Source organism: Streptomyces nidicola (assembly GCF_050106155.1).
GTDB lineage: Bacteria > Actinomycetota > Actinomycetes > Streptomycetales > Streptomycetaceae > Streptomyces.
Genome location: NZ_JBNBPI010000001.1, coordinates 5,040,363 through 5,153,887, shown reverse-complemented (window position 1 = coordinate 5,153,887; position 113,525 = coordinate 5,040,363). Strand labels below are relative to the sequence as shown.

The following is a 113,525-nucleotide window of genomic DNA, read 5'->3' as shown; positions in this document are numbered from 1 at the left end:
CCGGGTGCTGCTGCGCGGCGACGCGGGCTCCGGCAAGACGACGCTGATCCAGTGGCTGGCGACCCGGGCCGCCGCGGACGGGGACCGGATCCCGTTCGTGCTGCCGCTGCGCACCCTGGCGGGGGGACCGCTGCCCGCCCCCGACGCGTTCCTGACGGCGGTTTCCTGCCCACTGACCGCACCCGACGGGTGGGTGGGGCGCGTCCTCGCCGCCTCCCGCGCCCTGGTCATGGTGGACGGCCTGGACGAGATCCCCACCGCCGACCGGCACCGGGTGCGCGACTGGCTGCGCGGCCTCGTCGACGCGTACCCCGGCAACCGTTGGCTGCTCACCTCACGCCCTACCGCCGTACGCCCCGAATGGCTCGCCGACGGCGGATTCCGCGAGGTCCTGCTGCCGCCGATGCGCTCCGCCGACGTCGCCACCTTCGTGCACCGCTGGCACACAGCGGCCGACGCCCTCCCCTACGAGGCCCCGCTCCTGGACTCGCTGCGCACCAAACGCGATCTGGCCCGCCTCGCCACCAACCCCCTGATGTGCGGCCTGATCTGCGCGCTGCACCGCGAACGGCGCGGCTATCTGCCCACCGGCCGCAAGGAGTTGTACGACGCGGCCCTGACGATGCTGCTGGCCCGGCGCGACCGGGAGCGCGGCATGGCCGTGCCCGAACTGAGCGAGGAGGCCCAGCTGGACCTCCTCCAGCACCTCGCGTACGCCCTCGTCCTCAGCGGCCGAACCGAGATGAGCCGCGAGCACGCCATCGGCGCACTGGAGCGCCGGCTGCCCGCCGTGGCCTCGGCGGCGGCGCACGGCGACGCGGCGACCGTCCTGCGCACCCTGCTGCTCCGCAGCGGTCTGCTGCGCGAACCCGCCGCCGACACGGTCGACTTCGCGCACCGCACCTTCCAGGACTATCTGGCCGCCCGCTACGCCGTGGAGGAGGGCCACGCGCTGCCGTTCGTGCAGCGCCTCGCGGACGACCCGCAGGGCGAGGACTCGATCCGCATGGCGGTCGCCCACGCCCGCCCCGGCGAACGCGCCCAACTGCTGCGCGAGCTGCTCTCGTACGGTGCCCCGCGCCTCACCCTGCTCGCCCTCGCCTGCCTGGAGCACGCGACGGCGCTGGATCCCGCGGTGCGTGCCGAGGTGGAGCGGGCGGCCGGGGAGCTGATCCCGCCGAGCACCCCCGAGGCCGCCCGCGAACTGGCAGAAGCGGGCCCTCTGGCCCTGGAGCTGCTGCCGGGCCCTGACGGACTCACCGACGCGGAGGCGTACGGGGTCGTGATCACGGCCTCGCTCCTCGGCAGCGCCGAACCGGCGGGCGCGCTCGGCGTGCTGCGCCGTTTCCGGGCGCACCCGTCGTTCGACGTACGGCGCCAACTGGCGGGCACCTGGCGCCGGTTCCCCACGCGGGAGTACGCGGCGGAGGTGCTCGACCACCTGGAGCGCGACAGCCTGTTCGTCACCTGCGATACCGATGAGCAGCGCGCGGCACTGGCGGGGATGCGGCCCTGGCACCAGCTGGAATTCCGCGGCCCGCACGCGCTGCCCGACGTGGTCGCCACGATCCCGAACCCGGACGCCGTGAACCTCGTCTACTTCCAGGACAACCCGCTGGCCGAAGATCTCGGCGCCCTGGCCGCGTTCCCGGCCCTGTCCGGGCTGTGGGTGGCGGGCTGCCCGGCCGCCCACGGGCTCGGCGCGCTCGCCGGTCTGCCGCTCACCGACCTCACGTACGGGCACAGCGACTTCACGGGCCTGTCCGCCCTGAACTCGTTGCGCCGGCTGTCCCTCAACGGGGAGATCACCGCCGATTCGCTCGCCGAGGCGCTGCCGACCGGAGCCCCGCTGGGCTTCCTGTTCTTGGGGGGCGACGCCACCCGCGCCACCGGCCTGCGCGGCCTCGGCCACTGGCCCACGCTGACCACCCTGAGCCTCGGCCGGCTCGCCGCAGCGCCGACCGCCGAGGACTGGCGCCACGTCGCCGGTCTCCCCGCCCTGACACACCTCTACCTGAACTCGCTCCTGTTCACCGACCACCCCGAATCCATCGAGGCCCTGCCCGAACTCCCCGGGATCGAGGTGCTGCGCCTCCCGGCCCTGCACGGCACCGAGGACCTGGGCCCCCTCCCGTACCGCCTGCCCGGCGTGCGCCGCCTCGTCCTGCAGACGGCCCCCGGCGCGGTCTTCCCACCCGAGCGGTACGCCCGGCTGTTCCCGCGGGCGCGGGTCACGGTCGACCAGCGCTGAGGCACAAAAACGGGTGGGCCCGAACCGTTCCGTCAGGAACAGCTCGGGCCCACCCGTATCAGGCTCGCCCCGGAGGGGTTACGCCTCCTTGCTCAGGTTCGGGCCACCGCCGGCAGCCGCGTCCTCGATCGGCGGAGCGTCCGGCAGCGCCGACTTCTCCTCGCCGCGGAAGGTGAAGGTCTTGTTCTCGCCCTCGCCCTCCGTGTCCACGACCACGATGTGGCCCGGGCGCAGCTCGCCGAAGAGGATCTTCTCCGACAGGCTGTCCTCGACCTCGCGCTGGATCGTGCGCCGCAGCGGACGCGCGCCGAGCACGGGGTCGTAGCCCTTCTTGGACAGCAGCTCCTTGGCGGACTGCGAGAGCTCGATGCCCATGTCGCGGTCCTTGAGGCGCTCGTCCACCTTCGTGATCATCAGGTCGACGATCTCGAGGATGTCGCCCTGGCTGAGCTGCGGGAAGACGACGACGTCGTCGACACGGTTGAGGAACTCGGGACGGAAGTGCTGCTTGAGCTCGTCCGACACCTTGTTCTTCATGCGCTCGTAGTTGGACTTCGAGTCGCCCTGGGCCGCGAAGCCGAGGTTGAAGCCCTTCGAGATGTCACGGGTTCCAAGGTTGGTCGTCATGATGATGACCGTGTTCTTGAAGTCCACGACACGACCCTGGGAGTCGGTCAGGCGACCGTCCTCCAGAATCTGCAGCAACGAGTTGAAGATGTCCGGGTGGGCCTTCTCCACCTCGTCGAAGAGGACGACGGAGAACGGCTTGCGGCGCACCTTCTCGGTCAGCTGGCCGCCCTCTTCGTAGCCCACGTAACCGGGGGGCGAACCGAAGAGACGCGAGACCGTGTGCTTCTCGCTGAACTCCGACATGTCGAGGGAGATCAGCGCCTCCTCGTCGCCGAAGAGGAACTCGGCGAGCGCCTTGGAGAGCTCGGTCTTACCGACACCGGACGGGCCCGCGAAGATGAACGAACCACCCGGACGCTTCGGGTCCTTCAGACCGGCCCGCGTACGGCGGATCGCCCGCGAGAGCGCCTTGACGGCGTCCTTCTGGCCGATGACGCGCTTGTGGAGCTCGTCTTCCATGCGGAGGAGTCGCGAGGACTCTTCCTCGGTGAGCTTGAAGACGGGAATGCCGGTCGCGGTCGCGAGGACCTCGGCGATCAGCTCGCCGTCGACCTCGGCGACGACGTCCATGTCGCCGGCCTTCCATTCCTTCTCACGCTTGGCCTTCGCGGCGAGCAGCTGCTTCTCCTTGTCGCGGAGGGAGGCCGCCTTCTCGAAGTCCTGGGAGTCGATGGCCGACTCCTTGTCGCGACGCACGCCCGCGATCTTCTCGTCGAACTCGCGGAGGTCCGGCGGCGCGGTCATCCGGCGGATGCGCATCCGGGAACCGGCCTCGTCGATCAGGTCGATCGCCTTGTCCGGCAGGAAGCGGTCCGAGATGTACCGGTCGGCCAGCGTCGCGGCCTGGACGAGGGCCTCGTCCGTGATCGAGACGCGGTGGTGGGCCTCGTAGCGGTCACGGAGACCCTTGAGGATCTCGATCGTGTGCGGCAGCGACGGCTCCGCGACCTGGATCGGCTGGAAGCGGCGCTCGAGGGCCGCGTCCTTCTCCAGGTGCTTGCGGTACTCGTCGAGTGTCGTCGCACCGATGGTCTGCAGCTCACCGCGGGCCAGCATCGGCTTCAGGATCGAAGCGGCGTCGATGGCACCTTCCGCGGCACCCGCACCGACCAGCGTGTGCAGCTCGTCGATGAACAGGATGATGTCGCCGCGGGTGCGGATCTCCTTGAGCACCTTCTTCAGGCGCTCCTCGAAGTCACCGCGGTAGCGGGAGCCCGCGACCAGCGCGCCGAGGTCAAGCGTGTACAGGTGCTTGTCCTTCAGCGTCTCGGGCACCTCGCCCTTGACGATCGCCTGGGCCAGGCCCTCGACGACCGCCGTCTTGCCGACGCCGGGCTCACCGATCAGGACCGGGTTGTTCTTGGTACGGCGCGACAGGACCTGCATCACGCGCTCGATCTCCTTCTCGCGCCCGATGACCGGGTCGAGCTTGGACTCACGAGCGGCCTGCGTCAGGTTGCGGCCGAACTGGTCGAGCACCAGGGACGTGGAGGGCGTGCCCTCGGCAGGACCGCCACTGGCGCCGGCGGTCTCCTTGCCCTGGTAACCGGAGAGCAGCTGGATGACCTGCTGCCGCACCCGGTTGAGGTCTGCGCCCAGCTTGACCAGGACCTGGGCGGCGACGCCCTCGCCCTCGCGGATCAGGCCGAGCAGGATGTGCTCCGTGCCGATGTAGTTGTGGCCCAGCTGAAGGGCCTCGCGGAGCGACAGCTCCAGGACCTTCTTGGCACGGGGGGTGAAGGGGATGTGCCCGGACGGGGCCTGCTGGCCCTGACCGATGATCTCCTCCACCTGCTGGCGGACCGCCTCGAGCGAAATCCCGAGGCTCTCCAGGGCCTTAGCGGCGACACCCTCGCCCTCGTGGATCAAGCCCAGGAGGATGTGCTCGGTGCCGATGTAATTGTGGTTGAGCATCCGGGCTTCTTCCTGAGCCAGGACGACAACCCGCCGCGCGCGGTCGGTGAACCTCTCGAACATCGTTAATCGCTCCTCAGAGCGGTCAGGCAGTTAGGGGTCGGTCCCCTCCCTGTCCTTCCGCAGCTTAGTCCCGCAAGCGGGGACCGCTCATTCCATCTGCCGACACCCGTTCATGGTCTCCTGCCCCGAACGCCGACAACTGCTCCAACCCGATGGTGCGAGACGATGTTCCCGCAGGCCAGGCAGATACCCCCACCATCAGTACGCCGATGGCGAACGCAGGCTGCCCGTCCTGCACGTGTCGCCCCTCCCACTAGGGATGTCTTACCCGTACGGACTGACACTCCATGCGGCGCACCCCGGTTCCCTCCGCTACGGGCGAACAACTTTGCGCCGCCCAACGCTCCCGTACGCCCCTTTTCCGGACACACTACGCATGCAGTCGACGACGGTGCGTAACCCCGGAGCGTCGGTGGCTGTTGCTCCTGGCATGGTCACCACCTCCGGCACGACCGTTCCCGCTCCCCGGCACCCGCTGACCGACACCGGACGCGATCCGGTTCGGCGGTGGTACGAGGACCAGCTCGGCTGGGCGACCGCGCCCGGCCCCGACGGCGCACTGCTCCACACCGGGCTGCGTTTCGACGTCCTGGAGGTGCCGGCCGACGCCGGCTTCGCGATGCTGCGCAGACTCGATCCCCGGTCACCGGTGGCCGTGCGCGGGGAAACGATGCGGCTGCTGGTCGCCGCGGGAAGCGCGGACGAGTTGCCGGGGCTGCTCGACTGGCTGGAGTGGGGGGCGCTGCCCCTGGACCTCGTGGCCGTCGGGGCGGGCGGTCTCATGGACGCGCCGACGCCTCCGGGGTGGTCCGGCTCGCAGGAGGCCGCTGTCTGGGTGCGGCCCCCCGAGCCCGGCTGCGAGGTGGAACCGGTGCTACCGGCCCTGACGAGCCTGACGGCCGTCTCGACCTGGTCGGTCGTGGGGGGCGGTGGGGGCGCCCCCGATCTCGTACGCCTCGTGGACACGGCGGCGACACACTGCCACCGGGCCCGGCTGCGTCGCGGCGCGGCTGCGCCGGCGACCACGTCAACAAAGCGACCAATGCGGCCGTCCCGTCAGCCGTTGGCCTTCTCGTAGGCCTCACGGATCGACTGGGGAACCCGGCCGCGGTCGTTGACCTCGTAGCCGTTCTCCTTCGCCCACGCGCGGATCTGCGCGGTGTCCTGGTTGCCGCCGCCGGACGTGGCGCGCGCCTTGCCCCGGCCGCTCGAACGGCCACCGGTGCGACGACCACCCTTGAGGTACGGCTCGAGGAGGCCACGGAGCTTGTCCGCATTGGCGGTGGTGAGGTCGATCTCGTACGACTTACCGTCGAGCGCGAACGTCACGGTCTCGTCCGCCTCGCCACCGTCGAGGTCATCGACAAGAAGGACCTGAACCTTCTGTGCCACCGGATTTCCTTTCATCGAAATCTGAAGGGCGGCCCCGCGACCACGGCCGCTGATTCGCCGTCCTCTTGTTATATGCAGTACTGCAGTACGTCGGAAAGCAAACCGCTTTTGCCCGAAAAACACAAACCCCTGGCTGAGATCGAGGAGAGATCCAGGAGTTGAACACTGCCCGCCCGGACCAAAAACATGCGCGATTCGGACATAGGGAACCGTTGCAAGCACGCATGCCGGAATAACGCCCGGCGGCGATCACAGATGCAGAAGCATCCGGCTGTTGCCCAAGGTGTTCGGTTTCACTCGTTCGAGACCGAGGAACTCCGCTACACCCTCGTCATAGGAACGCAGCAGCTCACTGTAGACATCGGTGTCGACCGTATCGACAGGTGTCTCACCGATCTCCACGAAGGCGTGCTTGGCGAAGAACTCGACTTCGAAGGTGAGGCAGAAAACTCGCCGAACACCGATCCAGCGCGCGGTCTGCAGAAGCTTCTCGAGCAGAAGATGTCCGACACCGGACCCCTTGACCTGCGGATCCACCGCGAGCGTGCGGACTTCCGCGAGGTCTTCCCACATGACGTGCAGTGCGCCGCAGCCGACCACGGCCGCGTTGTCGTCGCGTTCCGCGACCCAGAACTCCTGGATGTCCTCGTAAAGCGTCACAGTGGCTTTGTCGAGCAGGATCCCCTGTCGGCTGTACGCGTCGAGCAGGCGGCGCACCTCCGGCACATCGGCCGTCCTCGCCCTGCGTACGGTGACTGCTTTACGGGTCGATTCGACGGGTGACGCGACTTCGGGGAGCTCTGCTGGCATGTCCGGACGCTATCGCCCGGCTCCGTCGCCCGCTTCCTCGGGGGCCGAGGGGACTTCAGCCGGCAGTTCGGGCGAGACGATCCGCATGGCATCCCTGAGTGCCTCGCGCTGCCCCGGCGACATCATCCCGAAGAACGCGACGAGGGCGGCCGCCGGGTTGTCGCTCTGCGCCCAGGCCTCGTTCATCAGCGCGGCCGAGTACGCGGCCCGTGTGGAGACCGCCTCATATCGATAGGCCCGGCCTTCCGCTTCGCGGCGCACCCAGCCCTTCTGATGGAGATTGTCCAATACGGTCATGACGGTCGTGTAGGCGATGGACCGTTCCTGTTGGAGGTCCTCCAGGACTTCCCTCACGGTGACCGGGCGGTTCCACTTCCACACCCGCGTCATCACTGCGTCTTCGAGTTCTCCCAAGGGGCGCGGCACGAGAAGCACAATAGTGGGAGAAGTCGGTAATTCAACGTGGGACGTGGCGACGACCGCCAACCAATGACAAAAGGGGCGCCCAATGGGCGCCCCTCACTGCGGTTTCCGTGCCGGTCGCGGTGCGCTCAGGCGCTCGCGCCCGGCTGCGCGCCGCCACTCTGCCGGGCGGACTCGGCGCGCGCGATGGCGGCGTCGACGGCCGCGTCCTCCTTGGCCTTCTTGTCGCCGCCCTGCGACTTCACGATGGTCACGATCAGACCGATGAAGAACGCGGCCATCACGACCGGGGGCACGAGCGCGGAGACGTAGTCCATGCCCCCAGAGTAGCTACCCCACGGCCAGTCTTTGCGTGGGGGCCGGGGGTTGGGCGGGGCGGCGTTTCGGGGGGAAGACCTCGGCGGGGGTGGGGACCGGGCGCTGCGGGGTCCCGGGGGCCGGCTTGGCGGGCTTGCCGCCGTCCGCCGCCGACAGGCCGCCGGGGAGGGCGAGCAGGTGGGTGCGGGAGGCCGGGACGCGGGTCCGGTACAGCGCGTCGAACTTGTCGCGTACGCCCTGTTCCGCCAGGTCGTGGCAGCGGGCGAGGAGGACCACGGCGGCCGGGTTCGCGGGCAGCGCGCGCAGCGCCGCGAGGTCCTCGGCGCCGGGCTTGTGGCCCGCCGCCAGAGCCTCCTTGAGGAGGCTCAGATAGCCGGGAGCGGAGCCGGGCAGGGCGGCCCGGTAGCGGTCGAGGTCGGAGCGGAGGAAGGCCCGCATGCGGATGCCTTCCCGGCTCGCTTCGTCGACCGACTCCGCGAGTCGCAGACAGGCCCGGACGTCCTCGTCCGAGGCAGGGCTGGGATGAAGGGCGAGGGCGAGGGCACGTCGGAGCACACGCAGCTCTTCTGCGCCGAACGCCATGCCGCCGCGGTTTCCGTAGGGCGTGGGCATGAAATGACGGTACGGCCTATTACGGACAAATCGGCTTAACCGGCAATTTCCGGGCGCGCCCTCGCCGCGCTGCCCATCAGAGCCGCGAGACGTTCCGCTCGTACACCAGGCGCAGCCCGATCAGCGTCAGCCACGGCTCGTGCTCGTCGATCACGGTGGCCTCGCCGAGGACCATCGGCGCGAGCCCGCCCGTCGCGATGACGGTCACGTCGTCCGGGTCGTCCGCGAGCTCCTTCGCCATCCGGTTCACGACCCCGTCGACCTGGCCCGCGAACCCGTAGACGATGCCCGCCTGCATCGCCTCGACCGTGTTCTTGCCGATGACGCTGCGCGGCCTGGCCAGCTCGATCTTGCGCAGCTGGGCGCCGCGCATGCCGAGCGCCTCGACGGAGATCTCGATGCCTGGCGCGATCACGCCGCCCGCGTACTCGCCGCGCGCGGACACCGCGTCGAAGGTCGTGGCCGTGCCGAAGTCCACGACGATCGCGGGGCCGCCGAACATCTCGACGGCCGCGACCGCGTTGATGATCCGGTCGGCGCCGACCTCCTTGGGGTTGTCCATGAGGATCGGCACGCCGGTCTTGATGCCGGGTTCGACCAGCACGGCGGGTACGTCGCCGTAGTAGCGGCGGGTGACCTCGCGCAGCTCGTGCAGGACCGAGGGGACGGTCGAGCAGATCGCGATGCCGTCGATGCCGTCGCCCAGCGCGTCGCCGAGCAGCGGGTGCATGCCCATCAGACCCTTGAGCAGGACGGCCAGTTCGTCGGCCGTCTTGCGCGCGTCCGTGGAGATGCGCCAGTGCTCGATGATCTCCTCGCCGTCGAACAGGCCGAGGACGGTGTGGGTGTTGCCCACGTCGATGGTGAGCAGCATCAGGCGTCCGCCTCGCGCAGGTCGAGGCCGATGTCGAGGATCGGCGAGGAGTGGGTGAGCGCGCCCACGGCGAGGTAGTCGACGCCCGTCTTCGCATACGTAGCGGCGTTTTCCAGCGTGAGGCGGCCCGAAGACTCCAGGAGCGCGCGGCCGTCCGTGATCGCCACGGCCTCCTCCGTCTCGCCCGGCGTGAAGTTGTCCAGGAGGATCAGGTCGGCGCCCGCGTCGAGCACCTCGCGCAGCTGGTGCAGGGTGTCGACCTCGACCTCGATCGGCAGACCGGGGAAGCGCTCGCGCACGGCCTGGAAGGCCTGGGCCACGCCGCCGGCCGCGACCACGTGGTTGTCCTTGACCAGGGCCGCGTCCGAGAGGGACATGCGGTGGTTGACGCCGCCGCCCATGCGGACCGCGTACTTCTCCAGGGAGCGCAGGCCCGGGGTCGTCTTGCGGGTGTCGCGGACCTTCGCCTTGGTGCCATCCAGAACGTCCGCCCACGCGCGCGTGGCGGTCGCGATACCGGAGAGGCGGCACATGATGTTGAGCGCGGTGCGCTCGGCGGTGAGCAGGTCGCGGGTGCGGGTGGTGACGGAGAGCAGCTTCTGGCCGGCCTCGACCCGGTCGCCGTCCTCCGCGTGCCGCTCGACCTCGAACTCGTCCGCGGCCACTACGGAGATGACCGCTTCGGCGACGCGCAGGCCCGCCACGACGCCCGCCTCGCGGGCCGTGAAGTCGGCGGTGGCGACGGCCGCTTCGGGGATCGTCGCGACGGTCGTGACGTCCACGCCGCCGTCCAGGTCCTCGGTGATCGCCATGTGGGCGATGTCCTCGATCTCGACCGGGTGCAGGCCCGCGTCGACCAGCAGCTGGGCGAGCGACGGGTCGAGGCCGCACTCCATGACGTCGGCGGCGTTCTCGTCATTGCCCTGCGCACAGCCGCAGTTGTCGCCGCAGCCGCCGCTTTCGGCGAGGGGGAGGTCGGGGGTGGCGCTCACGTCGGTCACTGCTCCTGAGGGTTTTCTGCCGTTTCCGGAAAGTCTGCTGTGGGTGTGGTGTACGTGGCCAGAGTCCTGTCCGGATTCAGGCGTACGACGATGTGGCGACGCCACGTGGCATCGTCGCGGTCCGGGTGGTCCTCGCGCCAGTGGCAGCCGCGGGTCTCCTCGCGGCGGCGCGCGGCGGCGACCAGGACGCGGGCCACGCACAGGAGGTTGGTGGCCTCCCAGGTGTCGACCCCCGGCTCGGACGTCTTGCCGTTCTCCGTGAGGGAGTTGACCGCTTCGGCGTGGATGCGGCCGAGCTGGGCCGCGGCCCCGGCGAGGGAGTCGGCGGAGCGCAGGACGCCCGCTCCCTCCGTCATCACGCGCTGGATGGCGAAGCGGGCCTCCGGGGGCAGGAGGGGGTGCTCCGGGGTCTGCGGGTGCTCGACGGGCGCGGGTACGCGCGCGTGGAGGCCGTTCTCCGCGTGCTGCCGCTCGATGTCGTCCGCGATGCGCTCCGCGTAGACGAGGCCTTCCAGAAGGGAGTTGGAGGCCAGCCGGTTCGCCCCGTGGACGCCCGTGCAGGCGGCCTCACCGCACGCGTACAGGCCTGGAACCGTGGTGCGCCCGGACAGGTCGGTGCGGACGCCTCCGGAGGCGTAGTGCGCGGCGGGGGCGACCGGGATGGGCTCGGTGACCGGGTCGATGCCGTGGGCGCGGCAGGCCGCGAGGATCGTGGGGAACCGGTTCTCCCACATGTCGGCGCCGAAGTGCCGCCCGTCCAGGTACATGTGATCGGCGCCCTGCTCCAGCATGCGCCGCGTGATGCCCTTGGCGACGATGTCGCGGGGCGCCAGCTCGGCGAGTTCGTGCTGGCCCACCATGAAGCGCACGCCGTCCGCGTCCACCAGGTGCGCGCCCTCGCCGCGTACGGCTTCGGAGACGAGCGGCTGCTGGCCCTCGGCGTCCGCGCCCAGGAACAGCACGGTCGGGTGGAACTGGACGAATTCCAGGTCGCTGACCTCGGCGCCCGCGCGCAGGGCGAGGGCCACGCCGTCGCCCGTGGACACGTGCGGGTTCGTGGTCGCCGAGAAGACCTGGCCCATGCCGCCGGTCGCGAGGACGACGGCGGGGGCCAGGACCGCGCCGACGCCGTCGTGCTGGCCCTCGCCCATGACGTGCAGGGAGACGCCTGCCGTGCGGCCCTCGGTGTCCGTCAACAGGTCGAGCACCAGGGCGTTCTCGACGGTTTCCAGGCCGCGCGCGCGTACCGCTTCGACGAGCGCGCGGGAGATCTCCGCTCCGGTCGCGTCGCCGCCCGCGTGCACGATGCGGCGCCGGTGGTGGCCGCCCTCGCGGGTCAGCTGGAGGTCGCCCTCGGTGGACTCGTCGAAGTGCGCGCCGGTCTCGATGAGGCGGCGGACGGCGTCGGGGCCCTCGGTGACGAGGGTGCGTACCGCCTGCTCGTCGCAGAGTCCGACGCCGGCGACCAGGGTGTCGTCCAGGTGCTGCTCGGGGGTGTCGCCCTCGCCGAGCGCCGCCGCGACGCCGCCCTGCGCCCAGCGCGTGGAGCCTTCGTCCAGGCTGGCCTTGGTGACGACGACCGTGCGCAGGCCCGCGGCCTGGCAGCGCAGCGCCGCGGTCAGGCCCGCGACTCCGGAGCCGACGACCACGACGTCCGCTTCGAGGTTCCAGCCGGGTGTGGGGGCGTGCAACCGTATGCCGGTGCTGCTCACTAGTGGCCTCCGAAGGTCAGCGGCAGGTTGTCGATGAGGCGGGTGGCGCCCACCCGCGCGGCGACCGCGAGGACGGCCTCGCCCTCGAAGCCGTCGGTCACGTCGGTGAAGTCGCGCGGGTCGACGAGGGCCACGTAGTCGAGCTCGACCGGCGGCTGGAGCCGCTTGGCCTCGTCGAGGATCAGGCGGGCCGCCGCGAGGACGGCCGAGGGGCGGCCCGGGGACGCCGTGGCGACCGCGTGCGCGTCGGCGGCGGCACGGGCCTCGCCGATCTTCCCGAGCGCCTTGGCCCGCGCGCGCGGGGTCGGGCTCTCGGCGGCACGCGCGCGAAGGGCCTCCTGCGCCGCATGCCGGTCGCGGCCCGTGAACAGGGCGTCGGAGAGGGCCAGCGCGGTGCGGCGCTCGGCCGGGGACAGATAGCGGTTGCGGGAGGAGAGCGCGAGCCCGTCGTCCTCGCGGACCGTGGGCACGGCGACGATCTCCACGTCGAAGTTCAGATCGCGCACCATGCGGCGCACCAGGGCGAGTTGCTGCGCGTCCTTCTGGCCGAAGAGCGCCACGTCCGCGCGCGTGAGGTGCAGCAGCTTGGCGACCACGGTGAGCATGCCGTCGAAGTGGCCGGGGCGCGAGGCGCCTTCCAGGCGCTCCCCCATGGGGCCCGCCGTGATGCGGACCTCGGGCTGTCCGCCCGGGTAGACCTCGTCGACGGACGGCGCGAACACGACGTCGGCACCCGCCTGTTCGGCGATCTTCACATCCGCGTCCAGGGTGCGCGGATAGCGGTCGAGGTCCTCGCCGGCGCCGAACTGCAGCGGGTTCACGAAGACCGTGACGACCACTTCGCCGTCCGCCCCCGCACGGGCCCTGGCCGCGCGGATCAAGGTGGCGTGGCCCTCGTGCAGGGCGCCCATCGTCATGACGACGACGCGGCGGCCGGTACGCGTGCGTGCCCGCATGTCCGCGCCCTTGTGGACGAGCCGCGCATGCGACGTCTTCGTAGGGCTCGCCTTGATGGAGTCCGTGGGGCTCGTGGGGCTCATCGGGTCTCCTCCGCACCGGTCGCGAGGACGCCCAGCAGGTCCTCGGCGAGCTCCGGCTTCAGCAGTCCGTGCGCGAGCGCGCGGTCGGCGGTCGCGCGGGCCATCGCGAGATAGCCGGCGACGGTCTCCGGGGCGTGCTTGCGCAGCTCCGTGATGTGGGCGGCGACGGTGCCCGCGTCGCCGCGCGCCACCGGGCCCGTGAGGGCCGCGTCGCCGGACCTGAGCGCGTTGTCGAGCGCCGCGCCGAGCAGCGGGCCCAGCATCCGGTCGGGAGCGCCCACGCCCGCCTCCCGGAGCAGTTCCATGGACTCCGCGATCAGGGTGACCAGGTGGTTCGCGCCGAGCGCGAGGGCCGCGTGGTAGAGCGCGCGGTTCTCCTCCGCGATCCACTCGGGCTCGCCGCCCATCTCGATGACCAGGGCCTCCGCGGCCAGCCGCAGTTCCTCGGGCGCGGTGACGCCGAACGAGCAGCCCGCCAGCCGCTGGACGTCGACGGCGGTGCCGGTGAACGTCATCGCGGGGTGCAGCGCGAGCGGCAGTCCGCCCGCGCGCAGCGCCGGTTCGAGGACCTTTGCGCCGTACCGTCCCGAGGTGTGCACGAGCAGCTGCCCGGGCCGTACGGCGCCGGTTTCGGCGAACCCCTCGACCAGGCCCGGCAGGACGTCGTCGGGGACGGTGAGGAGCACCAGGTCGGCCTGCGCGAGGACCTCGGCGGGCGGCACCAGGGGCACGTCGGGCAGCAGCGTCGCCGCCCGGCGCACGGAGGCGTCGGAGACTCCGGAGACGGCGACGGGGCGGTGCCCGGCCAGTTGCAGGGACGCGGCGAGCGCGGGACCGACGCGGCCCGCACCGACGACGCCAACGGTGAGGCGGGCGGGGCGGTCCTTGGGATCCATGGGCTCGGATCGTGGGTTCGGAGGGGGTGTTGTCACGAGGCGATGGCCTTCCGTTCCAGTCCGCTCGGGGTACCGGACGATTTCTCGTCATGTTAACGCTATCTGTGGGCGCGAGCCCTGGCTGTCCACAGGCTGTGGGCAAGCGCACGTGGGTGCGCCATGATCGACAGATGGACGGAACCGCCGAGAACACTGCCACGCCCGAGAAGACGCAGAACGAACGGCTGATCACCGCGTTGCGGGGAGCCAAGCGCAGGCTGGCCGGCGGGCCGAGGGAGGCCACGCTGGGTGAGCGGTGGGAGAGCCTCGCCGCCGCGGCGGCGGAGGCCGATCTGTCGGGCGACGTCGACATCTACGGGGACGGCATCGTGGCCGACCTGGAGGCGAGGGTCGCCGCGCTGCTCGGCAAGGAGGCGGCCGCGTTCTTCCCCACCGGCACCATGGCGCAGCAGGTCGCGCTGCGCTGCTGGGCGGGGCGTACCGGCAACTCCACGGTGGCCCTGCACCCGCTGGCGCACCCGGAGGTCCACGAGCGCGAGGCGCTGACCACGGTGTCGGGGCTGCGCACCGTGCACCCCACGCGCGCGGCGCGGCAGATCGGCGCCGACGACGTGCACGACATGGACGAGCCGTTCGGGACGCTGATGCTCGAACTGCCGCTCAGGGACGCCGGGTTCGTGCTGCCCACCTGGGAGGAGCTCGAGGAGGTCTGCGAGGCGGCACGCGCGCGTGACGCCGTGATCCACTTCGACGGGGCCCGCCTGTGGGAGACCACGGTGCACTTCGGGCGCCCGCTGGACGAGATCGCGGAGCTCGCGGACAGCGTCTACGTGTCGTTCTACAAGTCGCTCGGCGGCCTCAGCGGCGCGGTCCTCGCGGGCCCGGAGTCGTTCGTCGGCGAGGCCAGGGCGTGGCGGCACCGCTACGGGGGCCAGGTCTTCCAGCAGTTCCCGCAGGCGATCGCGGCGCTGGCGGGTCTTGAGCGGGAGCTGCCGCGGCTTCCCGAGTACGTGGCGCACGCGCGCGTGGTCGCGCACGCGCTGCGGGAGGGGTTCGCCGAGGCCGGTGTCGCCGGGGCGCGGGTGTTCCCCGAGGTGCCGCACACGCACCAGTTCCGGGTCTGGCTGCCCTACGACGCCGAGGCGCTCACGGAGGCGGGGATCGCGCAGGCGGAGGAGGCGCGGACGGCGTTGTTCGCGCGCTGGTCGGACGAGGGTTCGGTGCCGGGGTTCGCGACCACGGAGGTCACGGTCGCCGGGGCCGGTCTGGAGTGGGGCCCGGACGACGTCCGCGCGGCCGTCGCGGACTTCGTGGGGCGGATCCCCTCGTAGGGGGTGGGCTCAGCAGCTCGTAGGGGCTGGCTGAGCGACCTGTTGGGGGCGGGCTCAGCGACCTGTTGAGGGCGGGCTCAGCAGCCGGCGGGGTGGCCCCGGCGCCCCGAGAAGCGTCGTCCCGACAGCCGGCGGGTCAGGGCCGCCCGGATCCGGCCGCGGGCCGGGCGTCCCGCCACGACCGCCTTGAACCGGCGGTAGTCGCGCAGCTCCCGGAGGGCGGCGACGTCGTTCAGACCGGGGGCCGGCGGGGCGGCTTCGCCGCGCTGGGCGGCCCGGTAGAGGTCGATGGCGTACTGCTGGGTGACGCTCATGTCGAACACCTCGCCCTTCATCTCGATTGTCGCGCTGTGCCCCGGAATCAGCCTGTTTGCTGCTGTTCGGGGCCGATGGGTACGAGATTGCGCCGGGCGTCGGCGCCCGGTCACGTCGATTGACGGGAGTCGTCAATCGACGGCCCGACTGTCAGTGGCGGCGTGCACCATGGGGTCATGAGCGTGAGCATCGACATCACGGGCCTGGCGCCCGAGCGGATCCATGTCGTGCCCTCACCCCTGGCCGAGCTGGGCATGGCGCTGCACGCGCTGTCGGAGCCCGCCCACCACCCGGGGCTGCAGGGGTGGACGACGAGCGTGTCCGCGTGCCTGGACCCGTGCCTCGCGGACCGGATGTGCGAGGCGGACTTCCTGTGGCGGACGACGTTCTCGGACGTCTTCACCCCGTCCGCCGGGGTACCGGGGCAGCGCACGCTGCCCGGCGCCACGCTCGCCGAGGAGCTCGACCTGCTCGACAAGCTCTCCGACGAGCAATTCGTAGACGCGGCACTGGAGTTCACATGCCAGTCGCAGTACGCGGAGCGCGCGGTGAACCGGCTCGACGACCCCGGCACCCGCGAGCGCGCGCTCGAACTCGCCGCCGCGCGCGGGGCGCCCCAAGTCCGGTTCACCCAGCGCCTGCTGGAGGACCCGCCCGCCGTCAGGTCCTGGTTCCGCGAGCTGATGCAGGACTGCGACGAGGCGTTCTTCTCGGACGTGTGGGCGCGGGTGCGGCACCAGCTGGCGGCCGACGCGCGGCACAAGACGGAGGTGCTGCGCCGCAAGGGCCTCGGGGAAGCGCTCGCGGCGGCCTCCTCAGCGGTCGCGCTCGACGAGGCGGGTCGCACGATCGTCGTCGACAAGATCTCCGTGGGACGTACGGAGACGGGCAGCGGCAATCTGATCCTGACGCCGACCAGCCTGGGGTGGCCGCATCTGTGGGTGCTGCACCGCAGCGGCTGGCAGCCGATGATCACGTACCCGATCGCCTCCCCCGGGCTCACGACACCGCCCTCCGTGGAGCAGCTGACGCGGCGCATGTCGGCGCTCGCCCACCCGGCGCGCATGCGGCTGTGCCGGCATCTGGCCCGGGGCCCGTACACGACGAGTGAGCTGGCCGACGCGCACGGCATGTCAGCGCCGGAGATATCCCGGCACCTTTCGGTGCTGAAGAAGGCCGACCTGATCACGACGCGGCGGCGCGGCCGCTATGTGCAGCACCAGTTGGACCTGAGCGTGGTCTCGCGCCTCGGCGGGGACTTCATCGAGGGGGTGCTGCGCTGACCGGCCGGGCCCGGCCGGTCGGGGCTCAGGCCCCGGCGCCGCCGGCCCGGACGAGCCCCGTCTCGTAGGCGAGGACGACGACCTGGACGCGGTCGCGCAGGTCGAGCTTGGTCAGGATGCGGCCCACATGGGTCTTCACCGTGGCCTCGGACAGCACCAGGCGCGCGGCGATCTCGCCGTTCGAGTGCCCCTGGGCGACCAGGACCATGACCTCGCGCTCGCGCTCGGTGAGCCGCTGGAGCCGCTTGTGCTGCGGCTGGTCGGGGCCGCTGGGCAGCATCGGGGCGAACCGGTCGAGCAGGCGCCGGGTCGTGGACGGGGCGACCACCGCGTCGCCGCTGTGCACGGCGCGGATCGCGGTGAGCAGCTCGCCCGGGGGCACGTCCTTGAGCATGAAGCCGGAGGCCCCCGCTCTGAGCCCCGAGAACGCGTACTCGTCGAGGTCGAAGGTGGTCAGGATGAGGACCTTGGGCGGGTCGGCCTCCGCGCAGATCCGCCGCGTCGTCTCGACCCCGTCGAGCTTCGGCATGCGGACGTCCATGAGGACCACGTCCACGGAGGTCGAGCGCAGCACCTCCAGCGCCTCGACGCCGTCGCCCGCCTCTGCGACGACCTCCATGTCCGGCTGCGCGGCGAGCACCATCCGGAAGCCGGTGCGCAGCAGCACCTGGTCGTCGACGAGCATGACCTTGATCGACATCGGGCGGTCCTCACTTGTACGTGTCGGTGGACTTGCCGGTGGACTTGTACGTGGCATCTGTACGCGTCATCGGTGGACTTGTACGTGTCAATGGGCGGGCTTGAGAGGCAGCAGCACGCTGATACGGAAGCCACCGCCGGGCCGTGGTCCCGCGTCCAGCGTGCCGCCGACCATACCGACGCGCTCGCGCATCCCGATGAGGCCGTGGCCGTGGCCGTCCGCGCCCCCGTCCTCGTACAGCTCGTGCGGGGCGCCCTTGCCGTCGTCCTCGACGAGCAGGCCGAGGCCGTCGTCGAAGTAGACGAGGCGGACGCTGGCGCCCGCGTTCGGACCGGCGTGCTTACGGGTGTTGGTGAGGGCTTCCTGGACGATGCGGTACGCGGTCAGCTCGACGCCGCTGGGCAGCGGGCGCGGGGTGCCCTCCACCCTGAAGTCGACCGGGAGGCCCGCCGTGCGCACCTCGTCGACGAGCTCCTCTATCTGCTCGACGTCGGGCTGCGGAACGTACTCGCCGGCCTCCTCGTGCTCGCCGGTGCGCAGCACGCCGAGCAGCCTGCGCATCTCCGCGAGCGCCTGCCTGCCGGTGCCCGAGATGGTCTCCAGGGCCTTCTTGGCCTGGTCTGGCGCCTGGTCGAGGACGTAGGCGGCGCCGTCGGCCTGCACCACCATCACCGACACGTTGTGCGCGACGACGTCGTGCAACTCGCGTGCGATGCGCGCCCGTTCGGCCGCCACCGCGACCTTCGACTGCGCCTCGCGCTCCTTCTCCAGGCGGTTGGCGCGCTCCTCCAGCTGTGCCAGATACGCGCGTCTGGTGCGCAGCGAGTCGCCGAGCACCCAGGCGAGGGCGAACGGCACCATCTGGAAGACGGTGACGAGGATCTGGCCCGTGGTGCTGATGTCGCCGACGGTGGGCCAGCGGAGCTGGGAGAGCGGCGCCGCGAACAGGCCGCCGATCAGGCCGAGGCGGGACGCCCAGCGCGGACCGTTCACCGCGCAGGTGTAGATGATGACCAGCATCGCGAAGTCCGACGGATTGACCTTCCCGTCGAACACCAGCTGGCCGAGGCCCGTGGCCACCGCGAGCAGCAGCATCTTGTCCGGCATCCGGCGGCGCAGCGCGACCACCACGGACATCAGGCCGGCGCTGACGAGCAGCGCCGTCTCGTTCCCGTACGACGCACCGCCGGTCCCGTTGGCGCCCACCATGGTCACGGACATGCCGAAGAGAATCACGGCCCAGAAGCCGTCGACCCACGTCGGGTGTCTGCGGAGGAAGTCGTAGACGCGCTGCACGTAACCCAGAGTAGGTAAGCGTGCAGCGTGCAGGGGTCAACCGGAGGGTCGATCCGGACCCGGCGCGCGTACTCCTGAAGGTGGAGGGACCCCACGGCGCACGCGCCCGGCGCACTTAGCCTTCAGGTGTGGAGAACGGACAACAGGGGGCACCGCGCGGGTGGCGCGCGGCCACCGAAGAGGCGCTGTACGGACCGGCCGGCTTCTACCGGAGGCCCGAGGGTCCTGCCGGGCATTTCCGCACGTCGGTGCATGCGTCGCCGTTGTTCGCCGGGGCGGTCGCCGAGCTGTTGTGCCGGGTGGACGCGGCCCTCGGCGAACCCGCCGAGTTGGCGTTCATCGACATGGCGGCGGGCCGCGGCGAGCTGGTTTCGCGCGTCCTCCAGGTGCTGCCGGAAAAAGTGGCGCTACGCGTGCGTGCCTATGCGGTGGAGAAGGCGGAACCTCCCGCAGGGCTCGACCATCGGATCGAGTGGCGGGCCGAGCCGCCCAGCGGTGTCACCGGACTCCTCTTCGCGAACGAGTGGCTCGACAACGTGCCCCTGGAGGTCGTCGAAGCGGACGCGGACGGCACGGCACGGCTGGTCCTCGTACGCGAGGACGGCACGGAGTCCCTCGGCCGGGCGCCGCTCGACGAGGCGTGGGCGGGCTGGCTGCGTCAGTGGTGGCCGCTGCCGCCCGAACCAGGCCTGCGCGCCGAGGTCGGGCTGCCCCGCGACGATGCCTGGGCAGCGGCCGTACGCGCCCTGGAGCGCGGCCTGGCGGTCGCGGTGGACTACGCGCACACGCGGGCCTCCCGGCCGCCCTTCGGCACGCTCACGGGCTTTCGCGAGGGCCGCGAGACGGCTCCCGTACCGGACGGCTCCTGCGACATCACGGCGCACGTGGCTCTGGACGCGTGCGCGACCGGTCCGGCCGCCCGGCTCCTCACGCAGCGCGCTGCCCTCCGGGCCCTCGGCGTCACCGGAGGCCGCCCGCCGCTGGCCCTCGCCTCGCAGGACCCGGCGGCGTACGTCCGGGCGCTCGCGGGAGCGGGAGAGGCGGCGGAGCTGACCGCGCGGGGCGGGCTCGGCGACTTCGGCTGGCTGGTCGAACCGGTGCGCCTGCCGGGGGACGGCCTACTTGTCGATGTCCCCGACCACGAAGAACAGTGACCCGAGGATCGCCACCATGTCGGCGACGAGCGTCCCCGGAAGCAGCTCGGTCAGCGCCTGGATGTTGTTGTACGAGGCGGAGCGCAGCTTGAGCCGGTACGGCGTCTTCTCGCCCTTGGAGACGAGGTAGTAGCCGTTGATGCCGAGCGGGTTCTCCGTCCACGCGTACGTGTGGCCCTCGGGCGCCTTGAGGACCTTCGGGAGGCGCTGGTTGACCGGGCCCTGCGGGAGGTCCGCGATCCGGTCGAGGCAGGCGTCGGCGAGGTCGAGCGCGTTGTGCGCCTGCTCCAGGAGGCACTCGAACCGGGCCAGGCAGTCGCCTTCTTGTCGCGTGACGACCTTCAGGGTGTCCTGCAGCTCTTCGTAGGCGAGGTACGGCTCGTCGCGCCTGAGGTCGAAGTCGACGCCGGAGGCGCGGGCGATCGGACCGCTGACTCCGTAGGCGTGCGCGGCCTCGGCGGACAGCCTGCCCACCCCGCGCGTGCGGCCCCGGAAGATCTCGTTGCCGAGGACGAGGTTGTCGTAGACGTCCATGCGGGAGCGCACGCTCGCGACGGCCGCACGCGCGCGGGTGGTCCAGCCGAGCGGCAGGTCCTCCTTGAGGCCGCCGACGCGGTTGAACATGTAGTGCATGCGCCCGCCGGAGACCTCCTCCATGACGTTCTGGAGTTCCTCGCGCTCCCGGAAGGCGTGGAAGACGGGCGTGATTCCACCCAGTTCGAGCGGGTACGAACCCAGGAACATCAGATGGTTGAGCACCCGGTTCAGCTCGGCGAGCAGCGTCCGCAGCCACACGGCGCGCTCCGGTACCTCCATGCCCAGCATCCGCTCGACGGCGAGCACGACGCCCAGCTCGTTCGAGAACGCGGACAGCCAGTCGTGGCGGTTGGCGAGCATCACGATCTGTCGGTAGTCGCGCGCTTCGAAGAGCTTCTCCGCACCGCGGTGCATATAGCCGATGACCGGCTCCGCGTGCTGGATCCGCTCGCCGTCGAGCACGAGACGCAGGCGCAGCACACCATGGGTGGAAGGGTGCTGCGGACCGATGTTGAGCACCATGTCGGTGCTCTCCGCGGCACCACCGATGCCGACCGTGGCCTGAGTCGTGGGCGTCATGCCGACAGTGTCTCCTACGTAGGGTGGGCGCATGGAAACAGGGGCAACGGGGACTTCGGGCGTCGCGGGCACTCCCCCTGAGGCCGAACCCGCATGGAATGGCCTGCCACCTGGCCTGTTGAGGCTGCGCCGCCTGTTGCTGGTGCTGTGGCTGGTGCCGCTGGCCGCGGCGGCCGGGGCGCTGCTGTGGATCCTCGCGGGGCCGGCCTGGGCCGCGTTCGCGCTGCTGCCCCTGGCGGTGCTGCTGTGGGGCTGGGTGATGCTCGGCCGCAACTGGCGCTCGTGGCGGTACGCGGAGCGGGCCGACGACCTGCTGATCAGCCGCGGCATCCTGTGGCACCAGGAGACGATCGTGCCGTACGGGCGGATGCAGCTGGTCGAGGTGACATCCGGGCCGCTGGAGCGGAAGTTCGGCCTGTCCAGCCTGCAACTGCACACCGCCGCCGCGGCCACCGACGCGACGATCCCCGGCCTCGTGCCCGCGGAGGCCGAGCGGCTGCGCGACCGCCTCACCGAACTCGGCGAGGCCCGATCGGCGGGCCTGTGACGGCCTCCCGCGCCTCCGACGGCGCCCCGGCCCAGGAACCCGCTCAGGACGCGCGAGAACGGCGCCTGCACCCCGTCACGCCGCTGCGCCGCGCATGGGCGCCCATCGCGATCCTGCTCGGCTGGGCCGTCCACGACATGGACCAGGCACAGCGCCAGCTCGCCAATCTCAGCACCGCCGTGCTGCTGATCGGCATCGGCGTACTGGTTCCGGCGGCCGCCCTGTACGGATTCCTCACCTGGTGGTTCACGCACTTCGCGGTGACCGACACCGAACTGCGCATCCGTACGGGCCTGTTGTTCCGCCGCACCGCCCACATCCGGCTCGACCGCCTCCAGGCGGTGGATGTCACGCAGCCGCTTCTCGCCCGCTTCGTAGGCGTGGCCAAGCTGAAACTCGACGTAGTAGGCACCGAAAAGAAGGACGAGCTCGCCTTCCTGGGAGAGCGCGAAGCCGGGAAGCTGCGTGCCGAACTCCTCGCCAGGGCCGCCGGATTCGCGCCCGAGTCGGCGCGGGACGTGGGCGAGGCGCCGGCGCGGCCGATCCTGCACACGCCCCCGCGGATGCTCGCGGTGGCGCTGCTCCTGACGGGCGCGCCCTGGGCGATGCTGCTCGCCGCGGTCGCCGTCCCGGTGCTCCTGTGGTTCGCCACCCACAACCTGTGGACAGTGCTCGCGGTCGCGGTGCCGCTGGTCGGCGGGGCCTTCACCAACAGCGCGGGCCGGTTCATCAAGGAGTACGACTGGACGGTCAGCGAGTCCCAGGACGGGCTGCGCATCGACCACGGGCTGCTCGACCGGGTGCACGAGACGGTGCCGCCGGGGCGGGTGCAGACCGTACGGATCGTCGAACCGCTGCTGTGGCGGCGCCGCGGCTGGGTCCGCGTCGAGCTGCACGTCGCCGGGTCCTCGAACACCGCGCTCGTCCCCGTGGCGCCGCGCGAGGACGCCGAGGACGTCGTCGCGCGGATCCTGCCGGGGGTCACGGTGCCGAAGCCGGCCGACTTCGCGGGGGTGCCGCGGCGCGGGCGCTGGTGCGTGCCGCTGTGGTGGCGGAGCTACGGAGTGGCCGTCACGGAAACGGTGTTCGCCGCGCGCCACGGACTGCTGCAGCGCCGCATCGCGCTCGTCCCGCACGCCAAGGTGCAGAGCGTGCGCCTCACCCAGGGGCCCTGGGAGCGGCACTGGCGGGTCGCCGATCTGCACCTGGACACGGGCGCCAACAAGACGGTGACGGCCCGCCTGAGGGACGTGGACGAGGCGTCCGATCTCCTGCGGGCCCAGGCGGACCGTTCCCGCACGGGTCGGCGCGACGCGCGGCCGGACCGGTGGATGGCGGGGGCGTGAGGGTTCCTTGACCGGGAGAACGCTTGACCGGAGGAACGAGTGACCGGGAGAACGGGTGAGGGGCGAGCCGGCTGCCCGCCGACTCGCCCCTCACCCGCTCGATCTCATGCCTGACGTGTCACGCCTGAAGCGTCATGCCTGAAGTGCCGACCTCAGCTCGCCCATGTCGATCTGCTCCGTCTCGTCGTGCGCGGTCAGGTCGATGACCTGCTGCTCACGCTCGGCGTCTTCGGAGGCTGCGGAGGCGTCGGTGGCTTCGGCGTCTTCGGAGGCTTCGGGGGCACCGGCCTCGACCTGAGCCCCGGTCTCTGGCTCGTCCGCCTCGTCCACCTCGGCCGCGACCTCCGCCGCCAGTTCCTCCCCCACGACGTCCGCCAGATCTTCCTCGCCCTGCAGGGAGCTCCCCGCGCCGAAGAAGTCGAAACCGCCCTGGGGGACCTTCCGCACGGGTGCCGCGGGTACGACCATCGCGGCGGCAGGCACGGTGAAGTGACCGGCCGCCGCCTCGGGCTTCCCCTGGGAATCGGCCTCCTCCGCCGCGTGCGCCGCCGGTTCGGGCCGCGCGAGCCGCTTGAGCGCGGCATTGGCCTTCCGATACATCTCCGGGGTCGGCAGGCCCGGCACGGCCGGGGGCACGGGCGGCAGCGCCCTCGCCGGGGCGGCGGCCTCTATCGCGAGCCGGCGCCGGCCCTCGAGCGCGCTGGCCCGCTCCGTCTCCGCGTTCGCATACCGCCGCAGCAGCGCCGCGTGCTCGCCCCGCAGCGCGGCGAGCTCCGCACGCTTCGCCCGCAGCTTGCCCTCCAGGCGGGTGCGCAGCTCACGCGACTCGTCGAGGTCGCCCTCCAGCTCCGCCACGGCCTCCTCGTGCCGCCACCGCTCGCTCGCGGCGCCGCGCGTCAGCTCGGCGACCCGCTTGCCCGCGAGCCGGTCCCAGCGGCGCATCACCACGGCGCCGATCACCGCGGCCGCCGCGGCCGCCGCGGCGACGCCCCGCAGCACGAGCGGATCCTCGGACAGCCAGGCGGCCCCCGCACAGACGAGAGGCACACCGGCGATCACCGTCGGAGGCAGGAGGCGGTGCAGGGGCGGAGAATGGCGGTGGCGTCCACGTGGCATGGCCAGAAACTTACCGCGCGTAGGCAAATCGCGAAGCCCCGCCCGGCAAAATTCGGACACGCCTGTCACAGAAACCACCTAACCCCCGTACAGGCAAGGCCACTTACCGCGAGCGATACCGCCCATCCCTCGATCCGACGACACGCGCCGATCAAGATCATTTGGCGATGAGGTCCTTGGACTCCAGATACTCCTTCGCGACATCGCCTTCCTTCTGCCGCTCGGCATCGACCTTCCGGTTCAGCTCGACGAGATCATCCGTCGTGAGCGTCTTCGTCAACTTCCCGAGGACATCGGCAATCTTCTTGTCGCCCGCATCCTTGGCGTTCACAACCGGAACGATGTTGTCCGCGTTCTGCAGCTTCTTGTCGTCCTCCAGAAGAACGAGCCCGAAGTTCTCCAGCGTCGCGTCGGTCGTGGTCGTCAGGACCAGCTGGTCCGTGCCGGTCTTCACCGCCTGCTTCGACTGCGTGGTGCCGACGCCCTTGGGGTCGATTCCCGTGACATCGATCCCGTACGACTTCTTGAGCCCCGGCGCGCAGAACGGCCGGGTCTCGCATTCGTCACCGGCCGCGATCTTCACCTTCTCGCCCGACTTGCCAAGATCCGAAAGGGTCTTCAACTTGTGCTTCACGGCAAAGCTCTTGCTCACCGCGAACGCGTTCTGATCGACGGCCTCTCCCGCGTCCAGAACCTTCAGCCCCTGCGGCTCGGCCAGCTTGCGCAGAGCGGTCACCGTGGCATCGACATCGCTCGACGCGACCGGCTTCGCCTTGGACCCGTTCTTCTTCAGGTTGAGGAATTCGGCGAGCGTCGCCGCGTATTCGGGCACCACGTCGATGGCGCCCTTGGCGAGCTGCGGTTCGTAGATCTCGCGGTTCTCCACCGTCTTGACCGACGCGTCGTATCCGGCGTCGGCCAATATCTGCCGGTACAGCTCACCGAGCACCTTGGCCTCGGTGAAACGCGCGGCGCCGATGACGACCTTGCCCTTTCCGCCGCCGCCACCCGACGCGCTCGCATCGTCCTTGTTCTCAAGGCTGTCGCCACCGCCGCACGCGGTCAGCCCCGCGGTCAGCGCACCCACGGTCACGGCCGCCAGGGCCACTCGACGCGTTCTGCTGTTCATCGCTCTCCTCGTCGCACTGCCGGAACTGACAACAAACACAAGCCATCGGGGCCGGGCCGCCCCCGGGTCACGCCCGCCTCCGCATGGGGTCGAAGGCCCACCCCGCCGCAACGAACAGGCCCTCCGCGGCCAGCGCGAGCGCGGCCACGAGCACCGCCCCGGCGACCACTTGCGGCGTGTCCTGAAGGCTGAACCCCGCCGTGATGATCCGCCCGAGCCCGCCCTCCCCGGCCATCGCCGCCAGCGTCGCCGTCGCGATCACCTGCACCGTCGCGGACCGCAGCCCGGTCATCACCAGCGGGTACGCCAGCGGCAGTTCGACGCGGGCGAAGACCTGGCGGCCACTCATGCCCATGCCGCGCGCGGCCTCCACCACCGACCGGTCGACCTCGCGCATCCCCACGTACGCGTTGGTGAGCAGCGGCGGCACCGCGAACAGCACCAGCGCGATCAGCGTCGGCACATCGCCGTGCCGGCCGAGCGGGGTGAGCGTGAGCAGCACGAGGACGGCCAGCGTCGGTACCGCGCGCCCCACGTTCGAGATGTTGATCGCGAGCGCGCCGCCCTTGCCCTTGTGCCCGAGCCACAGGGCCAGCGGCAGGGCGATCAGGCAGGAGACGGCGAGCGCGACACCGCAGAAGTAGAGGTGCTCGGCGAGGCGGTGCCACACCCCCTTCTCCCCTTGCCAGTTGGCACCCGTGGCCAGCCAGTCGTAGGCCCCCGATATCGCGTTCATGCCACCTTCTCCGGCTCGACGCGCGCCACGTCGTCGCGGCCGCGGAGCCCCCGTATTCGGAACCCGCCCCGGGCGGACGCCCCCACCCTCGTCCACGGCGTCAGCCACCGCTGCACGCCGAGCAGCAGCAGGTCCGCCACGATCGCGAGCAGCACGCACAGCACGGACGCGGTGAGCACCTGCGCCTTGAAGTCGCTCTGCAGGCCCCCGATGATCAGCGTGCCGAGCCCGCCGTAGTCGACGATCGAGCCGACCGTCGTCAGCGCCACCGTGGAGACCGTCGCGATCCGCACCCCGGCCAGCATCGCCGGGAGCGCCAGCGGCAGTTCGACCTCCCACAGCAGCCGCAGCGGCCCGTACCCCATCCCGCGCGCGGCCTCCCGCGCCTCCTCCGGGACCGCCTGAAGCCCCGCCAATATGTTCCGCACGAGGATCGTCAGGGAGTACAGCACGAGCCCCGTGACCACCAGCGAGGCCGAGAGCCCGAACAGGGGCAGCAGCAGCGAGAACATCGCGAGCGAAGGGATCGAGTAGAGCACCGTGGTCACCCCGAGCACCGGCCCCGCGAAGACGCGTGCGCGCCGGGCGAGGAGCGCGAGCGGCAGGGAGATGAGCACGCCGATCACCACCGCCGCCGCCGTGATGCCGAGGTGCTGGACCGTCGCGTCGACCAACTCCTGGCTGCGGGTGCGCACATACTCCCCGCACACCCAGTCGTTGGCCACCAGGCAGTTCTGCTCGCTCACGCCGGCCACCTCCCCCGATTCCCCGAACGTATGTCAGCCGGCCGCACACCCGCATGCACGTTTCCCGACCGCCAATGACCCTAGCCCCGACCACTGACAACGGCCGAGCCCCGGCCGCCAGGCGCAACACCGCGTTCACATGACTGCCTCACCGGGGCATCCCCAACCCGGCCGCGTCCCGGCAGAATGGGGTCCCATGATCCGGTTCGAGCACGTCAGCAAGCGGTACGCGGACGGCACCACCGCCGTCGACGATCTGTCCTTCGAGGTGAACGAGGGCGAACTGGTCACGCTCGTCGGCCCGTCGGGCTGCGGCAAGACCACGACGATGAAGATGGTGAACCGGCTCATCGAACCCACCGCGGGCCGGATATTCCTCGACGGCGACGACATATCCGGGGTCGACCCGGTCCAACTGCGCCGCCGCATCGGCTATGTGATCCAGCAGGTCGGCCTGTTCCCGCACAAGTCGATCCTCGACAACACCGCGACCGTGCCGCACCTGCTGGGCGTCAAGCGCGCCAAGGCCCGTGAGCGGGCGGCGGAGTTGCTCGACCTGGTGGGCCTCGACCCGAAGGTGTTCGGCGAGCGCTACCCCGAGCAGCTCTCCGGCGGCCAGCGCCAACGGGTGGGTGTGGCAAGGGCGTTGGCGGCCGACCCGCCCGTGCTGCTGATGGACGAGCCGTTCGGAGCGGTCGACCCGGTGGTGCGCGAGCACCTGCAGAACGAGTTCCTGCGCCTCCAGCAGACACTCGGCAAGACCGTCCTGTTCGTCACGCACGACATAGAGGAGGCCGTCCGCCTCGGCGACCGTATCGCCGTCTACGGAGACGGTCGTATCGAGCAGTACGACACCCCCTCCGCGGTCCTCGGCACACCCGCCACCGACTACGTGGCCGACTTCGTGGGCGCCGACCGCGGCCTCAAGCGCCTCTCGGTGACGCCCATCGAGGAGGGCGACCTGGAGCAGCCGCCCGTCGTCCACCTCGACGACCCGCTGCCCAGGGAGCTCGACGCCCGCTGGGCCGTCGTCCTGGACAACGACAACAACCTGCACGGCTGGATCTCCGCCGAGCACGCGCGCGTGGCCGCGAACAAGGGCGACACCGTGCGGGACCACGCACGCCGCATGGAGGCCTGGCTGCCCGTGGGCGCCCCGCTCAAGCAGGCGTTCGCGACGATGCTCCAGCACGACGCGGGCTGGATCGCGGTCATCGACGAACACAGCGAGGGCCGCTTCCTCGGCGTGCTGACCCCGGCCCGGCTGCACGAGGCACTGCGCCGCTCCACGGCCGCGGACGCGCGGGACATCACGCGCGCGGAGGTCGAACTGGAGACGGTGGAACCACTCCTCCCCCAGTGAGCCCCACCGGCTGTCCCGGTAAGGCCCCACCGGCTGCCCCAGTAGAGCCCCACCGGAAAGCCCACCGGAGTTCGCCGTTCACGAGTGAACCCCGGTCGCTCCGCTTCCGTCCTACAGGTCGTACGTCACGGATGCGGCATTCGCACCGTGTTCACATGTCTCGCGGTGCGAGCGGCGGCAGGAGGCGCGGGGATGCGGCGGATCGCGGGCGCCTGCCTCCTGGCCGGCGGCACGGACATCGTGGCCGGCGTCCTGCCACGGTTCGCACGCGGCCGTGCGGGCGGCGTCACGGAGGCGCTGCCGGGCACGTACGGCCCGTACGCCGCGGCACTCGCGCTCGGCAGCGGAGTGCTGATCGTCCTGCTCACGCGCATGCTGCGGCGCCACAACCGGCGGGCCTGGTGGGCGGTCCTGGCGCTGCTGCCGCTCGGCGCCGCCGGGCAGTTCGTGTACCGGAGCTCGCCCGTGGGCGTCGTCGGCGTCGCCCTGGCCCTGGTTCCGCTGTGGCTCCTGATACGCGACCGTAAGCGGTTCGACGCGCCGCCCGACCCGCGCGGCCGCTGGCGCGCCCTGTCCAACTTCGTGCTCCTGGGCGCCGGTTCGCTGCTGATCGGCCTCGCCGTCGTCAGCGCGCACCCGGGGCGGCTCGTCGGGGCCCCGAGCCTCGTGGACCGTCTGGAGCACGTCCTGTGTGGTCTGCTCGGCATGGAGGGGCCGCTCGTCTACGCAGGCGGCACGGCGCACACCGTCGCCCTCTCGCTCGGCACCCTCGGCCTGGTCACCGCGCTGACCACGCTCTACCTCGCGTTCCGCCCCGAGGGCCCGGCCGCCCGCGACAAGGGGATCGTGTTCTCGCCCAGCGGCAAGGCGGCGGTCCGCTACCGGGTCGTGTCGGGCGTGATGCTGGCCAAGGGCGACCCCATGGGCGACGTGGAGGCGTGGCCGGGGGCCATGGAGCGCTTCATGGACGAGGCGCGGACCCACTCCTGGACGCCGGCCGTCATGGACTGCTCCGAGACGGGGTGCGCGGTCTGGACCCGCGAGACCGGCCTCACGGCGCGCACCCGACGCGAAACCGGCGGCACCTTCGCAGGCCGCCGAAGCCGCGAGATCCCGCCTGCTGTGAAGGGCCTAGGCTTGAGGCCATGAGCACGTCGCAGGTCCGCCGGGGCCACGTAGCCAACCTCCCCGTTTGGGACCGCTGCGCGGTCATGGGTGTCGTCAATGTGACGCCGGACTCGTTCTCCGACGGCGGCCGCTGGTTCGACACGACCGCCGCGATCAAGCACGGCCTCGACCTGGTCGCCGAGGGCGCCGACCTCGTGGACGTCGGCGGCGAGTCCACCCGTCCGGGCGCCAGCCGCGTCGACGAGGACGAGGAGCTCAGGCGCGTCATCCCCGTCGTACGAGGCCTCGCCTCCGAGGGCGTGACGATCTCGGTCGACACCATGCGGGCCTGCGTCGCCGAGCAGTCCCTCGCCGCGGGCGCCTCCCTGGTCAACGACGTGAGCGGCGGCCTCTCCGACCCGGAGATGGTCCCGGTCGTCGCCGCCACGGGAGCGCCCTTCGTCGTGATGCACTGGCGCGGTCTCCTGGAGGGCACCAATGTGCCCGGCACCTACGAGGACGTCGTCTCCGAAGTCGTGAACGAGCTCCACGCGCGCGTGGAGGCCGCCATCGAGGGCGGCATCGCCCCCGACCGCATCGTCATCGACCCGGGCCTCGGCTTCTCCAAGAACGCCGAGCACGACCTCTCCCTGCTCGCCCACCTCGACCGGCTGCACGCGCTCGGCCACCCGGTCCTCGTCGCGGCCTCCCGCAAGCGGTTCCTCGGCCACGTCCTGGCCGGCGAGCAGGGCGCCCCGCCGCCCGCCCGTGAGCGCGACGCCGCCACCGCCGCCGTCTCCGCGCTCGCCGCGCAGGCGGGCGCCTGGGCCGTCCGCGTCCACGAGGTGCGGGCCACCGCCGATGCCGTCCGCGTGGCACGCGCGGTCGAAGGAGCCCAGTGACCGAGGCCGACGTACAAGCCGTCGACACCGCCAATCGCACCTACTACGAAGCCGTCGAACGCGGCGCGTTCGAGGAACTCACCGCCCTGTGGCTCGCCCCCGAGGACGTCGAGTACGCCGAGGACGCCGACCCGGACGAGGCCGAGGACACCTCCGTCAGCTGCGTGCACCCCGGCTGGCCGGTGCTCACGGGCCGCGGCGAGGTGCTCCGCTCGTACGCGCTGATCATGGCGAACACGGAGTACATCCAGTTCTTCCTGACCGATGTGCAGATCAGCGTCGTCGCCGACACGGCCCTGGTGACCTGCACGGAGAACATCCTCAGCGGCGGCCCCGCCCCCAAGGAGGGCGACGAGCTCGGCCCGCTCGTCGGCCAGCGCGTCGTCGCCACCAATGTGTTCCGGCGCACCCGCGAGGGCTGGAAGATCTGGTCGCACCACGCCTCCCCTGTGCTCGCCGATTCGGATGACGAATCCGATGAGATGGACAAGGGCGAGGACGGCGGATCACCCGCCTGAGTGGGTAGGCGCCCCTGATGGGCGCCCTCACGGATCCGGAAACGCGGATGCGAGGTTGCGCTCCCGACCGCTTGGGTATGGGCGGCTACCAGCACAGAGCGCACCGTGGGGCGGGTGTGCCGGGTGGGATCATTCATAGCCCCCGCGGGCCGGTGGTGTCAGTGCTCGCAGGTAGATTCGATCGAGGCCGGGACATCGACCGCACATCGATGGGCCCGGCCTTCAACGACGACTGCAGGAGTGATTCGCGTGGATCGTGTCGCGCTGCGCGGCCTCAAGGCCCGTGGGCACCATGGCGTCTTCCCCAAGGAACGCGAGGAGGGCCAGACCTTCATCGTCGACCTGGTGCTCGGCCTGGACACGCGGGCGGCCGCGGCCGACGACGACCTGGCGAAGACCGTGCACTACGGCATCGTGGCGGAGGAGGTCGTGGCCGTTGTCGCGGGCGACCCCGTGGATCTCATCGAGACGCTCGCCGAGCGCATCGCCCAGACATGCCTGAAGCACGAAGGCGTCCAGGAGGTCGAGGTCTGCGTCCACAAGCCGGACGCACCGATCACCGTGCCCTTCGACGACGTGACCGTCACCATCACCCGGAGCCGAGTATGAACCAAACTCCGTTCGACCCGACCGTCCAGCCGGTGCCGACCTCCGTGGTGGAGCAGGTCGACGCCGCGGACACCACGCTCTCCAACCCCAAGCGCGCCGTGATCTCCCTCGGCGCGAACCTGGGCAACCGCCTGGAGACCCTCCAGGGCGCCGTCGACGCGCTGGAGGACACCCCCGGCGTCCGCGTCAAAGCCGTCTCGCCCGTCTACGAGACGGAGCCCTGGGGCGTCGACCCGGAGAGCCAGCCCTCGTACTTCAACGCCGTCGTCGTCCTGAAGACGACGCTGCCGCCGTCCTCGCTCCTGGAGCGCGCGCACGCGGTCGAGGAGGCCTTCCACCGGGTGCGGGACGAGCGCTGGGGCGCCCGCACCATCGACGTCGACATCGTCGCGTACGCCGATGTGGTCTCGGACGACCCGTACCTCACGCTCCCCCACCCGCGGGCCCACGAGCGGGCCTTCGTGCTCGTCCCCTGGCACGACGTGGAGCCGGAGGCACAGCTTCCGGGCCGGGGCCCGGTCTCCGAGCTGCTCGACGCCGTGACCCGCGAGGGCGTCGCGCCGCGCGCCGACCTGGAACTCCGCCTCCCCGAGTAATCGTTAGGGTCTAGCGAGCACAACAGACTGGCTGCACGGCGATGACGGACGAGGGGCGACCAACCGGGATGAAGCAACTGCGCATCAGGACGCTGGTCGGCCTCTTCGCCGTCGCCGGAGTGCTGTCCTGGGCGGGCGCCCGCCTGTGGGACTCGCTCGGCACGCTGCCGAAGGTCCCGCTGGCCGCGCCCATCGTGCTCGCCGTGATCGCCGTCGTACTGCTCGCGACGGCCCTGTCCATCCGCTCCCGGCTGCGCGCGCAGCGGGAGCGCCGCCCCGAGGCCAAGGGCGTCGACCCCATGATGGCGGCGCGCGCCCTGGTCTTCGGCCAGGCCAGCGCGCTGGTCGCGGCGCTCGTGGCCGGCATGTACGGCGGCACCGGCGTCTTCCTGCTGGAGTCCCTTGACGTCCCGGCCCGCCGCGACCAGGCGATCTACGCCGGGCTCTCGGTGCTCGCCGGGGTCGGCGTCGTCGCGGCGGCCATGTTCCTGGAGCGCATCTGCAAGCTCCCGGAGGACGAGGACCCCGAAGAGGCGGCACCGGCCGCCTAGGCTGGGCCCCGCCGCCCGCCGCCCGTCCCCGAACCGCGCATCAGCGCCCGATGATCAGGCTCATCGCCTCGCTGCGCGTCGCGGGGTCGCGCAGCTGACCGCGCACCGCGGACGTGATCGTCTTCGCGCCGGGCTTGCGCACCCCGCGCATCGACATGCACATGTGCTCGCACTCCACGACGACGATCACGCCGCGCGGCTCCAGGATCTCCATCAGGGAGTCCGCGATCTGCGTTGTCAGACGCTCTTGGACCTGCGGACGGCGGGCGTACACGTCGACCAGCCGGGCCAGCTTCGACAGACCCGTGATCTTGCCGTCGGCGGACGGGATGTAGCCGACGTGGGCGACACCGACGAAGGGCACCAGGTGGTGCTCGCAGCTGCTCTGCACCTCGATGTCCTTCACCAGGACCATCTCGTCGTGCCCCAGGTCGAACGTCGTCGTCAGGACGTCCTCGGGCTGCTGCCACAGGCCCGCGAATATCTCCCTGTACGCGCGGGCGACCCGCCCCGGGGTCTCCCGCAGGCCCTCCCGGTCCGGGTCCTCGCCGACCGCGATGAGCAGTTCACGCACGGCGTTCTCGGCCCGCTTCTCGTCGAACTCGCCGATCGAGCCCTCGCCGTCCAGCGTCACCGGGTCGGTCATCAGGTGCCTCTTTCTCTACTTACATCCCGCGCGGCAGCGCAAAGGCCGCGTCCCCCACACCGTAAAGCGTGGGGGACGCGGCCTGCATTCCGGGTCTGGCCTGCCCAATGAGGGCCGGGTCAGCTCTCGGGGCGCTCTTCCTTCACCGTGTCCACCGGGGTGGTGGTCTCGATGGCGGGCGCCGTCCCGTTCGCCCCGTTCGTCAGTGAGAGCTCCTTGGGGGAGAGCACCGGCGGGCGGGTCGAGGGGGTGCGGCGGTTGGAGCCGGTCCACGCGGGGCGGGCCGGGCGCTTCACGATCGGAGCGAAGATCTCGGCGATCTGCTCCTTGTTCAGCGTCTCCTTCTCGAGCAGCGCGAGGACCAGGTTGTCGAGAACGTCGCGGTTCTCGACGAGGATCTCCCAGGCCTCGTTGTGCGCGGTCTCGATGAGCTTCTTGACCTCTTCGTCGACGAGCGCGGCGACCTCTTCCGAGTAGTCGCGCTGGTGACCCATCTCGCGGCCCAGGAAGGGCTCCGAGTTGTCGCCGCCGAACTTGATCGCGCCGAGCCGCTCGGTCATGCCGTACTGCGTGACCATCGCGCGGGCCGTACCGGTGGCCTTCTCGATGTCGTTCGCAGCGCCGGTCGTCGGGTCGTGGAAGACGAGCTCCTCGGCCGCGCGCCCGCCCAGCATGTAGGCGAGCTGGTCGAGCATCTCGTTGCGCGTGGTCGAGTACTTGTCCTCGTCCGGGAGCACCATCGTGTACCCGAGCGCACGGCCGCGGGACAGGATCGTGATCTTGTGGACCGGGTCGGAGTTCGGCGAGGCCGCCGCGACCAGGGCGTGACCGCCCTCGTGGTACGCGGTGATCTTCTTTTCCTTGTCCGACATGATCCGGGTCCGCTTCTGCGGGCCCGCGACCACACGGTCGATCGCCTCGTCGAGCATCGTGTTGTCGATCAGCTTCCGGTCCGAGCGGGCCGTGAGAAGCGCGGCCTCGTTCAGCACGTTGGAGAGATCGGCACCGGTGAAGCCCGGCGTACGGCGGGCGACGGCCGACAGGTCGACGTCCGGAGCGACCGGCTTGCCCTTCTGGTGAACCTTGAGGATCTCCAGACGACCCTGCATGTCCGGGCGGTCGACCGCGATCTGACGGTCGAAACGGCCGGGACGCAGCAGCGCCGGGTCGAGGATGTCCGGCCGGTTCGTGGCGGCGATCAGGATGACGCCGCCCTTCACGTCGAAGCCGTCCATCTCGACGAGCAGCTGGTTGAGCGTCTGCTCGCGCTCGTCGTGTCCACCGCCGAGTCCGGCACCACGGTGCCGGCCGACCGCGTCGATCTCGTCGACGAAGACGATCGCCGGAGCGTTCGCCTTGGCCTGCTCGAAGAGGTCACGGACACGGGATGCACCGACACCGACGAACATCTCGACGAAGTCGGAACCGGAGATCGAGTAGAACGGGACGCCCGCTTCACCCGCGACAGCGCGCGCGAGCAGGGTCTTGCCCGTTCCGGGCGGGCCGTACAGGAGTACGCCCTTGGGAATCTTGGCGCCGACAGCCTGGAACTTGGCCGGCTCCTGGAGGAACTCCTTGATCTCGTGGAGCTCCTCGACGGCCTCGTCGCTGCCGGCGACGTCGGAGAACGTCGTCTTGGGGGTGTCCTTGGTGATGAGCTTGGCCTTGGACTTCCCGAACTGCATGACTCGGGAGCCGCCGCCCTGCATCTGGTTCATCAGGAACAGGAACACGACGACGATGAGAACGAAGGGCAGCAGCGAGAGCAGGATCCCCACGAAGGGGTTCTGCTTCGACGGCGAGACGGTGTACCCGTCCGGAATCTGCTTGTCCTCGAACTTGGCCTGGAGACTCTTGGCCACGTCGACGCCCTGGTCGCCGATGTAGCTGGCCTGGATCTTGTTCGAGCCGTCGACCTTCTGGCCGTCCTTCAGCTCGACCTTGATCGTGCTCTCATCGCCGGTGGTCAGCTTGGCCGACTCCACCTTGTTGTCGTTGATGGCCTGAATTACCTGGCCGGTGTCCACCGTCTTGTAGCCGCCGGACGAACCGACGACCTGCATCAACACGACCACGGCAAGGACGGCCAGCACGATCCACATGACCGGCCCACGGAAGTATCGCTTCACGTCCATCCATACGGAGCGGTGCCGCCCCGTCCCTCCTGCCATAGTGAGTTTGATAAGGCTGTTTGGAGCTCTTGGTGCTGTTGTAGCTGTTTGAAGAACTGTTCTTCGGACGGTACCCCAGCATTGTCACCCGAAGCCGCAGGGGACGGCCGGGAATCTGCCCTTCGCATGCTCCAACGGCGGGAGACCCGCGAGGGTTCCCGTCCCCGGCGATCAGGCTGACGACTCCTCAGCCGCCGTAGACGTGCGGCGCGAGGGTGCCGACGAACGGCAGGTTCCGGTACTTCTCCGCGTAGTCCAGGCCGTAACCGACCACGAACTCGTTCGGGATGTCGAAGCCGACCCACTTCACGTCGATGTCGACCTTGGCCGCCTCCGGCTTGCGCAGCAGCGTGCACACCTCGAGGGAGGCGGGCTCGCGCGAGCCGAGGTTGGTGAGCAGCCAGGACAGCGTCAGACCGGAGTCGATGATGTCCTCGACGATCAGGACGTGCTTGTCCTTGATGTCGGTGTCGAGGTCCTTGAGGATCCGCACGACGCCGGAGGACTGGGTGCCCGAGCCGTACGAGGACACCGCCATCCAGTCCATGGTGAGCGGGGTGGACAGGGCGCGAGCCAGGTCCGCCATGACCATCACGGCGCCCTTGAGCACCCCGACGATCAGCAGGTCCTTGCCCGCGTACTCCGCGTCGACCTTCGCGGCCAGCTCGGCCAGCTTCGCGTCGATCTCTTCCTTGGTGATGAGCACCGACTGAAGGTCGGTGCCCATGTCTTTCGCGTCCACCCGCATCACTTTCGGTCGTCCCACCGGCCGCCGCGACGTGAGAGTCGAGTCAGCCTTGCCGGATCACCAGTCTGCCACCCTGCCGCTGAGCGAGAACTTTGCCCGGCAGATTGATCTCTCCCTGGCCCCGCCACCCCGTGATCAGGCGGTCGACCTCCTCGATGTGCCGGGCGAACAGCGCACCGGCGGGGGCGCCCGCCTCGATGGCCGTGCGGCGCAGGATCCTGCGGCGGACGGCGGGCGGCAGGGCGTACAGCTTGGCGCATTCGAGGAGTCCGGCCGCGTCCCGTACGGACTCGGCGGCGTCGCGGGCCCAGGTGTCGAGCGCGTCGGCGTCGTCGCGCGACAGCTGGGCCGTACGGGCGAGGGCCTCGACGACGCCCTTGCCGAGCGCCTTCTCCAGGGCGGGCAGACCCTCGTGGCGGAGTCTGGACCTGGTGTACGCCGGGTCGGTGTTGTGCGGGTCGTCCCAGACCGGCAGGTGCTGGACGAGGCAGGCCTTGCGGGCGGTCTGCCGGTCGAGCGTGAGGAAGGGGCGTCGGTAGCGGCCGCCGGCCCCCGACATGGCGGCCATCCCGGACAGGGAGCGGATGCCGGAGCCGCGGGCGAGGCCGAGCAGGACCGTCTCGGCCTGGTCGTCGCGGGTGTGGCCGAGCAGGACTGCGGCGGCGCCGTGTTGTTCGGCGGCGGCGTCGAGGGCGGCGTAGCGGGCGTCGCGGGCGGCCGCCTCGGGGCCGCCGTCACGGCCCACGTCGACGGCGACGGACTCGACGGGCTTCAGCCCGAGGGCGGTCAGGCGCAGGACGACGTCCTCGGCGCGGGCGTCGGAGCCGGGCTGCAGGCCGTGGTCGACGGTGATGCCACCGGCGCGGATGCCGAGTTTGGGGGCCTCGAAGGCGAGGGCGGAGGCGAGGGCCATGGAGTCGGCTCCGCCGGAGCAGGCGACGAGCACCGTGGGCTCGGTGCCCGGCGGGGAGTCGTTGAGGATGTCGTGGAGGACGCGGCGGACCGCCAGGCGTATCGCCGCGACCGCAGGATGGGGACCCATGTCCGGTTCCCTTCATTCCGTTGTCTGGGGGGTGGGCGCTGCTGGACAACTCGAACCGGACCAGCGCCGGCTGACCCGGCTCATTCGCTCAACGGTGACCGGGTGAGTTCGGTCACGCAGAGTGTGTCGATGGTGACAGAGCCGAGCGGTTCCCCGAGCATTGCACGCCAGCCCACGGCCTACGGTCCCTCGGATGGGTGATCCTGAGCAATTATGGGCGTGCCTTACGGGGCTTCGTGAGCGCCGTCCGACTTGTTGTGCACCCGCGCGACCCAGTCCGCCGGTTTGGCGATCTCCGCCTTCGTCGGAAGCGTGTTGGGAGACGTCCACACGCGGTTGAAGCCGTCCATGCCGACCTCCTCGACGACGGCCCGTACGAACTTCTCGCCGTCGCGGTACTGGCGCAGCTTGGCGTCGAGACCGAGCAGCTTGCGCAGGGCCAGGTCGAGCCGGGAGGCCCCCTTCTGCCTGCGCTGTTGGAACTTCTCGCGGATCTCCTCGACGGAGGGCACGACGGCCGGTCCGACGCCGTCCATCACATAGTCCGCGTGCCCTTCGAGCAGCGACATGACGGCGGTGAGGCGGGCGAGGATCTCGCGCTGCGCCGGGGTCTGCACCAGCTCGACGAGCGAGCGTCCGCCGTCGTCCTCCTCGCCCTCGGGGCGCCCGCCGGCGAGCGACTGTGCGGCCTCCCGTACGCGCTCCAGGAACGTCGTCGGGTCGACCTCGGTCTCCTCCAGGAATGACTGGATCTCGCCCTCGAGGTGGTCGCGCAGCCAGGGCACGGCCGTGAACTGCGTGCGGTGCGTCTCCTCGTGGAGGCAGACCCAGAGCCTGAAGTCGTGCGGATCCACGTCGAGTTCGCGCTCCACGTGCACGATGTTCGGCGCGACGAGCAGGAGCCTTCCGCCGCCGTTCGGCGCGGCGGGCAGGTCGCGGGTGGCGGGGGCGAAGGTCTCGTACTGGCCGAGGACGCGGGAGGACAGGAACGAGAGCAGCATGCCGAGTTCGACGCCGGTGACCTTGCCGCCGACCGCGCCGAGCATCGCGGGGCCCGGGCCCGAACCGCGCCGCTCGTTCATCTTGTCGAGCAGGGGCCGCAGCACCTCGCGGAAGCCCGCGACGTTGGCCTTCACCCAGCCGGGCCTGTCGACCACGAGGACCGGGGTGTCGTGGTCGGCGTCGGTGGCCATGCGCGTGTACGCGCGCACGTGCTCCTCGGAGGCCTTGGCGTGCCGGCGCAGCTCCGCGACGACGGCCCGCGCCTCGTCACGACTGATCTCCGGTCCTGGTCGTACGAGTCGGGTCGCGGTCGCCACCGCGAGATTCCAGTCGACCATTCCCGAAGATGCAGCACCGCCGAGGCTCGTCATGCGTCAACGGTACGTGACCCCCCGCGTACGGGAAGAGGGGTCGGCCCCGGAGTGCCGCCCCACTTCGGCCCCTGGAAACCCTTAAGGGTTCACCTGCAGCCGCAGTTGGCGACCGAGGAGGCGAGGCGGTCGAGGCCCGACTGGGCGGCCTTGGGGTCCGTGGCGCCCTCTGTCATGAAGGCGAAGACGAGGAGGCGTCCGTCGGCGTCGACGACCGTCCCGGCGAGCGTGTTGACGCCGGTGAGGGTGCCGGTCTTGGCGCGGACCAGGCCCGTTCCGGAGGCGTCGGCGGCGTCCTCGTAGCGGCTCGCGAGGGTTCCCGTGAAGCCGGCGACCGGCAGGCCCGTGAGGACGGAGCGCAGCTCCGGGCGGGACGGGTCGGCGGCCTTGGCGAGCAGCCCTGTGAGCAGGTCGGCGGAGACCTTGTCGGCGCGGTCGAGGCCGCTGCCGTCGGCGAAATGGGTGTCCTTGAGCGGCAGCCGGAGCTTTCCGAGCTGCTTCTCGACGGCCTTGCCCGCGCCGTCGAAGTCGTGGCTCGTGCCCGCGGCGATCGCGGTCTGCCGGGCGAGCGCCTCCGCGATGTCGTTGTCGCTGTGCGTCAGCATCCGCTCGACCAGGGCGGAGAGCGGCGGCGAGGACACCTTCGCGAGCCTGACCGCCTTGCCGGACGCCTTGCCGGACGCCGGGTCGCCCTTGATCTTGATGCCGCGGTCGCCGAGCAGGTCCGCGAACTTCTTCGCCGCGGCGGCCGCCGGGTCCCCCTCGCGCGTGGCCGGGCCGCTGTCGGAGTCGTCGGTGCGGGCCTCGTCGGCCATCAGGGGCGTGACCCGGGCGAGGTTCTCGTTGGGGCCGATGGGGTGGATGTCGGGGCCCGAGTACAGCGAGGTGTCGTACGTGAGGGTCACCTCGATGGTGTCCCGCTTCTTCAACGACTTGGCGGTCTCGTCGGCCAGAGTGCCCAGGTCGGCGGCACCGTAAGGATTCTTCTCGCGGGCCGTCAGGGTCGGATCGCCGCCGCCCACCAGAATCAGCTTCTTGGAGCCTTTCTCCAGGGCCGTACGGGTGGCGATGCGGTGGTCGGGGCCCGCGGCCGAGAGGGCCGCCACCGCCGTGGCCAGCTTCGTCGTGGACGCAGGGGTGAGGGTGTCGCCCGGCGACCTTCCGTAGAGCCTCTTTCCGGTGACGGCGTCGACGACCGCGGCCGTGCGCCGGCCGCCCAGCGCGGAGCCCTTCAGGAGGGGGTCGAGCACATCGGCCAGGGCGCTCTTCGTGGGGCCCGGCACGGCCGCGCCGGGGGCCGCGAGCACCACGGGCGCGCGCGGCGCCGCCTCGGGGGCACCGCCGTGATCTGCGCCACCTCCGGTCTCCGAGGAGGCGGCCCGGTCGGCCTCGGCCTTACGCTGACCGGAAGTGTCCCAGGGACCGGCCGCGACCGCCACGACGGCCGCGAGGGCGAGACCCACCGCCGTCGCGCCCACCGTGACGTGCTTGGCCTTGGATCCGGCAACAGTCTTCGCCGCACTCTTCACGAGCTGCGAAGCCTTCGGCTCCGGCACCGCGGACCAGCCCCTTTCGCGATCACACATCTGCGTAGGGGACACTTAACCACCAGACGTTTGTGTTGATCATTGAGGAGCCACCGGTGGAGTTCGACGTCCTGATCGAGATTCCGAAGGGATCGCGGAACAAGTACGAGGTCGACCACGAGTCCGGTCGTATCCGCCTCGACCGTCGTCTGTTCACGTCGACCGCGTACCCGACGGACTACGGCTACGTCGAGGACACCCTCGGCGAGGACGGCGACCCGCTGGACGCCCTGGTCATCCTGGACGAGCCGACGTTCCCGGGCTGCCTCATCAAGTGCCGCGCGATCGGCATGTTCCGGATGACGGACGAGGCCGGCGGCGACGACAAGCTGCTGTGCGTCCCGGCGACGGACCCGCGGATGGAGCACCTGCGCGACATCCAGCACGTCTCGGAGTTCGACCGCCTGGAGATCCAGCACTTCTTCGAGGTCTACAAGGACCTGGAGCCCGGCAAGTCCGTCGAGGGCGCCGACTGGGTCGGCCGTACCGAGGCCGAGGCCGAGATCGAGCGTTCCTACAAGCGCGCGCAGGACAACGGCGGCCACTGAGCCCCCAGCGTTCACATCCGGGCCGCCCCCCTGGGGCGGCCCGTTCGCGTATCTGTGCGCATACTGAGGCGTACGTGCGGTACAGCGATACGCAGCGATGTGAAGGGCGAGGAACGACAGAGGTGACGGAGCGGGAGTCCGAGGCCCCCGAGGACCGCAAGCCGCAGTCCGACGAGGCGCGCAGCGCGTTCACGCAGCCGATCGGGATCATCACGCCGCCCCCGGTGGTCGAAGAGGAGTCCTCGACCACTTCGGAGTTCGCGGTGCCCAATGGGCTGAACGTGCAGGCTCCGGAGCCGGTGGACACGGAGGGCTCGGCGTTCACGCCGCCGCGGACGTACAGCGCCCGCGAGTCGCCGCCCGCGTTCACTCCCCCGCAGGGCATCCCCATGGTCAGGCTGACCAAGGAGGCGCCCTGGCAGGACCGGATGCGCACCATGCTGCGGATGCCGGTCGCCGAGCGGCCCGCCCCCGAGCTGGTGCAGAAGCACGACGAGGAGACCGGCCCTGCCGTTCCGCGCGTGCTCGACCTGACGCTGCGTATCGGTGAGCTGCTGCTGGCCGGTGGCGAGGGCGCCGAGGACGTGGAGGCGGCGATGTTCGCCGTGTGCCGGTCCTACGGGCTCGACCGCTGCGAGCCGACAGTAACGTTCACTCTGCTGTCGATCAGCTTCCAGCCGTCCCTGGTGGACGACCCGGTGACGGCCTCGCGCACCGTGCGGCGCCGCGGCACCGACTACACGCGCCTCGCGGCCGTGTACCGGCTCGTCGACGACATCAGCGACGAGGAGGCCGACGTCTCCCTGGAGGAGGCCTACCGGCGCCTCGCCGAGATCCGCCGTAACCGGCACCCCTACCCGGGCTGGGCGCTCACCGGGGCGAGCGGGCTGCTCGCCGGGTCCGCCTCGATCCTGGTCGGCGGTGACCTGCTGGTGTTCCTCGTCGCCGCGATCGGCGCGATGCTCGGCGACCGGCTCGCGTGGCTCTGCGCGGGGCGCGGGTTCCCGGAGTTCTACCAGTTCACGGTGGCCGCGATGCCGCCCGCCGCGATGGGCATCGCGCTGACGCTCGCGCACAACTACGTAGACGTGCGGGCGTCCGCGGTGATCACCGGTGGACTGTTCGCGCTGCTCCCCGGACGGGCGCTCGTGGCCGGTGTGCAGGACGGTCTGACCGGCTTCTACATCACGGCCGCCGCGCGCCTCCTGGAAGTCATGTACTTCTTCGTGGGCATCGTCATCGGCGTCCTGATCATGCTCTACGTAGGCGTGCAGTTGGACGCGCAGCTCGACCCGGAGGAGGCGTTGAAGACCGTCGACCGGCCGGTCTGGCAGATCCTCGCGTCGATGTCGCTGTCGCTCGCGTTCGCCGTGCTGCTGCAGCAGGAGCGGGCGACGGTGCTCGCCGTGACGCTCAACGGCGGGGTGGCGGGCGCGATCTTCGGGGCGCTGCACTACCAGGGCGGGATCTCGCCGGTGGCCGCGACGGCCGCGGCGGCGGGGCTCGTGGGCCTGTTCGGGCAGCTCTTCTCGCGGTACCAGTTCGCGTCGGCGCTGCCGTACGTCACGGCCGCGATCGGCCCGCTGCTGCCCGGTTCGGCGACGTACTTCGGTCTGCTGGCGATCGCCCACAGCGATGTGAACGGCGGGCTGCTGTCGCTGTCCAAGGCGGCGGCACTCGCCCTCGCCATCGCGATCGGCGTGAACCTCGGTGGCGAGGTCTCCCGCCTGTTCCTCCAGGGGCCGGGCGCCGCGGGGCGGCGCGCGGCCAAGCGCACGAGGGGCTTCTAGGGTCCCTCCCCAGCAGGGTCTAGCGCTTCGCGTGCCGGCGGCGCGGCGGGGCCTCCCCGGCGCCTCCGGCCTCCCCGGCCTGTGCGGACCGGGCGGCCTCCTTCTTCGACTTGCCGCGGGCCCGCAGGAACTCGATCGCGATCGGCACCACCGAGACCAGGACGATCAGGATCAGGATCGCCTCGATGTTCTTGTGCACGAACTCGATGTTGCCGAGCCAGGAGCCGAGCAGCGTCACGCCCGCGCCCCACAGCACGCCGCCGATCACGTTGAACGTGAGGAACGAGCGGTACTTCATGCCCGAGACGCCCGCGATGATCGGCGTGAACGTACGGACGATGGGCACGAAGCGGGCCAGGACCAGGGACTTCGGCCCGTGCTTCTCGAAGAACTCGTGCGCCTTGGTGACGTTCTCCTGCTTGAAGAGCCGGGAGTCCTCGCGCTTGAAGAGCGAGGGGCCGACCTTCTTGCCGAACATGTAGCCCGCCTGGTCGCCCAGGATCGCGGCGAGGCAGATCAGGCCGATGGCACCCCAGAGCGGGAAGTCCAGCTGCTTCGAGGTGATCAGCAGACCCGTGGTGAACAGCAGCGAGTCGCCCGGCAGGAAGAAGCCGATCAGCAGGCCCGACTCGGCGAACACGATGAGCAGCAGGCCCCAGATGCCGAACGTGTTCAGCAGATAGTCCGGGTCCAGCCAGCTTGGTCCTAGAGCAAGCGTCATCACGGGTCCGGACTCCTGAGGGGCTTCGGTGGCAAAGGCAGGGCAAGGCAATGGCGGTGCAAAGTTATCAACGCCGATCGTCCTCGCCAGGTTCCAGTGGCCCCCTCAGGATGCACTGTGCGGAAACTGTGGCATACCTGTGGTTCAGCCGTTCCGCACCGAGTTGGCGTGGATCGCGGCGCTCAGGTGGTCGGCGACGCCCTCACCGATGGCGTCGTAGTACGCCTTGAAGCGCTCGTCGGCCACGTACATGGCGCCGAGACAGGCGTGCATCTCGTGCGGGCAGTCGTAGAACCAGCGCGAGATCTGGTCGCGGTGCTCCTCGGCCAGGTCCATGGCGCGCTCGCCGTCCGCCGGTTCGCCGGCCGCGACGAGGGCCGCGTAGCGCGCGAGCCAGTCGTCGTTCTCGGCCTTCATGCGCAGCCAGTCCTCCTTGGAGTACGTCGCGGCCCGCCGCTGCGACTCGGCGTACGCCGCCGTGCCGCCCCAGCGCTGCTCGGTCTCCTCGGAGTACTCCTCGGGGTCCTTGTCCCCGAAGACCTCGAAGCGCTCTTCCGGTGTGAGCTGGATGCCCATCTTCTGTGCCTCCATGGCGTGTTCGACGGCCTCTGCCATCTTCTGGAGCTTCTCGATGCGGGCGGTCAGCAGGTCGTGCTGGCGCCGCAGGTGCTCGCGCGGGTCGGATTCCGGGTCGTCCAGCAGTGCCTGGATCTCGTCGAGCGGGAAGCCGAGCTCCCGGTAGAAGAGGATCTGCTGGAGCCGGTCGAGGTCGGCCTCGCCGTACCGGCGGTGTCCCGCGGTGCTGCGCTCGCTCGGGGCGAGCAGGCCGATCTCGTCGTAGTGGTGCAGAGTGCGGACCGTGATTCCGGCGAAGCGGGCGACCTGACCCACGGAGTGGCTCATCCGCCGTACCTCCTTTCTCGTACGTGATTCAGCTTGGGGCCTCACGTGACGTGAGGTGCAAGTCGATTGCCCCGGCGGGTTTTCGGAGTGTTATGCCCTTTATGTCCGCCTAAGGTGGCGCCGTGAGCACGCATACCGAGATCGAATCGCCGCCCCCGCCCGCCGTGTCCGCTCGCGCCCTGGTGCCGTTCGTCCTGCCCGCGCTGGTGGTGGGCGTCGGCAGCAGCGTGCTGTTCCTCGCGCTCGACTGGATCGCGGAGAAGCTGGCCGATCTGGTGTGGGAGGACCTGCCCGACGCGCTCGGCATCGGCGGCTACTCCTCGCTGTGGATCATCGTGATGCTCACCGTCACGGGCGTCCTCGTCGGGCTCGTGGTCTGGAAGGTGCCGGGTCACGCGGGCCCCGACCCGGCGACGATGGGGCTCGGCGGCGAGGCCCCGCTGCCGCCGTACGTGCTGCCGGGGCTCGCGCTCGCCGCGGCGCTGATGCTGGCCGGCGGGCCGAGCCTGGGCCCGGAGAACCCGGTCATCGCGGTGAACGTGGGGCTCGCGTTCTGGCTCGGCAAGAAGCTGGTGCCGAACTCGCAGGCCACGATGTGGGTGAGCCTCGCGACGGCGGGGACCATCGGCGCCCTGTTCGGTACGCCGATCGCGGCCGCGCTGCTCGTCTCGGAGACGCTGGCCGGGAAGGCGATGCCGATGAAGGGCTCGCTGTGGGACAACATGTTCGGGCCGCTGCTCGCGGCGGCCGCGGGCTCCATGACCACCGCCCTGATCGCCTCGCCCTCCTTCGACCTGGGCCTGCCGGCCCTGAGCGATCCCGACTGGCGCGACCTCCTGGCCTCGATCGTCATCGCGTGCGCGGCCGCGGTGTTCGCGATGGCCGCCGTCTACGCCTTCCCCTACGCGCACCGCGCCTTCGGCCGTCTCGGCCACCCGATGCTGACGCTTCCGCTGGGCGGGCTCGTGCTCGGCCTGCTCGGGGCGCTCGGCGGCGAACTGACGCTGTTCAAGGGGCTCGCGGAGGTCAAGGAGATCGCCGCGTCGCCGGACGGCTGGTCGGCCGGGGAATTCGCCCTGATGACCGTGGTGAAGCTGGCGGCGCTGGTCATCGCCGCCACGTGCGGGTTCCGGGGCGGGCGGATCTTCCCCGCCGTCTTCGTGGGCGCGGCCTTCGGTCTGTTCGCGCACGCGCTCGTGCCCGGCGTGAACCCGTCGGTCGGCATCGCCGCCGGGGTGCTCGGGGTGCTGCTCGCGGTCACCCGGCAGGGCTGGGTCAGCCTCTTCACGGCGGCCGTCCTGGTCGCGTCCCCCGCGATCATCGCCCTCATGTGCATCGCATCTTTGCCCGCTTGGCTACTGGTGACGGGACGCCCCCAGATGCAACTGTCGGAGGACGGATCGGCGATCCGCTGAAAGCGTTCCAGCGATCCCCTGAAGGCATTGAAAACCGTACAACTTCCGTTGCTCGCAAAGGAGTTGCCCTCATGTCACCTCTACATCAGAGCCCGGCCGACCGCTACGGCAAACCCGACGAGCGCCCCGTCGCCGTCAACCCCTTCTACGGGGAGGCGAATCCGACGGCCGGGATGACGGACGCCCCGCCCAAGCACCGGATGCCGAACGGTCCGCTCGCGCCCATGACCGCGTACCAACTCGTCCGTGACGAGCTGATGCTGGACGGGAACGCGCGCCTCAACCTCGCCACCTTCGTCACCACGTGGATGGAGCCGCAGGCGGGCGTCCTCATGGGCGAGTGCCGGGACAAGAACATGATCGACAAGGACGAGTACCCGCGGACGGCGGAGCTGGAGCGGCGCTGCGTCGCCATGCTCGCCGACCTGTGGAACGCGCCCGACCCGTCCGCCACCGTGGGGTGTTCGACCACCGGGTCGAGCGAGGCGTGCATGCTGGCCGGGATGGCGCTCAAGCGGCGCTGGGCGCGCAGGAACGCCGACCGCTACCCCTCGCGCGAGGCCCGCCCCAATCTCGTCATGGGCGTGAACGTGCAGGTGTGCTGGGAGAAGTTCTGCACGTTCTGGGAGGTGGAGGCGCGGCAGGTGCCCATGGAGGGCGACCGGTTCCATCTCGATCCGGCCGCGGCGGCGGAGCTGTGCGACGAGAACACGATCGGCGTCGTCGGCATCCTCGGCTCCACCTTCGACGGCTCGTACGAGCCGATCGCCGAGCTGTGCGCGGCGCTCGACGCGTTGCAGGCGAAGACGGGCCTCGACATCCCCGTGCATGTGGACGGGGCGTCGGGCGCGATGGTCGCGCCGTTCCTGGACCCGGATCTGGTGTGGGACTTCCGGCTGCCGCGGGTGGCGTCGATCAACACGTCGGGGCACAAGTACGGGCTCGTCTACCCGGGAGTCGGGTGGGCGCTGTGGCGCGACGCGGAGGCGCTTCCGGAGGAACTCGTCTTCCGGGTCAACTACTTGGGCGGCGACATGCCGACCTTCGCGCTCAACTTCTCGCGGCCGGGAGCCCAAGTGGTCGCGCAGTACTACACGTTCCTGCGCCTCGGCAGGGAGGGCTTCCGGGCCGTGCAGCAGGCGACGCGGCAGGTGGCGCGCGGGCTCGCCGACCGGATCGAGGCGCTCGGCGACTTCCGGCTCCTCACGCGGGGCGACGAGTTGCCGGTGTTCGCGTTCACCACGGCACCGGAGGTGAAGGCGTACGACGTGTTCGACGTGTCGCGGCGCCTTCGGGAGCGGGGGTGGCTGGTGCCGGCGTACACCTTCCCCGCGCACCGGGAGGATCTGGCGGTGCTGCGGGTGGTGTGCCGCAACGGGTTCTCGTCCGACCTGGCGGAACTCCTGCTGGAGGACCTCGGCCAGCTTCTGCCGGAGCTGCGCAAGCAGCCGCACCCCACCGTGCCGGACAAGGGTGCGGCCACCGGGTTCCACCACTGAGCTCAGTGGCTCAGCCTCGCGAACCTCCGTACCGCCAACGGGAAGAAGACCGCCACGAGCCCCACCGGCCACGCCACCGCGAGCAGCACCTCGTCCGCGCCGCCGGGGTTGCCGAAGAGGTGGCGGACCGAGGAGGCCGTGGCCGACATCGGGTTCCACTCGACCACCGTGCCCAGCCAGTCCGGCATGGTGGACGGCACCGCAAAGGCGTTGGAGAGGAACCCGACCGGCCACACCAGGATCTGCACGGCCTGCACCATCTCCGGCTTCCCCGCCACCATGGCCAGGTAGATCCCCATCCACAGCATCGCGAAGCGCAGCAGGAGCAGCAGTCCGAAGGCCCCGAGCACCGCGCCGAACGAGCCGTGCACCCGCCAGCCGATGGCGAAGCCGACGCCTGCCATGACAACGATCGACGCCAGGGATTGCAGCATGTCCGCGGCTGAACGGCCCACGAGGACCGCCCCGTTGGTCATCGGCATGGACCGGAACCGGTCGATCACCCCCTTGTTGAGGTCCTGGGTGACCGCCACCATCGTCGACTCCAGGCCGAACGCCATGGTCAGCGCAAGCATGCCGGGGACGAGGAAGGCCACATAACCGTCGGAGCCGCCCTCGACCCCCTTGCCGCCCCCGATCAGGTAGCCGAACATCACGAGCAGCATCACGGGGAAGACCAGGCCGACCACGATCTGCACCGGCTGCCGTGCCCAGTGGGCGAGTTCGCGCCGGGTCATCGTCCAGGAGTCGGTGACCGCCAGGACCGCGGGCGTACTCATGCGGGGACCTCCGTCAGATGCAGGAACACCTCGTCGAGCGTGGGGCGGCGCAGCGCCACGTCCTCCGCCTCGACTCCGGCCTCCTGAAGGGCTCGTACGACGTCGGTGAGCGCGGCCATCCGGTCGGTCACCGGAGCGCTCACCAGGCGGCGGTCGGCGTCGACCGTGGTGCCCGCGGGCAGCATCGCAGCGACGAGCGGCAGCTGCGCCGCGTCCCGGACCACGACGTCGATCCGGTCGCCGCCCAGCTTCGCCTTCAGCTCGTCCGGGCTGCCGTCCGCCACGACCCGGCCCCGGTCGACCACCGAGACCCGGTCGGCCAACTGGTCCGCCTCCTCCAGGTACTGCGTGGTCAGCAGCACCGTTGTGCCGCCGCCGACCAGTGAGCGCACGGCGTCCCAGACCTCGGCGCGGCCGCGCGGGTCGAGTCCGGTCGTCGGCTCGTCGAGGAAGAGGACCTCCGGCTCCGTGATGAGCGACGCGGCGAGGTCGAGGCGGCGCCGCATGCCGCCGCTGTACGCCTTGACCGCCTTGCGGCCGGTGTCCCCGAGGCCGAAGCGGGCCAGGAGCTCGTCGGCCCGCACGCCCGCGCGCCGGGCGCCCAGGTGGTGGAGCCGGCCGAACATCTCCACGTTCTGCCGGCCGCTCAGCTCCTCGTCGAGCGCCGCGTGCTGACCGAGCAGGCCGATGCGGTGGCGGACCGCGTCCGGGCCGCGCCGCACATCGTGGCCCGCCACCTCGACGCGGCCCTCGTCGGCCCTCAGCAGCGTCGTCATGACACGTACGGCGGTGGTCTTGCCCGCCCCGTTCGGCCCGAGCAGGCCGTGCACGGTGCCCCGGCCCACCGCCAGGTCCAGGCCGTCGAGTGCCGCCTTCTCCCCGTACCGCTTCCGCACTCCCTCGGCGACGATCGCGTCCGTCATCCGGCTCCCTCCGTTCGTTGCCACACCCACGTATTCAAATTTGACTAGACGGGCGAAGGTAGCCGAGGCGCCGTCATTCGTCAAACTTGATTAGTGGTCGTGCCCCTCGGGCCGCTCCCCCGCCGCGAACGGATTCTCCTGCCCCTCCGCGAGCACACCGACGAAGGGTTCGCCCTCGCCCGCGAAGGTGTAGGCGCCGCCCTCGATGCGGGCGATCAGGCCCTTGGTCCACTGCGCGCCGGTGTCGGCGGAGAAGACCCAGTGGTTCATGATCTCGCCGATGTGACCCAGCTGCTCGGGACCGTCCTCGGGTGTGTAGTACTCCGTGACGGAGCGCCGCCACTCCTCCATGTGCCGCACCCGCTCCTTGAGCAGGCCCACGACCTCCTCGCGCGGCAGGTCCACCATGCAGCCGAGCGCCGCCGTGAGGATGTCGGGCCGCTGGTCGTACGAGGTCAGGGACGCGCGGACCAGGGCGAGGTACTCCTCCTGCCCCTGATCCGTGAGCTCGTACTCGGTGCGTGGCGGGCCGCCGACCGTGGAGGGTGCGACCTCATGGGCGCGCAGCAGGCCCTGCTTCGCCATCTGCTTGAGCGCGTGGTAGATCGAGCCCGGCTTGGCGTTCGACCACTCGTGGGCGCCCCAGTACTCCAGGTCGTTGCGTACTTGATAGCCGTGCGCGCGGCCGTGCTGGCGTACGGCCCCGAGAACCAGCAGACGGATCGCTGACATGCGGTCCAGCGTAGACGCCGGGGCACAGCGGCCCACCGCCGGTCAAGCGTCGGGGCGCGCGCACCACCCGGCCGGGCCCATGGCGAACCGCTTCGACACGGCTGCCCGGCCCGGGATCTCCGGCAGGGCCGGCTGCATCCGTGCGAGCGGTTCCGGCGGAAGAAGCCGAGTGATCACCGCCGATCTCCGCGGGGGACAGATCGAGATTCGGCCAATTCCGCGGACTGGACGACCCCTTGGACGGTGTACGCCGAAGGCCGTGGGAGGCGCCTTTCCTTGCTTCATGAAGGATTTGATCCGGACGGCCCGGCCCGGCCGGTGGCTCGAAAGATCATGGACGGTGGTTGGCGTTCGCATGTAATGCGGGCACCGGGGCAGGCGCTTTCCGAGCTGTAACTGCGAGAACACCCCGCGTGCACGTGCATCTGCCCATGCAAGGGCATATGAACGCAGCTATGATCCTGGACAGTTGGGGCAGTTGATCACTGCTGTCCCGGCTTTCTCATTGGCCACAGAATCATTCACTGTTACAGCACTGACAGCACCACCGGGGAGCGAACCGTGCACCACGTGTACAACGGCATGGCGGCCACGGAGTTGCACGGAGTGGTCTGGCAGAAGAGCAGGCACAGCAACTCGCAGGGATCCTGCGTGGAGTTCGCGAAGTTGCCCGGCGGAAGGATCGCCGTGCGCAACTCGAACTTTCCGGAGGGGCCCGCGCTCGTCTATACGCCCGCGGAGATAGAGGCGATGCTCCTCGGCGTGAAGGACGGGGAATTCGACCACCTGACGGCCGGGGCCTGACGCGCCGTCAATGACCTTTCTCACAGCCTGAAGAGCGCCCAGACGACCTTTCCGCTCAGCGCTCCGGCCAAGGGGTGCCAGCCCCAGCTGTCGGCGAAGGAGTCGACGAGGAACAGTCCGCGCCCCGACTCCGCCGAGAAGTCGGCGTCGATGTCCACCTCTTGGGCGGCCGGACTCTCGTCACTGGGATCACGCACCGCGCAGACTACGCGCGAAGACCAATGCATCAAGTGGAGCCGTACGGGCGGATCGTGGCTGCGCGGGCTGTCCGCGGGAAGGCCGTGCCGCAGGGCGTTGGTGACCAGTTCGGAGACGACGAGGCAAATATCGTCGAAGCGCTCCAACGCTTCCCAGTCGGCTAGCGTTCTGCGGCTGAACTCCCGTGCGCAGCCCACCGCTTCGTAGCGGGCGGGCAGAGCGCAGGACGCGGTGCTGGAGACGGCCGAGGGGTCGACCGGAGGCAGGCTCTGCCTCCGTGCATCTAAAGGCTCAAGCATGGTCGATCCGTTCGTCCCCATGCGAGGTACTCCCCATTTTCGCAGTACGCAGCGAGCGGTGGTGGCGCCATCGTTCCGAATGCGTACAGCGGATGCAAGGGCAGATGCACGTGCACGCGCCCGACTTGAGCGTCCCCGTACCGCTTCTCGCGCATTTCTTCCTACGACTTCTTGCGCATGTAGTTCGTGATCTTTCCGTTTCTGTAACCGAACGAGTACAGACGGGAGCGTTTTAATGGCAGACTTCGGCCGTGGACCAATGGGGAGGATGAAGGACGTGACCGCTGGGGAGGCATGGGGGTCGCCCCAGGCGCTGAACTCTGGTGGAGGCTCGGTGGTGCGACGCATCCTGCTGGGCTCACAGCTGAGGCGCCTGCGGGAGTCGCACGGGATCACCCGCGAGGCCGCCGGCTACTCGATTCGTGCCTCCGAATCGAAGATCAGCCGCATGGAGTTGGGACGGGTGAGCTTCAAGACGCGCGATGTCGCCGATCTGCTGACGCTGTACGGGGTGGATGACGAGGCGGAGCGCTCGGCGCTGCTCTCGCTCGCGAAGGAGGCCAACGTCGCGGGCTGGTGGCACAGTTACAGCGACGTGCTGCCCGGCTGGTTCCCGACCTACCTCGGACTCGAAGGCGCCGCGACCCAGATCCGTGGCTACGAGGCCCAGTTCGTGCACGGCCTGCTGCAGACCGAGGGCTACGCCCACGCGGTCGTCGAGCAGGGCATGAAGGGGGCCGCGCGCGAGGACATCGAGCGGCGGGTCGCCCTGCGCATCGAGCGGCAGAAGCTGCTGGTCGACGAGCGGGCGCCGGAGGTGCACATCGTGCTCGACGAGGCCACGGTGCGGCGCGTACAGGGCGGCCGCGAGGTGATGCGCGGACAGCTGGAGCACCTCATCGAGCTGGCCTCGCTCCCCCATCTGACGCTCCAGATCATGCCGTTCAGCCACGGCTGGCACCCCGGGGAGTCCGGCACGTTCACCATTCTCACGTTCCCGGAGTCCGATCTCTCGGACGTCGTCTTCCTCGAACAGCTCACCAGCGCGCTGTATTTGGACAAGCGCGAGGACGTGGCGCAGTACGAGAAAGCGATGACGGAACTCTCGGACCAGTGCCCCTCGCCCGAGGACAGTGTGCGACTGCTGCGTGACGCGCTGTCCGAATTGGCATGAGGGGCCTGTGAGTTGGAGAAACCCCTTCCGTAACTGCGGTTACCGGGCCGTACGATGACGGCACATCAGTGGTGCCCGGAGCTGCAGCAAGGGATTACATGTCCTACTTCACGGAACTGGACCGGCAGTACATCGACGGCTCGTGGCGTCCCGGACGCGGGGCATGGGACATCATCGACTTCAATCCCTACAACGGGGACAAGCTCGCCTCCATAACCGTCGCCTCCGTCGAAGAGGTCGACGAGGCCTACCGCGCGGCCGAGCGGGTCCAGAAGGACTGGGCGGACACGAACGCGTACGCGCGCCGTGCCGTCTTCGAGCGCGCCCTGCGCCTCCTGGAGGACCGCGAGGAGGAGATCACCGAGGCGATCATCGACGAGCTCGGTGGTACGCGGGTCAAGGCCGGCTTCGAGCTGCACCTCGCCAAGGAGTTCCTGCGCGAGTCGGTGCAGCTGGCGCTGCGCCCGCAGTGCAGCGTGATCCCCTCGCCGGTGGACGGCAAGGAGAACCGGCTCTACCGGGTGCCGGTCGGGGTCGTCGGGGTCATCTCGCCGTTCAACTTCCCGTTCCTGCTGTCGCTCAAGTCCGTGGCGCCCGCGCTCGCGCTCGGCAACGGCGTGGTCCTCAAGCCGCATCAGAACACCCCGGTCACCGGCGGCTCGCTGATCGCGAAGCTCTTCGAGGACGCGGGCCTGCCGGCCGGCCTGCTCAACGTCGTCATCACCGACATCGCCGAGATCGGCGACGCGTTCCTGACCCACCCCGTGCCCAAGGTCATCTCCTTCACCGGCTCCGACCAGGTCGGCAGGCATGTCGCGACGGTCTGCGCCGCGCAGTTCAAGCAGTCGATCCTCGAACTCGGCGGCAACAGCGCGCTGACCGTGCTCGACGACGCCGACATCGACTACGCGGTGGACGCCGCGGTCTTCAGCCGGTACGTCCATCAGGGCCAGGTCTGCATGGCGGCGAACCGGATCCTCGTGGACCGCAAGGTGGAGAAGGAGTTCACGGAGAAGTTCGTGGCGAAGGTCGCCTCCCTGAAGTCGGGCGACCCGCGCGACCCCGAGACCGTCATCGGCCCCGTCATCAACTCCACGCAGGCGGAGGCGATTTCGAGCGTCGTCGCCACCGCGGTCGCGGAGGGCGCCAGCGCTCTCGTACGCGGGGGTGTGGACGGGAACGTGGTCGAACCGGTCGTGCTCACCGGGCTGCCCGCCGACTCTCCCGTCCTGCGGCAGGAGATCTTCGGTCCTGTCGCCCTGCTCATCCCGTTCGACGGGGACGAGGAGGCGGTGCGGATCGTGAACGACACCCCGTACGGGCTGAGCGGCGCCGTGCACACGGGCGACGTGGAGCGCGGGGTGGACTTCGCGCAGCGGATCGACACCGGCATGTTCCATGTGAACGACGGGACCGTGCACGACGAGCCGCTCGTCGCCTTCGGCGGGCAGAAGCAGTCCGGGATCGGGCGGCTCAACGGCGAGGCGACGCTGGAGGCGTTCACCACGCAGAAGTGGATATCGGTGCAGCGGGGGCGCTCGCAGTTCCCGTTCTGAGGCAAGAAAGGGAGAAGTCGTGCGCAACAGGAACGTACGGGTCGTCGCGGGGGTGGCCACCGTCGTGGCGGCCCTCGCCATCGGCGGCTGCGGCACGAAGTCGGCGGGGTCGGCGGAGTCGGCGGGCAGTTCATCGGTCGCGCCGGGCGACGACAAGGCCCCCGATCCGAGCGGCTCCGGTTCCGTGCGGGACGCCGAAGGCGTCTGGAGCACGCACACCGGCGGTACGCCCGTCGTCCTCGCCGTCGGCAGCAAGCAGGCGTCCCTCAGCACCGGTGAGGGGCACCTGTGCACCGGGATCGTGGACGGCGGCGGCAAGCCGGAGCTCAGCCTTCGGTGCGCGGACGGGAACACCGAGCGCACGGCAGGCGTGATCGAGTCCAACGACGGCAGCACGATGCGGGTGTCCTGGGACGCGGGCAAGAAGGACACGTTCAAGAAGGCGAAGAACGGCACGCTGCCCAGCGCCCTCCCGACGAACTGAGTCAGCCCCGAGTCGGCCCTGAGTCACCTCTGGTCGGTCGACTCGCGGGTCATCGGCGGTACGTCGGTGTCGAGCGCGTCGGAGAGTTCCTCCAGCGTTTCGAGGAACAGCTCCGCCCCGCGGCGCACCACCCGGTCGGGGACGCCCTCGCCGTCCCAGGCGTCGAGGGCCTCGCGGACCGGCGTCCAGCGCGGGATCCGGCGCTCGCGGATGGCCTGCGCGCCGTCGCGGGTCGCGGTGCGCAGCGCGTCGGCGAGCGCGTCCGCGGCCGGCACGGGGGTCGCGCCGCGCTCCGGCAGGTGCGCCTCCATCAGCATCACGACGCGGCCGATGTGGTGCAGGGCGTGCGCGGCCTCGTCGGCGGCGGCGTTGGACAGCCCGCGGTGGCGTACGGGTTCGGTCTTGGCGCGGGCCGCGGCCTGCTCCCAGGCGATGTGCGCGTCACGGGCCTTCAGCAGGGCCTCGCGCACATCCGGGCAGCTCTTGCCCGCCGGGCTCGCGTAGTGGGCGACGACCGCGGCGGCGTACTCGCCGAGCGCGGCCAGCCAGTCGGCGAGCCGGGTGCGCAGGCGCGGGGTCTCCCAGGCCGGGTACAGGGCGTACGACAGCATGGCGAGGACGCCGCCGACGAGCGTGAGGACCACACGCTCCGGGACGGTCTGACTCCACTCCTGCCCACCCATGCCGAGCAGGAACACCACATACATGGCGACGCAGGCCTGGGCGGCGAGCTGCCCCGTGCGCATCAGCAGGTACATGAGCCCCGCGCACACCACGGCGAGCACCGCGGAGAGATACGTGCCGGGGTGCGCCAGCTGCAGGATCGCGGTCGCCACGGTGACGCCGACGAGCGTGCCGCCGAACCGGGCCACCGCCCGTGAGTACGTCTGCGAGAAGTCGGGGCGCATGATCATCACGGCGGACATCGGCGCCCAGTAGCCGTGCCCGAACGGGAGGACGTCGCCGATGAGATACCCGGCGACGGCGACCGCGGCCACGCGATTCGCATGCCGCAACACCGGCGACCCGGGCCGCGCCTCCCGCCGGATCGCTCGCGCGGCGACGGGGAGCAGTTGGAAGATGCTGGGGCGGCGCAGGGGCCGTGCGGGGGCGTCGGGCCCCTGTGGGGGCTGAGCATTCTCGGCACCCTGCGGCGGATGGGCATTTTCGAGCCCCTGCGGCGATTGAGCAGGCCTTTCAAGCCCCGCCGGCGATTGAGGCGCGGGGTCCGGGGCAGAGCCCCGAGGCGTGGGTGCGGGGTCGTCGGCGCCGGACGGGCGGACGCCGCCCGCTGTTTCCAGGACGTCCTTCAGGAGGGACCCGAGGCGGCTCGCGGCCCGCTGCGACGGCCCCGACAGGATCGCCCCGGTGTCCGGGGACCGGAACGTCGCGATCGCCCCCGGCGGAATCTTCACCGGCGACCCGTGCCGGATGGCCCTCGCCGCGGCGTCAAGAATCGACCCCGCCGCGGCGAGCAGTTCACGCACCCGGTCCCGCTCCACCCCCTCCTCCGGCACCCCGACCGCCGGATCCGCCAACGAGGCCAGCACCGGCCGGATCCGCTCCGCGAGCCCCCGCGCACCGTGCAGCTGCGCGGGCCGCGTCCGGGCCTGCCGCGGCGTGAGCGCGGCCGCGTTCCGCGCCAGCATCAGCGGCTCCGGATCGAACGCCGCGACGGGATCGTGCCGCAACCGCCGCGCGTAATCGGCCTCGGCCGCGAGCGCGTCGGCGAGCGCGTCGCGGTGCGCCCCCCATCTGCGTACGGGGAAGAGGATCACCAGCGCCGCCTGGACCAGGCCGCCGAAGGCCATCATCGCCGCGTGGCCCGCCGCCTCGGCGATCGTCGTCGGCAGGGTGATGGTCACGAGCATCATCGCGACGTTCGACGAGGCCATGATGCCGATGGTCGGGCCCGCCGCCCAGGCGAGACCGGCGAGATACGTCCACAGCGCGAGCAGTGGCAGGAAGAAGACGAGGTGGGAGCCGGTGAGGTAGCCGAGGAACGTCGAGATGCCGAGGCTCGCGCCGGAGGCGAGCGCCAGTTCGGGCCGCGGCCGCCAGCTCCGCTGGAACGTGGCGATCGCCGCCTGGTACGCGCCGAAGGCCGAACCGGCCGCCACCGCGGGACCGAACAACGTAAGGCTCACCGCGAGCACGATCGCGAGCCCCGCGGCGCCGCGCAGGGCGATCAACGGTTCGAGGCGCTTGCGCTCCACGGTCAGGCCCGAGCGCGTGGTCACCTTCAACGCCCGGAACCAACTCATTTCGCCAGAATACGGGCATCGGCCGTTCCGGACGGCGAGGGCTACGCCCCTCCTGCTCCCCTTCTACGCCCCTTCGCGGAGCACCAGGTCCAGGAGGCCGGGAAAACGGGCGTCGAACTCGGCGCGGCGCAGCCGGTTGAGGCGCCGGGGCCCGGCGTCCCGCTGCTCCAGCAGGCCCGCCTCGCGGAGCACGGAGAAGTGCCGGCTCAGCGTCGCCTTGGTGACCGGCACGTCGAAGGTGCCGCAGGTGCGCTCCCAGTCGGTGGCCCCGGCCAGCTCACGGACGAGCGTGCGGCGCACCGGGTCGGCGAGCGCGACGAGCGCGGCCTCCAGGGAGACGTCCGCCGGTTCGACATGCACCGGCGCCGCCCGATGGCTCGCCGTTCCGTCTGCCGCTGGCCGCGTGGCCACCATGCCGTCCTCCCGGTTCCCGGTGCCCACCCACGCCCTTGCGTTCCCGGTGTCCACCCTTGTCGAGTGTTCGATGATCTGCGTACACTCCGAGCGTTCGTTACTCGTCGAACACTCTAGTGCCTCACGAAGGAGCTCCGTCATGCCCTCCTCCCAGCAGTCCCCGGTCCGCGTGGGCATCGTCGGCCTCTCCGCCAAGCGCGGCTGGGCCGCCAGGGCCCACCTGCCCGCGCTGCGCCGACTCAAGGGTTTCGATGTGCGCGCGCTCTCCGCGAGCAGCGCCGAGTCCGCGAGGGCGGCCGCCGAGAAGTACGGCATCGCCCACTCCTTCGGCACCGCCGCCGAGCTGGCCGCGTCCGACGAGGTCGACCTCGTCGTGGTCACCGTCAAGGTGCCGGACCACCGGGAGATCATCGAGTCCGCCCTCGCCGCCGGGAAGGCGGTGTTCTCCGAGTGGCCGCTGGGCGTCGACCTCGCCGAGGCCGAGGGGCTCGCAGCCCTCGCCGCGGAGCGCGGCCTGCGCACCTTCACCGGACTCCAGGCACGCTCCGCCCCGCTCGTACGCCACCTGCGCGACCTGATCGCGGACGGCTACGTCGGCGAGGTGCTGTCCACCAGCCTGGTGGCGTCAGGGCGTGGCTGGGGAGCGGAGGTACCGGAGGGCTCCGCGTATGTCCTGGACCGGTCCACGGGGGCGAACATGCTGACCATCCCGTTCGGGCACACGCTGGACGGGCTGATCTCGGTGCTGGGCGACTTCGACGAGTCCACGCAGGTCAGCGCCGTCACGGCCACCCGTCGCCGGGAGGTCGAGGACCCGCACACCGGCAAGGTCCACCGGCCCGACGTCCCCGACCAGGTGGTGTTCGGCGGGGTGCTCGCCTCCGGCGCGGTGGCCTCCGTGCACTACCGGGGCGGCACGTCGCGCGGCACCGACTTCCTCTGGGAGATCAACGGCACCGAGGGCGACCTGGTCGTGACCGGCGACCACGGCCACCTTCAGATGGGCGAGTACACGATCAGCGGGGCCCGCGGCTCCGACACCGAACTGGCCGAAATCGCCGTCCCCGAGCGGTACTTCGAACCCGAGCTCGCGGAACTGCGCGGCACGGAGGCGTACAACGTCGGCGCCGCCTACGCCCAGCTCCGCCGCGATCTGGCCGACGGCACGTCCGTCGTCCCCGACTTCGCGCACGCCGTCCGGCACCACCGACTGCTCGACCGCGTCGAGCGCGCGGCAGCCTGACGGCTCACCCTTCGAGGCGGGCCCGCTGCGCCGCGGCGGCGCCCTCCTCCCAGCCGGCCCCGTCGGTGACGCCCCTCATCCGCGTCGTCACGGTCTCGGGGAACATCTCCTCGGCCCGCCCCGTGACCGCGACGCCCCGCGCGGCGAGCACCGGCAACACCTCGCCCGCCACACCCGCCTCACCCGTCACCCGCTCGGCGACGGCGGCGAGCCGGTCCCCGATCCGGTGCGCGTACGCGGCGAGGAACGACTGCCGGAAGGTCTTCGTACGCTTCCTGCCGCCCGCCCGCTGCTCGGCCTCGGCACGCGTCATCGCGGCGGTGGCCTGCACGAGCAGTGACGTATAGAGGACCTCGACGACCTCCAGATCGGGCTCGAAGCCGACCACGGTCGAGAACCCGAACGCGGAGTTCCACACCGCGCGACAGCGATTGGCGCCCGCCACCGCGTCGAGGAGGACCGCCTTCGCCGTCTCGTAGGGGGCGTCGACGCCGATCCGGCAGGCGGCGGGCGCGTCCTTCGCGTGCGTACGGGAGGCGAGCAGCGCCTCGTCGACCGAGTGCCGGGCCATCAGCTCCTGCGCCTTCGCCGACAGCGCCTCCGCCTCCGGCGGGTACCCGGTCCGCTCCGCCTTGGCGAGCAGCGCGCGGATCTTCGCCAGGGCGCGCGGCTCACCCGCCACGGGGACGGTGATCGACTCACCCGGCACCGGGCCGACCGGCTCGATGGCGGGCAGCCGCGCAAGGAGCCGGTACAGCTCCAGGGCGGTGGTGGCGCCCGAGAACCGGTCCGTTCGCGCGGGCTCCTCGGCCGGCAGCTCGGCGAGCTGGGCGGCCCAACGGGGCGGCAGGTGCTCGTACCGCTCGGTCTCGGTGCGGATCAGGCGGGCCGCGAGCCGTTCGTGGGCCGCGTCAAGACCCTCCGCCCGTACGATCATCCGCAGCACGTCGGCCGGCTGCCAGCCGCGCTCCCACGCCCGCCGCACGAACTCCCGCCCCCGCAGGGCGAGTTCGGCGTCGGAGGAGGGGTCGGCGGCGAGCAGCGAGGCGCCGGTGTCGAGATCGCCGCCGTCGTGGAGGGCGGCGGCGAAGGCCCGCTCGACCGTGCTGTCACTGCTCGTACCGCTCATACGCCCATGATCTCAGCCGCTCGGGTCAGCCCCGCCTCAGGAGCCGAGCGACTCCACGATCAGCTCGGCGGCCCGCGCCACGAGCGGGCTGTCGCCCTCGGCGGCCTTGTCCGGCTTGGTCGACAGTACGGAGAGGATCACCGGCGCCCCGTCCGGCGTCCAGGCGATGCCGACGTCGTTGGCGGTGCCGTACGAGCCGGTGCCGGTCTTGTCGCCGAGCACCCAGTCGGCGGGCAGGGCCTTGCGGAAGCGTTCGGCGCTGGTGGTGTTGGCGAGCAGCCACTTCGTCAGCCGGTCGCGGTCGGCGGGGGCGAGGGCGCGGCCGAGGACGAGACGGGCGTACGTCGTGCCGATGGCGCGGGGCGTGGTGGTGTCGGTGACGCGGCCCGGTTCGGCCGAGTTCAGCTCGGGCTCCCAGCGGTCGAGGCGGGTCGTGCGGTCGCCGGTCGAGCGGCAGAAGCGGGTGACGGCGGTGGGGTCGCCGAGGTGCTCCATGAGGAGGTTGGCCGCGGTGTTGTCGCTGTACGAGATCGCGGCGCCGCACAGCTCGTCGACGGTCATCCCGTTCGCTAGGTTCTCCGGCTTCCCGGTGACCGGCGCGCCGCCCGCGCGGTCGATGTCGGCCTGCGTGTAGTGGATGCGGCAGGCCAGGAACTCGCCGTTCTTGTCGAGATCGCGCAGCACGGCGGCGACGGCGAGCGTCTTGAACGTGGAGCACATCGGGAAACGCTCGTCGGCGCGGTGCCGGACGGTGCGCCCGGTGCGGATGTCGTGCGCGAACACGCCGAGGCGGGCGCCGTGCCGACGCTCGAGGGCGGTGAAGCGGCCGTCGTCGGTACGGGTACCGGCGGTGGCGGTACCCGCACCCGCGAGCGCGGTGGCGCCGAGGGCGGTCGCGGTGGTCAGTAGAGCGCGGCGAGTAGTGGACACGGCAGGAGTTGGTCCCTTCAGCACGACGACGGCCTGTTCGACCTTTACCTGTACGACGACGATCTTGCCCCGCCCGATGGTTGCGGTTCCGCCGAGATGCCGGAGGCCACCGCGACGTGACAGGCTCGGGGGCATGAGAGTGGCACTGGCGCAGACCGACTGCGAACTCGGCGATGTGGACGCCAACCTGGACACGGCCCGCGAACAGATCGCGCAGGCCGGGGACCAGGGAGCGGACCTGGTCGTCTTCCCCGAACTGAGCCTGCACGGCTACCACCTGGGCGGCCTGAAGTCCGACACGTCGATCGCCACGAACGACCCGCGCCTGCTCGGCCTCACGACGCCGGACGGCCCCGACGTCATGGTGGGCCTGCACGAACACACCAGCCTGCGCGCGTACAACACCTCCGCGTACTACTCGGGCGGCGCCCTGCTGCACGCCCACCGCAAGCTGTACCTCCCGAACTACCTGGCCTGGGAGGAGCGCAAGCACGTCAGCCCCGGCCAGCACTCCCGCGCGTACGACCTGCCCGGCGACCACGGCAGGGCCGCGACGCTGGTCTGCAACGACGCGTGGCAGCCGGTGCTTCCGTGGCTGGCGGTGCAGGACGGCGCGGAGGTCCTGTTCGTCCCCGCGAACAGCGCGGCGACGCTCGACCCGGAGGCCATGGACACCACCCTCTACTGGGACACCCTCCTCTCCTACACGGCGAAGATGCTCCAGTGCTGGGTCGTCTTCGTGAACCGCGTCGGCAACGAGAACGGGGCGTCCTTCTGGGGCGGCTCCCGCGTCATCAGCCCGCGCGGCACGGCGGTGGCGCAGGCGCCGCAGTGGGAGCCGGGCCTCGTGACGGTCGACATCGACGTCCACGAGGCCCGCCGCCAGCGCAGGGCGGTCCCCTTGGTGGCGGAGGCACGCCTGGGCCTGATCGACCGCGAGGTCCGCCGCCTGATCGACGAGGGCGGCGACAGCTAGGCAGTTCAGCCCCTGCGGCGATTGAGCAGGCCTTTAATTGAGCAGCGGGTCCGGGGCAGAGCCCCGATCTTTCCAGCCCCGTTCTTCGGACGAGAGCCCGCGGGGTCCGGGGCGGAGCCCCGCGTCCGCAACGCCGTCGCAGGACACACGTTGTCAGTGCCGGGTGTGACACTCGGCTACGTGACCGAACGATGGGCTCTCGCCCCCACCGAGCACGGCGGCGCCGACCTCGCGCCACTGGGCCCGGACGGGCTGCCCGCAGGACCGGCCGTCCGGGAGCCGGACCTCGCCGAGGCCGTCCGCACCCGACCGGAGGTCACCCGCTGGGTCTGGCGCGACACCCACGCCGTATACCCGCACCTGCTCGCCGCCGGCGTCCGCGTCGACCGCTGCTACGACATCGAGGCCGCCGAGAACCTCCTGATCGCCCACGAGGGCCGGCACGGCGACCCCCGCTCCGCCGCGGCGGCCCTCGCCCGCCTCAAAGGGGCGCCGGTCCCGCCCGACCCCCCGCCCCGCGTCGCCGCCCCCGGCTCCCAGTCCTCCCTCTTCGAGCCCCGCCCACCCGTCGACGTCCCCCTCACGGACCTCGTCGACGTATACGCGGAGCAGCAGCGCCGCCACGAGGCGACCGCCCAGCCGGGGCGCATGCGGCTGCTCACCGCGTCCGAGTCGGCAGGCATGCTGGTGGCGGCGGAGATGCACGCATCGGGCCTGCCATGGCGAGCGGATGTGCACAGGTCCGTACTCCAGGAACTGCTCGGCGAACGCTACGGAGGCGGCGGCGAGCCCCGCCGCCTGGCCGAACTGGCGGACGAGGTGTCGGCGGCATTCGGCAGACCGGTGCGCCCCGACCTCCCCGCCGACGTGATCAAGGCCTTCGCCCACGCCGGCATCAAGCTCACCTCGACCCGCCGCTGGGAGATCGAGGGCATCGACCACCCGGCCGTACCGCCCCTGATCGAGTACAAGAAGCTGTACCGGATCTACACGGCCCACGGCTGGTCCTGGCTCCAGGACTGGGTCAGGGAGGGCCGCTTCAGACCCGAGTACCTGCCCGGCGGCACGGTCACCGGCCGCTGGACGACGAACGGCGGAGGGGCCCTTCAGATCCCCAAGGTCATCCGCCGCGCGGTGATCGCCGACCCCGGCTGGCGGCTCGTCGTGGCCGACGCCGACCAGATGGAACCGCGCGTCCTGGCCGCGATCTCCCGCGACCCGGCGTTCATGGAGGTCTCGGGCCAGGCCGCCGACCTCTACCAGGCGGTCTCCGACCGGGCGTTCGCCGGTGACCGGGGCCAGGCCAAACTGGCCGTGCTCGGCGCCATATACGGACAGACGTCCGGCGACGGCCTGAAGAACCTGGCCCTGCTGAGACGCCGCTTCCCGCAGGCGGTCGCATACGTCGACGAGGCGGCGCGCGCGGGCGAGGAGGGCCGTCTCGTGCGCACGTGGCTGGGCCGCACCTGCCCACCCGCCGTGGGCTCCGCCGACCCCGACGAGGCCGGCATCCCCCAGGACGCCCCCGACCAGCCCGCGGAAACCGGCGAATCGACGTACGGCTACGGCTACACCTCGTCGAACACCCGCGCCCGCGGCCGCTTCACCCGCAACTTCGTCGTACAGGGCAGCGCCGCCGACTGGACACTCCTCGTCCTCGCCGCGCTACGCCGCGAACTCACGGACATGTCAGCCGAGTTGGTCTTCTTTCAGCACGACGAGGTGATCGTGCACTGCCCGGCGGAGGAGACGGACCGGGTCAGCGCGGCAATCCGCGAGGCGGCGGACCTCGCGGGCCGGATCACCTTCGGCGAGACGCCAGTACGTTTCCCGTTCACGGTGGCGGTGGTGGAGTGCTACGCGGACGCGAAGTGACCGCCCCGCACAACCGCTCACCGCTGGTTCAGCTCGTACCAGCATCGTCTTCACGGGAGGGCGCCCCCTGTACGAGGAAGCCGAGGGAGACCGCCCAGGTCGACAGGACCGACAGGAAGGCCGTCGTGAGCCAGCCCGCGCCGAGATCGAGGGGAGCCGCCACAACGACAAAACCCCGGGTCGGAATGGGATCCGACCCGGGGTTTCGATCTGAGCCGCCTTCGGGATTCGAACCCGAGACCTACGCATTACGAGTGCGTTGCTCTGGCCATCTGAGCTAAGGCGGCGCCGCCGCGCGCACCGGAGTGCGTCAGCAACGTCGCCAATCCTACACGCTCCACAGGGGTGCTCCGCACAGCCTTTGTGGCCAGGGGACACGCACTACGAGCAGCGCTTTCCGTCGGTCGGCGGGGTGCCGGTCAGCAGGTAGTCGTCGATCGCGCCGTCCACGCAGTCGCTGCCGCGGCCGTACGCCGTGTGGCCGTCGCCGTCGTAGGTGAGGAGGTGGCCGGAGGAGAGCTGGGCGGCGAGGGACTTCGCCCAGCGGTAGGGGGTGGCCGGGTCGCGGGTGGTGCCGGCCACGACGATGGGGGCGGCGCCGTCGGCGGTGATGCGGTGGGCTTCGCCGGTCGCCTTCACCGGCCAGTAGCCGCAGTTCAGGGAGGCCCAGGCGAGGCCCTTGCCGAAGACCGGGGAGGCCTTCTCGAAGTCGGGGAGCGCCTTCTCGACCTCCGCGGGCGAGGTGAAGGACGGGGGCTGGTCCAGGCAGTTCACCGCGGCGTTGGCGAACATCATGTTCGAGTACGTGCCGTCGGGGTCGCGCTCGTAGTAGCTGTCGGAGAGGGCGAGCAGGCCCGCGCCGTCCTTGTGCTTCATGGCCGCGGTGAGCGCCTCGCGCAGCTGCGGCCAGGCCCCCTCGTCGTACATCGCGGCGATCACTCCGGTCGTGGCGAGGGCCTCGCCGAGCTTGCGGCCGCTCTGGTCCCCGGTGCCGATCGGCGAGCGGTCGAGGGCGGTGAAGAAGTCCTTGAGGCGCTTGCCCGACTGGTCGGGGGTCCCGGTGCCGAGGGGGCAGTCGGACCGCTTCGCGCAGTCCTTCGCGAAGGACTTGAACGCCGTCTCGAAGCCGGCGGTCTGCTGTTCGTTCATCTCACGCGCGGACAGCGAGGGGTCCATCGCGCCGTCGAGGACGAGCCGGCCGACCCGCTCCGGGTACAGGCCCGCGTACGTCGCCCCCAGGAACGTCCCGTACGAGGCGCCTACGTAGTTGAGCTTCCCGTCGTCGAGCGCCGCGCGCACGAGGTCCATGTCGCGGGCCGCCTCGACCGTGGAGACGTGCGGCAGAACCCGGCCGGACGTGCGGTTCGACGCCTCGCAGCCGGCGCCGAAGCTCTTGTAGGCGGCGGTCAGGCGGGCCCGCTCGGCCTTGTCGTCCGGGGTGATGTCGGTCTGCGTGTACGCGTCCATCCGCTTGCCGTCGAGGCACCTGACGGGCTCGCTGCGGGCGACGCCGCGCGGATCGACGGCGACCATGTCGTAGCGGGCGCGCACCTTCTCCGGGTAGCCGATGCCCGCGTACGACTGGAGGTAGCCGATCGCCGAGCCGCCGGGGCCGCCCGGGTTGACCAGGAGCGAACCGAGGCGCTTGCCGGGGCCCGTGGCCTTCTTCCGGGAGACGGCGAGGTCGATGTCGCCGGCGGACGGCTTGTCGTAGTCGAGCGGCGCCTTGAGGGTGGCGCATTCGAATCCGGGCACTCCGCACTCGTGCCACTTCGGAGCCTGGTCGTAATACGGGGCCAGATCGGCCGGGGTGGCGCGCGGCAGCGCGGCGAGCGAGGAACCGGGAGCTCCCGAACTGCCGGATGCGCAGGCCGAGATGGCGGCGAGGGCCAGCCCGGCAGCGGCGGCGAGAACGGCGGGTCGGAGGCGTGAGGTGAGGGGGAGGCGCCTGAAGTCCATCGAGCGAGAGTAACGTTCCGCGCGCGAGTGGTCACCTTGCGTATGCGTGATCAAGGGTGGGCAAGATCAAGCCCCGCTCTTGGACGAGAGCCCGCGGGGTCCGGGGCACAGCCCCGTGGCCCGAGGACGGTCGGCCGCAACGGTCAACCCGCGCGCAGCGCGACCGTCATCGCCTCCACCGCCAGCAGCGGCGCCACATTCCCGTCCAACGCCACCCTGCACGCCCCGATCGCCTCGATCCGACGCAGCGTCGACTCCGGCGACGAACTGCGGGCGACCCGCTCCAACGTGTCCTGGATCTCCACGTTGGCGAGGTCCACGCGCGAGCCGAGCTGCATCGCGAGCACGTCCCGGTAGACCACCGTCAGCTCGGTGAGCGCCAGGTCGAGGCTGTCGCGCTGCGAGCGCGTGCGGCGCCGCTTCTGCATGTCCTCGAGGTCCTTCATGACGCCGGCCGTGCCGCGCGGCATCCGGCCGCCGCTCTGCGCGCCCATCGCCGCCTTCAGCTCCTCGGTCTCCTTGGTGTCGACCTCTTCGGCGAGCTGCTTGGAGTCCTCGGCGGCCGCGTCCACCAGTTCCTGCGCCGCCTTGAGGCAGCCGCCGATCTCCTCGACGCGCAGCGGCACCTTCAGGACGGCGGCCCTGCGCTCCCGCGCGCGCGGGTCCGTGGCCAGGCGGCGGGCCCGCTCGATGTGGCCCTGCGTGGCGCGGGAGACGGCCGCCGCGACGTCCGGCTCGATGCCGTCACGTCGTACGAGCATGTCGGCGACCGCGGAGACGGCGGGCGTGCTCAGGGTGAGCAGGCGGCAGCGGGAGCGGATCGTCGGCAGCACGTCCTCCACCGAAGGCGCGCACAGCAGCCACACCGTGCGCGGAGCCGGCTCCTCCACCGCCTTCAGGACCGCGTTCGCCGACTTCTCGTTGAGCCGCTCGGCGTCCTCCACGAGGATCACCTGCCAGCGGCCGACGGCCGGTGCCGTGTACGACTTGCGGACCGTGTCACGCATGTCGTCGACGCGGATCTGGGTGCCGACCGCGGCCACCGTCGATACGTCCGCGTGCGTGCCGAGCAGCGCCGTGTGGCAGCCGTCGCAGAACCCGCAGCCGGAGGCGCCGCCGAGGGCGCGGTCCGGGCTGACGCACTGGAGGGCGGCGGCGAACGCGCGGGCCGCGGTCTCCCGGCCGGCCCCCGGCGGACCGGTGAACAGCCACGCATGCGTCATCTTCGACGCGGCCGGCGGCGGGGTGTTCGCGGTGGCCGCCGTCACCAGGGCGTCCGCGTCCCGCGCGGCCGCGCCCAGCTCCGCGATCACCCGCTCCTGACCGACCAGGTCGTCCCATACGGCCATGCGGCCACCGTCCCTTGCTACTGCCGAGCCCCAGCGAAACCCATTGTGCCGGTCACCACTGACATCGCCCGAACCGTGACCGAACTCCCGGGGCCCCGTCGCCGCCTACCGGCGACGCCCCCGCTCGTCCTCGTCCTCACGGCCACCGAGCAGCTCGTCCGCCAGCGACGGCAGGTCGTCGAGCGGCGTCTCCTCCGCCCAGTCGGGCCGAGGCCGCCGCGGCCTGCCGTTCTCGTCGACCTGCGGCAGCTCCGCCGTCCGCTCGTTGGGCCCGTCCGGGCCGGAACGCGCGGGCCGCTCATCGCGGAAGTAACCGCTCGGCACCCGGTCCGCCGGCTCGGACACCTGCGGAAGGACCGCCGTCTCGTCCGCCGCGCCGGGCACGGGCGGCTGCGGCAGCTGCGTCGTCTCCTCGGCGTCCTCCGTATCCCGCACCTGCGGCAGCACCGTGGTCTCGTCGGCGTCCGAGGGCTCGGGGGCCTTGGTGAAGTCGACGATCGGCGTCGGCACGGTCGTCTCGTTGTCCGGCACCGGCTCGTGCGGCACCCGGTCGTCCGGCGCCTCGCTCGGCAGCTCGACCTTGCGGAGGTTCGCGGTCGGCGCGCCCGCACTGCGCTGCGCCTGCTCCGCGGCCTGCGCCGCGAGCCGCCGTGCCTCCTCGGCGCGCAGCAGCGCCTCCTCGGCCTTGCGCTGCTTCTCCAGGCGCCGCTCCTCGGCCTCGGCCCGAAGCCGCGCCTCGTCCTCGGCCTGCTTACGAAGCCGCTCCTGCTCGGCGGCGCGTGCCTCTGCCTCGGCCTTCAGGCGGGCCCGCTCCTCCTCGGCCCTGCGGCGCTCCTCCTCGGCGCGCTGCCGGGCCTCCTCGGCCTGCCGCTCGGCCTCCAGGCGCTGCGCCTCCTCCAGCTCGCGGCGCTTGCGCTCCTCCTCCTCGGCGCGCAGCTTGGCGAGCTGCTCCTGGCGCTCGCGCTCCAGGCGCTCCTCCTCCGCCTTGCGGGCGGCCTCTTCCTCGGCCTTGCGGCGCGCCTCTTCCTCGGCGGCCTTGCGGGCCTCCTCCTGCGCCTTGATCTCGGCTTCGGAGAGCGGCAGGAGTACGTCGAGCCGGTGCCGGATGACGGTCGTGACGGACTCCGGCTCCTGGCCGGCGTCGACCACCAGGTAGCGGCCGGGGTCGCTCGCCGCCAGCGTCAGGAAACCGGAGCGCACGCGCGTGTGGAACTCCATCGGCTCCGACTCGAGCCGGTCGGGCGCCTCGGTGAACCGCTCGCGCGCGGCCTCCGGGTCGACGTCGAGCAGCACGGTCAGGTTCGGTACGAGACCGCTCGTGGCCCAGCGGTTGATGCGGGCGACCTCGGTCGGCGACAGGTCACGGCCCGCGCCCTGGTAGGCGACGGACGAGTCGATGTACCGGTCGGAGATGACGACGGCGCCGCGCTCCAGGGCGGGCCGGACGACCGTGTCGACGTGCTCCGCGCGGTCGGCGGCGTACAGCAGCGCCTCCGCGCGGTGCGAGAGACCGGCCGACGAGACGTCGAGCAGGATGGACCTGAGCCGCTTGCCGACCGGCGTGGCGCCCGGCTCGCGCGTGAGGACGACCTCGTGGCCCTTGCCGCGGATCCACTCCGCGAGCGCCTCGGCCTGCGTCGACTTCCCGGCGCCGTCCCCGCCCTCCAGGGCGATGAAGAAGCCGGTCGCCGCCGGGGCCTGCACCGGGTCGTTCCCGCCACGCAGCGCGTCCCGCAGGTCGTGCCGCAGCGGCACCCCGCTGCGGTCGTCGGCCTTGGCGAGCACGAGCGCGGCGACGGGCAGCAGCAGCGCGCCCACGAGCATCAGCGTGAACGCGGCGCCCCCGTGCGCGAAGACGAACTTTCCGCTCTCCAGGTGGTGCGGCCCGATGAGCGCGGCAAGGACCGGCGCGAGCAGCGCGCCGAGCGCGACGGACACACGTACGACGGCCTGGAGGTGCTCGGTGGTGCGCGCCCGACGGGACTCCTCGGTCTCCTGGTCGAGCAGCGCGTGTCCGGTGTTCGCCGCGATGCCCGCGGTGACCCCGGCGATCGTCACGAGGAGGATCACGCTCGTCACATCGGGCACCAGGCCCGCCGCGAGCAGCGCGATACCCGTGAGCGCGATGGCGAGGGCGAAGAGGCGGCGCCGCGAGAGCGTGGGCAGCACCTTGGGCGCCGTGCGGATACCGATGACGGTGCCGCCGGTCAGGCCGAGCACGAGCAGGCCGAACGTGACCGGGCCACCGCCCAGGTCCTTGGCGTGCAGCACGGAGACGGCGACGGCCGCCGCGATCGCCCCGGCGACGCAGGAGCAGGCGAGCACGAGCAGCCGGATCGCGCCCGTGCGGCCCTTGTCCACGCCCGTACCGGTGCTGGGCCTGCGCAGCCCCTCCAGCGGCGACCGCGCGCGCGGGGTCTGCGTGGCGGGCAGCTCCAGGAAGAACACGACCGACAGGGAGGCGGCGAACAGACCCGCCCCTACGTAGGACGACAGCGCCACCTGGTGCGCGGCGAACCAGTCCACGCCCGCGCCGATCAGGTTCTGCACCAGGGTCACGACGACCAGGCCGGCCGCACCGAGCGGCACGGCGACGAATCCGGTGCGCAGCGAGAGCCGCCGCAGCGCGTCCGTGTGGTCGGGCAACGGCCGTACGGCCGCGCCCTCCAGCGGCGGCGGGGGCAGCAGCGCGGGCGCCGCGCTCGTCCTGGCGACGGTCCAGAACCGCTCGGCGACCCCGGCGACGAACGCCGTCACGAGGAGCATCGCCAGCGCGTTGTCCGGCACCCAGTCGATCCACAGGGGGGCGACGATGAGCAGCGCTGCGCGCACTCCGTCGGCGCCGACCATGGTCCAGCGCCGGTCGAGCGGCCCGCCCGGCGTCGTCAGCGAGGTCAGCGGTCCGAGCAGGACGGCACCGAACAACAGCGTCGACAGGATCCGCGCCCCGAACACGGCGGCGACGGCGAAGGCCACACCCCGGTATCCACCACCGAAGGACTCCTCGGGGATGGCCGTCTGCACCGCCAGCACCACGAGGACGAGCAGCCCGATCACGTCGCCGACTCCGCCGACGAGTTGCGCCGACCACAGTCGCTTCAACTGAGGTACGCGCAACAAGGCGCGCACCGCACGCTCTCGGGAGTCCGCGACCAGGGCGTCGTCTGGGGCCGTGTTGGGGTCCGTTGGCTGCTCGGCACGGGTCATTCGTCCAGCCTATAGGGACCCGCTGACACACCGAAGGTGTGTTCCCGCTGTGAACGCCTCCCCGCACGTTTCACGGGGAGGCACTCGTTCCGCTGAGCGGCCGGCTACTCCGCCGAAGCCGTCTTCTTGGCGGCTGCCGACGCGGCGGTCTTCTTCGCGGTGGTCGTCTTCTTGGCCGCGGTCTTCTTCGCCGTGGTCGTCTTCTTGGCGGCCGTCTTCTTCGCCGCCGTCTTCTTCGCGGCGGTCTTCTTGGCGGGCGCCTTCTTGGCCGTCTTCTTCTTGGCCGGGCCCTTCGCCCGCTTCTCGGCGAGCAGTTCGAACCCGCGCTCCGCCGTGATCTCCTCCACGGAGTCCGCCGAGCGCAGCGTCGCGTTGGTCTCGCCATCGGTGACGTACGGGCCGAAGCGGCCGTCCTTCACCACGACGGGCTTCTCGCTGACCGGGTCGGTGCCGAGCTCCTTCAGCGGCGGCTTGGCTGCCGCGCGACCGCGCTGCTTCGGCTTGGAGTAGATCTCCAGGGCCTCTTCCAGCGTGATGCTGAAGAGCTGCTCCTCGGTCTCCAGGGAGCGCGAGTCCGTGCCCTTCTTCAGGTACGGGCCGTACCGGCCGTTCTGCGCGGTGATGTCGACGCCCTCGGCGTCCTGGCCGACGACGCGCGGCAGCGACATCAGCTTCAGGGCGTCGGCCAGCGTCACCGTGTCGAGCGCCATGGACTTGAAGAGCGAGGCCGTTCGCGGCTTCACCGCGTTCTTCCCGGTCTTCGGGGTGCCCTCGGGGAGCACCTCGGTGACGTACGGGCCGTAGCGGCCGTCCTTGGCGATGATCTGGCGCCCGGTCTCCGGGTCCGCGCCCAGCTCGAAGTCGCCGCTCGGCTTGGCGAGCAGCTCCTCGGCGTACTCCACCGACAGCTCGTCGGGCGCGAGGTCCTCGGGGACGTCGGCGCGCTGGTGGTTCTCGGAGTCGCGCTCGCCGCGCTCGATGTACGGGCCGTAGCGGCCGACGCGCAGCACGATGTCGTTGCCCACGGGGAACGACGAGACCTCGCGGGCGTCGATCGCGCCCAGGTCGGTCACGAGCTCCTTGAGGCCTCCGAGGTGGTCCCCGTCGCCGTTCCCGGCGTCCGCGGCGCCGCCCTGGCCGTCCGAACCCTCACCGAAGTAGAAGCGCCGCAGCCACGGCACCGCCTGCGCCTCGCCACGCGCGATGCGGTCGAGGTCGTCCTCCATGGAGGCGGTGAAGCTGTAGTCGACCAGCCGGCCGAAGTGCTTCTCCAGCAGGTTGACGACGGCGAACGACAAGAAGGAGGGCACGAGCGCCGTCCCCTTCTTGAAGACGTAACCGCGATCCAGGATGGTCCCGATGATGGACGCATACGTAGACGGGCGGCCGATCTCGCGCTCTTCGAGCTCCTTGACGAGCGAGGCCTCGGTGTAGCGCGCGGGCGGCTTGGTGGCGTGCCCGTCGACCGTGATCTCCTCGGCGGACAGGCCGTCGCCCTCGGCGACCTGCGGAAGGCGGCGCTCACGGTCGTCGAGCTCCGCGTTCGGGTCGTCGGCGCCCTCCACGTAGGCCTTCAGGAAGCCGTGGAAGGTGATCGTCTTGCCGGAGGCGCTGAACTCGGCGTCGCGGCCGTCGGCGGACGTGCCACCGATCTTCACCGTGACGCTGTTGCCGACCGCGTCCTTCATCTGGGAGGCGACGGTGCGCTTCCAGATCAGCTCGTACAGCTTGAACTGGTCGCCGGTCAGGCCGGTCTCGGCGGGCGTGCGGAAGCGGTCGCCGGAGGGGCGGATCGCCTCGTGCGCCTCCTGCGCGTTCTTGACCTTGCCGGCGTACGTACGCGGCTTGTCCGGCAGGTAGTCGCTGCCGTACAGCTGCGTGACCTGCGAACGGGCGGCCGCGACGGCCGTGTCCGACAGGGTCGTGGAGTCCGTACGCATGTAGGTGATGAAGCCGTTCTCGTACAGCTTCTGGGCGACCTGCATGGTCGCCTTCGCGCCGAAGCCCAGCTTGCGCGAGGCCTCCTGCTGCATCGTCGTCGTACGGAACGGGGCGTACGGCGAGCGGCGGTACGGCTTGGACTCGACGGAGCGTACGGAGAACTGCGTGTCCTCCAGGGCGGCGGCGAGCGCACGGGCGTTCGCCTCGTCCAGGTGCAGCGTGTTCGCCGAACCGGCCTTCAGCTGACCCAGCGAGTCGAAGTCGCGACCCTGCGCGATGCGCTTTCCGTCGACCGCGCTGAGGCGGGCGACCAGCGACGACGGGTCGGAGGAGTCACCGGCGCGGCCCGTCGCGAACGTGCCCGTCAGGTCCCAGTACTCGGCCGAGCGGAAGGCGATGCGGTCGCGCTCGCGCTCGACGACGAGGCGGGTGGCGACGGACTGGACGCGGCCCGCCGACAGGCGCGGCATGACCTTCTTCCACAGGACCGGCGAGACCTCGTAGCCGTAGAGGCGGTCGAGGATGCGGCGGGTCTCCTGGGCGTCGACCAGCTTCTTGTTCAGCTCACGCGGGTTCGCGACGGCGGCCCGGATCGCGTCCTTGGTGATCTCGTGGAAGACCATCCGGTGGACCGGGATCTTCGGCTTGAGAACTTCCTGGAGGTGCCACGCGATGGCTTCGCCCTCGCGGTCCTCATCGGTGGCGAGGAAGAGCTCGTCGGAGTCCTTCATCAGGTCCTTGAGCTTCTTGACCTGCGCCTTCTTGTCGCTGTTCACGACATAGATGGGCTGGAAGTCGTGCTCGACGTCCACGCCGAGGCGGCGCACCTCGCCCGTGTACTTGTCCGGGACTTCGGCCGCGCCGTTGGGGAGGTCGCGGATGTGCCCGACGCTCGCTTCGACGACGTATCCGGGGCCGAGATAGCCCTTGATCGTCTTCGCCTTGGCGGGCGACTCGACGATGACGAGTCGGCGGCCGCCCTGTGCGGTCTCGCTGGTCGGGGACAACTTCGCTCTTCTCTCCGGTCGGCGGTTCGGGGCCTCTTCGATGGCTTTCTCCCGCGGGATCGTGCCGTTTCAGCGGCACTGCTGCGGAGTGTGACGGTACCTCCCGCCGGTGTGTCAAACGGGAAAAGCACGCAGCAGCCACTCGGAACGGTAACCCGACTCCTCGTGATCCTGCCCCCGGACCGTTGAGCGGACGCCTGGGCTCCGGGTATCGGCATGGGTGCCCCGTGCGCCGGGTTCCTGTGGCGAACGTCCCTATTGAGGAGCCGTCCCGTGCCCTCGGACCCCTCCGTTTATCCCTTCCTGACAAGATGGCGCATGGCTGGGGGAGCCCGCGGGGAGCCTCCGGCTCGTCCCCAAGGCATCACTATCCAGGAGCTTCCCGACATGTCCGAGAACAATCCGTACGGCCAGCCCCCCAAGGACCAGTCGGGCGGGAACCCGTACAACCAGCCCCCGGCGGACCAGCCGGGCCAGCAGGGCGGCCCGTACGGCTACCCGCAGCAGGGCTCGCAGCCCGGCTACGGCACGCCGCCTCCTGGTCAGCCCGCCCCGCCCCAGGGCCAGCCCGGCTACGGCACGCCGCCCCCCGGCCAGCCTCAGGGCCAGCCCGGTCAGCCCAGCTACGGCTACCCCTACCCCGGCTCCGCCCCGGCCGGCGGCGGCGCGTACCCGCCCCCGCCGGGCCCCGGCATGGGCGCCCCGAACATGGGCCCCGGCATGGGCATGCCGTACGACCCGGCCGCGCCCTACGGCTACGACCCGTACGGCCGCCCGTACTCGGACAAGACGAAGCTCGCCGCGGGTCTCCTCGGCATCTTCCTCGGCTCGTTCGGCGCGGGCCGCTTCTACACCGGGCACACCGGGATGGCCGTCGCGATGCTCATCGTGTCCGTGGTGACCTGCGGTCTCGGCAGCATCTGGGGCCTGATCGACGGCATCATGATGCTCGCCGGCGGCAACGCCACCGACTCCCAGGGCCGCCTGCTGCGGGACTCCTGACCCGTGCCCCGCACCGCATCCCCCACGGCCCGCCTCAGGAGCGCGCTCAACGCCCCTGCGGCGGCCCCGCTCGGGGTGCTCGCGGCGGGGGCGGGAGCCGCGCTGTACCTGTACGGCACGGACCCGCACGAGCCGGGCCACTTCCTGCCGGGCTGCCCCTTCCGCATCGCCACGGGACTGCTCTGCCCGGCGTGCGGCGGAACGCGGATGGTCTACGACCTGATGCACGGTCAGTACGCCATGGCCTGGCACGACAACGCCGCGCTGCTGCTCGCCGCCCCCTTCGCCCTTGCTCTGCTGGGGCGTTGGGCGTACGAGGGGCTGCGCGGCCGCCGCTGGTCGCCGTCGATCGGGGGTCGCGGCTCGACCGCGATCCTGGTCGGGGCGTTGATCTGGGCGGTTGTGCGCAACGTGTTCTGAGCGGCGCCCGGGTGGGCTCCGGAGGGCCCTACACCTGGCCGAAGCACCACACGGCGAGCGCCAGGGCCCCCGCCCCGGCCGCCCCCGCGAGCACCGCCGACGTCACGGGGCGCACCCCGTACGCCACCGGCTCGCGGTGCGCCGCGCGCGCCCCGGTCCACGCCAACAGGCCCGCTCCGAACAATCCGAACACCGCGCCTGCGAACACCGCGGGAACACTCTCCATCGCCTTGCCTCCCCCAGCTACGGACCGAATTCCGGTACCCAGGCGGGCGACGCTGACACGGGTAGCCGAACCCGGGATGAACTCCCGGGCGCCACAAGGCGAATTGGGGCCGACCGGTCTCAGCCGACGGGCGTGAACGGCTCCAGGAACCCCTGCTCGACCAGCGTCCGGATCTGCGCGGGCGTGCGGTCGCGCAGCGATACCGGGTCCTCGCCCATGAGTTGGGCGATGGCGTCCAGGATCGTCCCGGCGCTCAGCGACCCGTCGCAGACGCCCGCGAACCCGGCACCGACCGTGTCCACCTTCGTCGCGCGGCGCATCCCGCGCCCCTGCCGCAGCACGACGTGCTCCGGGTCCTCGGCGCCCGGAAGCCCGACCTGCTCCTGCACGACCTCCCCGGCCAGCTTGAAGTGCGCGCCGAGCAGCGCCGCGTCGTCGTGCGCCCGCAGCCAGTCGACCCGCTCGAAGTGCGCGCGCACGGCGTCGCCGAGCGGCTGCTCGACGGGGTGCGGCCACTCCTCGATGACGATGGAGGGCTCTTCGGCGGCGGTCTTCCTGAGCGTGATCCAGCCGAAGCCGACGGCCCGCACCTTGCGCGCCTCGAACTCGTCGAGCCACGCGTCGTACCGGGCCGCGTACTCGGCGGGGTCGCCGCGGTGGTCACCGGCGTCGCGCAGCCACAACTCGGCGTACTGCGCGACGTCCTGCACCTCGCGCTGCACGATCCAGGCGTCACAGCCGCGCGGCACCCAGGAGCGCAGCCGCTCGGTCCACTCCTCCCCCTCCACGTGCTGCCAGTTGGCCAGGAACTGCGCGAACCCCCCGTCGTTCAGGTGCTCCCCTGCCCCCTGAACGACCGAGCGGCACAGATCGTCCCCGCTCATGCCGCCGTCCCGGTAGGTGAGGCGCGCTCCCGGGGAGATGACGAACGGCGGGTTGGAGACGACCAGGTCGTACGTGGCGTCGCCCACGGGCTCGTACAGCGAGCCCTCCCGCAGCTCGGCGTCCTGCGCGCCCGACAGCGCGAGGGTCAGCGCGGTCATGTGCAGCGCGCGCGGGTTGAGGTCGGTCGCGGTGACCCGCGTGGCGTGGCGCGCCGCGTGCAGCGCCTGGATCCCGGATCCGGTGCCGAGGTCGAGGGCCGAGCCGACGGGCGTACGCACGGTGATCCCGGCGAGCGTCGTGGACGCCCCGCCGACCCCGAGCACGACGCCCTCCTCGCTGCTGCCGATGCCTCCGGCGCCCCCGACCGCGCACCCGAGGTCGGACACGATGAACCAGTCCTCGCCCTCGGGGCCGCCGTACGGGCGTACGTCGACGCTCGCCGCGACCTCGTCGCCCCCGACGGCCCGCAGCCACCCGCTCTCCAGGCACGCGTCGAGCGGCAGCACCTCGGCCACGCGCTCGCGCGGCGCGGGCTGCTGCAACAGGAAGAGCCGGACGAGCGTCTCCAGGGGCCGCTCGCCCCGGGTGGCCCGCAGGGCGGGCACGGTCTCGCTGCGCGCGAGCGCCGCGTAGGCGGACGCCCCGAGCAGCTCGAGCAGCCCATCGGCAGTGAACTCGGCAGCAACCAGGGCGTCGCGCAGAGCCTGGGCGACATCTTTTCGATCAACGGAGGGCAGCGATACAAAGGCGGAAGAACTCACACCCCCATTGTGACGCTCCCCCGCTGTGGGCAGGCGTTCCGCACGGCGGAACGGGTGGGCACAGCCCCCGGTGCAGGCCGCGGAGAACACGACGGCGCCCCCGGTGCAGCGCGGCAATGGCGCAACCCCGGGGGCGCAGAAGAAAACGTGGGGCCTAGGACCCCGACGGCGTAGCGGAAGCGCTCTTGCAGCTCTCCTGCTTCGCCATCGCCTTGCCCACGTCCCCCTCCTCGAGGTTCTTGAGCGCGTCACTGCCGTCCTGGCTCAGCGTGTCCAGCTGGCCGGCGATGTCCTTGAGCCCGTCGGCGAACTTCGCCTGGTCGCCGGTGTCGAGCTTGTCGACCTTCTTCTTCAGGTCGGCGTACGACGTCGAGATCTTGTCCAGTTCCTTGACGGCGTTCTGCTGCTTCTTGTCACCGCCGTCGACCGGCGGGGCCCCGGCCTTGTCGACCGCGTCACCGATCGCCTTGTACGCGTCGGACATGTCCTGGAACGCCTTCGAGTCGGTCTTCTGGACCTGCTCGGGTTCGCTGTTGTCCGAGGTCTCCTTCTGGATCGCGGTGTTCGCGGCCTCGATCTTCTTGGCCTGCGGCTGGACCTTGTCGCAGACCTGCTTGGCCCAGGAGTCCAGCTTCTCGTTGCTGTCGTCGCTGCAGCCCGACAACGCCAGTACCAGTACCGCACCGCCGGACAGTGCGGCAGCAAGCTTCTTGTTCACCGGATTGGTCCCTTCCATGGCTCTCGGCCCCGGAACTTACACGCCACGCACACGACAATCGCACGCCGGGTGTCCTATACGACCACTTTATTGACCTTTAGCAGCCATTTGCACCAAGAGAGATAAGGCTCACTGGAAACCGGAAGGGCCCGCCCCGGATACGTAGGAAAACTACGCCAGAGCACACCAGTGGGCGGACAGTCCGTCAAAACGCACTGCCCGCCCACCTGTTGCTGTGGTACTGACGCGCACTCACCTCACATACGGCACGTCCCTCATGTCCGCGTCGTGGTGACCACGGCGGGATCCGCCTGTTCCGGCACCCGTCCGGTGCCTCCCGGGTCGCCGTCGTCGTCCCCGCCGACCGCGATGCCGCGCCGCTTGGACATGTAGACGGCGCCGACGATCACCGCGAGCGAGACGACCGCGGCCGCGACCCGCACGCCCACGCTCGCGTCGTCCCCGTAGCTGAACTTGACCACCGCGGGCGCGATGAGCAGCGCCACGAGGTTCATCACCTTCAGGAGCGGGTTGATGGCGGGGCCCGCGGTGTCCTTGAAGGGGTCGCCGACCGTGTCGCCGATGATCGTCGCCTCGTGCGCCTCGCTGCCCTTGCCGCCGTGGTGCCCGTCCTCGACGAGCTTCTTGGCGTTGTCCCACGCGCCGCCGGAATTGGCGAGGAAGACGGCCATCAGCGTGCCCGTCCCGATCGCCCCCGCGAGATACGCGCCGAGCGCGCCGACGCCGAGCGTGAAGCCGACCGCGATCGGCGCCAGAACGGCGAGCAGCCCGGGCGTGGCGAGCTCCCGCAGCGCGTCCTTCGTGCAGATGTCGACCACACGCCCGTACTCCGGCTTCTCCGTGTAGTCCATGATCCCGGGGTGCTCGCGGAACTGCCTGCGCACCTCGTAGACCACGGAACCCGCCGACCGCGAGACCGCGTTGATGGCGAGCCCGGAGAAGAGGAACACCACCGCGGCTCCGGCGATGAGCCCCACCAGGTTGTTGGGCTGCGAGATGTCCATCACCAGGTTCATCGGACCGCCGTCGCCGACCTTCTCCCCGACGTCTCTGGCCGCGGTGAGGATCGCGTCCCGGTACGAGCCGAACAGCGCGGCCGCCGCGAGCACGGCGGTCGCGATGGCGATGCCCTTGGTGATGGCCTTCGTCGTGTTGCCGACGGCGTCCAGGTCGGTGAGCACCTGCGCGCCCGCGCCCTCGACGTCGCCGGACATCTCGGCGATGCCCTGCGCGTTGTCGGAGACCGGGCCGAAGGTGTCCATGGCGACGATGACGCCGACCGTGGTGAGCAGCCCCGTACCGGCCAGGGCGACCGCGAACAGGGCGAGCATGATCGACGTACCGCCGAGCAGGAACGCCCCGTAGACGCCGAGCCCGATCAGCAGCGCGGTGTAGACGGCCGATTCGAGGCCGATGGAGATACCCGCGAGCACGACGGTCGCGGCGCCGGTCAGCGACGACTTGCCGATGTCCTTGACCGGTCGCCTGCTCGTCTCGGTGAAGTACCCGGTGAGCTGCTGGATGAGGGCCGCGAGCACGATGCCGATCGCGACGGCGACGACCGCGAGGACCCGCGGGTCGCCCGCCTTGCCGCTGATCGCCGCGTCCGTGACGCCGTCCAGGTCGGCGTACGACCCCGGCAGATAGGTGTAGACGGCGATGGCCACGAGTACGACCGAGATCACCGCGGAGATGAAGAAGCCGCGGTTGATGGCGCTCATCCCCGAGCGGTCGGAGCGGCGCGGCGCGACGGCGAAGATGCCGATCATCGCCGTGACGACGCCGATCGCTGGCACGATCAGCGGGAACGCGAGGCCCGCGTCGCCGAAGGCCGCCTTGCCGAGGATCAGCGCGGCGACCAGCGTGACGGCGTACGACTCGAAGAGGTCGGCGGCCATTCCCGCGCAGTCTCCGACGTTGTCGCCCACGTTGTCGGCGATGGTCGCGGCATTGCGCGGATCGTCCTCCGGAATGCCCTTCTCGACCTTGCCGACCAGGTCGGCGCCGACGTCGGCGGCCTTGGTGAAGATGCCGCCCCCGACACGCATGAACATCGCGATCAGCGCGGCACCGAGCCCGAAGCCCTCCAGGACCTTGGGCGCGTCGGCCGCGTAGACGAGCACGACACAGGAGGCGCCGAGCAGGCCGAGCCCCACCGTGAACATGCCGACGACGCCGCCCGTACGGAAAGCGATCTTCATTGCTTTGTGCGAGACAGCGGTGAGATCTTTTTCCGGCTCGCCTTCCGCCGGGGTCGCTTCTCGTGCGGCGGCGGCGACGCGCACATTGCTGCGCACCGCGAGCCACATTCCGATATAGCCGGTGACGGCCGAGAACACCGCGCCGATCAAGAAGAAGATCGACCGACCCGCGCGCTGATTCCAGTCGTCCGCCGGAAGCAGCATGAGCAGGAAGAACACCACGACGGCGAATACGGCGAGGGTTCGCAGCTGCCGGCCCAGATAGGCTTTCGCGCCTTCCTGGACCGCGCCGGCGATCTCCTTCATCGAGTCCGTGCCCTCACCGGCCGCGAGTACCTGGCGCACCAGGACTCCGGCGACGGCGAGCGCCGCGAGCGCGACGACGACGATGACGACGACGATCAATCTGTTGTCGTCGGTCAGAACTGCGGCTGCGAACGTAGCAGGGGTAGAGGGCTCCGCCATTCGTCCTCCTTGACGCTTGGACTGAGCTCAAGATGTGGACGGATTGTAGGGAGCGGGCCCTGATCAAAACAGGGCGCGGCAAACGGAATTGTTTCCTACCCCGCAAATGTTCGGTGAACCTCGCCCGGCAGGCCGAGGCTGAATTACTAACCCCCTGAAGGCATTAGCGAAGATCCTTTATTGGCCGATTGCTTGATCGACCTCAGGAAATACCGAAGAGGCCCGGTTCACCGTCTGGTGAACCGGGCCTCTTCGAAAGATCTCCGGGCAGCGCGCGGAGCGGTCGGCGCGCTACGGAAGCGTCGCCGGCAGGGTCGGCCAACTCATCCGAATGAGTCCGCCGTCCGTCTCCGCGGTGACCTCGACATCGTCCACAAGACCGCTGATGACGGCGAGACCCATCTCGTCCTCACCTTCGGCCTCCAGATCGTCGGTGGAGCCCGCCGTGTCCGACTGGTGCGGCGTGCGCGGCGCCTCGTCACCGACCTCGATGGAGAACTGCTTCTCCTCCTCGATCAGAGCCACCCGCACCGGCGCCGAGATGCCGCTGCTCTGGTGCAGCCCGACCGCGCGGCTGCAGGCCTCACCGACGGCGAGCCTGACCTCGTCGAGCACGGCCTCGTCCACGCCCGACCTGCGCGCCACGGCGGCCGCCACCAGACGGGCCGTCCTGACGTGCTCGGGCAGAGGGCTGAAGCGGAGTTCGACAGTGGCCATGCATCCCCCTCGGACAGACGGGCCCACGGTTGTACGAGCGTGCTCCCGGGGACCGGCCGGCCTCGGCCGCCCGATCCCCTTGTCTCCACCGGTGTCGCCACCGGCATCAACCGGATCAGTCGGTCGCCGCGACGGCTTCCTCGACCGAGGTGTGGATCGGGAACACCTTGGTCAGTCCGGTGATACGGAAGATCTTGAGAATGCGCTCCTGGTTGCACACCAGGCGCAGCGAGCCCTCGTGGGCACGCACGCGCTTCAGGCCGCCGACCAGCACGCCGAGCCCGGTGGAGTCGAGGAAATCCACGCCCTCCATGTCGACGACAAGGTGGAAACTGCCGTCGTTCACCAGCTCGACCAGCTGCTCGCGCAGCTTGGGCGCGGTATATACATCGATTTCGCCACCGACCTCGACGACCGTACGATCGCCGACGGTACGGGTCGACAGGGACAGGTCCACGGATCCTCCAGCACCTTGCTATCGAGCGGTCGCCCCTCGGGGACACCTCGGCTTGATCCCCCGGGACGGTTCGCCAGCCGCGATGGCATTCAATCACTTACCGGCAGGCGTGCACGACGCCTTGAGAGCATTGTCCGTCACGCCAGTGACACACTCGGTGCCGATGGCCAAGAATCACCGATCCGAACGACCCTCGGCATCCGCCCCAGACCGCCCCTCTCCCGGTGCGGTCCTGGACCGGCTCGCCTCGGGTCCGAGCAGGGCTGCGCGCATCACCCATACGGAGCACTTGCCCCCTCGCCCCGGCCGTCATGCCGTCTGGCCCGATCGGATCCGTGCCGAGGTCATCGCGGCCGTACAGACCGCCGGAATCGCGCACCCCTGGGCCCACCAGGCACTCGCGGCGGAGCACGCCCTGGACGGCGATTCGGTGGTCGTCGCCACCGGCACGGCCTCCGGCAAGTCGCTCGCCTATCTGGTCCCGGTCCTGTCGACCCTGCTCGACGGATCCGAGGCGCCGAACGGGCGCGGCGCGACCACGCTCTACCTCGCCCCGACGAAGGCGCTCGCGGCGGACCAGTGCCGATCGGTGAAGGAACTTTCACAACCGCTTGGTACGGCGATTCGTCCCGCGGTCTACGACGGCGACACCCCGTTCGAGGAACGCGAGTGGGTACGCCAGTACGGAAACTACGTCCTCACCAACCCGGACATGCTGCACCGCGGCATCCTGCCCTCGCATCCGCGCTGGTCCTCCTTCCTCAAGGCGCTCAAGTACGTCGTGATCGACGAGTGCCACACATATCGCGGCGTCTTCGGCTCGCACGTGGCGCAGGTGCTGCGAAGACTGCGCCGCATATGTGCCCGCTACGGCTCCGACCCGGTCTTCCTGCTGGCCTCGGCCACCTCGGCCGAACCGGCCGCCTCCGCCCAGCGGTTGACGGGTCTGCCGGTCCTCGAGGTCGCGGACGACGCCTCCCCGCGCGGCGAACTGGTCTTCGCGCTCTGGGAGCCCCCACTGACGGAGATGCAGGGCGAGAAGGGCGCGCCGGTGCGGCGCACGGCGACGGCCGAGACGGCGGACCTCCTGACCGATCTCGCGGTCCAGGGCGTGCGCTCCGTCGCCTTCGTACGCTCCCGGCGTGGCGCCGAGCTGATCTCGGTGATCGCGCAGGAGCGGCTCGCCGAGGTCGACCGCTCGCTCGCCCGGCGGGTCGCGGCCTACCGGGGCGGCTATCTCTCCGAGGAACGCCGCGCCCTCGAAGCGGCCCTGCACTCCGGCGAACTGCTCGGCCTCGCCGCCACCACCGCCCTCGAACTCGGCATCGACGTCTCGGGGTTGGACGCGGTGCTGATCTCCGGCTACCCCGGTACGCGCGCGTCCCTGTGGCAGCAGGCAGGCCGGGCCGGGCGCTCGGGCCAGGGGGCGCTTGCGGTCCTGGTGGCCCGTGACGACCCCTTGGACACCTACCTGGTCCACCACCCGGAAGCCCTCTTCGACCAGCCGGTCGAGTCGACGGTCCTCGACCCGGACAACCCGTACGTCCTGGCTCCGCACCTGTGCGCGGCCGCGGCGGAAATCCCGCTGACGGAACCCGACTTGAAGCTGTTCGGCCCGGCGACCGGGGAACTGCTTCCGCAGCTGGAGGCGGCGAAGCTGCTGCGGCGCCGCTCCGCCACGAAGGCCTGGCACTGGACGCGCCGCGAGTCCGCGGCGGACCTGGCGGACATCCGCGGCGAGGGCGGCCCTCCCGTGCAGGTCGTCGAGGCCGGCACGGGCCGGCTGCTCGGCACCGTCGACGCGGGCTCCGCCCACACCTCGGTCCACGACGGAGCGGTCCACCTCCACCAGGGCCGCACGTACGTGGTGAAGAAGCTCGACCTCGACGACAACGTCGCGCTCGTCGAGACCGCGAACCCCACCTACTCGACCACCGCCCGCGACACCACGGCCATCTCCATCCTGGAGACCGACGTCGAAGTCCCTTGGGGCGACGGCAGGTTGTGCTACGGCTCGGTCGAGGTCACGAACCAGGTCGTCGGCTACCTCCGCCGCCGGCTGATCACCGGCGAGGTCCTCGGCGAGACCAAACTCGACCTCCCTCCTCGTACGCTGCGCACCCGCGCGGTGTGGTGGACGGTCACGGAGGACCAGCTGGACGCGGCCCGCGTGAACCCCGAGATCCTCGGCGGCGCCCTGCACGCCGCCGAACACGCCTCCATCGGCCTGCTCCCCCTCTTCGCCACGTGCGACCGCTGGGACATCGGCGGCGTCTCGATGCCGCTCCATCCGGACACGCTCCTTCCCACGGTCTTCGTCTACGACGGTCATCCCGGCGGCGCGGGGTTCGCCGAACGCGCCTTCCACACCGCCCGCGAGTGGCTGACCGCCACCCGTGAGGCCATCGCCTCCTGCGACTGCGATGCCGGTTGCCCCTCGTGCATCCAGTCCCCCAAGTGCGGCAACGGCAACGAGCCGTTGCACAAGCGGGGGGCGGTGCGGCTCCTGTCGGTGCTGCTGGAGGGGGCGGCGGGGTAGGTCGGGTAGGCGGGGTGGGTGGGGTGTGCCACCCGGACCGTGGCGGTCGACCGCCCCTACGCCTCGGGGCTCCGCCCCGGACCCCGCGCCTCAAACGCCGGCGGGACTGATTTTGCCGAACCGGTGTTACGGACTCGGGGCTCCGCCCCGGACCCCGCTGCTCAATCGCCGCAGGGGCTTGAATTGCCCACCCGCTGTCTGGGCGCATCGGGTGGCCGCCGCCCCGCCTTGGGCAATCTGCCGCCTTGGGCGGCAGGGTGGGCAAGGCGGCCCCCGGTGCCGCGCGCCACTCACGACGGCTCCAACCCCGGTGGGCCCGCCCGTGCCCGCACCTCCGACCGGAACGCCCCGTGGCCCGCCGCCGCGGACACGGTCGACACCTCGCCGCGCAGCGCGCACCGCACCACATCCGCCCCCTGCGCCCGCGCCACCCGCTCAGCCAGCGCACACGCCTCCGCTCTCCCGTCCACCCAGTGGTCCGCCGCCGCGAGCGCCGCCAGGTCCGCCGCCGAACCCGCGCGGTGCCGCGCCTCGACCGCCTGCCCCATGGCCAGCACCGCCCCGAACACCACCCCCACCGCGGCCATGGCCATCGCGACCCACACGGTCGCCGACCCCCGGTCACCCCGCCCCCTCACGTCGCCTCCTCCGCCGCCGCCACGGCCTGCGCGCCCAGTTCCACCCCGAGCGCTCCCGGCCCCACGGACTTCGCCCGCACCGTCACCCGCACCAGATCGCCCTCCCGGCCCACCTCGACCCGCGCACCCGGCGGCGCGGCCTCCCGCGCCGCCGCCAGCGCCGCGCCCCTGGGCTCCTGCCGAGCCACCGCCCTGGCCCCGGCCCGCGCGGCGTCCACGCACCTGATCTGCGCCGACGCCGCGAGCACCACCCAGACCAGCGCTATCGTGAACGCCACGAGCACCGGCAGCACCACGGCCGCCTCCGCCGTCACGAACCCCCGGTCACGACGGACCTCAGAACGAGCCATGGAGCGCCTTCGCCACCAAGGACTGCAGCGCCGACTGCACCACGTCGCTCGTCACCACCTGGAACAGCACCCCGGCGAAGCCCACCGCCGCGATCAGCCCCACCGCGTACTCGGCACTGACCATCCCGGCGTCCCGCCGCACGGACCGCACCGACCTCGCCCATCGAAGAGCGCCTCCGCGCAGCCGCTCGCACCACGCCCGCCCCACACGCATTCCACTCATGCCAACTCCCTTGAACCACAGCGTTATTCACTCGACCAGCCATCAGCCATCAGCCATCAGCCATCAGCCATCAGCCATCAGCCATCAGCCATCAGCCATCAGCCATCAGCAGGGATGTTCCGCCTCATCTCCCTCCAAAGACCCCTCCTCCCAGTCCGATCACCACCGGCACCACCCCCACCACCAGGAACGCGGGCAGGAAGCACAGGCCCACGGGCGCCGTGATCGCCACCGCGGCCCGGCGTGCCACCGTCGTCGCCCGGCGCCCCCGCTCGGCCCGGCATTCCGTGGCGAACCGCGCCACCGGCGCCGCCGCCGGAGCCCCGGACTCGCCCGCCCGTTCCAGCAGCCGGACCAGCCCATCGGCGCCCGGCACGGCCTCCAACTCACGCCACGCCACCCCCAGTTCGCTCCCGAGCCGCACCTGCGCCGCGCCGCGCTCGAGCCCCCGCCCGACGGGCCCGCCCAGCGCCTCACCGACCGCCCGCGCCGCCTCCACGGGCCCGGCACCCGCCGCCAAGCACGACGCCAAGAGGTCGCAGGCCAAGGGCAGTTGACGCACGGCAGCACCCCTCACCCCCGCCCCCGCCCCGGCTCTCACGCCCTCCTCCCGGCCGCGCCACCAACGCCACACCCCCACCCCGCAGACCACCCCGACCACGACCCCGGCCACCCCGCCCACCAGCACGAACCCGGCACACACCGCCCCTACGACCGGCACCCACCGCCGCAGCACGGCCGGCAGCCCCACGGCCCGCCGCGCCGACTCCGTCGCGGCCACCTCGAACACGAGCCGCATCCGCTTCCGCAACGCCCGCTCCGCCCGCCGTGCCGCGACCTCCCGCACCAGCCACATCACCGTCACCGCGATACACAGCACCGCCCCCAGCCTGTGGACAACGTTCATCGCCTCTCACCCCTCCGCCCCTCGCACGATCCGCATCGCCCACCACAAACCGGCGGCTTCCAACGCCCCGCCCACCACCAGACAGCCGACCCCGGGCCACGTGTGCAGCAACACCCGCAGGGGCCGCGCCCCCATGCCCGCCCCGAGCAGCAGCGCGAACACGGGCAGCCCGGCGAGCATCACCGTGGTCGACGAGGGGCCCGCCAACTGGGCTCTGAAGTCGGCCCGTTGGTCCTGCTCCGCCCGCAGCGCGTCCGCGAGCCGTTCGAGACCTGACGCGAGCCCCGCGCCCCGGTCCACCGCCACCCGCCAGCACGCCGCCAGCCCGTTCAACCCCTCGGCCCCCGGCTCCCGCGCCGCCACTCTCAGGGCCCCGGGAACGTCCCCGCCGAACCGGGCCGCCGCCACCACGGCCGCACTCCCCGCGCCGGTCAACGCCTCCGACCCCCGCACCGCCACCACCAGCGCATCCCCCGGCTGCCGCCCGGCCCGCACCTCACCCGCCAACAGCCCGCACAGCCGGATCACCGCCTCCCCGCGCCGCTCCTTCCTCCGCCGCGCCGCCCCGGCCGCGCGCAGCCGCCCCACGCCGGGCACGGCACACACACCGAGCACAACCGGCGGCACCGAGGCACCGGCGATCCCGACCACCAACCCGCCGACCGCGCACCACCATTCGGGCCGCGCCCGCACCCACGCCCACCACCGCTCGCCCACTCCCGGCCACCCGGACCACACCCCGAGGTCCGCCCCGACCCCCAACACCCTCCGGGCCCGCCGCACCTCCAACTCCCGTACCTGCACCGCCCGCATCACGACCACCGCCCCCAACGCGGCCATCACCACTCCGGAACCAGCACCCAAGACCCCACCACTCACGCCCACACACCCCTCTCCACCGACCCACACACCTTCTGACGGCCACCCCTCGGCCGCGCACCCTCACTCCAGGCCCACCGATGACCACCGCCTCACCCCACCCGCACCCCCAACAACCCGCCGAGCCGCTCCCACCCCGCCCGCTCCACGAACCCCCGCTCGCCCCACTCCAGCGCCGGCACCGCCCGCACCCAGCCCGCCGCGTCCCGCTCCAGCACCTGGACCTGGGCGATACGGCGCCGTCCGCCCCGGTCCCGTACGAGGTGCAGGACCACGGAGACCGCCGCCGCCAGCTGGCTGTGCAGCGCCGCCCGGTCGAGTCCGGCCGCCGTTCCCAGCGCCTCGAGGCGCACCGGGACGTCGCTCGCCGCGTTGGCGTGCACCGTGCAGGAACCGCCTTCGTGGCCCGTATTGAGGGCGGCCAGGAGCGAGACCACCTCGGCGCCGCGCACCTCGCCCACCACAAGTCGGTCGGGCCGCATCCGCAGCGCCTGACGGACCAGGTCGTCGAGGCCCACGGCCCCCGCACCCTCCTGGTTGGCGGGGCGCGATTCGAGGCGGACGACATGAGGGTGGTCCGGCCTCAGCTCGGCGGAGTCCTCGGCCAGGACGATCCGCTCCCCCGGCCCCACCAGACCGAGCAGCGCGCTCAGCAACGTCGTCTTCCCCGTGCCCGTACCGCCGCTGATCAGGAAGGACAGGCGTGCGTCGAGCAGCGCCCGCAGCACCCGGTCGCCGCCCGGCGGCACCGTCCCCGCCGCCGTCAGCTCCTCCAGGGTGAAGGCCCGGGGCCGCACGACCCGCAGGGACAGACACGTGCAGCCCGCCGCGATCGGTGGCAGCACCGCGTGCAGCCGAGTCCCGTCGGGCAGCCGGGCGTCCACCCACGGCCGCGCGTCGTCCAGCCGGCGCCCCACGACGGCCGCGAGCCGCTGCGCCAACCGCCGTACGTCGGCGGCGCCTTCGAAGGACACATCGGCCGGTTCCAGGCCCCCTCCCCGGTCGACCCACACCTTGTCCGGCGCCGACACCAGGACGTCCGTCACCGAAGAATCGGCGAGCAGCGGCTCCAACGGCCCCGCGCCCACCAGCTCCGACCTCAACCTGCCCGCCGCGCCCAGCACTTCGGCGTCGCCCAGGATCCGGCCCTGCGCCCGCAGCGCCTCGGCCACGCGCGCGGGCGTCGCCTCCGACCCGTTCTCGGCGAGCCACTGCCGTACGCCGTCCAGCATGCGCGCCCCCACCACCGCACTCATGACACCCCTCCTCGCACCCACTGCTCGACCGTCCGCACGCCGACCGCTCCGGCCGCCGCGCTCTCCACGGGCCGCTCGTCCACGACCGGCTCCCCGCCCTCCCGATTCACGCCGCGTCCCCCTCCACCGCCGCCACCGGCATCCGCTCCCAGAAGGCCCCGCAGAACCGGCCAAGGGGCCCGCCCTTCAACACGTCGACGTCCGCGGGCAGTTCGCCGGCCAGCGGCAGCCCGACGAGCCGCGCCACCTCGTCCGCCGCGAGCCCTCCCGCGCCGCCCGCGGGCGCCGTCACCACCCGCAGGTCCCGCAGCACCATCCCCGCCGCCCCCGCCATCCGGCGCGCCGCCGCCACGGCCCGCAGCTCCGGTGGCACCACGAGCAGCCCCAGATCGAGCTGGGCCAGGGCCTCGACGGATCCGGCGTCGACCCGGCGCGGCAGATCGACCACGACGACGCCGCCCCTGCGCCGCCCGGCCGCGAGCACCGCCCGCACTGCCTCCGAGGGCACCGCCGCGAGTTCGCCGCGGTCCCAGCTGAGCACCCGCAGATCGTGCAGCCGGGGCAGCGACTCCTCCAGGGCCGTGCTGCCGACCCGGCCCCGCGACTCGGCGAAGGCGGGCCAGCGCAGCCCGTCCACCGCCTCGCCGCCGAGCAGCACGTCGAGCCCGCCGCCGAGCGGGTCCGCGTCGACCAGGAGGGTGCGCCGCCCCGACCGCGCGGATGCCACGGCCAGCGCGCAGGCGAGCGTGGAGGCCCCGGCCCCGCCGCGTCCGCCGAGCACCCCGACGGTCAGGGCGGGCCGCCCCACTCCCTCGGCGACATCGGCGATCCGGTCCATCAGCCACTGCTCGCCGTCGGGCAGGACGAGCACATGGTCGGCGCCGATCTCCACGGCGCGCCGCCACACCCCGGAATCGTCCTGATCACGCCCAACCAAGATCACGCCACGCCGTCGGGACACCCCGCGCAGCCGCCCCGCGGCATCGTCCCCGACCAGCACGAGCGGCGCCGATTCCCAGCCGCCCCAGCCCCCTCTGCCCGCCGGCGCCCCGTGCCCGACCTCGGGCCGTACACCCGCCGCCGCGCACAGCCGCAACAGGTCGTCCAGCAGTTCCACGTCCTCCGTCACGATCAACGGGGCGCGTCGCACGTCCCGCGCGTCGCACTCGATGACTCCCGCCATGGTCCGGTCCCCCTCTCGCCGCGCTCGCCCGCCCATGCGGACGATCCGTTCCGCACGTGAAGTCGGCGGTGTCCAAGGCGCCGAATACCGACCGTCCGCCACGGCTCGGCCATAACAAACCGGCCATGAACACGGATCTGAACTTCGCGTGCGGAATCACCGTGCAGCGATCCCGGAAAACGTGGGGATCTTGGTCAATAACTGTGGACACAAGAAGGCTTGTGAATATCCCGGTCACTCATACCGGTGACACCTTGAACGGGACATGGAACTGTCCACAGAGCAGCCCGACGGTCACGCAGCGTGAGGAGCGCCGGGCGCGTCGACCGAGGCGCGCGGGCCTTCGAAACCCCCTGTGCGGGCATGAAAAAAGGACCCGAAAACGGGTCCGGACATGCGACGACCCCCGCCGGGGGGGAGAGCGGGGGTCGTCCCCACGGTCCGACTCGGGGGGGGAGGAGCCAGACCGGGTTAGCACGGTCGCGAACGATCCGTGACTTCCATGGTGTACCCGAGAGCCTTCTCAAGCAAACCCACGCGCCACAGCTTACGCCGAATGGTTGGCGCCTATGCTCGGCCTCGTGGAAAACCACTCCTTGCCTCACTCCACGCCCCGCACAGCGGCGTTCTTTGACCTGGACAAGACGGTCATCGCTAAGTCGAGCACACTCACGTTCAGCAAGTCGTTCTACCAAGGCGGGCTGATCAACCGGAGGGCCGTACTGCGCACCGCGTACGCCCAGTTCGTGTTCCTCGCCGGCGGCGCCGACCACGACCAGATGGAGCGGATGCGCGAATACCTCTCGGCGCTCTGCCGCGGCTGGAACGTGCAGCAGGTGAAGGAGATCGTCGCCGAGACGCTGCACGATCTGATCGACCCGATCATCTACGACGAGGCGGCGTCCCTCATCGAGGAACACCACACCGCCGGACGCGATGTGGTCATCGTCTCCACATCCGGCGCCGAAGTGGTCGAGCCGGTCGGTGAGCTCCTCGGCGCGGACCGGGTGATCGCCACCCGCATGGTCGTGGGCGAGGACGGCTGCTTCACGGGCGAGGTGGAGTACTACGCGTACGGGCCCACGAAGGCGGAGGCCATCAAGGAGCTGGCGCGCTCCGAGGGGTACGACCTCGCGCGCTGCCACGCGTACAGCGACTCGGCGACGGATCTGCCGATGCTCAGCTCGGTCGGGCATCCGCATGCCGTCAATCCGGACCGGGCGCTGCGCCGCGAGGCACTCGCGCGCGGGTGGCCGATCCTCGACTTCCACAAGCCGGTGCGGCTCAAGCAGCGCCTGCCCCATCTGTCCGCGCCCTCACGGCCCGCGCTGCTCGCGGCGGCCGGGGTCGGCGCGGCCGCGGTCACGGCCGGCCTCGTCTGGTACGCGAGCCGACGTCGCGCGACGTCAGGCGCCCATTGAGGCCACCGGTTCGCCCCATTTGAACCTAAAAGTAAAGAAGTGCGGCCAGGGCTTCCGCTTCCTCCAGGGGAGGAGTACAAAGGATTCAACGGCCCGCGAGACCAAGGACATCCGAGAGGACACCTTCAACCGCAAAAAGGCCCCACGGACCGATGCATGAACACCGAGCACCCACGCGACGTCGACCCGTCGATTACGGGCCAGCCGCACCAGGCGACGGGCAAAGAACCCGACCTGATGGGCAACACTTCGAGGACGCTTGGTAACCCGGTGAACATGCCAGCGGCGGTACGAGCATTCGTACCGCCGCAACCCTTTTCCGGGGCTTTTCCCGCGGCTTCCCCCGCTACGCGGCACCCCGCTGCAGCGCCTCGCAGACGGCCGTCGACTCCCTGACACCCAGCTCGATCGCCTTGCCGCAGTGGGTGATCCAGGCCGCCATCCCCTCCGGCGTACCGGATACGTAGCCGTCGAGCGCCGCCGCGTAGGACGCCCGGCCGAGTTCGGCGTGGCCCAGCTCCGCCGGGCAGACGGACTTCGGGTCGAGGCCGCTGCCCACCAGGACGATGCGCTCGGCGGCGCGCGCGACCAGCCCGTTGTGCGAGCCGAAGGGGCGCAGGGCGAGCAGCTCGCCGTGCACGATGGCAGCGCTCACCAGGGCCGGCGCCGCGCTTCCACCGATGATCAGCTGCGAGAGTCCCTCCAGGCGGCCCGCCACCTCCTCGGCGTCCGGCACCGGGAGTTCGACGAGCGGCTCGTCGACCGGCTCGCCCGCGAGCCGCGGCCGACCCACCGCGTCGCTCTTGTCGGCCGCCGCGACCAGGTGCAGGCGCGCGAGCACCCGCAGGGGCGACTGCCGCCAGATGGAGAGAAGTTGACCGGCCTCGGCGGTCAGCCGCAGGGCCGCGCCGACCGTGGGTGCCTCCTTGTCGCCGTCGCCGCCACTGAAGTCGGTGCGCCTGCGCACCTCTTCGAGCGGCCAGTCGGCACCGGAGAGCGCCGCGCTGCCGCGCGCGCCGCGCAGTGCCGCCTCGGACGTGATCTCGTTGCTGCGACGCCGCATGACCCGGTGCCCGTAGACCCGGTCCACAGCCTTGCGCACGGAGTCCACGGAATCGGCCACACCCGGCAGGTCGGCCAGGGCGGCGAGGGGGTCGGCTGTCGTACTCATGAGTACGACCCTACGGGCCACGCGGCGCCGCCCCACGAAGGAGTGGTCTTCTTCACGCCACGTCGACACGGACAGCGACCGTACCGATACCCTTCGTGAACATGAAGATCGCTTTCGTGGGGAAGGGCGGCAGTGGCAAGACCACGCTGTCCTCACTGTTCATCCGCCACCTCGCCGGCACCGGCTCCCCGGTCATCGCCGTCGACGCCGACATCAATCAGCACCTCGGGGCCGCGCTCGGGCTCGACGAGGGCGTCGCGGGCGAGCTGCCCGCGCTGGGGGCCCGGCTGCCCCTGATCAAGGACTATCTGCGCGGCTCGAACCCGCGGATCGCCTCGGCCGACACGATGATCAAGACCACGCCACCCGGCGAGGGCTCGCGGCTGCTCAGGGTGCGCGAGAACAATCCGGTGTACGACGCCTGCGCCCGCGACGTGGAACTCGACGGCCAGGCCGTGCGTTTGATGGTCACCGGGCCCTTCACCGAGGCAGATCTCGGTGTCGCCTGCTACCACTCCAAGACCGGAGCGGTGGAGCTGTGCCTGAACCACCTCGTCGACGGCCGGGGTGAGTACGTGGTGGTCGACATGACCGCGGGCTCCGACTCCTTCGCCTCGGGCATGTTCACCCGCTTCGACATGACGTTCCTGGTGGCCGAGCCGACCCGCAAGGGTGTCTCGGTCTATCGCCAGTACAAGGAGTACGCGCGGGACTTCGGGATCGACCTGAAGGTGGTGGGCAACAAGGTGCGGGACGAGGACGACCTGGAGTTCCTGCGTTCCGAGGTCGGCGAGGACCTGCTCGTCACCGTCGGGCACTCGGACTGGGTGCGCGCCATGGAGAAGGGCCGCCCGCCGAGCTTCGAGCTCCTGGAGGCGCCCAACAAGGCTTCCCTGCAAGCACTTCAGGACGCGGCCGACGCCACGTACGAGGCCCGCGACTGGGAGCGCTACACGCGCCAGATGGTCCACTTCCACCTGAAGAACGCCCAGAGCTGGGGCAACGAGAAAACCGGTGCCGACCTGGCGTCCCAGGTCGACCCCGACTTCGTCCTGCGGGAGAGCGTCGCGGCTACTGCCTGACCTGCGGGAGGGCACCGCCGCGACGGCTGAGCAAGTGCCGCACCGGGCCTACGACTTGGCGGCCGGGGCGCCCGGTACCCCCTTCGGGGCCGGGGCCCGCTTGCCGCCGAGGTAGGACGCCCAGCCCTTCTTCGGGCCCTCGCCCACACCGAGACCGCCGAGCTTCTTCAGGGTCTTCGGGTCCTGGGCGTCGAGCCAGTCGGTGAGCTGCCGGAAGGAGACGCAGCGGACGTCGGGCTTCTTGCAGACCGTCTTGACCGTGTCCTCCACGGCGCGCATGTAGGTGCCGCCGTTCCAGGACTCGAAGTGGTTGCCGATGACGAGCGGCGCGCGGTTGCCCTTGTAGGCGCGTTCGAAGCCCGCGAGCAGGCTGTCGCGCATCTGGTCACCCCAGTACTCGCGCTTCGCGGGATCGCCCTGGGTCGCCGTACCGGACTGGTTGACCATGAAGTTGTAGTCCATGGTCAGCTGCTCGTAGGAGTGGCCCTTGAACGGGACGAGCTGCATCGACAGATCCCACAGGCCGTTCTTCTTCTTGGGCCAGACCTGGTTGTTGACGCCGCTGGTGTCGTAGCGGAAGCCGAGCTCGCTCGCGGCGCGCGTGAAGTTGTCCTTGCCCTCGAGGCATGGGGTGCGGGCGCCGATGAGCTCCTTGTCGTAGTCGAAGGGCAGCGGCGCGGACCGGTTCAGGCCCGAGTTGGACTTCCAGCCCTTCACGAACGACTTGGCCTGCTGGATCTCGCTCTTCCACTCGGCCACCGACCACTGGCCCACTCCGCCGTTCTTGCCGCAGAAGTGGCCGTTGAAGTGGGTGCCGATCTCGTTGCCCTCGAGCCAGGCGCCGCGCAGCTGCTCGACGGTGTCCTTGATTCCCTCGGCGTCGTTGAAGCCGATGTCCGAGCGGCCGGCCGAGTGCTGCGGCGCGTGGTACTTGTCCGCCTTGCCCTCCGGGAGCAGGTACACGCCGCTCAGGAAGTACGTCATGGTCGCGTCGTTCTCCTTCGCGACCTTGCGGAAGTGCGAGAAGAGCTTCTGGCTGTCCTCACCCGCACCGTCCCAGGAGAAGACCACGAACTGCGGTGGCTTCTGGCCCGGTCTGAGGCGCTCGGCCCGTGGCAGGTTCGGCTGCCGCCCGGTGTACGCGGTCGAGCCGTCGCCGATCAGCTTGATCGCGCTGCCCGGCTTGGCCTTCTTCGGGCCGGGGGCACCCTGCTGGGGCTTGGTCTTCTCGGTGCGGTGCTCACTGGATCCGCCGGTGTTCCCGGTGGCGCATCCGGCGAGTGCCGCGGCGCACGCCGCGGCGGCGGTGATGCCCGCGGCGAGCCGCTTGGCGGCAGTCCTGTGGGTGGCGGCCATCTTCCGCCCACCTTCTTCCTGGAGTCGGCTTGTGTGGCGGTGAAAAGAGACGAATGCCCGTTATGCACGGACAACGCCGCCACGGTGACACGAGGGCCGGACCGAGTTAGTCCGACAAGCCGACAAACCTTCTTATTCACTACTGAGCGTGAACCGGTAACCCATTTGCACCTTTTATCCGGCCACAATCTTTACTCTGCATTACGATTCATTTACCGACCGCTACTGAGCGTTGATTTCATCCCGCCGCTGCACGCCGTGAACCACGGCCGCGATCGACCCCGCCCACCGCAAGGGGTCACCCCACATTCCGCGACCGCGCTGCACCCCGGAGGAGACGGGAAACCATGTCAGCCTGCGTATCCACCCACACCAGTGACTCCGGCCGGACGGGCGAGCCCTCGGACGCCGCCCGCACCGCACACAGTCCACCGCCGACGCCCCGTCGCTTCCGCATCGCGGGAGCCGACCTCTCCGCGTCCATCGCGGTCTTCCTCATCGCGCTGCCGCTGTCCCTGGGCATCGCCCTCGCGACCGGCGCGCCCCTGGAGTCGGGGCTCGTCGCCGCCGCCGTCGGCGGCATCGTCGCCGGCTGCGTCGGCGGAGCGCCGCTCCAGGTCAGCGGGCCCGCCGCGGGCCTCACCGTCGTCACCGCCGAGCTGATCCAGCGCTACGGATGGCGGACCACCTGCGCCGTCACCGTCCTCGCCGGCCTCGCCCAACTCGGCCTCGGCTGCCTGCGGGTGGCCCGCACCGCCCTCGCCGTCAGCCCCGCCGTCGTCCACGGCATGCTCGCCGGCATCGGTGTCACCATCGCCGTCGCCCAGCTGCACATCATGCTCGGCGGCTCCCCCGAGAGCTCCGTGCTCGCCAACGTGGCATCCCTGCCGCGGCAGTTGGCGGACGCCCAGCCCGCCGCCCTGGGCGTCAGCGCGCTCACGCTCACCGTGCTGCTCGCCTGGCCGCGCATCCCGGGACGGATCGGCCGCTACGCACGCAAGGTACCGGCCGCGCTCATCGCCGTGACCGCCGCGAGCGTGACCGCCGCGCTGCTCGGGCTCAGCCTGCCCGAGGTCGATCTGCCCTCCTGGAGCAGCCACGCGCTCGCCGGGCTGCCGGACGGGCCCGTGCTCGGCCTCGTCGCCGCCGTCCTGACGACCACGCTCGTGTGCAGCGTGCAGTCGCTGCTCGGGGCGGTCGCCGTGGACAAGATGACCGCCAAGCGCTCGGACCTGCCGCCCGCGATGCGCCGCTCGAACCTGGACCGGGAGCTGCTCGCGCAGGGCGCGTCGAACATCGTCTCCGGATCGCTCGGCGGGCTGCCCGTCGCCGGGGTCGCGGTGCGCAGTACGGCGAACGTGAACGCGGGCGCCGTGAGCGGGAACTCCTCGATGCTGCACGGCGTTTGGGTAGTAGCCGCCACGCTGCTCCTGGTCCCCGTCCTGGAGCTGATCCCGCTCGCCGCGCTCGCCGCCCTGGTGATGGCGGTCGGCGTCCAGATGGTGTCCCTGAACCACATCCGCACGGTCACCCGCCACCGTGAGGTCCTGGTGTACGCGGTCACCACCCTCGGCGTCGTCGTCTTCGGCGTGCTCGAGGGCGTCGGGCTCGGCGTCGCGGTCGCCGTCGGCGTCGCCCTGCACCGCCTCGCGCGCACCCGCATCACGCACGAGGTGGATGCCCGCGGCGTCCACCACGTGCGCGTACGAGGGCAGTTGACGTTCCTCGCGGTGCCCCGGCTCAGCCGGACCCTGCACCAGGTGCCGCACGGCGCGGACTGCGTCGTGGAGCTGGACGGGTCCTTCATGGACCACGCCGCGTACGAGGCGCTGCAGGACTGGCAGAAGTCGCACACCACGCAGGGCGGCAAGGTCGAGGTGGCCGGCCGGGGAGGCGCCAGGATCGCCGAACCCGCGCGCGCGAGCCACACCTGCTGCCGCCCCTGGACGCCGTGGCGCAACCACCACTGCGACGACCGGCCCTCGCACGACCGGGCGACGAAGCCCGAGGCCACCGAGCCGCGCCGCGCCGGCGGGCATCAACTGGCCACCGGGATCAGCGCGTTCCAGCGCAATACGGCGCCGCTGGTGCGCGAGGAGCTGGCGCGGCTCGCACGCGAGGGGCAGAAGCCCACGCAGCTGTTCCTGACGTGCGCCGACTCCCGGCTCGTCACGTCGATGATCACGTCGAGCGGTCCCGGCGACCTCTTCGTCGTACGGAATGTGGGCAACCTCGTGCCCCTGCCCGGCGCCGAGAGCGCGGACGACTCGGTGGCCGCGGCCATCGAGTACGCCGTGGACGTGCTCGAAGTGCAGTCGATCACCGTGTGCGGGCACTCCGGATGCGGGGCGATGCAGGCGCTGTTGAGCAGTCCCCCGAGCGGCCACGGGGCTCTCACGCCGCTCAAGCGCTGGCTGCGGCACGGAATGCCGAGCCTGGAGCGGATGTCCGACGCGGGACTGCCGTGGGCACGGCTCGCGGGGCGGGCGCCCGCCGACGCGGTCGAGCAGCTCTGCCTGACCAATGTCGTCCAGCAGTTGGAGCACCTGCGGGAGCACGAGTGCGTGGCGCGCGCCCTGGAGCGGGGCGCGCTCGAACTGCACGGCATGTACTTCCACGTCGGGGAGGCGCAGGCGTATCTGCTCGACGAGGCCGACCCGGTCTTCGGACAGGTCGCGGCCACCGCCCTCGACGGCCGCCTCGACGAAGGCAGCGCCACGCGGGCCTGAACCGACCCGTCCCCGCCTCCGTGCAAACAGATGAGACCGTAGGGCTCCCGACCAGGTCGGGAGCCCTACGCGTACAGGTCTAAACCAGTTCGCGGACCCCCCTTGTCACCAGGGGGCGCGGTCTGATGAGCTGTGGCCTGGGACACAACGGTCGCCTCCGACACAAACACTGCATGGGAGAAGCGTCGTGAGCAACGAAAGCCTGGCCAACCTCTTGAAGGAGGAGCGACGCTTCGCGCCGCCCGCTGACCTGGCCGCGAATGCCAACGTCACGGCCGAGGCGTACGAGCAGGCCAAGGCTGACCGGCTCGGTTTCTGGGCCGAGCAGGCCCGCCGCCTCACCTGGGACACCGAGCCGACCGAGACTCTTGACTGGTCGAACCCGCCGTTCGCCAAGTGGTTCAAGGACGGCAAGCTCAACGTCGCGTACAACTGCGTCGACCGCCACGTAGAGGCAGGAAACGGCGACCGCGTCGCGATCCACTTCGAGGGCGAGCCCGGCGACAGCCGCGCGATCACCTACGCCGAGCTCAAGGACGAGGTCAGCCGGGCCGCAAATGCCCTGACCGAGCTGGGCGTTCAGACCGGCGACCGGGTCGCCGTCTATCTGCCGATGATCCCGGAAGCGGTCATCTCGATGCTCGCCTGCGCGCGCATCGGCGCCGCGCACTCGGTGGTCTTCGGCGGCTTCTCGGCCGACGCCATCGCCAAGCGCATCGAGGACGCCGACGCCAAGGTCGTCATCACCTCCGACGGCGGCTTCCGGCGCGGCAAGCCGTCCGCGCTCAAGCCCGCGGTCGACGAGGCGCTGACCCGCGTATCGGTCGAGCACGTCCTGGTCGTGCAGCGCACCAAGCAGGACGTCGCCTGGACCGAGGGCCGCGACCTGTGGTGGCACGAGACGGTCGGCCGCCAGTCCACCGAGCACGCGCCGCAGGCCTTCGACGCCGAGCAGCCGCTGTTCATCCTGTACACGTCGGGTACGACGGGTAAGCCGAAGGGCATCCTGCACACCTCCGGCGGCTACCTCACCCAGGCGTCGTACACGCACCACGCGGTCTTCGACCTCAAGCCGGAGACCGACGTCTACTGGTGCACCGCCGACATCGGCTGGGTCACCGGGCACTCGTACATCACGTACGGCCCGCTCTCGAACGGCGCGACGCAGGTCATCTACGAGGGCACCCCGGACACCCCGCACCAGGGCCGCTTCTGGGAGATCGTGCAGAAGTACGGCGTCTCGATCCTCTACACGGCGCCGACCGCGATCCGTACGTTCATGAAGTGGGGCGACGACATCCCCGCGAAGTTCGACCTGTCCAGCCTGCGCGTGCTCGGGTCGGTCGGTGAGCCGATCAACCCCGAGGCCTGGGTCTGGTACCGGAAGAACATCGGCGCCGACAAGTGCCCCGTCGTGGACACCTGGTGGCAGACCGAGACCGGCGCGATCATGATCTCGCCGCTGCCGGGCGTCACCGAGGCGAAGCCCGGCTCCGCCCAGCGCGCGCTGCCCGGAATCTCGGCGACCGTCCTCGACGACGAGGGGAACGAGGTGCCGAACGGGGGCGGCGGCTACCTCGCCCTCACCGAGCCGTGGCCGTCGATGCTGCGCACCATCTGGGGCGACGACCAGCGGTTCATCGACACGTACTGGTCGCGCTTCGAGGGCAAGTACTTCGCCGGTGACGGTGCCAAGAAGGACGAGGACGGCGACATCTGGCTGCTCGGCCGGGTCGACGACGTCATGCTCGTCTCCGGGCACAACATCTCGACCACCGAGGTCGAGTCCGCGCTCGTCTCGCACCCGTCCGTCGCCGAGGCCGCCGTGGTCGGCGCCGCCGACGAGACGACCGGTCAGGCGATCGTCGCCTTCGTGATCCTGCGCGGCAGCGCGAACGCGGAGGACGAGTCGCTGGTGGCGGACCTGCGCAACCACGTGGGCGGCGCCCTCGGCCCGATCGCCAAGCCGAAGCGGATCCTGCCGGTCGCCGAGCTGCCCAAGACGCGCTCCGGCAAGATCATGCGCCGCCTGCTGCGCGACGTCGCGGAGAACCGGGCGGTGGGCGACGTGACGACGCTCGCCGACTCCTCCGTGATGGACCTGATCCAGGCCGAGCTGCCGTCGGCGTCCAGCGAGGACTGATCCGCGTACGAACCCACGGGAACGGGCATCCGGCGAGCGCGCCGGGTGCCCGTTTCGTACGTAAGGTGATGATCACCAAGCAGGCCGGGGCACCCTGTAGGGTAAAAGTCGCGTCAACGACGCGACAAAGATCCAACAGGTGCGCCGGGAAGTCTGGTCGGCAACGCAGTCAGCCGTACCCGACCGGAGGTCTCCCCCGTGAGCGCGCCCAAGAACAAGCAGGACCGCAAGGCACTCGGCCGGCTCTCGCTGCCCGAGCGGACCTTCGTGGCCGACGCACTGCGCACCGAGACGGTCGGCGGCGTCCTGCTCCTGGTGGCGGCGATCGCCGCGCTCGTCTGGTCCAACATCCCGGCCCTGCACCACAGCTACGAGGCCGTCAGTGATTTCCACCTGGGGCCCGCCTCGCTCGGCCTCGACCTCTCCATCGAGCACTGGGCCGCCGACGGGCTGCTCGCGATCTTCTTCTTCGTCGCCGGCATCGAGCTCAAGCGCGAGCTCGTCGCCGGTGATCTGCGCGACCCCAAGGCCGCCGCACTCCCCGTCGTCGCCGCCCTCTGCGGCATGGCGACACCCGCGATCGTCTACGTGATCGTCAACGCGGTCGGCGGCGGCTCGATGAGCGGCTGGGCCGTGCCGACCGCCACCGACATCGCCTTCGCGCTCGCCGTGCTCGCCGTCATCGGCACCTCGCTGCCGAGCGCGATGCGCGCGTTCCTGCTCACCCTCGCCGTCGTCGACGACCTCTTCGCGATCCTGATCATCGCGATCTTCTTCACGGACGACCTGAACTTCGCCGCGCTCGGCGGCGCGTTCCTCGGCCTCGCCGTCTTCTGGCTGCTGCTCAAGAAGCGGGTGCGCGGCTGGTACATCTACGTACCGCTGGCTCTGGTCATCTGGGGGCTGATGTACAACAGCGGCGTCCACGCCACCATCGCCGGTGTCGCCATGGGTCTGATGCTGCGCTGCCACCGGGAGGAGGGCGAGGAGCAGTCGCCCGGCGAGCACATCGAACACCTGGTGCGGCCGCTCTCGGCCGGGCTAGCGGTGCCGCTGTTCGCGCTGTTCAGCGCCGGTGTCGCGGTGTCGGGCGGGGCCCTTGGCGACGTCTTCACCAAGCCGGAGACGCTGGGCGTGGTGCTGGGTCTGGTCGTCGGCAAGGCCGTCGGGATCTTCGGCGGTACGTGGCTGACCGCCCGGTTCACCAAGGCCTCGCTCTCCGACGAGCTGGCCTGGCCCGATGTGTTCGCGGTGGCCTCGCTCGCCGGCATCGGCTTCACGGTCTCGCTGCTCATCGGGGAACTCGCCTTCACCGACGACCCGTTGCTGACGGACGAGATCAAGGCGTCCGTGCTGATGGGCTCGCTGATCGCGGCGGTGATCGCGAGCGTGCTGCTGAAGATCCGGAACGCCAAGTACCGGTCCCTGTGGGAGGACGAGGAGCGCGACGAGGACCTCTCCGGGGTCCCGGACATCTACGAGGTCGGCAAACCGGAGTACCACCTTCGGATGGCCGAGATCTACGAGCGGAAAGCCGCGGAACACCGAAGGCTTGCGCAAGTGGCGGCCGGGGCAGGCGGCGAGGACGAGCGTCCGGCATGATCTGACGGAGAATCCGCGCAGTACGCGCATACGAAGCAGCCACAGAAGAACAGGGGAGTACGCGATGAGCGCACCCGACGACAACCCGGTCGGCGCCGAACGCAGCGTCGGCCAGCTGTTCGCATCGGCGACGGCCGAGATGTCCGCGCTGGTGCACGACGAGATCGCCCTTGCGAAGGCGCAGCTGAAGAAGGACGTGAAGCGCGGCGCGACCAGTGGCGGTGCGTTCATGGCGGGAGTGGTCGTCCTGACCTTCTCGCTGCCGATGCTGAGCTTCGCGCTCGCGTACGGGATCAACGCGTGGACCGGCGGGTTCAACGGCGACGGCGGCTGGAACATGGCCTGGTGCTTCCTGCTGTCCTTCGCCGCGAGCGTGGTCGTCTTCCTGCTGCTCGCGCTCGTCGGTGTCGTCTTCGCCAAGAAGGCCAAGCAGGGCAAGGGTCCGCAGAAGACCGCCGCCTCGTTCAAGGAGACGGCAGGCGTACTGCAGAACGCCAAGCCGCACCCCCGCGAGGTGACCGCGGACGGGCATGACACAAAGGCCATCGAGGCTGTGGCACGCTCGTCTGCATGACGGACCCTGCCACTCCTTCGGCCCAGCCGCCCGCGTCCTTCGTGCTCCTCGACGTTCCCGGCGGGCACAAGGTGACCCACCGGGACGTCGCGGCCAACGGCGCGCGCTTCCACATCGCCGAGATGGGGGACGGGCCGCTGGTCCTGCTCCTGCACGGCTTCCCGCAGTTCTGGTGGACGTGGCGGCACCAGCTCACCGCGCTCGCCGACGCGGGCTTCCGGGCCGTGGCGATGGACCTGCGAGGGGTGGGCGGCAGCGACCGTACGCCGCGGGGCTACGACCCGGCGAACCTCGCGCTCGACGTCACCGGGGTGATCCGCTCGCTCGGCGAGCCCGACGCTGCGCTCGTCGGCCATGACCTCGGCGGATATCTCGCCTGGACCGCGGCCGTGATGCGGCCCAAGCTGGTGCGCCGGCTCGTGGTCTCCTCGATGCCGCATCCGCGCCGGTGGCGCTCGGCGATGCTGGCGGACTACCGGCAGTCGCGCTCGGGCTCGTACGTCTGGGGTTTCCAGCGCCCCTGGCTGCCCGAGCGTCAGCTTCTCGCGAACGACGGCGAGTTGGTGGGCAAGCTGGTCCGGGACTGGTCGGGGCCGCACCAGCCAGACGACGCGACGGTGAAGACGTACCGGCAGGCCATGTGCATCCCGTCGACCGCGCACTGCTCGATCGAGCCGTACCGGTGGATGGTGCGCTCCCTCGCGCGCCCCGACGGGATCCAGTTCAACCGGCGGATGAAGCGCCCCGTGCGGGTGCCGACGCTGCACGTGCACGGCTCCCTCGACCCGGTGATGCGCACGCGGAGCGCGGCGGGCTCCGGCGAGTACGTGGAGGCCCCCTACCGCTGGCGCCTCTTCGACGGCCTCGGACACTTCCCGCACGAGGAGGATCCGGCCGCGTTCTCCAAGGAACTGGTCAACTGGTTGAAGGACCCGGAGCCCGACCGGTAGACCCGGGCGAACCGGACCGGTGAGCCCTGTTTGGTGAAGGAATGCCGAGGGGAACGCCTGTGCTTCGAACGGCCAATTGCCCGGCGCATACGCCATTTTGGGGAGCGTGAGGGCGGTTACCGACCATGGGGCAGGGGCACACGTCGGGGTATGGGCTGGACGCACGACTACAGTGACGCAGCACGCAATCGCCGCCCAGCGATGACGCTGGGCTCTCCCCGGAGAGGAGCGCCTGACGGCTGGTCGGCGCACGATCCCCGGCTGGGCATTCCTCGCATTCTGCGGCGCCGCGCCCGGTGGGTGTCCGCGCGGATCCGGCACGGGGGCCGGTGACCCGCTGAGCGGGCCTACAGCGCGCAGGCGTCCGTGTCGACCTGCTGGTTCGCCGCGCGGCCGCGCGCGATGTCGGTGCTGATCTCGTCACCGGACAGCGCGTAGCCCGTCTCCGAGTCGTCGAGCGACTTGGCGAACACCACGCCGTAGACCTGGCCGTCCGGAGTGAGCAGCGGTCCGCCGGAGTTGCCCTGACGGACCGTCGCGAACAGCGAGTACACATCGCGGCGCACGGTGCCCCGGTGGTAGATGTCCGGGCCGTTCGCCGTGATGCGCCCGCGCACGCGCGCGGGGCGGACGTCGTACGCGCCGTTCTCCGGGAAGCCCGCGACGATCGCGCCGCCGCCGCGCTGCGCGTCGGTGCCCGTGAACCGGAGCGGGGGCGCCTTCAGGGCCGGCACGTCCAGGACCGCGATGTCGCGCTTCCAGTCGTAGAGCACGACCTTCGCGTCGTACTTCACGCCCTCGCCGCCTATCTGGACGGTGGGTTCGTCGACGCCGCCGACCACATGCGCGTTCGTCATCACGCGGCGGTCGGAGAAGACGAAGCCGGTGCCCTCCAGGACCTTGCCGCAACTGGGCGCCTGGCCCACGACCTTGACGATGGACCGCTTCGCGTTGCGCGCGACCTGGCTGCCCGCGAGCGCCGGGTCCGGCGGCTTCACGTCGGCGATCGGCTCGTTCGCGAACGGGCTGAAGACCTGCGGGAAACCGTTCTGCGCGAGGGTCGAGGAGAAGTCCGCGAACCACGTGTCCGCCTGCGTGGGCAGCGCCTGCGAGACGCCCAGCAGCACCTTCGAGCTGCGTACTTCCTTGCCGAGCGTGGGCAGGGTGGTGCCGGCCAGCGCGGAACCTATCAGCCAGGCCACCAGGAGCATCGCCGCCACGTTGACCACCGCGCCGCCCGTCGCGTCGAGCGCGCGGGCCGGGGACCAAGTGATGTATCTGCGCAGCTTGTTGCCCAAGTGCGTGGTGAAGGCCTGCCCGACGGAGGCGCAGACGATGACGACGACCACGGCGACGACCGCGGCGGTCGTGGTGACCTCCGCGTCACTGGTGATCGCGTCCCACAGGAGAGGCAGCGCGTAGACCGCGACGAGGCCGCCACCGAGGAAACCGATCACCGACAGGATGCCGACGACGAAACCCTGGCGGTAGCCGACGATCGCGAACCACACGGCCGCTGCGAGCAGCAGGAAGTCCAGCACGTTCACCGATTCACGCCCCGCCTTGCATCTCGCCTCGCCCCTGTAGGCCCCTGCTCCTGATTCACGGCGCCCACCCTGTCACGACCGCCAATCGAGTGGGACCGTCTTTGATCGGTCCCAGGGGCGCTCCCACCCCGCGTAGTGCAGCAGCCGGTCGATCACGCCCGCGGTGAACCCCCAGACCAGAGCCGACTCCACCAGGAAGGCAGGCCCCCTGTGGCCGCTCGGGTGGACCGTCGTCGCCCGGTTCTCCGGGTCCGTGAGATCCGCCACGGGGACCGTGAAGACACGCGCCGTCTCCGCAGGGTCGACCGCCGCGACGGGTGAGGGCACCCGCCACCACCCAAGTACGGGCGTGACGACGAAGCTGCTCACCGGGATGTACAGCTTCGGCAGCACGCCGAAGAGCTGGACGCCGCCCGGGTCGAGTCCCGTCTCCTCCCACGCCTCCCGCAGGGCGGCGTGCAGCGGCCCGTCACCGAGCGGGTCGCCGTCCTCCGGGTCGAGGGCGCCGCCGGGGAAGGAGGGCTGGCCCGCGTGGGATCTGAGCGAGCCGGAGCGCTCCATGAGCAGCAGCTCGGGTCCGCGCTCCCCCTCGCCGAAAAGGATCAGCACGGCGGACTGCCGCCCCGCCCCGCTCTCCGGCGGCAGGAAGCGGCTGAGCTGCTCACCGCGGACGGTGGCGGCGGCGTGCGCCACGGGGTCCAGCCAGGCGGGCAGGCCCTCGGTGCGGAGCGTCACGTCGAAGGGAGGCGAGCCACCCGGCCCGTGCGCCCCCGTCGTGCCGTGCGCCCCGGCCGCCCCCTTCGCCCCGCCGCTCATCCCGCCGATCTCGCTCACGTGCTTCATCGCCGCCCCCTCGCGGTGTGCTGGGCCAAGCCCCGACTGCCCTCCGATACGGTCCGTCACGCCTCCCGGCCGGGCAGCGGCGGGGCAGGCAGGCCGCCCGCGTCCAGGTAGGACTGCGGGGGCTTGAGGCGCTGGCCGGGGAAGCCGCCCTTCTCGTACTTGAGCAGCTTCTCCGCCTTGTCCGGGTCCGTCTCGCCCTCCCCGTACGCCGGGCAGAGCGGGGCGATCGGGCAGGCACCGCAGGCCGGCTTGCGGGAGTGGCAGATACGGCGGCCGTGGAAGATCACGTTGTGACTGAGCTGGGTCCACTCGCTCTTCGGGAACAGCTCGCCGATCGCCCGCTCGACCTTGTCGGGATCCGTCTCGTCGGTCCACTTCCAGCGGCGCACCAGGCGGCCGAAGTGCGTGTCGACGGTGATGCCGGGCCTCCCGAACGCGTTCCCCAACACCACGAAGGCCGTCTTGCGGCCCACGCCGGGCAGCTTGACCAGGTCTTCGAGGCGGCCGGGCACCTCGCCGCCGAAGTCGTCGCTGAGCGCCTTGGCCAGGCCCATGATCGAGCGCGTCTTCGCGCGGAAGAAGCCGGTCGGCCGGATCAGCTCCTCGACCTCCTCCGGGTTGGCCGCGGCCAGATCCTCCGGGGTCGGGTACTTCGCGAACAGGGCCGGCGTCGTCTGATTGACCCGCAGGTCCGTCGTCTGGGCCGACATGACCGTGGCCACCAGGAGCTGGAAGGGATTCTCGAAGTCCAGCTCCGGGTGGGCGTACGGGTACACCTCCGCGAGCTCGCGGTTGATCTTCCGGGCGCGACGGACGAGCGCGGTGTGCGTCTCGGGGCGTGCGGTCGTCTTCTTCGCGGCGGGCTTCTTCGCGGCAGGCGTCTGCTTCGAAGCGGCGGCCTTCGTGGCGGCCGTCTTTTTCGCGGCGGCCGCCTTCTTCGAGGTGGCGGCCTTCGCGGCGGATTTCTTCGCGGGCGCGGTCATCGCTGGGCGGCCTTCCCCTGTTCGGACACGGACTTGAGTACGGGCGCGGCCCCGATCATGCTCACCGGCGCCGTCCCCGGCCTCCTGGTCACGGCCTCGGGGGCAGTTTTCCGCGACTGTTCGCCGACAGCGGAATCAAGGTCACTCGGCACCGCCACAACCCCCTTCGCCTGCGCTCTCACCGGCATTTTGAACACTCGGCCAGCCTAAAGCCCGGCACTGACATCCGCCCCGAAGCCGCCGGATCGCTCCACGATTGGCCCCCTCCCCCTCGGGTTGTGGCGCGGGTGCGGCAGACTTGTGTACGAGTGACTGATCACACTGTTTGGACCGTCCGGCAAAATGGGCAGTGGAAATGATCGACAACCGGGGCGATCCGGTCGATTCGATCGGGTCCGTTCCCGATGCAGGCGACATAGGAGAGAAACTCGTGGACGACGTTCTGCGGCGCGCCCCGCTCTTCGCGGCGCTCGATGACGAGCAGGCCGCGGAGCTCCGCGCCTCCATGAGTGAGGTGACCCTCGCACGCGGCGACGCCCTGTTCCACGAGGGCGACCCCGGAGACCGCCTGTACGTGGTCACCGAGGGCAAGGTGAAGCTCCACCGCACTTCCCCCGACGGGCGCGAGAACATGCTCGCCGTCCTCGGCCCCGGCGAGCTGATCGGCGAGCTGTCGCTGTTCGACCCGGGTCCGCGCACCGCCACCGCCAGCGCCCTCACCGAGGTCAAGCTGCTCGGTCTCGGCCACGGCGACCTCCAGCCCTGGCTCAGCGCCCGGCCCGAGGTGGCCACGGCGCTGCTGCGCGCCGTCGCCCGGCGCCTGCGCAAGACCAACGACCAGATGTCCGACCTGGTCTTCTCCGACGTGCCCGGCCGTGTGGCCCGTGCGCTCCTCGACCTGTCGCGCCGCTTCGGCGTGCAGTCCGAGGAGGGCATCCACGTCGTGCACGACCTGACGCAGGAAGAGCTGGCCCAGCTGGTCGGCGCCTCCCGCGAGACGGTCAACAAGGCGCTCGCGGACTTCGCGGGCCGCGGCTGGCTCCGCCTGGAGGCCCGTGCCGTGATCCTCCTGGACGTGGAGCGCCTCGCGAAGCGCTCGCGCTGACACCACACGCTTACGTAGACGGGTCCCGCCACATCTCGTGGCGGGGCCCGTCTACGTAGAGGCCCACAGGGGAGTCCTTCATGACACAGCCGCCCGATGATCTCGTCACCCGTTTCGAGGAGGAGCGCGGGCGGCTGCGTGCCGTGGCATACCGGATGCTCGGTTCGCTGAGCGAGGCCGAGGACGCCGTCCAGGAGGGGTGGCTGCGGCTGCAGCGGGCGGATACGGACGAGGTACGGAACCTGAGCGGTTGGCTGACGACCGTCGTCGGGCGGATCTGCCTGGACATGCTGCGCTCCCGCAACGCGCGCCGCGAGGAGCCGTTGGAGAGCGGGTCGGCCGAGACCCGTGTCCCCGACCCGGTGATCCGCCCCGCCGACCCTGCTCACGAGGCCGAACTCGCGGACTCCGTAGGGCTCGCGCTGCTCGTCGTGCTGGACACGCTCGCGCCCGCCGAACGCCTCGCCTTCGTGCTGCACGACATGTTCGCCGTGCCGTTCGAGGAGCTCGCCCCCATCGTGGAGCGCACGCCCGCGGCGACCCGGCAGATGGCGAGCAGGGCGCGGCGCCGTGTGCAGGGCGCGACCGCGCCCCGGGACACGCCGCTGGCCCGGCAGCGCGAGGTCGTCCGCGCCTGGCTGGCCGCCACGCGCGTGGGCGACTTCGAGGCGCTGCTGGAACTTCTCGACCCGGACGTCCTGTTGCGGGTCGACGCGGGCAGCGGCACGGCCTCCGGGCTGCTGCGGGGCAGCCTTGCCGTGGCCAAGCAGGCCGCGTTCTACGGGAAGCTGGCGCAGGCGGCGTACCCGGCGTTCGTCGGCGACGGCCTCGGCATCGTGCAGGCGCCTCGCGGCCAGGTCGTCGCGGTGCTCGCCTTCACGTTCCGGGAGGGCCTGGTCGTCGGGGTCGACATCATCGCGGATCCGCGGCGGCTCGCTGCGTTTGGTGTTGGGTGGGTGGGCCCTGGCGGCGAGTGAGGGGCGGCCCCCTGCGGCCTTGGCCCAACCGGGGTTGCGGCCTCGGGGCTCCGCCCCGGACCCCGCGCCTCAAGCGCCGGCGGGGCTGAAAAGATCGGGGCTCTGCCCCGGACCCCGCCGCTCAATCGCCGCGGGGGCTTGATCTGGCCACCACGGGCGCCGAACGGCCGTCCTAGATCAGCCCGTGCTCCCGCAGGTAGTCCAGCTGCGCCCGCACGCTCAGTTCCGCTGCCGGCCACAGGGAGCGGTCCACGTCCGCGTACACGTGGGTCACGACGTCGGGGGCGGACACGTAGCCGTTCTCGACGGCTGTTTCCACCTGGGCGAGGCGGCCCGCGCGGTGGGCCAGGTAGAACTCGACGGCGCCCTGGGCGTCCTCGAGGACCGGGCCGTGGCCCGGAAGGACCGTGTGCACCCCGTCGTCGACCGTCAGGGAACGCAGTCGGCGCAGCGAGTCCAGGTAGTCGCCGAGGCGGCCGTCCGGGTGGGCGACCACCGTCGTGCCGCGCCCGAGGATGGTGTCACCCGTCAACACGGCCTGGTCGGCGGGGAGGTGGAAGCAGAGGGAGTCGGCGGTGTGGCCGGGGGTAGGTACGACGCGCAGCTCCAGGCCACCCGTGGTGATCACGTCACCGGCGGCAAGCCCCTCGTCGCCGAGCCGCAGCGCCGGGTCGAGCGCCCGCACCTTCGTCCCGGTCAACTCGGCGAACCGGCCCGCCCCTTCGGCGTGGTCCGGGTGCCCGTGCGTGAGGAGAGTGAGCGCGACCCGCTTGCCCGCCTTCTCGGCGATGTCGAGGACGGCGTGCAGATGCTCGTCGTCCAGCGGCCCGGGGTCGATGACGACGGCGAGGTCGCTGTCCGGTTCCGCGACGATCCAGGTGTTGGTGCCGTCGAGGGTCATCGCGGAGGGGTTCGGCGCCAGGACGTTGACCGCGCGGGCGGTCGCGGGGCCCGTGAGGACCCCGCCGCGCGGCTGGCCCGGGAGGGCGGCTGCTTCGGTCATGCGGAGGTTCCCCCGTTCTGCCCGTTCCGGCCCTGTCCGCCGGTCGGGATGTGCTTCGTGAACTCGTCGTGTCCCGGCCAGGACAGCACCAACTCGTCGTCCTCCATGCGCGCCTGCGCGAGTACGGGAGTGAGATCGCGCCCCGGCGCCCCCGCGAGGGCGCCGCGCACGTCGTCGTACGCCTCCAGGGTGCGCAGCGTCGCGATCGTCGGCGGCATCATCGTCAGCTCGCCCCGGTCGTACTCCGCCGCGGCCCGCCCCGGCATGATCCACACCGTGCGGTCGGCCTCGGAGGAGTCGTCGCTGGTGCGCTGGCCCGCCGGGAGCGCGGCCACGAAGAACCACGTGTCGTAGCGGCGCGGCTCGAACTCGGGGGTGATCCAGCGGGCCCACGCGCCGAGTAGGTCGGAGCGCAGCACCAGGCCGCGGTTCTCCAGGAACCCGGCGAAGGACAGGTCCCGGTCGATCAGCGCCTGCCGGTCGGCCTGCCACTGCTCGCCCGTCGTGTCGTCGACGACGGTGTCCGGGGTCGGCCCGGCGAGCAGCACACCCGCCTCCTCGAACGTCTCCCGCACGGCGGCGCAGACGATCGCCTGGGCCTCCCGCTCCGGCACCCCGAGCCGCTCGGCCCACTCCGCGCGCGTGGGGCCCGCCCAGCGGACCAGCCGGTCGTCGTCGCGCGGGTCGACGCCGCCGCCCGGATACGCGTAGGCGCCCGCCGCGAACTTCATCGACGTACGTCTGCGGAGCATGTGCACCTCGGGGCCGCCGGGCGAGGCGTCTCTGAGCAGCATCACGGTGGCCGCGCGGCGCGGAGTCGCGGGTGTGAGCGTGCCGGCGGCGAGGGCACGGATGCGTTCCGGCCACTCCGGGGGATACCACTGCCCATTTGCCATGGCCGGAGGCTAACCGCTGACGGCCGGATGTTCGAGAGGCCGCCCACGACGAAGATCGTGGACGGCCTCTCGTACGAGAACGGCAGTTCAGGCCTCGGAGGTGAGCTCCACCTGGATCTCCACCTCGACCGGCGCGTCCAGCGGTAGCACGGCCACGCCCACGGCGCTGCGCGCGTGCACGCCCTTGTCGCCGAGGACCTCGCCGAGCAGCTCGCTCGCGCCGTTGATGACACCGGGCTGGCCGGTGAAGTCCGTGGCGGAGGCCACGAAGCCGACGACCTTCACGACACGCGCGATGCGGTCCAGGTCACCGGCGACGGATTTGACCGCCGCCAGCGCGTTCAGCGCGCAGGTGCGGGCCAGGTCCTTGGCCTGCTCGTCGGTGACCTCGTCGCCGACCTTGCCGGTCAGCGGCAGCTTGCCGTCGACCATGGGCAGCTGCCCCGCCGTGTACACGTACACGCCGGACTGCACGGCCGGCTGGTACGCGGCGACCGGGGGGACGACGGGCGGCAGGGTCAGGCCCAGCTCGGTGAGCCGCGCCTCCACCTGCCCGCTCATGCGGCCTTCTCCCGCTTCAAGTACGCCACCAGCTGCTCGGGGTTGTTCGGCCCCGGCACGACCTGGACCAGCTCCCAGCCGTCCTCGCCCCAGGTGTCCAGGATCTGCTTCGTCGCGTGCACGAGGAGCGGCACGGTCGCGTATTCCCACTTCTTTGCCATGGGGCCGACTGTATCCGTCCGGACATGGCCGAAGCGTTCCGGAGGCTGCTGCGTGGATGTCCGACGTACTGGTTAGGCTCGAATACGTGAGCAGGCTCCAGGTCGTCAGCGGCAAGGGCGGGACCGGAAAGACCACGGTCGCCGCTGCACTCGCGCTCGCCCTCGCGACCGAGGGAAAGCGCACTCTCCTCGTGGAGGTGGAGGGCAGACAGGGCATCGCACAGCTCTTCGAGACGGAAGCGCTCCCCTACGAGGAGCGGAAGATCGCCGTGGCGCCCGGTGGCGGGGAGGTGTTCGCCCTCGCCATCGATCCCGAACTGGCGCTTCTGGACTACCTCCAGATGTTCTACAAGCTGGGCGGCGCCGGCCGCGCCCTGAAGAAGCTGGGCGCGATCGACTTCGCGACCACCATCGCGCCGGGCCTGCGCGACGTGCTCCTGACGGGCAAGGCCTGCGAGGCGGTCCGCCGCAAGGACAAGCAGGGCGCCTACGTGTACGACTACGTCGTCATGGACGCGCCGCCCACCGGCCGCATCACCCGGTTCCTCAACGTGAACGACGAGGTGGCGGGTCTCGCCAAGATGGGACCGATACACAATCAGGCGCAGGCGGTGATGCGGGTCCTCAAGTCCCGTGAGACCGCGGTGCACTTGGTGACGCTCCTGGAGGAGATGCCGGTCCAGGAGACCCTCGACGGGGTCGCCGAGCTGCGCGCCGCCAAGCTGCCCGTCGGACGGATCATGGTGAACATGGTGCGACCCGCGCTCCTCGGGGAACCCGCCCTGGCGCTGACCTCCGACGGCGAGGTCCGCCCGGCGGTCACCGAGGCCCTGACGGCCGCGGGGCTCGGCAGCGCCAAGCGGCTCGTCGGCCCGCTGCTCGCGCAGGCCGGGGAGTACGCCGAGCGCTACGCCCTGGAGCGCGCCCAGCGCGACCAGCTCACCGAGGCGGGCCTGCCCCTGCACGAACTGCCGCTGCTCACCGAGGGCCTCGACCTGTCCGGGCTCTACACGCTCGCCGAGGAACTGCGACAGCAAGGAATCCAAGGGCTTCAGGGAACCGCATCCAGGACAGGACGCCATTCATGACAGGACGCCATTCGACGGGACGCCATTCATGACGCTGACCCCTGAGGGCACGCTCGACGTGGACCCGCTGCTCGACGACCCGCAGACCCGCATCGTGGTGTGCTGCGGCAGCGGCGGCGTCGGCAAGACCACCACGGCCGCCGCCCTCGGGCTGCGCGCCGCCGAGCGCGGCCGCAAGGTCGTCGTTCTGACCATCGACCCGGCCCGCAGGCTCGCGCAGTCCATGGGCATCGATTCGCTGGACAACACCCCGCGCCGGGTGAAGGACATCGCCACCGTCGAAGGCGCGGAGGGCGGCGAGCTGCACGCGATGATGCTCGACATGAAGCGCACGTTCGACGAGATCGTCGAGGCGCACGCGGACGAGGAGCGCGCGAAGGCGATCCTGAACAACCCCTTCTACCAGTCGCTTTCGGCCGGCTTCGCGGGCACGCAGGAGTACATGGCGATGGAGAAGCTGGGGCAGCTGCGCTCCCGCGACGAGTGGGACCTGATCGTCGTCGACACCCCGCCGTCCCGCTCCGCGCTCGACTTCCTGGACGCGCCGCAGCGGCTCGGCTCGTTCCTGGACGGCAAGCTGATCCGGCTGCTCATGGCCCCGGCGAAGATCGGCGGCCGCGCGGGCATGAAGTTCCTGAACGTCGGGATGTCGATGATGACCGGCACGCTCGGCAAGCTGCTCGGCGGTCAACTCCTGCGCGACGTGCAGACGTTCGTGGCCGCGATGGACACGACGTTCGGCGGTTTCCGCACGCGCGCGGACGCCACGTACAAGCTGCTGCAGGCGCCCGGCACCGCGTTCCTCGTGGTCGCGGCGCCCGAGCGGGACGCGCTGCGCGAGGCCGCGTACTTCGTGGAGCGGCTGGCCGCGGAGAAGATGCCGCTGGCCGGTCTCGTACTGAACCGGGTGCACGGCAGCGGCGCGAGCAGGCTCTCGGCCGAGCGGGCGCTCGCCGCCGCGGAAAATCTTGACGAGCGCCGCATTGTGGATCAGACGGGCGGGAAGGAAGAGGGTCGTGCCACTCCCGAGGCACCCCCCGAATCATCTTCCGAAGCGCCCTTCGGGGCATCCCCCGAGACATCCGGAGCCGACCCCACGGCCGAGCCCGACGAACCCGGCATTGAGCAACTGACCGCGGGACTCCTGCGGTTGCACGCGGAGCGCATGCAGATGGTCGCGCGCGAACAGCGCACGCGTGACCGCTTCACCGCCCTGCATCCCGAGGTCGCCGTGACCGAGGTCGCGGCCCTGCCCGGTGACGTACACGACCTGACAGGCCTCAGGGACATCGGAGAACGGCTCGCGGCCGGTGGCACTCCGGCCGGAGCTTGAGCCGTACGTCCGTGGTGCGCGCGCCGGCTAGCCGACGGCCGCGTACCTCTCGTACGTCTCGTCGTTCTCCAGTTCCACGGGCAGCAGGCCCGCGCCGCGCTCGTACTCCGTACGCGCCGTCTCAAGCAGCGTGCGCCATGAGGTGACGGTCGGACGCCTGCGCAGCAACGCGCGACGCTCCCGCTCCGTCATGCCACCCCACACGCCGAACTCGACGCGATTGTCGAGCGCGTCCGCCAGGCACTCGGTCCGCACGGGGCATCCCGTGCACACCGCCTTCGCCCGGTTCTGCGCTGCTCCTTGAACGAACAGTTCGTCCGGATCGGTAGTGCGGCAGGCCGCCTGCGCACTCCAGTCGACTACCCAGCCCATACCGGCGCCGTCCTCTCCCGAATCGAGGCTCCCCCACGGCGGCAGCGGCATATTCACCGCCGCCAGTTGAGGACGTTACGGAAGGTGGGCACAGCGCAACACCCCCTTCGGGCCCAATCTTGAATGGTCCGAACGGACTATGCGTGAGCGGCAGATCACCCGACGGAGTGACCGAGGGACATGCGTAATAACCCCGGCAAAACGGGACAGTTCACTTGAGTCACAACGGACGTCGAGTGACACACAAGGCGGTTTCGGACACCCCGCCGGACCTACGCGAAGCTCCGCGAACAGGCCCTGGAATGACTACAAGAGGCACTTCATACGTACCGGGAACGATTCGGGGTCGTCCCGCATCTTGATACGAGACCGCACTGCTGTGACAGTTGAGTGCAGCTTAGGCCAAGGCATATACGGCTGTCCGGAGAATCGACACGTAGGCTGCCCCGTATGGGAAAGAAGCGCTCGGGCGGTGGCGGCGGTACGTCGCCGGCCCAACAGGCCGCCAAGTTCCTCGGAGTCAGCGTGCTCGCCGGAGCCGTGCTGGCGGGCATCGCCCTGCCCGCGGCAGGCGCGCTGGGCCTCGCGGCCAAGGGCTCGGTCGAGGGATTCGACGAGATCCCGGCGACGTTGAAGACCCCGCCGCTGAGCCAGCGCACCACGATCCTGGACAACGAGGGCGGGAAGATCGCGACCGTCTACTCGCGCGACCGCACGGTCGTGAAGCTCGACGACATCTCGCCGTACATGCAGAAGGCGATCGTCGCGATCGAGGACTCGCGGTTCTACGAGCACGGCGCCGTCGACGCGAAGGGCATCCTGCGCGCGATCAACGCCAACGCGCAGAACGGCGGCGTCTCGCAGGGCGCCTCCACCCTCACCCAGCAGTACGTGAAGAACGTCTTCATGGAAGAGGCGGGCGACGACCCGACCAAGCTGGCGCAGGCGACTCAGCAGACCATCGGCCGCAAGGTCAAGGAGCTGAAGTACGCGATCCAGGTGGAGAACGAGGTCGGCAAGAAGAAGATCCTCAACAACTACCTGAACATCACGTACTTCGGGCAGCAGGCGTACGGCGTCGAGGCCGCGGCCCAGCGCTACTTCTCCAAGCCGGCCAAGGACCTGAACATCCAGGAGTCGGCGATGCTCGCCGGCATCGTGCAGTCCCCCAGCCGCTACGACCCCGTCAACGACGAGGCCGAGGCGAAGAAGCGGCGCAACATCGTGCTCCAGCGGATGGCGGAGACGCACGACATCACGCAGGCGGAGGCCGCAGAGGCCAAGAAGACGCCGATCGGCCTGAAGGTCAGCAGGCCGCAGAACGGCTGCATCACCGCGGAGCACGGCGCGGCGTTCTTCTGCGACTACGTCAGGAACGCCTTCCTCAACAACCCGGCCTTCGGCAAGACGTCCGAGGAGCGCGCCAAGATCTGGAACCGCGGCGGCCTGACGGTGAAGACGACGCTCGACCCGCAGACGCAGGAGGCGGTGGACTCCTCCGTCAAGGAGCACGTCTACAAGACGGACAAGGTCGACGCGGCGGGCGCGTTCGTCGAGCCGGGCACCGGCAAGGTCCTCGGCATGGGCCAGTCCAAGCCGTACGGCTCCGACGTCAGCAAGAACGAGGCCGAGATGAACTACTCGGTCAACTACCGGGACGGCGGCTCCAACCTCGGCTTCCCGACGGGTTCGACGTTC

At 71.0% G+C, this 113,525-nt stretch carries 101 protein-coding genes, 1 tRNA gene and 2 pseudogenes (2 of these 104 cut by a window edge); 40 read left to right on the top strand and 64 right to left on the bottom strand.

The window, feature by feature from the left end; genetic code table 11:
• Positions 1–2,251 carry the 3' portion of an NACHT domain-containing protein gene (locus ACOKM3_RS23480; protein WP_426903006.1) on the top strand. 740 nt of this gene lie to the left of the window's left edge, so the window shows 2,251 of its 2,991 coding nt (coding positions 741–2,991); the start codon falls outside the window, past its left edge; its stop codon occupies positions 2,249–2,251.
• A 78-nt stretch (positions 2,252–2,329) separates the two neighbouring features.
• Here the strand turns inward: ACOKM3_RS23480 and ACOKM3_RS23475 are convergent, their stop codons facing one another.
• Positions 2,330–4,858, bottom strand: a complete 2,529-nt coding sequence (locus ACOKM3_RS23475) for an ATP-dependent Clp protease ATP-binding subunit (protein ID WP_426903005.1) — start codon at positions 4,856–4,858, stop codon at positions 2,330–2,332.
• 430 nt (positions 4,859–5,288) lie between these two features.
• Between ACOKM3_RS23475 and ACOKM3_RS23470 the strand changes: the two genes are divergently transcribed.
• Positions 5,289–5,936, top strand: coding sequence for an SCO3374 family protein (locus ACOKM3_RS23470; RefSeq protein WP_426906879.1), 648 nt, complete (start codon positions 5,289–5,291; stop codon positions 5,934–5,936).
• Here the strand turns inward: ACOKM3_RS23470 and ACOKM3_RS23465 are convergent.
• The 10 genes from ACOKM3_RS23465 to ACOKM3_RS23420 all read right to left on the bottom strand — a co-directional run bounded on the left by ACOKM3_RS23465 (position 5,915) and on the right by ACOKM3_RS23420 (position 13,936).
• Positions 5,915–6,250 (bottom strand): histone-like nucleoid-structuring protein Lsr2, encoded by a 336-nt coding sequence (locus ACOKM3_RS23465; protein WP_266711306.1) that lies wholly within the window; start codon positions 6,248–6,250, stop codon positions 5,915–5,917. The genes ACOKM3_RS23470 and ACOKM3_RS23465 overlap by 22 nt on opposite strands.
• 249 nt (positions 6,251–6,499) lie before the next feature.
• A complete protein-coding gene (locus ACOKM3_RS23460) occupies positions 6,500–7,060 on the bottom strand; it encodes an amino-acid N-acetyltransferase (protein ID WP_266711307.1) in 561 nt (186 codons plus the stop codon).
• Positions 7,061–7,069: 9 nt separating this feature from the next.
• Positions 7,070–7,486 carry a BlaI/MecI/CopY family transcriptional regulator gene (locus ACOKM3_RS23455; RefSeq protein ID WP_326020051.1) on the bottom strand — a complete coding sequence of 139 codons (417 nt, stop codon included), beginning with the start codon at positions 7,484–7,486 and terminating at the stop codon, positions 7,070–7,072.
• A gap of 125 nt (positions 7,487–7,611) precedes the next feature.
• Complete coding sequence (locus tag ACOKM3_RS23450) at positions 7,612–7,800, bottom strand: hypothetical protein (protein WP_426903004.1); 189 nt, start codon at positions 7,798–7,800, stop codon at positions 7,612–7,614.
• A gap of 13 nt (positions 7,801–7,813) precedes the next feature.
• Positions 7,814–8,413 carry a hypothetical protein gene (locus tag ACOKM3_RS23445; protein ID WP_426903003.1) on the bottom strand — a complete coding sequence of 200 codons (600 nt, stop codon included), beginning with the start codon at positions 8,411–8,413 and terminating at the stop codon, positions 7,814–7,816.
• Between the two features lie 76 nt (positions 8,414–8,489).
• Positions 8,490–9,287, bottom strand: a complete 798-nt coding sequence (locus ACOKM3_RS23440; RefSeq protein WP_426903002.1) for a type III pantothenate kinase — start codon at positions 9,285–9,287, stop codon at positions 8,490–8,492.
• A complete protein-coding gene (nadC, locus tag ACOKM3_RS23435) occupies positions 9,287–10,288 on the bottom strand; it encodes a carboxylating nicotinate-nucleotide diphosphorylase (protein WP_426903001.1) in 1,002 nt (333 codons plus the stop codon). The genes ACOKM3_RS23440 and nadC overlap by 1 nt, the downstream gene beginning before the upstream one ends.
• Positions 10,285–12,000, bottom strand: coding sequence for an L-aspartate oxidase (locus ACOKM3_RS23430; protein ID WP_426903000.1), 1,716 nt, complete (start codon positions 11,998–12,000; stop codon positions 10,285–10,287). Before ACOKM3_RS23430 ends, nadC begins: the two co-directional genes overlap by 4 nt.
• Entirely contained in the window at positions 12,000–12,956 is a 957-nt protein-coding gene (gene panC, locus ACOKM3_RS23425; protein WP_426906878.1) for a pantoate--beta-alanine ligase, read from the bottom strand. The genes ACOKM3_RS23430 and panC overlap by 1 nt, the downstream gene beginning before the upstream one ends.
• Positions 12,957–13,036: 80 nt before the next feature.
• Positions 13,037–13,936 carry a Rossmann-like and DUF2520 domain-containing protein gene (locus tag ACOKM3_RS23420; protein WP_426902999.1) on the bottom strand — a complete coding sequence of 300 codons (900 nt, stop codon included), beginning with the start codon at positions 13,934–13,936 and terminating at the stop codon, positions 13,037–13,039.
• Between the two features lie 170 nt (positions 13,937–14,106).
• On the opposite strand from ACOKM3_RS23420, the gene ACOKM3_RS23415 reads away from it, so the two are divergent.
• Positions 14,107–15,267, top strand: coding sequence for a threonine aldolase family protein (locus tag ACOKM3_RS23415; protein ID WP_426902998.1), 1,161 nt, complete (start codon positions 14,107–14,109; stop codon positions 15,265–15,267).
• 77 nt (positions 15,268–15,344) lie between these two features.
• On the opposite strand, the gene ACOKM3_RS23410 is transcribed toward ACOKM3_RS23415, so the two are convergent.
• Positions 15,345–15,581, bottom strand: coding sequence for a hypothetical protein (locus ACOKM3_RS23410; protein WP_426902997.1), 237 nt, complete (start codon positions 15,579–15,581; stop codon positions 15,345–15,347).
• Positions 15,582–15,758: 177 nt separating this feature from the next.
• Here ACOKM3_RS23410 and ACOKM3_RS23405 point away from each other — a divergent pair, with 177 nt between their 5' ends.
• Positions 15,759–16,865, top strand: coding sequence for a DUF5937 family protein (locus ACOKM3_RS23405; RefSeq protein ID WP_426902996.1), 1,107 nt, complete (start codon positions 15,759–15,761; stop codon positions 16,863–16,865).
• Positions 16,866–16,890: 25 nt separating this feature from the next.
• On the opposite strand, the gene ACOKM3_RS23400 is transcribed toward ACOKM3_RS23405, so the two are convergent.
• Together ACOKM3_RS23400 and ACOKM3_RS23395 are read right to left on the bottom strand one after the other, a co-directional pair.
• Positions 16,891–17,565 carry a response regulator gene (locus ACOKM3_RS23400; protein WP_426902995.1) on the bottom strand — a complete coding sequence of 225 codons (675 nt, stop codon included), beginning with the start codon at positions 17,563–17,565 and terminating at the stop codon, positions 16,891–16,893.
• 87 nt (positions 17,566–17,652) lie between these two features.
• A complete protein-coding gene (locus ACOKM3_RS23395) occupies positions 17,653–18,861 on the bottom strand; it encodes a sensor histidine kinase (RefSeq protein WP_426902994.1) in 1,209 nt (402 codons plus the stop codon).
• A 128-nt stretch (positions 18,862–18,989) separates the two neighbouring features.
• Between ACOKM3_RS23395 and ACOKM3_RS23390 the strand changes: the two genes are divergently transcribed.
• Positions 18,990–20,015 (top strand): SAM-dependent methyltransferase, encoded by a 1,026-nt coding sequence (locus ACOKM3_RS23390; protein WP_426902993.1) that lies wholly within the window; start codon positions 18,990–18,992, stop codon positions 20,013–20,015.
• On the opposite strand, the gene ACOKM3_RS23385 is transcribed toward ACOKM3_RS23390, so the two are convergent.
• Positions 19,980–21,131, bottom strand: a complete 1,152-nt coding sequence (locus ACOKM3_RS23385) for an NADH-quinone oxidoreductase subunit D (RefSeq protein WP_426902992.1) — start codon at positions 21,129–21,131, stop codon at positions 19,980–19,982. The genes ACOKM3_RS23390 and ACOKM3_RS23385 overlap by 36 nt on opposite strands.
• Before the next feature lie 31 nt (positions 21,132–21,162).
• Here ACOKM3_RS23385 and ACOKM3_RS23380 point away from each other — a divergent pair, with 31 nt between their 5' ends.
• Both ACOKM3_RS23380 and ACOKM3_RS23375 read left to right on the top strand, forming a co-directional pair.
• Positions 21,163–21,678 (top strand): PH domain-containing protein, encoded by a 516-nt coding sequence (locus tag ACOKM3_RS23380; RefSeq protein WP_426902991.1) that lies wholly within the window; start codon positions 21,163–21,165, stop codon positions 21,676–21,678.
• Positions 21,675–23,024 carry a PH domain-containing protein gene (locus ACOKM3_RS23375; RefSeq protein ID WP_426902990.1) on the top strand — a complete coding sequence of 450 codons (1,350 nt, stop codon included), beginning with the start codon at positions 21,675–21,677 and terminating at the stop codon, positions 23,022–23,024. The genes ACOKM3_RS23380 and ACOKM3_RS23375 overlap by 4 nt, the downstream gene beginning before the upstream one ends.
• Positions 23,025–23,156: 132 nt before the next feature.
• On the opposite strand, the gene ACOKM3_RS23370 is transcribed toward ACOKM3_RS23375, so the two are convergent.
• The 4 genes from ACOKM3_RS23370 to ACOKM3_RS23355 all read right to left on the bottom strand — a co-directional run bounded on the left by ACOKM3_RS23370 (position 23,157) and on the right by ACOKM3_RS23355 (position 26,751).
• Positions 23,157–24,140 (bottom strand): hypothetical protein, encoded by a 984-nt coding sequence (locus ACOKM3_RS23370; protein WP_426902989.1) that lies wholly within the window; start codon positions 24,138–24,140, stop codon positions 23,157–23,159.
• 157 nt (positions 24,141–24,297) lie between these two features.
• Complete coding sequence (locus tag ACOKM3_RS23365; protein WP_426902988.1) at positions 24,298–25,269, bottom strand: ABC transporter substrate-binding protein; 972 nt, start codon at positions 25,267–25,269, stop codon at positions 24,298–24,300.
• Positions 25,270–25,336: 67 nt separating this feature from the next.
• Entirely contained in the window at positions 25,337–26,005 is a 669-nt protein-coding gene (locus ACOKM3_RS23360) for an ABC transporter permease (RefSeq protein WP_266711326.1), read from the bottom strand.
• A complete protein-coding gene (locus ACOKM3_RS23355; protein ID WP_426902987.1) occupies positions 26,002–26,751 on the bottom strand; it encodes an ABC transporter permease in 750 nt (249 codons plus the stop codon). The genes ACOKM3_RS23360 and ACOKM3_RS23355 overlap by 4 nt, the downstream gene beginning before the upstream one ends.
• A gap of 196 nt (positions 26,752–26,947) precedes the next feature.
• Between ACOKM3_RS23355 and ACOKM3_RS23350 the strand changes: the two genes are divergently transcribed.
• The 7 genes and pseudogenes from ACOKM3_RS23350 to ACOKM3_RS23320 all read left to right on the top strand — a co-directional run bounded on the left by ACOKM3_RS23350 (position 26,948) and on the right by ACOKM3_RS23320 (position 32,397).
• Positions 26,948–28,114, top strand: coding sequence for an ABC transporter ATP-binding protein (locus ACOKM3_RS23350; protein ID WP_426902986.1), 1,167 nt, complete (start codon positions 26,948–26,950; stop codon positions 28,112–28,114).
• A 192-nt stretch (positions 28,115–28,306) separates the two neighbouring features.
• A pseudogene (locus tag ACOKM3_RS23345) lies at positions 28,307–29,242 on the top strand (phosphatidylglycerol lysyltransferase domain-containing protein); the annotation flags it as partial.
• A gap of 17 nt (positions 29,243–29,259) precedes the next feature.
• On the top strand, positions 29,260–30,123 hold the full coding sequence (folP, locus tag ACOKM3_RS23340; RefSeq protein ID WP_426902985.1) for a dihydropteroate synthase: 864 nt from the start codon (positions 29,260–29,262) through the stop codon (positions 30,121–30,123).
• Positions 30,120–30,641 (top strand): nuclear transport factor 2 family protein, encoded by a 522-nt coding sequence (locus ACOKM3_RS23335; protein WP_426902984.1) that lies wholly within the window; start codon positions 30,120–30,122, stop codon positions 30,639–30,641. Before folP ends, ACOKM3_RS23335 begins: the two co-directional genes overlap by 4 nt.
• Positions 30,642–30,890: 249 nt before the next feature.
• On the top strand, positions 30,891–31,250 hold the full coding sequence (folB, locus tag ACOKM3_RS23330; protein WP_267070060.1) for a dihydroneopterin aldolase: 360 nt from the start codon (positions 30,891–30,893) through the stop codon (positions 31,248–31,250).
• A complete protein-coding gene (gene folK / locus ACOKM3_RS23325) occupies positions 31,247–31,846 on the top strand; it encodes a 2-amino-4-hydroxy-6-hydroxymethyldihydropteridine diphosphokinase (RefSeq protein WP_426902983.1) in 600 nt (199 codons plus the stop codon). Before folB ends, folK begins: the two co-directional genes overlap by 4 nt.
• Before the next feature lie 68 nt (positions 31,847–31,914).
• On the top strand, positions 31,915–32,397 hold the full coding sequence (locus tag ACOKM3_RS23320; RefSeq protein ID WP_426902982.1) for a DUF3180 domain-containing protein: 483 nt from the start codon (positions 31,915–31,917) through the stop codon (positions 32,395–32,397).
• 40 nt (positions 32,398–32,437) lie between these two features.
• Here ACOKM3_RS23320 and folE read toward each other — a convergent pair whose 3' ends face one another.
• The 6 genes from folE to dacB form a co-directional block, all read right to left on the bottom strand.
• On the bottom strand, positions 32,438–33,043 hold the full coding sequence (gene folE / locus ACOKM3_RS23315) for a GTP cyclohydrolase I FolE (RefSeq protein ID WP_426902981.1): 606 nt from the start codon (positions 33,041–33,043) through the stop codon (positions 32,438–32,440).
• 119 nt (positions 33,044–33,162) lie between these two features.
• Entirely contained in the window at positions 33,163–35,178 is a 2,016-nt protein-coding gene (gene ftsH, locus ACOKM3_RS23310; protein WP_426906877.1) for an ATP-dependent zinc metalloprotease FtsH, read from the bottom strand.
• 223 nt (positions 35,179–35,401) lie between these two features.
• Positions 35,402–35,962 carry a hypoxanthine phosphoribosyltransferase gene (gene hpt, locus ACOKM3_RS23305; RefSeq protein WP_266718689.1) on the bottom strand — a complete coding sequence of 187 codons (561 nt, stop codon included), beginning with the start codon at positions 35,960–35,962 and terminating at the stop codon, positions 35,402–35,404.
• Positions 35,963–36,005: 43 nt separating this feature from the next.
• A complete protein-coding gene (gene tilS / locus ACOKM3_RS23300) occupies positions 36,006–37,004 on the bottom strand; it encodes a tRNA lysidine(34) synthetase TilS (RefSeq protein WP_426902980.1) in 999 nt (332 codons plus the stop codon).
• A 224-nt stretch (positions 37,005–37,228) separates the two neighbouring features.
• On the bottom strand, positions 37,229–38,377 hold the full coding sequence (locus ACOKM3_RS23295) for a zinc-dependent metalloprotease (protein WP_426902979.1): 1,149 nt from the start codon (positions 38,375–38,377) through the stop codon (positions 37,229–37,231).
• Positions 38,378–38,466: 89 nt separating this feature from the next.
• Entirely contained in the window at positions 38,467–39,963 is a 1,497-nt protein-coding gene (dacB, locus tag ACOKM3_RS23290; protein WP_426902978.1) for a D-alanyl-D-alanine carboxypeptidase/D-alanyl-D-alanine endopeptidase, read from the bottom strand.
• Positions 39,964–40,019: 56 nt separating this feature from the next.
• On the opposite strand from dacB, the gene ACOKM3_RS23285 reads away from it, so the two are divergent.
• Both ACOKM3_RS23285 and ACOKM3_RS23280 read left to right on the top strand, forming a co-directional pair.
• Positions 40,020–40,511, top strand: coding sequence for an inorganic diphosphatase (locus tag ACOKM3_RS23285; RefSeq protein ID WP_266711337.1), 492 nt, complete (start codon positions 40,020–40,022; stop codon positions 40,509–40,511).
• Between the two features lie 122 nt (positions 40,512–40,633).
• Positions 40,634–42,301, top strand: a complete 1,668-nt coding sequence (locus ACOKM3_RS23280) for a threonine/serine exporter family protein (RefSeq protein WP_426902977.1) — start codon at positions 40,634–40,636, stop codon at positions 42,299–42,301.
• A 67-nt stretch (positions 42,302–42,368) separates the two neighbouring features.
• Here the strand turns inward: ACOKM3_RS23280 and ACOKM3_RS23275 are convergent.
• Positions 42,369–43,025 (bottom strand): annotated as a pseudogene (locus tag ACOKM3_RS23275) (DedA family protein); the annotation flags it as partial.
• Positions 43,026–43,166: 141 nt separating this feature from the next.
• Positions 43,167–43,925, bottom strand: a complete 759-nt coding sequence (locus ACOKM3_RS23270; RefSeq protein ID WP_426902976.1) for a MerR family transcriptional regulator — start codon at positions 43,923–43,925, stop codon at positions 43,167–43,169.
• A 122-nt stretch (positions 43,926–44,047) separates the two neighbouring features.
• Between ACOKM3_RS23270 and ACOKM3_RS23265 the strand changes: the two genes are divergently transcribed.
• Positions 44,048–45,340: an ion channel protein gene (locus ACOKM3_RS23265; protein WP_426902975.1), complete on the top strand. Its 1,293-nt coding sequence runs from the start codon at positions 44,048–44,050 to the stop codon at positions 45,338–45,340.
• Positions 45,341–45,411: 71 nt separating this feature from the next.
• On the top strand, positions 45,412–46,839 hold the full coding sequence (locus tag ACOKM3_RS23260) for a glutamate decarboxylase (RefSeq protein ID WP_426902974.1): 1,428 nt from the start codon (positions 45,412–45,414) through the stop codon (positions 46,837–46,839).
• A 2-nt stretch (positions 46,840–46,841) separates the two neighbouring features.
• Here ACOKM3_RS23260 and ACOKM3_RS23255 read toward each other — a convergent pair whose 3' ends face one another.
• The 3 genes from ACOKM3_RS23255 to ACOKM3_RS23245 form a co-directional block, all read right to left on the bottom strand.
• Positions 46,842–47,618 (bottom strand): ABC transporter permease, encoded by a 777-nt coding sequence (locus tag ACOKM3_RS23255; RefSeq protein ID WP_426902973.1) that lies wholly within the window; start codon positions 47,616–47,618, stop codon positions 46,842–46,844.
• Positions 47,615–48,541 (bottom strand): ATP-binding cassette domain-containing protein, encoded by a 927-nt coding sequence (locus ACOKM3_RS23250; RefSeq protein WP_426902972.1) that lies wholly within the window; start codon positions 48,539–48,541, stop codon positions 47,615–47,617. The genes ACOKM3_RS23255 and ACOKM3_RS23250 overlap by 4 nt, the downstream gene beginning before the upstream one ends.
• 90 nt (positions 48,542–48,631) lie before the next feature.
• On the bottom strand, positions 48,632–49,273 hold the full coding sequence (locus ACOKM3_RS23245; protein WP_426902971.1) for a helix-turn-helix transcriptional regulator: 642 nt from the start codon (positions 49,271–49,273) through the stop codon (positions 48,632–48,634).
• A gap of 561 nt (positions 49,274–49,834) precedes the next feature.
• Between ACOKM3_RS23245 and ACOKM3_RS23240 the strand changes: the two genes are divergently transcribed.
• Entirely contained in the window at positions 49,835–50,077 is a 243-nt protein-coding gene (locus ACOKM3_RS23240; protein WP_266711349.1) for a DUF397 domain-containing protein, read from the top strand.
• Positions 50,078–50,097: 20 nt separating this feature from the next.
• Here ACOKM3_RS23240 and ACOKM3_RS23235 read toward each other — a convergent pair whose 3' ends face one another.
• The gene (locus ACOKM3_RS23235; protein WP_426902970.1) at positions 50,098–50,595 is read right to left on the bottom strand and encodes an ATP-binding protein; all 498 of its coding nucleotides are present in this window, start codon (positions 50,593–50,595) and stop codon (positions 50,098–50,100) included.
• Positions 50,596–50,842: 247 nt separating this feature from the next.
• Between ACOKM3_RS23235 and ACOKM3_RS23230 the strand changes: the two genes are divergently transcribed.
• From ACOKM3_RS23230 to ACOKM3_RS23220, 3 genes are all read left to right on the top strand, one after another.
• Complete coding sequence (locus ACOKM3_RS23230) at positions 50,843–51,748, top strand: helix-turn-helix domain-containing protein (protein WP_426902969.1); 906 nt, start codon at positions 50,843–50,845, stop codon at positions 51,746–51,748.
• A gap of 98 nt (positions 51,749–51,846) precedes the next feature.
• Entirely contained in the window at positions 51,847–53,304 is a 1,458-nt protein-coding gene (locus ACOKM3_RS23225; RefSeq protein WP_426902968.1) for an aldehyde dehydrogenase family protein, read from the top strand.
• A gap of 19 nt (positions 53,305–53,323) precedes the next feature.
• Entirely contained in the window at positions 53,324–53,788 is a 465-nt protein-coding gene (locus ACOKM3_RS23220) for a hypothetical protein (protein WP_426902967.1), read from the top strand.
• A 23-nt stretch (positions 53,789–53,811) separates the two neighbouring features.
• Here the strand turns inward: ACOKM3_RS23220 and ACOKM3_RS23215 are convergent, their stop codons facing one another.
• Both ACOKM3_RS23215 and ACOKM3_RS23210 read right to left on the bottom strand, forming a co-directional pair.
• Positions 53,812–56,052, bottom strand: a complete 2,241-nt coding sequence (locus ACOKM3_RS23215) for an FUSC family protein (protein ID WP_426902966.1) — start codon at positions 56,050–56,052, stop codon at positions 53,812–53,814.
• 63 nt (positions 56,053–56,115) lie between these two features.
• Positions 56,116–56,466 carry an ArsR/SmtB family transcription factor gene (locus ACOKM3_RS23210; RefSeq protein ID WP_426902965.1) on the bottom strand — a complete coding sequence of 117 codons (351 nt, stop codon included), beginning with the start codon at positions 56,464–56,466 and terminating at the stop codon, positions 56,116–56,118.
• 139 nt (positions 56,467–56,605) lie between these two features.
• Between ACOKM3_RS23210 and ACOKM3_RS23205 the strand changes: the two genes are divergently transcribed.
• The gene (locus ACOKM3_RS23205) at positions 56,606–57,709 is read left to right on the top strand and encodes a Gfo/Idh/MocA family protein (protein WP_426902964.1); all 1,104 of its coding nucleotides are present in this window, start codon (positions 56,606–56,608) and stop codon (positions 57,707–57,709) included.
• A 4-nt stretch (positions 57,710–57,713) separates the two neighbouring features.
• Here ACOKM3_RS23205 and ACOKM3_RS23200 read toward each other — a convergent pair whose 3' ends face one another.
• Entirely contained in the window at positions 57,714–58,838 is a 1,125-nt protein-coding gene (locus tag ACOKM3_RS23200) for a DUF2786 domain-containing protein (protein ID WP_426902963.1), read from the bottom strand.
• Positions 58,839–58,874: 36 nt separating this feature from the next.
• Positions 58,875–59,768: a class A beta-lactamase gene (bla, locus tag ACOKM3_RS23195; RefSeq protein ID WP_426902962.1), complete on the bottom strand. Its 894-nt coding sequence runs from the start codon at positions 59,766–59,768 to the stop codon at positions 58,875–58,877.
• Between the two features lie 133 nt (positions 59,769–59,901).
• On the opposite strand from bla, the gene ACOKM3_RS23190 reads away from it, so the two are divergent.
• Entirely contained in the window at positions 59,902–60,744 is an 843-nt protein-coding gene (locus ACOKM3_RS23190) for a nitrilase-related carbon-nitrogen hydrolase (protein WP_267070044.1), read from the top strand.
• 180 nt (positions 60,745–60,924) lie between these two features.
• Positions 60,925–62,619, top strand: a complete 1,695-nt coding sequence (locus tag ACOKM3_RS23185) for a bifunctional 3'-5' exonuclease/DNA polymerase (RefSeq protein WP_426902961.1) — start codon at positions 60,925–60,927, stop codon at positions 62,617–62,619.
• 28 nt (positions 62,620–62,647) lie between these two features.
• Here the strand turns inward: ACOKM3_RS23185 and ACOKM3_RS23180 are convergent, their stop codons facing one another.
• The 6 genes from ACOKM3_RS23180 to topA form a co-directional block, all read right to left on the bottom strand.
• The gene (locus ACOKM3_RS23180) at positions 62,648–62,782 is read right to left on the bottom strand and encodes a hypothetical protein (protein WP_426902960.1); all 135 of its coding nucleotides are present in this window, start codon (positions 62,780–62,782) and stop codon (positions 62,648–62,650) included.
• Between the two features lie 50 nt (positions 62,783–62,832).
• Positions 62,833–62,906 (bottom strand) — tRNA-Thr (locus tag ACOKM3_RS23175).
• Positions 62,907–63,000: 94 nt separating this feature from the next.
• Positions 63,001–64,578 (bottom strand): alpha/beta hydrolase, encoded by a 1,578-nt coding sequence (locus ACOKM3_RS23170; RefSeq protein ID WP_426902959.1) that lies wholly within the window; start codon positions 64,576–64,578, stop codon positions 63,001–63,003.
• Between the two features lie 143 nt (positions 64,579–64,721).
• Positions 64,722–65,927, bottom strand: a complete 1,206-nt coding sequence (locus ACOKM3_RS23165) for a DNA polymerase III subunit delta' (protein WP_426902958.1) — start codon at positions 65,925–65,927, stop codon at positions 64,722–64,724.
• A gap of 105 nt (positions 65,928–66,032) precedes the next feature.
• A complete protein-coding gene (gene tmk, locus ACOKM3_RS23160) occupies positions 66,033–69,134 on the bottom strand; it encodes a dTMP kinase (RefSeq protein WP_426902957.1) in 3,102 nt (1,033 codons plus the stop codon).
• A gap of 104 nt (positions 69,135–69,238) precedes the next feature.
• Positions 69,239–72,082, bottom strand: coding sequence for a type I DNA topoisomerase (gene topA / locus ACOKM3_RS23155; RefSeq protein ID WP_426902956.1), 2,844 nt, complete (start codon positions 72,080–72,082; stop codon positions 69,239–69,241).
• Positions 72,083–72,469: 387 nt separating this feature from the next.
• On the opposite strand from topA, the gene ACOKM3_RS23150 reads away from it, so the two are divergent.
• Positions 72,470–73,084, top strand: coding sequence for a TM2 domain-containing protein (locus ACOKM3_RS23150; RefSeq protein WP_426902955.1), 615 nt, complete (start codon positions 72,470–72,472; stop codon positions 73,082–73,084).
• Positions 73,085–73,087: 3 nt separating this feature from the next.
• A complete protein-coding gene (locus ACOKM3_RS23145; RefSeq protein ID WP_426902954.1) occupies positions 73,088–73,504 on the top strand; it encodes a DUF2752 domain-containing protein in 417 nt (138 codons plus the stop codon).
• Positions 73,505–73,532: 28 nt separating this feature from the next.
• Here the strand turns inward: ACOKM3_RS23145 and ACOKM3_RS23140 are convergent, their stop codons facing one another.
• The 6 genes from ACOKM3_RS23140 to bldG all read right to left on the bottom strand — a co-directional run bounded on the left by ACOKM3_RS23140 (position 73,533) and on the right by bldG (position 79,955).
• Entirely contained in the window at positions 73,533–73,730 is a 198-nt protein-coding gene (locus ACOKM3_RS23140) for a hypothetical protein (RefSeq protein ID WP_426902953.1), read from the bottom strand.
• Between the two features lie 119 nt (positions 73,731–73,849).
• Positions 73,850–75,376: a DUF7059 domain-containing protein gene (locus ACOKM3_RS23135; RefSeq protein ID WP_426902952.1), complete on the bottom strand. Its 1,527-nt coding sequence runs from the start codon at positions 75,374–75,376 to the stop codon at positions 73,850–73,852.
• Positions 75,377–75,530: 154 nt separating this feature from the next.
• Positions 75,531–76,112 (bottom strand): small secreted protein, encoded by a 582-nt coding sequence (locus ACOKM3_RS23130; RefSeq protein ID WP_426902951.1) that lies wholly within the window; start codon positions 76,110–76,112, stop codon positions 75,531–75,533.
• A gap of 257 nt (positions 76,113–76,369) precedes the next feature.
• Positions 76,370–78,781, bottom strand: coding sequence for a sodium-translocating pyrophosphatase (locus ACOKM3_RS23125; RefSeq protein WP_426902950.1), 2,412 nt, complete (start codon positions 78,779–78,781; stop codon positions 76,370–76,372).
• Positions 78,782–79,072: 291 nt separating this feature from the next.
• Positions 79,073–79,498, bottom strand: coding sequence for an ATP-binding protein (locus ACOKM3_RS23120; RefSeq protein ID WP_426902949.1), 426 nt, complete (start codon positions 79,496–79,498; stop codon positions 79,073–79,075).
• 115 nt (positions 79,499–79,613) lie between these two features.
• Complete coding sequence (gene bldG, locus ACOKM3_RS23115) at positions 79,614–79,955, bottom strand: anti-sigma factor antagonist BldG (protein WP_003975386.1); 342 nt, start codon at positions 79,953–79,955, stop codon at positions 79,614–79,616.
• 82 nt (positions 79,956–80,037) lie between these two features.
• Between bldG and ACOKM3_RS23110 the strand changes: the two genes are divergently transcribed.
• On the top strand, positions 80,038–82,494 hold the full coding sequence (locus ACOKM3_RS23110; protein ID WP_426902948.1) for a DEAD/DEAH box helicase: 2,457 nt from the start codon (positions 80,038–80,040) through the stop codon (positions 82,492–82,494).
• Positions 82,495–82,784: 290 nt separating this feature from the next.
• On the opposite strand, the gene ACOKM3_RS23105 is transcribed toward ACOKM3_RS23110, so the two are convergent.
• The 7 genes from ACOKM3_RS23105 to ssd form a co-directional block, all read right to left on the bottom strand.
• Positions 82,785–83,087, bottom strand: coding sequence for an Rv3654c family TadE-like protein (locus ACOKM3_RS23105; RefSeq protein WP_426906876.1), 303 nt, complete (start codon positions 83,085–83,087; stop codon positions 82,785–82,787).
• A 41-nt stretch (positions 83,088–83,128) separates the two neighbouring features.
• Positions 83,129–83,482 (bottom strand): TadE family type IV pilus minor pilin, encoded by a 354-nt coding sequence (locus ACOKM3_RS23100; protein WP_426902947.1) that lies wholly within the window; start codon positions 83,480–83,482, stop codon positions 83,129–83,131.
• Positions 83,469–83,705 (bottom strand): DUF4244 domain-containing protein, encoded by a 237-nt coding sequence (locus ACOKM3_RS23095; RefSeq protein WP_426902946.1) that lies wholly within the window; start codon positions 83,703–83,705, stop codon positions 83,469–83,471. Before ACOKM3_RS23095 ends, ACOKM3_RS23100 begins: the two co-directional genes overlap by 14 nt.
• Before the next feature lie 124 nt (positions 83,706–83,829).
• Positions 83,830–84,612: a type II secretion system F family protein gene (locus ACOKM3_RS23090; RefSeq protein ID WP_426902945.1), complete on the bottom strand. Its 783-nt coding sequence runs from the start codon at positions 84,610–84,612 to the stop codon at positions 83,830–83,832.
• A gap of 6 nt (positions 84,613–84,618) precedes the next feature.
• Entirely contained in the window at positions 84,619–85,452 is an 834-nt protein-coding gene (locus ACOKM3_RS23085) for a type II secretion system F family protein (protein ID WP_426906875.1), read from the bottom strand.
• A gap of 131 nt (positions 85,453–85,583) precedes the next feature.
• A complete protein-coding gene (locus tag ACOKM3_RS23080; protein ID WP_426902944.1) occupies positions 85,584–86,747 on the bottom strand; it encodes a TadA family conjugal transfer-associated ATPase in 1,164 nt (387 codons plus the stop codon).
• 106 nt (positions 86,748–86,853) lie between these two features.
• Positions 86,854–87,930 carry a septum site-determining protein Ssd gene (gene ssd, locus ACOKM3_RS23075; protein WP_426902943.1) on the bottom strand — a complete coding sequence of 359 codons (1,077 nt, stop codon included), beginning with the start codon at positions 87,928–87,930 and terminating at the stop codon, positions 86,854–86,856.
• Between the two features lie 569 nt (positions 87,931–88,499).
• On the opposite strand from ssd, the gene ACOKM3_RS23070 reads away from it, so the two are divergent.
• Complete coding sequence (locus ACOKM3_RS23070) at positions 88,500–89,351, top strand: HAD family hydrolase (RefSeq protein ID WP_426902942.1); 852 nt, start codon at positions 88,500–88,502, stop codon at positions 89,349–89,351.
• Between the two features lie 346 nt (positions 89,352–89,697).
• Here ACOKM3_RS23070 and ACOKM3_RS23065 read toward each other — a convergent pair whose 3' ends face one another.
• The gene (locus ACOKM3_RS23065; RefSeq protein ID WP_426902941.1) at positions 89,698–90,522 is read right to left on the bottom strand and encodes a Fic family protein; all 825 of its coding nucleotides are present in this window, start codon (positions 90,520–90,522) and stop codon (positions 89,698–89,700) included.
• Between the two features lie 101 nt (positions 90,523–90,623).
• Between ACOKM3_RS23065 and ACOKM3_RS23060 the strand changes: the two genes are divergently transcribed.
• A complete protein-coding gene (locus ACOKM3_RS23060; protein WP_426902940.1) occupies positions 90,624–91,604 on the top strand; it encodes an ATP-binding protein in 981 nt (326 codons plus the stop codon).
• Between the two features lie 48 nt (positions 91,605–91,652).
• Here the strand turns inward: ACOKM3_RS23060 and ACOKM3_RS23055 are convergent, their stop codons facing one another.
• On the bottom strand, positions 91,653–92,960 hold the full coding sequence (locus ACOKM3_RS23055; RefSeq protein WP_426902939.1) for a polysaccharide deacetylase family protein: 1,308 nt from the start codon (positions 92,958–92,960) through the stop codon (positions 91,653–91,655).
• 347 nt (positions 92,961–93,307) lie between these two features.
• On the opposite strand from ACOKM3_RS23055, the gene ACOKM3_RS23050 reads away from it, so the two are divergent.
• From ACOKM3_RS23050 to ACOKM3_RS23030, 5 genes are all read left to right on the top strand, one after another.
• Positions 93,308–95,689, top strand: coding sequence for a bifunctional SulP family inorganic anion transporter/carbonic anhydrase (locus tag ACOKM3_RS23050; protein WP_426902938.1), 2,382 nt, complete (start codon positions 93,308–93,310; stop codon positions 95,687–95,689).
• A 187-nt stretch (positions 95,690–95,876) separates the two neighbouring features.
• Positions 95,877–97,832, top strand: coding sequence for an acetate--CoA ligase (gene acs / locus ACOKM3_RS23045; protein WP_426902937.1), 1,956 nt, complete (start codon positions 95,877–95,879; stop codon positions 97,830–97,832).
• A gap of 198 nt (positions 97,833–98,030) precedes the next feature.
• A complete protein-coding gene (gene nhaA / locus ACOKM3_RS23040) occupies positions 98,031–99,434 on the top strand; it encodes a Na+/H+ antiporter NhaA (protein ID WP_426902936.1) in 1,404 nt (467 codons plus the stop codon).
• Between the two features lie 64 nt (positions 99,435–99,498).
• Positions 99,499–100,008, top strand: coding sequence for a phage holin family protein (locus ACOKM3_RS23035; protein ID WP_426902935.1), 510 nt, complete (start codon positions 99,499–99,501; stop codon positions 100,006–100,008).
• Positions 100,005–100,958, top strand: coding sequence for an alpha/beta fold hydrolase (locus ACOKM3_RS23030; RefSeq protein ID WP_426902934.1), 954 nt, complete (start codon positions 100,005–100,007; stop codon positions 100,956–100,958). Before ACOKM3_RS23035 ends, ACOKM3_RS23030 begins: the two co-directional genes overlap by 4 nt.
• Positions 100,959–101,305: 347 nt before the next feature.
• Here ACOKM3_RS23030 and ACOKM3_RS23025 read toward each other — a convergent pair whose 3' ends face one another.
• The 3 genes from ACOKM3_RS23025 to nth form a co-directional block, all read right to left on the bottom strand.
• On the bottom strand, positions 101,306–102,505 hold the full coding sequence (locus tag ACOKM3_RS23025; protein ID WP_426902933.1) for a MarP family serine protease: 1,200 nt from the start codon (positions 102,503–102,505) through the stop codon (positions 101,306–101,308).
• 72 nt (positions 102,506–102,577) lie between these two features.
• Positions 102,578–103,321: an NUDIX hydrolase gene (locus ACOKM3_RS23020; protein WP_426906874.1), complete on the bottom strand. Its 744-nt coding sequence runs from the start codon at positions 103,319–103,321 to the stop codon at positions 102,578–102,580.
• Between the two features lie 83 nt (positions 103,322–103,404).
• Entirely contained in the window at positions 103,405–104,331 is a 927-nt protein-coding gene (gene nth / locus ACOKM3_RS23015; protein WP_426902932.1) for an endonuclease III, read from the bottom strand.
• Positions 104,332–104,761: 430 nt separating this feature from the next.
• On the opposite strand from nth, the gene ACOKM3_RS23010 reads away from it, so the two are divergent.
• Together ACOKM3_RS23010 and ACOKM3_RS23005 are read left to right on the top strand one after the other, a co-directional pair.
• Positions 104,762–105,436: a Crp/Fnr family transcriptional regulator gene (locus ACOKM3_RS23010; RefSeq protein WP_356387200.1), complete on the top strand. Its 675-nt coding sequence runs from the start codon at positions 104,762–104,764 to the stop codon at positions 105,434–105,436.
• Positions 105,437–105,516: 80 nt separating this feature from the next.
• Entirely contained in the window at positions 105,517–106,413 is an 897-nt protein-coding gene (locus tag ACOKM3_RS23005; RefSeq protein WP_426902931.1) for a sigma-70 family RNA polymerase sigma factor, read from the top strand.
• Between the two features lie 172 nt (positions 106,414–106,585).
• Here ACOKM3_RS23005 and ACOKM3_RS23000 read toward each other — a convergent pair whose 3' ends face one another.
• The 4 genes from ACOKM3_RS23000 to ACOKM3_RS22985 all read right to left on the bottom strand — a co-directional run bounded on the left by ACOKM3_RS23000 (position 106,586) and on the right by ACOKM3_RS22985 (position 109,034).
• Positions 106,586–107,416 (bottom strand): MBL fold metallo-hydrolase, encoded by an 831-nt coding sequence (locus ACOKM3_RS23000; protein ID WP_426902930.1) that lies wholly within the window; start codon positions 107,414–107,416, stop codon positions 106,586–106,588.
• On the bottom strand, positions 107,413–108,312 hold the full coding sequence (locus ACOKM3_RS22995; protein ID WP_426902929.1) for an NUDIX hydrolase: 900 nt from the start codon (positions 108,310–108,312) through the stop codon (positions 107,413–107,415). The genes ACOKM3_RS23000 and ACOKM3_RS22995 overlap by 4 nt, the downstream gene beginning before the upstream one ends.
• Before the next feature lie 87 nt (positions 108,313–108,399).
• Entirely contained in the window at positions 108,400–108,873 is a 474-nt protein-coding gene (locus tag ACOKM3_RS22990; RefSeq protein WP_266711452.1) for a RidA family protein, read from the bottom strand.
• Positions 108,870–109,034 (bottom strand): DUF4177 domain-containing protein, encoded by a 165-nt coding sequence (locus ACOKM3_RS22985; protein WP_107498797.1) that lies wholly within the window; start codon positions 109,032–109,034, stop codon positions 108,870–108,872. The genes ACOKM3_RS22990 and ACOKM3_RS22985 overlap by 4 nt, the downstream gene beginning before the upstream one ends.
• A gap of 86 nt (positions 109,035–109,120) precedes the next feature.
• On the opposite strand from ACOKM3_RS22985, the gene ACOKM3_RS22980 reads away from it, so the two are divergent.
• The gene (locus tag ACOKM3_RS22980) at positions 109,121–110,122 is read left to right on the top strand and encodes an ArsA family ATPase (RefSeq protein ID WP_426902928.1); all 1,002 of its coding nucleotides are present in this window, start codon (positions 109,121–109,123) and stop codon (positions 110,120–110,122) included.
• A gap of 28 nt (positions 110,123–110,150) precedes the next feature.
• Positions 110,151–111,455, top strand: coding sequence for an ArsA family ATPase (locus tag ACOKM3_RS22975; RefSeq protein WP_426902927.1), 1,305 nt, complete (start codon positions 110,151–110,153; stop codon positions 111,453–111,455).
• A gap of 27 nt (positions 111,456–111,482) precedes the next feature.
• Here the strand turns inward: ACOKM3_RS22975 and ACOKM3_RS22970 are convergent, their stop codons facing one another.
• On the bottom strand, positions 111,483–111,827 hold the full coding sequence (locus tag ACOKM3_RS22970) for a WhiB family transcriptional regulator (RefSeq protein ID WP_266711459.1): 345 nt from the start codon (positions 111,825–111,827) through the stop codon (positions 111,483–111,485).
• A 450-nt stretch (positions 111,828–112,277) separates the two neighbouring features.
• Between ACOKM3_RS22970 and ACOKM3_RS22965 the strand changes: the two genes are divergently transcribed.
• On the top strand, positions 112,278–113,525 hold the 5' portion of the coding sequence (locus ACOKM3_RS22965; RefSeq protein WP_426902926.1) for a transglycosylase domain-containing protein. The gene runs 1,002 nt beyond the window's last position; the window shows 1,248 of its 2,250 coding nt (coding positions 1–1,248); the start codon lies at positions 112,278–112,280; the stop codon falls past the right edge of the window.

Excerpts from the sequence above, each read along its gene's own strand:
- ACOKM3_RS23475 (WP_426903005.1), bottom strand. The coding sequence starts at position 4,858 with ATGTTCGAGAGGTTCACCGACCGCGCGCGGCGGGTTGTCGTCCTGGCT.
- ACOKM3_RS23470 (WP_426906879.1), top strand. The coding sequence starts at position 5,289 with ATGGTCACCACCTCCGGCACGACCGTTCCCGCTCCCCGGCACCCGCTG.
- ACOKM3_RS23460 (WP_266711307.1), bottom strand. The coding sequence starts at position 7,060 with ATGCCAGCAGAGCTCCCCGAAGTCGCGTCACCCGTCGAATCGACCCGT.
- ACOKM3_RS23450 (WP_426903004.1), bottom strand. The coding sequence starts at position 7,800 with ATGGACTACGTCTCCGCGCTCGTGCCCCCGGTCGTGATGGCCGCGTTC.
- ACOKM3_RS23445 (WP_426903003.1), bottom strand. The coding sequence starts at position 8,413 with ATGCCCACGCCCTACGGAAACCGCGGCGGCATGGCGTTCGGCGCAGAA.
- ACOKM3_RS23440 (WP_426903002.1), bottom strand. The coding sequence starts at position 9,287 with ATGCTGCTCACCATCGACGTGGGCAACACCCACACCGTCCTCGGCCTG.
- panC (WP_426906878.1), bottom strand. The coding sequence starts at position 12,956 with ATGCGGGCACGCACGCGTACCGGCCGCCGCGTCGTCGTCATGACGATG.
- ACOKM3_RS23420 (WP_426902999.1), bottom strand. The coding sequence starts at position 13,936 with ATGGATCCCAAGGACCGCCCCGCCCGCCTCACCGTTGGCGTCGTCGGT.
- ACOKM3_RS23415 (WP_426902998.1), top strand. The coding sequence starts at position 14,107 with ATGGACGGAACCGCCGAGAACACTGCCACGCCCGAGAAGACGCAGAAC.
- ACOKM3_RS23410 (WP_426902997.1), bottom strand. The coding sequence starts at position 15,581 with ATGAGCGTCACCCAGCAGTACGCCATCGACCTCTACCGGGCCGCCCAG.
- ACOKM3_RS23405 (WP_426902996.1), top strand. The coding sequence starts at position 15,759 with ATGAGCGTGAGCATCGACATCACGGGCCTGGCGCCCGAGCGGATCCAT.
- ACOKM3_RS23400 (WP_426902995.1), bottom strand. The coding sequence starts at position 17,565 with ATGTCGATCAAGGTCATGCTCGTCGACGACCAGGTGCTGCTGCGCACC.
- ACOKM3_RS23385 (WP_426902992.1), bottom strand. The coding sequence starts at position 21,131 with ATGACGCCCACGACTCAGGCCACGGTCGGCATCGGTGGTGCCGCGGAG.
- ACOKM3_RS23380 (WP_426902991.1), top strand. The coding sequence starts at position 21,163 with ATGGAAACAGGGGCAACGGGGACTTCGGGCGTCGCGGGCACTCCCCCT.
- ACOKM3_RS23370 (WP_426902989.1), bottom strand. The coding sequence starts at position 24,140 with ATGCCACGTGGACGCCACCGCCATTCTCCGCCCCTGCACCGCCTCCTG.
- ACOKM3_RS23365 (WP_426902988.1), bottom strand. The coding sequence starts at position 25,269 with ATGAACAGCAGAACGCGTCGAGTGGCCCTGGCGGCCGTGACCGTGGGT.
- ACOKM3_RS23360 (WP_266711326.1), bottom strand. The coding sequence starts at position 26,005 with ATGAACGCGATATCGGGGGCCTACGACTGGCTGGCCACGGGTGCCAAC.
- ACOKM3_RS23350 (WP_426902986.1), top strand. The coding sequence starts at position 26,948 with ATGATCCGGTTCGAGCACGTCAGCAAGCGGTACGCGGACGGCACCACC.
- folP (WP_426902985.1), top strand. The coding sequence starts at position 29,260 with ATGAGCACGTCGCAGGTCCGCCGGGGCCACGTAGCCAACCTCCCCGTT.
- folK (WP_426902983.1), top strand. The coding sequence starts at position 31,247 with ATGAACCAAACTCCGTTCGACCCGACCGTCCAGCCGGTGCCGACCTCC.
- ACOKM3_RS23320 (WP_426902982.1), top strand. The coding sequence starts at position 31,915 with ATGAAGCAACTGCGCATCAGGACGCTGGTCGGCCTCTTCGCCGTCGCC.
- folE (WP_426902981.1), bottom strand. The coding sequence starts at position 33,043 with ATGACCGACCCGGTGACGCTGGACGGCGAGGGCTCGATCGGCGAGTTC.
- ftsH (WP_426906877.1), bottom strand. The coding sequence starts at position 35,178 with ATGGACGTGAAGCGATACTTCCGTGGGCCGGTCATGTGGATCGTGCTG.
- hpt (WP_266718689.1), bottom strand. The coding sequence starts at position 35,962 with ATGCGGGTGGACGCGAAAGACATGGGCACCGACCTTCAGTCGGTGCTC.
- tilS (WP_426902980.1), bottom strand. The coding sequence starts at position 37,004 with ATGGGTCCCCATCCTGCGGTCGCGGCGATACGCCTGGCGGTCCGCCGC.
- ACOKM3_RS23295 (WP_426902979.1), bottom strand. The coding sequence starts at position 38,377 with ATGACGAGCCTCGGCGGTGCTGCATCTTCGGGAATGGTCGACTGGAAT.
- dacB (WP_426902978.1), bottom strand. The coding sequence starts at position 39,963 with ATGTGTGATCGCGAAAGGGGCTGGTCCGCGGTGCCGGAGCCGAAGGCT.
- ACOKM3_RS23270 (WP_426902976.1), bottom strand. The coding sequence starts at position 43,925 with ATGAGCCACTCCGTGGGTCAGGTCGCCCGCTTCGCCGGAATCACGGTC.
- ACOKM3_RS23260 (WP_426902974.1), top strand. The coding sequence starts at position 45,412 with ATGTCACCTCTACATCAGAGCCCGGCCGACCGCTACGGCAAACCCGAC.
- ACOKM3_RS23255 (WP_426902973.1), bottom strand. The coding sequence starts at position 47,618 with ATGAGTACGCCCGCGGTCCTGGCGGTCACCGACTCCTGGACGATGACC.
- ACOKM3_RS23250 (WP_426902972.1), bottom strand. The coding sequence starts at position 48,541 with ATGACGGACGCGATCGTCGCCGAGGGAGTGCGGAAGCGGTACGGGGAG.
- ACOKM3_RS23245 (WP_426902971.1), bottom strand. The coding sequence starts at position 49,273 with ATGTCAGCGATCCGTCTGCTGGTTCTCGGGGCCGTACGCCAGCACGGC.
- ACOKM3_RS23235 (WP_426902970.1), bottom strand. The coding sequence starts at position 50,595 with ATGGGGACGAACGGATCGACCATGCTTGAGCCTTTAGATGCACGGAGG.
- ACOKM3_RS23230 (WP_426902969.1), top strand. The coding sequence starts at position 50,843 with ATGAAGGACGTGACCGCTGGGGAGGCATGGGGGTCGCCCCAGGCGCTG.
- ACOKM3_RS23225 (WP_426902968.1), top strand. The coding sequence starts at position 51,847 with ATGTCCTACTTCACGGAACTGGACCGGCAGTACATCGACGGCTCGTGG.
- ACOKM3_RS23215 (WP_426902966.1), bottom strand. The coding sequence starts at position 56,052 with ATGAGTTGGTTCCGGGCGTTGAAGGTGACCACGCGCTCGGGCCTGACC.
- ACOKM3_RS23210 (WP_426902965.1), bottom strand. The coding sequence starts at position 56,466 with ATGGTGGCCACGCGGCCAGCGGCAGACGGAACGGCGAGCCATCGGGCG.
- ACOKM3_RS23205 (WP_426902964.1), top strand. The coding sequence starts at position 56,606 with ATGCCCTCCTCCCAGCAGTCCCCGGTCCGCGTGGGCATCGTCGGCCTC.
- ACOKM3_RS23200 (WP_426902963.1), bottom strand. The coding sequence starts at position 58,838 with ATGAGCGGTACGAGCAGTGACAGCACGGTCGAGCGGGCCTTCGCCGCC.
- ACOKM3_RS23190 (WP_267070044.1), top strand. The coding sequence starts at position 59,902 with ATGAGAGTGGCACTGGCGCAGACCGACTGCGAACTCGGCGATGTGGAC.
- ACOKM3_RS23170 (WP_426902959.1), bottom strand. The coding sequence starts at position 64,578 with ATGGACTTCAGGCGCCTCCCCCTCACCTCACGCCTCCGACCCGCCGTT.
- ACOKM3_RS23165 (WP_426902958.1), bottom strand. The coding sequence starts at position 65,927 with ATGGCCGTATGGGACGACCTGGTCGGTCAGGAGCGGGTGATCGCGGAG.
- tmk (WP_426902957.1), bottom strand. The coding sequence starts at position 69,134 with ATGACCCGTGCCGAGCAGCCAACGGACCCCAACACGGCCCCAGACGAC.
- ACOKM3_RS23150 (WP_426902955.1), top strand. The coding sequence starts at position 72,470 with ATGTCCGAGAACAATCCGTACGGCCAGCCCCCCAAGGACCAGTCGGGC.
- ACOKM3_RS23140 (WP_426902953.1), bottom strand. The coding sequence starts at position 73,730 with ATGGAGAGTGTTCCCGCGGTGTTCGCAGGCGCGGTGTTCGGATTGTTC.
- ACOKM3_RS23130 (WP_426902951.1), bottom strand. The coding sequence starts at position 76,112 with ATGGAAGGGACCAATCCGGTGAACAAGAAGCTTGCTGCCGCACTGTCC.
- ACOKM3_RS23125 (WP_426902950.1), bottom strand. The coding sequence starts at position 78,781 with ATGGCGGAGCCCTCTACCCCTGCTACGTTCGCAGCCGCAGTTCTGACC.
- ACOKM3_RS23120 (WP_426902949.1), bottom strand. The coding sequence starts at position 79,498 with ATGGCCACTGTCGAACTCCGCTTCAGCCCTCTGCCCGAGCACGTCAGG.
- ACOKM3_RS23110 (WP_426902948.1), top strand. The coding sequence starts at position 80,038 with ATGGCATTCAATCACTTACCGGCAGGCGTGCACGACGCCTTGAGAGCA.
- ACOKM3_RS23105 (WP_426906876.1), bottom strand. The coding sequence starts at position 83,087 with ATGGCCATGGCCGCGGTGGGGGTGGTGTTCGGGGCGGTGCTGGCCATG.
- ACOKM3_RS23100 (WP_426902947.1), bottom strand. The coding sequence starts at position 83,482 with ATGGCTCGTTCTGAGGTCCGTCGTGACCGGGGGTTCGTGACGGCGGAG.
- ACOKM3_RS23095 (WP_426902946.1), bottom strand. The coding sequence starts at position 83,705 with ATGAGTGGAATGCGTGTGGGGCGGGCGTGGTGCGAGCGGCTGCGCGGA.
- ACOKM3_RS23090 (WP_426902945.1), bottom strand. The coding sequence starts at position 84,612 with ATGAACGTTGTCCACAGGCTGGGGGCGGTGCTGTGTATCGCGGTGACG.
- ACOKM3_RS23085 (WP_426906875.1), bottom strand. The coding sequence starts at position 85,452 with ATGGCCGCGTTGGGGGCGGTGGTCGTGATGCGGGCGGTGCAGGTACGG.
- ACOKM3_RS23080 (WP_426902944.1), bottom strand. The coding sequence starts at position 86,747 with ATGAGTGCGGTGGTGGGGGCGCGCATGCTGGACGGCGTACGGCAGTGG.
- ssd (WP_426902943.1), bottom strand. The coding sequence starts at position 87,930 with ATGGCGGGAGTCATCGAGTGCGACGCGCGGGACGTGCGACGCGCCCCG.
- ACOKM3_RS23070 (WP_426902942.1), top strand. The coding sequence starts at position 88,500 with ATGCTCGGCCTCGTGGAAAACCACTCCTTGCCTCACTCCACGCCCCGC.
- ACOKM3_RS23065 (WP_426902941.1), bottom strand. The coding sequence starts at position 90,522 with ATGAGTACGACAGCCGACCCCCTCGCCGCCCTGGCCGACCTGCCGGGT.
- ACOKM3_RS23060 (WP_426902940.1), top strand. The coding sequence starts at position 90,624 with ATGAAGATCGCTTTCGTGGGGAAGGGCGGCAGTGGCAAGACCACGCTG.
- ACOKM3_RS23055 (WP_426902939.1), bottom strand. The coding sequence starts at position 92,960 with ATGGCCGCCACCCACAGGACTGCCGCCAAGCGGCTCGCCGCGGGCATC.
- ACOKM3_RS23050 (WP_426902938.1), top strand. The coding sequence starts at position 93,308 with ATGTCAGCCTGCGTATCCACCCACACCAGTGACTCCGGCCGGACGGGC.
- ACOKM3_RS23035 (WP_426902935.1), top strand. The coding sequence starts at position 99,499 with ATGAGCGCACCCGACGACAACCCGGTCGGCGCCGAACGCAGCGTCGGC.
- ACOKM3_RS23030 (WP_426902934.1), top strand. The coding sequence starts at position 100,005 with ATGACGGACCCTGCCACTCCTTCGGCCCAGCCGCCCGCGTCCTTCGTG.
- ACOKM3_RS23020 (WP_426906874.1), bottom strand. The coding sequence starts at position 103,321 with ATGAGCGGCGGGGCGAAGGGGGCGGCCGGGGCGCACGGCACGACGGGG.
- nth (WP_426902932.1), bottom strand. The coding sequence starts at position 104,331 with ATGACCGCGCCCGCGAAGAAATCCGCCGCGAAGGCCGCCACCTCGAAG.
- ACOKM3_RS23005 (WP_426902931.1), top strand. The coding sequence starts at position 105,517 with ATGACACAGCCGCCCGATGATCTCGTCACCCGTTTCGAGGAGGAGCGC.
- ACOKM3_RS23000 (WP_426902930.1), bottom strand. The coding sequence starts at position 107,416 with ATGACCGAAGCAGCCGCCCTCCCGGGCCAGCCGCGCGGCGGGGTCCTC.
- ACOKM3_RS22995 (WP_426902929.1), bottom strand. The coding sequence starts at position 108,312 with ATGGCAAATGGGCAGTGGTATCCCCCGGAGTGGCCGGAACGCATCCGT.
- ACOKM3_RS22990 (WP_266711452.1), bottom strand. The coding sequence starts at position 108,873 with ATGAGCGGGCAGGTGGAGGCGCGGCTCACCGAGCTGGGCCTGACCCTG.
- ACOKM3_RS22985 (WP_107498797.1), bottom strand. The coding sequence starts at position 109,034 with ATGGCAAAGAAGTGGGAATACGCGACCGTGCCGCTCCTCGTGCACGCG.
- ACOKM3_RS22975 (WP_426902927.1), top strand. The coding sequence starts at position 110,151 with ATGACGCTGACCCCTGAGGGCACGCTCGACGTGGACCCGCTGCTCGAC.
- ACOKM3_RS22970 (WP_266711459.1), bottom strand. The coding sequence starts at position 111,827 with ATGGGCTGGGTAGTCGACTGGAGTGCGCAGGCGGCCTGCCGCACTACC.